Source organism: Paraburkholderia sp. BR10936 (assembly GCF_040965735.1).
In the GTDB taxonomy this organism is placed as follows: domain Bacteria; phylum Pseudomonadota; class Gammaproteobacteria; order Burkholderiales; family Burkholderiaceae; genus Paraburkholderia; species Paraburkholderia nodosa_A.
Genome location: NZ_JBFRCM010000013.1, coordinates 112,382 through 226,425, shown reverse-complemented (window position 1 = coordinate 226,425; position 114,044 = coordinate 112,382). Strand labels below are relative to the sequence as shown.

The 114,044-nt window shown below is 65.0% G+C and carries 106 protein-coding genes and 2 pseudogenes (2 of these 108 running past the window's edge); 57 read left to right on the top strand and 51 right to left on the bottom strand.

Going from position 1 to position 114,044, the window contains the following annotated elements; genetic code table 11:
• Window positions 1–152, top strand: partial view of a metallophosphoesterase gene (locus AB4Y36_RS25970; RefSeq protein ID WP_368684501.1) — the 3' end only. Its footprint begins 1,453 nt before the window's first position; only the last 152 of its 1,605 coding nucleotides appear in the window; its start codon lies off the left edge, out of view; the stop codon is at window positions 150–152.
• A 428-nt stretch (window positions 153–580) separates the two neighbouring features.
• The gene (locus AB4Y36_RS25965; RefSeq protein ID WP_368684500.1) at window positions 581–1,738 is read left to right on the top strand and encodes a hypothetical protein; all 1,158 of its coding nucleotides are present in this window, start codon (window positions 581–583) and stop codon (window positions 1,736–1,738) included.
• Window positions 1,739–1,836: 98 nt separating this feature from the next.
• Here AB4Y36_RS25965 and AB4Y36_RS25960 read toward each other — a convergent pair.
• Window positions 1,837–2,209 (bottom strand): annotated as a pseudogene (locus AB4Y36_RS25960) (PaaI family thioesterase); the annotation flags it as partial.
• Between the two features lie 11 nt (window positions 2,210–2,220).
• The gene (locus AB4Y36_RS25955; RefSeq protein WP_342947246.1) at window positions 2,221–2,457 is read right to left on the bottom strand and encodes a hypothetical protein; all 237 of its coding nucleotides are present in this window, start codon (window positions 2,455–2,457) and stop codon (window positions 2,221–2,223) included.
• A 137-nt stretch (window positions 2,458–2,594) separates the two neighbouring features.
• On the opposite strand from AB4Y36_RS25955, the gene AB4Y36_RS25950 reads away from it, so the two are divergent.
• Entirely contained in the window at window positions 2,595–2,903 is a 309-nt protein-coding gene (locus AB4Y36_RS25950; protein WP_342947245.1) for a DUF4148 domain-containing protein, read from the top strand.
• Window positions 2,904–2,927: 24 nt separating this feature from the next.
• On the opposite strand, the gene AB4Y36_RS25945 is transcribed toward AB4Y36_RS25950, so the two are convergent.
• Window positions 2,928–3,761, bottom strand: coding sequence for an oxidoreductase (locus AB4Y36_RS25945; protein WP_069266380.1), 834 nt, complete (start codon window positions 3,759–3,761; stop codon window positions 2,928–2,930).
• 94 nt (window positions 3,762–3,855) lie between these two features.
• Between AB4Y36_RS25945 and AB4Y36_RS25940 the strand changes: the two genes are divergently transcribed.
• The 13 genes from AB4Y36_RS25940 (at window position 3,856) to AB4Y36_RS25880 (ending at window position 15,548) form a co-directional block, all read left to right on the top strand.
• Entirely contained in the window at window positions 3,856–4,827 is a 972-nt protein-coding gene (locus tag AB4Y36_RS25940) for an AraC family transcriptional regulator N-terminal domain-containing protein (protein WP_368684499.1), read from the top strand.
• A 460-nt stretch (window positions 4,828–5,287) separates the two neighbouring features.
• Complete coding sequence (locus AB4Y36_RS25935; protein WP_368684498.1) at window positions 5,288–6,376, top strand: ABC transporter ATP-binding protein; 1,089 nt, start codon at window positions 5,288–5,290, stop codon at window positions 6,374–6,376.
• Window positions 6,366–7,292, top strand: coding sequence for a sugar ABC transporter permease (locus tag AB4Y36_RS25930; protein ID WP_342947241.1), 927 nt, complete (start codon window positions 6,366–6,368; stop codon window positions 7,290–7,292). Before AB4Y36_RS25935 ends, AB4Y36_RS25930 begins: the two co-directional genes overlap by 11 nt.
• Window positions 7,289–8,152 carry a carbohydrate ABC transporter permease gene (locus tag AB4Y36_RS25925; protein WP_368684497.1) on the top strand — a complete coding sequence of 288 codons (864 nt, stop codon included), beginning with the start codon at window positions 7,289–7,291 and terminating at the stop codon, window positions 8,150–8,152. Before AB4Y36_RS25930 ends, AB4Y36_RS25925 begins: the two co-directional genes overlap by 4 nt.
• A gap of 114 nt (window positions 8,153–8,266) precedes the next feature.
• Entirely contained in the window at window positions 8,267–9,598 is a 1,332-nt protein-coding gene (locus AB4Y36_RS25920) for an extracellular solute-binding protein (protein ID WP_069266376.1), read from the top strand.
• Between the two features lie 74 nt (window positions 9,599–9,672).
• On the top strand, window positions 9,673–11,184 hold the full coding sequence (locus AB4Y36_RS25915; protein WP_368684496.1) for an alpha-N-arabinofuranosidase: 1,512 nt from the start codon (window positions 9,673–9,675) through the stop codon (window positions 11,182–11,184).
• A gap of 17 nt (window positions 11,185–11,201) precedes the next feature.
• Window positions 11,202–11,966, top strand: a complete 765-nt coding sequence (locus AB4Y36_RS25910; RefSeq protein ID WP_256094849.1) for a FadR/GntR family transcriptional regulator — start codon at window positions 11,202–11,204, stop codon at window positions 11,964–11,966.
• A 173-nt stretch (window positions 11,967–12,139) separates the two neighbouring features.
• On the top strand, window positions 12,140–12,277 hold the full coding sequence (locus AB4Y36_RS25905) for a hypothetical protein (protein ID WP_368684495.1): 138 nt from the start codon (window positions 12,140–12,142) through the stop codon (window positions 12,275–12,277).
• A gap of 6 nt (window positions 12,278–12,283) precedes the next feature.
• Window positions 12,284–13,060: a hypothetical protein gene (locus tag AB4Y36_RS25900; RefSeq protein WP_368684494.1), complete on the top strand. Its 777-nt coding sequence runs from the start codon at window positions 12,284–12,286 to the stop codon at window positions 13,058–13,060.
• A 399-nt stretch (window positions 13,061–13,459) separates the two neighbouring features.
• Window positions 13,460–13,645: a hypothetical protein gene (locus AB4Y36_RS25895; RefSeq protein WP_342947239.1), complete on the top strand. Its 186-nt coding sequence runs from the start codon at window positions 13,460–13,462 to the stop codon at window positions 13,643–13,645.
• Window positions 13,646–13,686: 41 nt separating this feature from the next.
• Window positions 13,687–13,887, top strand: a complete 201-nt coding sequence (locus AB4Y36_RS25890) for a DUF6726 family protein (protein WP_069266533.1) — start codon at window positions 13,687–13,689, stop codon at window positions 13,885–13,887.
• Between the two features lie 14 nt (window positions 13,888–13,901).
• A complete protein-coding gene (locus AB4Y36_RS25885; RefSeq protein WP_368684493.1) occupies window positions 13,902–14,723 on the top strand; it encodes a hypothetical protein in 822 nt (273 codons plus the stop codon).
• 129 nt (window positions 14,724–14,852) lie between these two features.
• Entirely contained in the window at window positions 14,853–15,548 is a 696-nt protein-coding gene (locus tag AB4Y36_RS25880) for a flagellar basal body L-ring protein FlgH (RefSeq protein WP_083245386.1), read from the top strand.
• Between the two features lie 611 nt (window positions 15,549–16,159).
• On the opposite strand, the gene AB4Y36_RS25875 is transcribed toward AB4Y36_RS25880, so the two are convergent.
• Both AB4Y36_RS25875 and AB4Y36_RS25870 read right to left on the bottom strand, forming a co-directional pair.
• A complete protein-coding gene (locus AB4Y36_RS25875) occupies window positions 16,160–16,978 on the bottom strand; it encodes a response regulator (protein WP_368684492.1) in 819 nt (272 codons plus the stop codon).
• An 85-nt stretch (window positions 16,979–17,063) separates the two neighbouring features.
• Window positions 17,064–17,615 carry a hypothetical protein gene (locus AB4Y36_RS25870; RefSeq protein ID WP_342947236.1) on the bottom strand — a complete coding sequence of 184 codons (552 nt, stop codon included), beginning with the start codon at window positions 17,613–17,615 and terminating at the stop codon, window positions 17,064–17,066.
• A 480-nt stretch (window positions 17,616–18,095) separates the two neighbouring features.
• Here AB4Y36_RS25870 and AB4Y36_RS25865 point away from each other — a divergent pair, with 480 nt between their 5' ends.
• From AB4Y36_RS25865 to AB4Y36_RS25855, 3 genes are all read left to right on the top strand, one after another.
• Window positions 18,096–19,013, top strand: coding sequence for a lysozyme inhibitor LprI family protein (locus tag AB4Y36_RS25865; RefSeq protein WP_368684491.1), 918 nt, complete (start codon window positions 18,096–18,098; stop codon window positions 19,011–19,013).
• A 78-nt stretch (window positions 19,014–19,091) separates the two neighbouring features.
• A complete protein-coding gene (locus AB4Y36_RS25860; RefSeq protein ID WP_368684490.1) occupies window positions 19,092–19,859 on the top strand; it encodes a response regulator in 768 nt (255 codons plus the stop codon).
• Between the two features lie 4 nt (window positions 19,860–19,863).
• Complete coding sequence (locus AB4Y36_RS25855) at window positions 19,864–21,177, top strand: ATP-binding protein (RefSeq protein ID WP_342947233.1); 1,314 nt, start codon at window positions 19,864–19,866, stop codon at window positions 21,175–21,177.
• Window positions 21,178–21,217: 40 nt separating this feature from the next.
• Here AB4Y36_RS25855 and AB4Y36_RS25850 read toward each other — a convergent pair whose 3' ends face one another.
• Window positions 21,218–22,150 carry a tyrosine-protein phosphatase gene (locus tag AB4Y36_RS25850; protein WP_083245429.1) on the bottom strand — a complete coding sequence of 311 codons (933 nt, stop codon included), beginning with the start codon at window positions 22,148–22,150 and terminating at the stop codon, window positions 21,218–21,220.
• A gap of 430 nt (window positions 22,151–22,580) precedes the next feature.
• On the opposite strand from AB4Y36_RS25850, the gene flhC reads away from it, so the two are divergent.
• Window positions 22,581–23,291 (top strand): flagellar transcriptional regulator FlhC, encoded by a 711-nt coding sequence (flhC, locus tag AB4Y36_RS25845; RefSeq protein WP_069266731.1) that lies wholly within the window; start codon window positions 22,581–22,583, stop codon window positions 23,289–23,291.
• Window positions 23,292–23,309: 18 nt separating this feature from the next.
• On the opposite strand, the gene AB4Y36_RS25840 is transcribed toward flhC, so the two are convergent.
• On the bottom strand, window positions 23,310–23,906 hold the full coding sequence (locus AB4Y36_RS25840; RefSeq protein WP_368684489.1) for a hypothetical protein: 597 nt from the start codon (window positions 23,904–23,906) through the stop codon (window positions 23,310–23,312).
• Here AB4Y36_RS25840 and AB4Y36_RS25835 point away from each other — a divergent pair.
• The 3 genes from AB4Y36_RS25835 (at window position 23,885) to AB4Y36_RS25825 (ending at window position 26,586) form a co-directional block, all read left to right on the top strand.
• A complete protein-coding gene (locus tag AB4Y36_RS25835) occupies window positions 23,885–24,358 on the top strand; it encodes a hypothetical protein (RefSeq protein ID WP_083245430.1) in 474 nt (157 codons plus the stop codon). The genes AB4Y36_RS25840 and AB4Y36_RS25835 overlap by 22 nt on opposite strands.
• Window positions 24,359–24,477: 119 nt before the next feature.
• Entirely contained in the window at window positions 24,478–25,449 is a 972-nt protein-coding gene (locus AB4Y36_RS25830) for an alpha/beta hydrolase (RefSeq protein ID WP_368684488.1), read from the top strand.
• 309 nt (window positions 25,450–25,758) lie between these two features.
• Window positions 25,759–26,586 (top strand): hypothetical protein, encoded by an 828-nt coding sequence (locus AB4Y36_RS25825; RefSeq protein WP_368684487.1) that lies wholly within the window; start codon window positions 25,759–25,761, stop codon window positions 26,584–26,586.
• A 75-nt stretch (window positions 26,587–26,661) separates the two neighbouring features.
• Here AB4Y36_RS25825 and AB4Y36_RS25820 read toward each other — a convergent pair whose 3' ends face one another.
• From AB4Y36_RS25820 to AB4Y36_RS25760, 13 genes are all read right to left on the bottom strand, one after another.
• Window positions 26,662–27,201: a cache domain-containing protein gene (locus AB4Y36_RS25820; protein ID WP_368684486.1), complete on the bottom strand. Its 540-nt coding sequence runs from the start codon at window positions 27,199–27,201 to the stop codon at window positions 26,662–26,664.
• A gap of 69 nt (window positions 27,202–27,270) precedes the next feature.
• Entirely contained in the window at window positions 27,271–27,687 is a 417-nt protein-coding gene (locus tag AB4Y36_RS25815; protein ID WP_069266736.1) for a PaaI family thioesterase, read from the bottom strand.
• Between the two features lie 57 nt (window positions 27,688–27,744).
• Complete coding sequence (locus AB4Y36_RS25810) at window positions 27,745–28,521, bottom strand: enoyl-CoA hydratase/isomerase family protein (RefSeq protein WP_069266737.1); 777 nt, start codon at window positions 28,519–28,521, stop codon at window positions 27,745–27,747.
• Window positions 28,522–28,529: 8 nt separating this feature from the next.
• Window positions 28,530–29,192, bottom strand: a complete 663-nt coding sequence (locus AB4Y36_RS25805; protein WP_368684485.1) for a 4-carboxy-4-hydroxy-2-oxoadipate aldolase/oxaloacetate decarboxylase — start codon at window positions 29,190–29,192, stop codon at window positions 28,530–28,532.
• Window positions 29,189–29,857 (bottom strand): RraA family protein, encoded by a 669-nt coding sequence (locus AB4Y36_RS25800; protein ID WP_342947225.1) that lies wholly within the window; start codon window positions 29,855–29,857, stop codon window positions 29,189–29,191. Before AB4Y36_RS25800 ends, AB4Y36_RS25805 begins: the two co-directional genes overlap by 4 nt.
• 36 nt (window positions 29,858–29,893) lie before the next feature.
• On the bottom strand, window positions 29,894–30,547 hold the full coding sequence (locus AB4Y36_RS25795; RefSeq protein ID WP_368617083.1) for an RraA family protein: 654 nt from the start codon (window positions 30,545–30,547) through the stop codon (window positions 29,894–29,896).
• A 40-nt stretch (window positions 30,548–30,587) separates the two neighbouring features.
• Window positions 30,588–31,586 (bottom strand): protocatechuate 3,4-dioxygenase, encoded by a 999-nt coding sequence (locus AB4Y36_RS25790; RefSeq protein ID WP_368684484.1) that lies wholly within the window; start codon window positions 31,584–31,586, stop codon window positions 30,588–30,590.
• Window positions 31,587–31,629: 43 nt separating this feature from the next.
• Window positions 31,630–32,868: a CaiB/BaiF CoA transferase family protein gene (locus AB4Y36_RS25785; RefSeq protein ID WP_368684483.1), complete on the bottom strand. Its 1,239-nt coding sequence runs from the start codon at window positions 32,866–32,868 to the stop codon at window positions 31,630–31,632.
• A 12-nt stretch (window positions 32,869–32,880) separates the two neighbouring features.
• A complete protein-coding gene (locus tag AB4Y36_RS25780; protein ID WP_083245431.1) occupies window positions 32,881–33,324 on the bottom strand; it encodes a Zn-ribbon domain-containing OB-fold protein in 444 nt (147 codons plus the stop codon).
• Between the two features lie 2 nt (window positions 33,325–33,326).
• Window positions 33,327–34,490, bottom strand: a complete 1,164-nt coding sequence (locus AB4Y36_RS25775; RefSeq protein WP_342947220.1) for a thiolase domain-containing protein — start codon at window positions 34,488–34,490, stop codon at window positions 33,327–33,329.
• The gene (locus AB4Y36_RS25770; protein ID WP_368684482.1) at window positions 34,487–35,632 is read right to left on the bottom strand and encodes an acyl-CoA dehydrogenase family protein; all 1,146 of its coding nucleotides are present in this window, start codon (window positions 35,630–35,632) and stop codon (window positions 34,487–34,489) included. Before AB4Y36_RS25770 ends, AB4Y36_RS25775 begins: the two co-directional genes overlap by 4 nt.
• A gap of 18 nt (window positions 35,633–35,650) precedes the next feature.
• Window positions 35,651–36,844, bottom strand: a complete 1,194-nt coding sequence (locus AB4Y36_RS25765) for an acyl-CoA dehydrogenase family protein (protein ID WP_368684481.1) — start codon at window positions 36,842–36,844, stop codon at window positions 35,651–35,653.
• A 13-nt stretch (window positions 36,845–36,857) separates the two neighbouring features.
• Complete coding sequence (locus tag AB4Y36_RS25760; RefSeq protein WP_368684480.1) at window positions 36,858–39,020, bottom strand: acetate--CoA ligase family protein; 2,163 nt, start codon at window positions 39,018–39,020, stop codon at window positions 36,858–36,860.
• Window positions 39,021–39,331: 311 nt separating this feature from the next.
• Between AB4Y36_RS25760 and AB4Y36_RS25755 the strand changes: the two genes are divergently transcribed.
• The 7 genes from AB4Y36_RS25755 to AB4Y36_RS25725 all read left to right on the top strand — a co-directional run bounded on the left by AB4Y36_RS25755 (window position 39,332) and on the right by AB4Y36_RS25725 (window position 46,063).
• Window positions 39,332–40,075: a GntR family transcriptional regulator gene (locus AB4Y36_RS25755; protein WP_368684479.1), complete on the top strand. Its 744-nt coding sequence runs from the start codon at window positions 39,332–39,334 to the stop codon at window positions 40,073–40,075.
• Window positions 40,076–40,113: 38 nt separating this feature from the next.
• A complete protein-coding gene (locus AB4Y36_RS25750) occupies window positions 40,114–40,491 on the top strand; it encodes a RidA family protein (RefSeq protein ID WP_069266747.1) in 378 nt (125 codons plus the stop codon).
• A gap of 69 nt (window positions 40,492–40,560) precedes the next feature.
• Window positions 40,561–41,565 (top strand): amidohydrolase family protein, encoded by a 1,005-nt coding sequence (locus AB4Y36_RS25745; protein ID WP_069266748.1) that lies wholly within the window; start codon window positions 40,561–40,563, stop codon window positions 41,563–41,565.
• A 2-nt stretch (window positions 41,566–41,567) separates the two neighbouring features.
• Window positions 41,568–42,815 (top strand): Rieske 2Fe-2S domain-containing protein, encoded by a 1,248-nt coding sequence (locus tag AB4Y36_RS25740; RefSeq protein WP_368617075.1) that lies wholly within the window; start codon window positions 41,568–41,570, stop codon window positions 42,813–42,815.
• A 67-nt stretch (window positions 42,816–42,882) separates the two neighbouring features.
• On the top strand, window positions 42,883–43,869 hold the full coding sequence (locus AB4Y36_RS25735) for a 2Fe-2S iron-sulfur cluster-binding protein (protein WP_368684478.1): 987 nt from the start codon (window positions 42,883–42,885) through the stop codon (window positions 43,867–43,869).
• A gap of 31 nt (window positions 43,870–43,900) precedes the next feature.
• Complete coding sequence (locus AB4Y36_RS25730) at window positions 43,901–44,704, top strand: crotonase/enoyl-CoA hydratase family protein (RefSeq protein WP_069266750.1); 804 nt, start codon at window positions 43,901–43,903, stop codon at window positions 44,702–44,704.
• Between the two features lie 24 nt (window positions 44,705–44,728).
• On the top strand, window positions 44,729–46,063 hold the full coding sequence (locus tag AB4Y36_RS25725) for a 3-hydroxyacyl-CoA dehydrogenase NAD-binding domain-containing protein (RefSeq protein ID WP_368684477.1): 1,335 nt from the start codon (window positions 44,729–44,731) through the stop codon (window positions 46,061–46,063).
• 76 nt (window positions 46,064–46,139) lie between these two features.
• On the opposite strand, the gene AB4Y36_RS25720 is transcribed toward AB4Y36_RS25725, so the two are convergent.
• The 6 genes from AB4Y36_RS25720 to AB4Y36_RS25695 all read right to left on the bottom strand — a co-directional run bounded on the left by AB4Y36_RS25720 (window position 46,140) and on the right by AB4Y36_RS25695 (window position 52,472).
• On the bottom strand, window positions 46,140–47,138 hold the full coding sequence (locus tag AB4Y36_RS25720) for a GntR family transcriptional regulator (protein WP_368684476.1): 999 nt from the start codon (window positions 47,136–47,138) through the stop codon (window positions 46,140–46,142).
• 118 nt (window positions 47,139–47,256) lie between these two features.
• Entirely contained in the window at window positions 47,257–48,399 is a 1,143-nt protein-coding gene (locus AB4Y36_RS25715; protein WP_342947213.1) for a porin, read from the bottom strand.
• An 80-nt stretch (window positions 48,400–48,479) separates the two neighbouring features.
• Window positions 48,480–49,874 carry a spinster family MFS transporter gene (locus tag AB4Y36_RS25710; protein WP_368684475.1) on the bottom strand — a complete coding sequence of 465 codons (1,395 nt, stop codon included), beginning with the start codon at window positions 49,872–49,874 and terminating at the stop codon, window positions 48,480–48,482.
• 445 nt (window positions 49,875–50,319) lie between these two features.
• The gene (gene ubiM / locus AB4Y36_RS25705; protein WP_368684474.1) at window positions 50,320–51,516 is read right to left on the bottom strand and encodes a 5-demethoxyubiquinol-8 5-hydroxylase UbiM; all 1,197 of its coding nucleotides are present in this window, start codon (window positions 51,514–51,516) and stop codon (window positions 50,320–50,322) included.
• 23 nt (window positions 51,517–51,539) lie between these two features.
• Window positions 51,540–51,989 (bottom strand): hemerythrin domain-containing protein, encoded by a 450-nt coding sequence (locus AB4Y36_RS25700; RefSeq protein ID WP_342947210.1) that lies wholly within the window; start codon window positions 51,987–51,989, stop codon window positions 51,540–51,542.
• Between the two features lie 273 nt (window positions 51,990–52,262).
• A complete protein-coding gene (locus tag AB4Y36_RS25695; protein ID WP_069266757.1) occupies window positions 52,263–52,472 on the bottom strand; it encodes a hypothetical protein in 210 nt (69 codons plus the stop codon).
• A gap of 220 nt (window positions 52,473–52,692) precedes the next feature.
• Here AB4Y36_RS25695 and AB4Y36_RS25690 point away from each other — a divergent pair, with 220 nt between their 5' ends.
• The 3 genes from AB4Y36_RS25690 (at window position 52,693) to AB4Y36_RS25680 (ending at window position 55,278) form a co-directional block, all read left to right on the top strand.
• Window positions 52,693–53,736, top strand: a complete 1,044-nt coding sequence (locus tag AB4Y36_RS25690; RefSeq protein ID WP_368684473.1) for a D-cysteine desulfhydrase family protein — start codon at window positions 52,693–52,695, stop codon at window positions 53,734–53,736.
• Between the two features lie 54 nt (window positions 53,737–53,790).
• A complete protein-coding gene (locus AB4Y36_RS25685) occupies window positions 53,791–54,177 on the top strand; it encodes an SgcJ/EcaC family oxidoreductase (protein ID WP_368684472.1) in 387 nt (128 codons plus the stop codon).
• A gap of 246 nt (window positions 54,178–54,423) precedes the next feature.
• Window positions 54,424–55,278 (top strand): alpha/beta fold hydrolase, encoded by an 855-nt coding sequence (locus AB4Y36_RS25680; protein WP_069266760.1) that lies wholly within the window; start codon window positions 54,424–54,426, stop codon window positions 55,276–55,278.
• Window positions 55,279–55,282: 4 nt separating this feature from the next.
• On the opposite strand, the gene AB4Y36_RS25675 is transcribed toward AB4Y36_RS25680, so the two are convergent.
• The 7 genes from AB4Y36_RS25675 to AB4Y36_RS25645 all read right to left on the bottom strand — a co-directional run bounded on the left by AB4Y36_RS25675 (window position 55,283) and on the right by AB4Y36_RS25645 (window position 64,577).
• On the bottom strand, window positions 55,283–55,549 hold the full coding sequence (locus AB4Y36_RS25675) for a hypothetical protein (protein ID WP_368684471.1): 267 nt from the start codon (window positions 55,547–55,549) through the stop codon (window positions 55,283–55,285).
• A 22-nt stretch (window positions 55,550–55,571) separates the two neighbouring features.
• Window positions 55,572–56,282, bottom strand: coding sequence for a YceH family protein (locus AB4Y36_RS25670; protein ID WP_368684470.1), 711 nt, complete (start codon window positions 56,280–56,282; stop codon window positions 55,572–55,574).
• A gap of 95 nt (window positions 56,283–56,377) precedes the next feature.
• Window positions 56,378–59,173, bottom strand: a complete 2,796-nt coding sequence (locus AB4Y36_RS25665) for an Hsp70 family protein (RefSeq protein WP_368684469.1) — start codon at window positions 59,171–59,173, stop codon at window positions 56,378–56,380.
• Between the two features lie 5 nt (window positions 59,174–59,178).
• The gene (locus AB4Y36_RS25660; protein WP_368684468.1) at window positions 59,179–61,023 is read right to left on the bottom strand and encodes an Hsp70 family protein; all 1,845 of its coding nucleotides are present in this window, start codon (window positions 61,021–61,023) and stop codon (window positions 59,179–59,181) included.
• Window positions 61,020–61,604, bottom strand: a complete 585-nt coding sequence (locus tag AB4Y36_RS25655) for a DUF2760 domain-containing protein (protein ID WP_069266764.1) — start codon at window positions 61,602–61,604, stop codon at window positions 61,020–61,022. Before AB4Y36_RS25655 ends, AB4Y36_RS25660 begins: the two co-directional genes overlap by 4 nt.
• Before the next feature lie 387 nt (window positions 61,605–61,991).
• Window positions 61,992–62,501, bottom strand: a complete 510-nt coding sequence (locus AB4Y36_RS25650) for a DUF1269 domain-containing protein (protein WP_069266765.1) — start codon at window positions 62,499–62,501, stop codon at window positions 61,992–61,994.
• Window positions 62,502–62,651: 150 nt separating this feature from the next.
• Window positions 62,652–64,577, bottom strand: coding sequence for a potassium transporter Kup (locus tag AB4Y36_RS25645; RefSeq protein ID WP_368684467.1), 1,926 nt, complete (start codon window positions 64,575–64,577; stop codon window positions 62,652–62,654).
• Between the two features lie 260 nt (window positions 64,578–64,837).
• Here AB4Y36_RS25645 and AB4Y36_RS25640 point away from each other — a divergent pair, with 260 nt between their 5' ends.
• From AB4Y36_RS25640 to AB4Y36_RS25625, 4 genes are all read left to right on the top strand, one after another.
• A complete protein-coding gene (locus AB4Y36_RS25640) occupies window positions 64,838–65,947 on the top strand; it encodes a purine nucleoside permease (protein ID WP_069266767.1) in 1,110 nt (369 codons plus the stop codon).
• A gap of 376 nt (window positions 65,948–66,323) precedes the next feature.
• A complete protein-coding gene (locus tag AB4Y36_RS25635; RefSeq protein WP_069266885.1) occupies window positions 66,324–67,628 on the top strand; it encodes an NAD(P)/FAD-dependent oxidoreductase in 1,305 nt (434 codons plus the stop codon).
• Window positions 67,629–67,941: 313 nt separating this feature from the next.
• Window positions 67,942–69,111 carry a diguanylate cyclase gene (locus AB4Y36_RS25630; RefSeq protein WP_368684538.1) on the top strand — a complete coding sequence of 390 codons (1,170 nt, stop codon included), beginning with the start codon at window positions 67,942–67,944 and terminating at the stop codon, window positions 69,109–69,111.
• A gap of 117 nt (window positions 69,112–69,228) precedes the next feature.
• The gene (locus tag AB4Y36_RS25625; protein WP_368602119.1) at window positions 69,229–70,260 is read left to right on the top strand and encodes an SGNH/GDSL hydrolase family protein; all 1,032 of its coding nucleotides are present in this window, start codon (window positions 69,229–69,231) and stop codon (window positions 70,258–70,260) included.
• Between the two features lie 50 nt (window positions 70,261–70,310).
• On the opposite strand, the pseudogene AB4Y36_RS25620 reads toward AB4Y36_RS25625, so the two are convergent.
• Window positions 70,311–70,424 (bottom strand): annotated as a pseudogene (locus AB4Y36_RS25620) (GntR family transcriptional regulator); the annotation flags it as partial.
• A gap of 156 nt (window positions 70,425–70,580) precedes the next feature.
• Here AB4Y36_RS25620 and AB4Y36_RS25615 point away from each other — a divergent pair.
• Entirely contained in the window at window positions 70,581–71,243 is a 663-nt protein-coding gene (locus AB4Y36_RS25615) for a gamma-glutamylcyclotransferase (RefSeq protein WP_368684466.1), read from the top strand.
• Here AB4Y36_RS25615 and AB4Y36_RS25610 read toward each other — a convergent pair.
• Window positions 71,240–71,890 (bottom strand): LysE/ArgO family amino acid transporter, encoded by a 651-nt coding sequence (locus AB4Y36_RS25610; RefSeq protein WP_368684465.1) that lies wholly within the window; start codon window positions 71,888–71,890, stop codon window positions 71,240–71,242. The two genes, AB4Y36_RS25615 and AB4Y36_RS25610, sit on opposite strands and share 4 nt — an antisense overlap.
• 114 nt (window positions 71,891–72,004) lie before the next feature.
• Between AB4Y36_RS25610 and AB4Y36_RS25605 the strand changes: the two genes are divergently transcribed.
• The gene (locus AB4Y36_RS25605; RefSeq protein ID WP_368684537.1) at window positions 72,005–72,472 is read left to right on the top strand and encodes an Lrp/AsnC family transcriptional regulator; all 468 of its coding nucleotides are present in this window, start codon (window positions 72,005–72,007) and stop codon (window positions 72,470–72,472) included.
• 18 nt (window positions 72,473–72,490) lie between these two features.
• Here the strand turns inward: AB4Y36_RS25605 and AB4Y36_RS25600 are convergent, their stop codons facing one another.
• Complete coding sequence (locus AB4Y36_RS25600) at window positions 72,491–73,792, bottom strand: aspartate aminotransferase family protein (protein WP_368684464.1); 1,302 nt, start codon at window positions 73,790–73,792, stop codon at window positions 72,491–72,493.
• Window positions 73,793–73,878: 86 nt separating this feature from the next.
• Here AB4Y36_RS25600 and AB4Y36_RS25595 point away from each other — a divergent pair, with 86 nt between their 5' ends.
• Window positions 73,879–74,787: a LysR family transcriptional regulator gene (locus tag AB4Y36_RS25595; protein WP_368684463.1), complete on the top strand. Its 909-nt coding sequence runs from the start codon at window positions 73,879–73,881 to the stop codon at window positions 74,785–74,787.
• A gap of 82 nt (window positions 74,788–74,869) precedes the next feature.
• Window positions 74,870–75,244, top strand: coding sequence for a hypothetical protein (locus AB4Y36_RS25590; RefSeq protein ID WP_256094896.1), 375 nt, complete (start codon window positions 74,870–74,872; stop codon window positions 75,242–75,244).
• 10 nt (window positions 75,245–75,254) lie between these two features.
• On the opposite strand, the gene AB4Y36_RS25585 is transcribed toward AB4Y36_RS25590, so the two are convergent.
• The 3 genes from AB4Y36_RS25585 to AB4Y36_RS25575 form a co-directional block, all read right to left on the bottom strand.
• Entirely contained in the window at window positions 75,255–75,599 is a 345-nt protein-coding gene (locus AB4Y36_RS25585; protein WP_069266775.1) for a hypothetical protein, read from the bottom strand.
• A gap of 161 nt (window positions 75,600–75,760) precedes the next feature.
• Window positions 75,761–77,071, bottom strand: coding sequence for an MFS transporter (locus tag AB4Y36_RS25580; RefSeq protein ID WP_368684462.1), 1,311 nt, complete (start codon window positions 77,069–77,071; stop codon window positions 75,761–75,763).
• Between the two features lie 42 nt (window positions 77,072–77,113).
• Window positions 77,114–78,160, bottom strand: a complete 1,047-nt coding sequence (locus AB4Y36_RS25575; protein WP_368684536.1) for an ABC transporter substrate-binding protein — start codon at window positions 78,158–78,160, stop codon at window positions 77,114–77,116.
• 159 nt (window positions 78,161–78,319) lie between these two features.
• On the opposite strand from AB4Y36_RS25575, the gene AB4Y36_RS25570 reads away from it, so the two are divergent.
• Window positions 78,320–78,985, top strand: a complete 666-nt coding sequence (locus AB4Y36_RS25570; protein WP_069266778.1) for a response regulator transcription factor — start codon at window positions 78,320–78,322, stop codon at window positions 78,983–78,985.
• Entirely contained in the window at window positions 78,972–80,399 is a 1,428-nt protein-coding gene (locus AB4Y36_RS25565) for a sensor histidine kinase (protein ID WP_368684461.1), read from the top strand. The genes AB4Y36_RS25570 and AB4Y36_RS25565 overlap by 14 nt, the downstream gene beginning before the upstream one ends.
• Window positions 80,400–80,448: 49 nt before the next feature.
• Here the strand turns inward: AB4Y36_RS25565 and AB4Y36_RS25560 are convergent, their stop codons facing one another.
• Entirely contained in the window at window positions 80,449–81,639 is a 1,191-nt protein-coding gene (locus AB4Y36_RS25560; RefSeq protein WP_368684460.1) for a sugar transporter, read from the bottom strand.
• Window positions 81,640–82,035: 396 nt separating this feature from the next.
• Here AB4Y36_RS25560 and AB4Y36_RS25555 point away from each other — a divergent pair, with 396 nt between their 5' ends.
• Window positions 82,036–82,860, top strand: coding sequence for an alpha/beta hydrolase (locus AB4Y36_RS25555; protein WP_342947196.1), 825 nt, complete (start codon window positions 82,036–82,038; stop codon window positions 82,858–82,860).
• Window positions 82,861–82,884: 24 nt separating this feature from the next.
• On the opposite strand, the gene AB4Y36_RS25550 is transcribed toward AB4Y36_RS25555, so the two are convergent.
• On the bottom strand, window positions 82,885–83,133 hold the full coding sequence (locus tag AB4Y36_RS25550; protein ID WP_368684459.1) for a hypothetical protein: 249 nt from the start codon (window positions 83,131–83,133) through the stop codon (window positions 82,885–82,887).
• Window positions 83,134–83,194: 61 nt separating this feature from the next.
• The gene (locus AB4Y36_RS25545) at window positions 83,195–83,611 is read right to left on the bottom strand and encodes a MarR family winged helix-turn-helix transcriptional regulator (protein ID WP_069266783.1); all 417 of its coding nucleotides are present in this window, start codon (window positions 83,609–83,611) and stop codon (window positions 83,195–83,197) included.
• A gap of 433 nt (window positions 83,612–84,044) precedes the next feature.
• On the opposite strand from AB4Y36_RS25545, the gene AB4Y36_RS25540 reads away from it, so the two are divergent.
• Window positions 84,045–86,288 carry an NADP-dependent isocitrate dehydrogenase gene (locus AB4Y36_RS25540; protein ID WP_069266784.1) on the top strand — a complete coding sequence of 748 codons (2,244 nt, stop codon included), beginning with the start codon at window positions 84,045–84,047 and terminating at the stop codon, window positions 86,286–86,288.
• Window positions 86,289–86,405: 117 nt separating this feature from the next.
• Here AB4Y36_RS25540 and AB4Y36_RS25535 read toward each other — a convergent pair whose 3' ends face one another.
• Both AB4Y36_RS25535 and ilvD read right to left on the bottom strand, forming a co-directional pair.
• Window positions 86,406–87,461 (bottom strand): DUF535 family protein, encoded by a 1,056-nt coding sequence (locus AB4Y36_RS25535; protein ID WP_342947195.1) that lies wholly within the window; start codon window positions 87,459–87,461, stop codon window positions 86,406–86,408.
• 489 nt (window positions 87,462–87,950) lie between these two features.
• Window positions 87,951–89,810, bottom strand: a complete 1,860-nt coding sequence (gene ilvD / locus AB4Y36_RS25530; protein ID WP_368684458.1) for a dihydroxy-acid dehydratase — start codon at window positions 89,808–89,810, stop codon at window positions 87,951–87,953.
• 284 nt (window positions 89,811–90,094) lie between these two features.
• Between ilvD and AB4Y36_RS25525 the strand changes: the two genes are divergently transcribed.
• The gene (locus tag AB4Y36_RS25525; RefSeq protein ID WP_368684457.1) at window positions 90,095–91,483 is read left to right on the top strand and encodes an alkaline phosphatase family protein; all 1,389 of its coding nucleotides are present in this window, start codon (window positions 90,095–90,097) and stop codon (window positions 91,481–91,483) included.
• A 25-nt stretch (window positions 91,484–91,508) separates the two neighbouring features.
• On the opposite strand, the gene AB4Y36_RS25520 is transcribed toward AB4Y36_RS25525, so the two are convergent.
• The 4 genes from AB4Y36_RS25520 to nirB form a co-directional block, all read right to left on the bottom strand.
• Window positions 91,509–91,676, bottom strand: coding sequence for a hypothetical protein (locus AB4Y36_RS25520; RefSeq protein ID WP_368684456.1), 168 nt, complete (start codon window positions 91,674–91,676; stop codon window positions 91,509–91,511).
• Between the two features lie 54 nt (window positions 91,677–91,730).
• On the bottom strand, window positions 91,731–95,927 hold the full coding sequence (locus tag AB4Y36_RS25515; RefSeq protein ID WP_368684455.1) for a molybdopterin-dependent oxidoreductase: 4,197 nt from the start codon (window positions 95,925–95,927) through the stop codon (window positions 91,731–91,733).
• A gap of 84 nt (window positions 95,928–96,011) precedes the next feature.
• Window positions 96,012–96,359, bottom strand: coding sequence for a nitrite reductase small subunit NirD (nirD, locus tag AB4Y36_RS25510; protein ID WP_069266789.1), 348 nt, complete (start codon window positions 96,357–96,359; stop codon window positions 96,012–96,014).
• A 29-nt stretch (window positions 96,360–96,388) separates the two neighbouring features.
• Window positions 96,389–98,980: a nitrite reductase large subunit NirB gene (gene nirB, locus AB4Y36_RS25505; RefSeq protein WP_368684535.1), complete on the bottom strand. Its 2,592-nt coding sequence runs from the start codon at window positions 98,978–98,980 to the stop codon at window positions 96,389–96,391.
• A 612-nt stretch (window positions 98,981–99,592) separates the two neighbouring features.
• Here nirB and cobA point away from each other — a divergent pair.
• Window positions 99,593–100,387: a uroporphyrinogen-III C-methyltransferase gene (gene cobA, locus AB4Y36_RS25500; RefSeq protein WP_368684534.1), complete on the top strand. Its 795-nt coding sequence runs from the start codon at window positions 99,593–99,595 to the stop codon at window positions 100,385–100,387.
• A gap of 56 nt (window positions 100,388–100,443) precedes the next feature.
• Here the strand turns inward: cobA and AB4Y36_RS25495 are convergent, their stop codons facing one another.
• Together AB4Y36_RS25495 and AB4Y36_RS25490 are read right to left on the bottom strand one after the other, a co-directional pair.
• Entirely contained in the window at window positions 100,444–101,838 is a 1,395-nt protein-coding gene (locus tag AB4Y36_RS25495) for an MFS transporter (RefSeq protein WP_069266790.1), read from the bottom strand.
• Window positions 101,839–101,861: 23 nt separating this feature from the next.
• Window positions 101,862–102,596 (bottom strand): type IV pili methyl-accepting chemotaxis transducer N-terminal domain-containing protein, encoded by a 735-nt coding sequence (locus AB4Y36_RS25490; protein WP_368684454.1) that lies wholly within the window; start codon window positions 102,594–102,596, stop codon window positions 101,862–101,864.
• A 496-nt stretch (window positions 102,597–103,092) separates the two neighbouring features.
• On the opposite strand from AB4Y36_RS25490, the gene AB4Y36_RS25485 reads away from it, so the two are divergent.
• From AB4Y36_RS25485 to AB4Y36_RS25455, 7 genes are all read left to right on the top strand, one after another.
• The gene (locus AB4Y36_RS25485) at window positions 103,093–103,461 is read left to right on the top strand and encodes a hypothetical protein (RefSeq protein ID WP_256094897.1); all 369 of its coding nucleotides are present in this window, start codon (window positions 103,093–103,095) and stop codon (window positions 103,459–103,461) included.
• A gap of 341 nt (window positions 103,462–103,802) precedes the next feature.
• Window positions 103,803–104,909, top strand: coding sequence for an AI-2E family transporter (locus tag AB4Y36_RS25480; RefSeq protein ID WP_342950051.1), 1,107 nt, complete (start codon window positions 103,803–103,805; stop codon window positions 104,907–104,909).
• A 64-nt stretch (window positions 104,910–104,973) separates the two neighbouring features.
• Entirely contained in the window at window positions 104,974–106,503 is a 1,530-nt protein-coding gene (locus AB4Y36_RS25475) for a TolC family protein (RefSeq protein ID WP_368684533.1), read from the top strand.
• On the top strand, window positions 106,500–107,618 hold the full coding sequence (locus AB4Y36_RS25470; protein WP_368684453.1) for an HlyD family secretion protein: 1,119 nt from the start codon (window positions 106,500–106,502) through the stop codon (window positions 107,616–107,618). The genes AB4Y36_RS25475 and AB4Y36_RS25470 overlap by 4 nt, the downstream gene beginning before the upstream one ends.
• 9 nt (window positions 107,619–107,627) lie before the next feature.
• Window positions 107,628–108,674 (top strand): DUF2955 domain-containing protein, encoded by a 1,047-nt coding sequence (locus AB4Y36_RS25465; protein ID WP_368684452.1) that lies wholly within the window; start codon window positions 107,628–107,630, stop codon window positions 108,672–108,674.
• Entirely contained in the window at window positions 108,671–108,829 is a 159-nt protein-coding gene (locus AB4Y36_RS25460) for a hypothetical protein (protein WP_342950054.1), read from the top strand. Before AB4Y36_RS25465 ends, AB4Y36_RS25460 begins: the two co-directional genes overlap by 4 nt.
• Before the next feature lie 122 nt (window positions 108,830–108,951).
• Window positions 108,952–109,884, top strand: coding sequence for a hypothetical protein (locus AB4Y36_RS25455; protein ID WP_368602330.1), 933 nt, complete (start codon window positions 108,952–108,954; stop codon window positions 109,882–109,884).
• 260 nt (window positions 109,885–110,144) lie between these two features.
• Here AB4Y36_RS25455 and AB4Y36_RS25450 read toward each other — a convergent pair whose 3' ends face one another.
• On the bottom strand, window positions 110,145–110,921 hold the full coding sequence (locus tag AB4Y36_RS25450) for an NAD(P)H-dependent oxidoreductase (protein WP_368684451.1): 777 nt from the start codon (window positions 110,919–110,921) through the stop codon (window positions 110,145–110,147).
• 84 nt (window positions 110,922–111,005) lie between these two features.
• Here AB4Y36_RS25450 and AB4Y36_RS25445 point away from each other — a divergent pair, with 84 nt between their 5' ends.
• The 3 genes from AB4Y36_RS25445 to AB4Y36_RS25435 form a co-directional block, all read left to right on the top strand.
• A complete protein-coding gene (locus AB4Y36_RS25445; RefSeq protein WP_368684450.1) occupies window positions 111,006–111,902 on the top strand; it encodes a LysR family transcriptional regulator in 897 nt (298 codons plus the stop codon).
• A 613-nt stretch (window positions 111,903–112,515) separates the two neighbouring features.
• Window positions 112,516–113,133, top strand: a complete 618-nt coding sequence (locus AB4Y36_RS25440; protein ID WP_368684449.1) for a LysE family translocator — start codon at window positions 112,516–112,518, stop codon at window positions 113,131–113,133.
• A gap of 255 nt (window positions 113,134–113,388) precedes the next feature.
• Window positions 113,389–114,044, top strand: partial view of an MBL fold metallo-hydrolase gene (locus tag AB4Y36_RS25435; protein ID WP_368684532.1) — the 5' portion only. It continues 202 nt past the right edge of the window; only the first 656 of its 858 coding nucleotides appear in the window; the start codon lies at window positions 113,389–113,391; the stop codon falls past the right edge of the window.

The following is a 114,044-nucleotide window of genomic DNA, read 5'->3' as shown; positions in this document are numbered from 1 at the left end:
CTGCCGTCGACGGACCGTATACCAAAGCGCCCGACGACCAGGTGACCGTCGATCTGGCCACACGCCAGCTTTCCCACTACGTGGCCCGCAATGCTGGCATACCGGCACTCGCCACGCGCATCCGCGAATTTGCGCAAAGCGGGAAACTCTGACGCCGATCGGAACGTCAGCCCCGGTGTTCCGAGGAACTCTGTGGCTCCTCCAGGTTCCTCTTCTCCGGGAATCTGCGCACGGTTCATGCTGGCCCGGCGATTGATAAAGACTCTTATTCAAGCCCAGCACTCGGCAGGGATCACGCACGTGACATGTGGTCAGATCCGTACATGACGCCTGGAGACTTTGCCGATGCCAATTCTTCAAAATGCCATCGGCGAAAACACCCCACCGTACCAGGAAACGCCAGGGTGAGCGCGGCTGCATCGGGCGATGCATCGTATTTTTCGTAGTTATCCTTACTAGAATCGATTCCCCTGCTCATCGTGGCACATCGTATGCGCGAGACGGCTGCTGGCCTACGCGCAGAATTCGAGCGTGCACCGGCGCACTTTCGAAGCGGTTTGTAGGAAGAAAGGGGCGGACGATGAACCGAGCGACGAAATACACGGCGACATGGGTGGTGGCTTTAGCGCTGTCCGGTGCGGCTTACGCAGCGGCGGGTGGCAACGGCGGCGGCGGTGGCGGTGGCGGTGGCGGCCACGGTGGCGGCGCGGGCGGCAACGGCGGTGGCCACGGTGCTGGCGCAGGCGCAGGCGTGGGTGGCAACGGCAACGGCAACGGCAATGGCAATGGCAACGGCAATGGCGGCCACGGTGCGGGCGTCGGTGCGGGCGTCGGTGCGGGCGTCGGTGCGGGCGTGGGTGGCAATGGCGCGGGGGTCGGTGCGGGCGTCGGTGCGGGTGTAGGTGGCAACGGTGCAGGTGCGGGATCGGGAGCGGGCTCCGGCGGCAATGGTGCCGGGTCAGGCGGCAACGGTGCGGGCTCGGGAGGCAGCGGTTCCGGCTCCGGTGGTGCCGGTGCCGGTTCGGGCGGCGCGGGTGCGGGTGCGGGTGCGGGTGCGGGTGCGGGTGCGGGTGCGGGTGCGGGTGCGGGTGCGGGTGCGGGTGCGGGCTCCGGCGGCAATGGTGCGGGCTCGGGGGGTAGCGGTTCCGGCTCCGGTGGCGCCGGTGCCGGTTCGGGTGGCAATGGTGCGGGTTCGGGAGGGGGCGGCCACGGTGCCGGCAGCTCTGGCGCAGGCAGCTCTGGCGCAGGCAGCTCTGGCGCAGGCAGCTCTGGCGCAGGCAGCTCCGGTGCAGGCAATTCGGGCACGGGTAGCGCAGGTGGAGGCGCCGGCGGTGGTAATGCGAGTGCTGGCGGCCCTGGCGTGGCATCGGCCAGCGCCCTGGGAAGCATGTTCGCCCGGCTGCGCATGAGGCAGAACGTAGTCGCGGTAATGCCCCGGACCGCGCCGAACTCCATCGCGCACCCCGCGCCGGCAACATACGGCCAACCGAGGGCGGGTGCGGGCGGTAGCACAAACGCCTCCTCGACGGCGACCTCGGATACCGGCTACGGCCCGCCAGGCGCCGTTGGCACGGGCACGGGCACTCGTAGTACGGCAGCCGCCATACCGGTCAGCAGCCAGTACGGCCCGCCGGGTGGCGTCAGCCCGAGTCCCGGTTCGGGTCCCTGGGGCGGCTTCGCCGTGGATACGGGCGGTATTGAACCACCGATCCTGACCCCCAACGGGCCGGTCAAGTGATCGAGGACGGCTGCCACGCCGAAGCGTCATAGCGACAGGGTTGGTGCTGCCGTTGCATCTTCCGCTTCGTGGGGTGGTTCCAGGCGAGTATTTCCGGATCAGCGAGTGATGCTTGCGCCCGGCTCGATGGGTTGAGCCGGGATGTGCCCTCTCTTCAAAAAGCAGGTTGCGGTAGCGGTCGCTAACAGCTTTCCATCGAAGGACTTCAATGTACCCTCCGAGGTCGCGATGTTTCGAGAGATGTGGACCGAGCGAGCCTCGGCCACCAGATCCTGACCGATCGGTACGGGTCGCAACATCTAGACTTGCAGATCGATCGTGCCGTATCCAACGCCCGCTTCCAGCATCGAATGAACTGCGCAGCCCGTTGCGGAGTCGAGTACCGTTGCCGCGAAGCCGCCGTGGACGCCGCCAAGAGGGTTGAAATGTTGCTTCCCCGCGCGCTGAAAGCTTTACATAGCCTGGATCGACGTCCAGAAACGTCATCGGTGGAATACATTGCTATGTCGTCGTCCTTGCTTGCGTCGCGCCGAAGTCAGCGCGACCGCAGATCGCTCGACAGCGTCGGCGATCCGCTTCGACAGCGCCGGATCCGGCACCGCGCGCGCCAGCGTGACTCCGCCCGACAACATCGCAAGCAGCGCGATCGCACGGTCGTCGCGCACCGCGCCGGGTTCGTCGGGCAGCCCCGCCGAGACCTCCTCGATCGAGCGGCGCAACTCTGCCTCATAGGCTTCGCGAGTCTTTCGGTATCTACTGCGCCTCCCCCGCGACTTGTCTAAGGCAAAATAACGCGGAAATCACGCGCGACGGGTGGCACCGCTCGTCGCGCCAATCGCACGCGTGGAGATGCGCCATGGAACGCCGCCCGAAAAACCGCTTCATGCTGACGGCGCTGGCGCTCCAGCTGGCTGGATGTGCCGCCGGCGGCGTCCCACCAGGCGGGCCACATCTGAGCGCAACGGAGTGCCGTGACCTCGCCGCACTCAGGAGCAACGCGCCTCCGACGATGGCGCAACACCAAAGCGAGGTTGCAGCGTTGAGGAAGGCAGGCTACGCCCCGTCACCATGGAACGACCCGTACTACCCCGAGGATCTACAAGTGGCGCAGCACCGGGTCGAGCAGTGGTTTGCAACGGAGTGCCAGCAGTCTCAAGCCGGGTGAGAAGCCCCGATACACCGGCAATCTTCAGCCGTCAGTCGAGACCGTCACGCTCTCCCAGGCACGAATTTCGTCTTCCAGCGCCGACAGCTTGTCCCTCACGAGCCCCAGAGCATCGCTACCGAGCAAAAGATGCGCGGGCGGGTGGTCCGCGGCTATTGCGGCAAGCATCGCGCGTGCAGCCTTTTGGGGATCGCCCAGTTGTTTGCCGCTTTTCTCCTCGCGCGCTTTGCGGACAGGGTCGAATATCGTGTCGTAATCCGGGATCGAACGCGGCGTCCGTTGCATCGAGCGACCGGCCCAGTCGGTGCGGAAGGAGCCAGGCGCGACGGCTGTCACCGCGATGCCCAAAGCCTTGACCTCTTTACCCAGCGCCTCGGAAATGCCCTCCAGTGCGAACTTGCTCCCGCAGTAATAACTGATGCCCGGCATGGTGATATAGCCGCCCATCGACGTGATGTTCAGAATGTGGCCACGCCTGCGCGCACGCATGAACGGCAGAACCGCCTTCATCATGGCGACAGCGCCAAACACATTGACGTCGAACTGTCTGCGCATTTCGGCCAGCGGCGATTCTTCCATGACGCCTTCATGCCCGTAGCCGGCGTTATTGACCAACACGTCGACCGGCCCGACGCTCGCCTCGATTTCCTCGACGATACCGTCGATCGCATCGAAGTCGGTCACATCGAGCACGCGTGCGAATGCGCAATCCGCAGAGAGAGACTCGAACTCGCGCTTCGCCTCCACACTTCTCACGGTACCGACGACTTTGTGACCTGCCACAAGCGCCTCTTGCGCAAGCGCGCGGCCAAAGCCGCTGCTTACGCCAGTGATGAGCAGAATTTTGCTGGACTCCATTGAAGCTTCTCCCGAATGTTGGCTGGTGAGTGCATACTAGTCTGACGCGCGGAGCGAGCAAAGCCAAATTCCGCTATTTTTCTTGCCTAAAACTATGATCACGAAGCGGGCCTCTACCCACAATCCCGACCTCCCGTCGCGCAGCCGCAAGCGCATCATTGCGTTGCTTCGCGCGTTGGCGCCCGAAGAGGGCTACAACCTCACCGCGCTGCCCGGCGTGCGTATTCTGCGTTCGAACCGGCCGCTGTCACGCACACCGGTGCTCTACGACCCCGGCATCGTGATCGTTTGCCAGGGAAGCAAGCGAGGCTATTTCGGCGACCATCTCTACCTGTACGACGAACAGCACTATCTCGCCGTGTCCGTGCCGGTTCCGTTCAGCATGGAAACCGATGCGACCGAGCAGCGGCCATTGCTTGCGCTCTACTTGCATCTCGATTTCACGCTGGCCGCGGAACTGGCGGTACAGATCGATCGCGAAGGCGTAACCGGGCACGTGCAAGCGCCCCAAAGCATGATGTCGACGCGGATGGATTACGCAATGCAGGTATCTGTGCTGCGCTTGCTCGAAGCGATGCATCGGCCTCTCGAAGCCGCAGTATTGGGCCCGTGCCTGCTGCGCGAACTCTATTTCCGGGTGCTCACAGGCGCACAAGGCGGCTCGATGCGCGAGGCTTTGGCGATGCGCGGTCAGTTCGGCCGAATTGGCAGATCGCTACGCCTGATCCATGCCGGCTATGCAAAGCCGCTGGACGTGATGCAGTTGGCGCAAGAAGCGGGCATGAGCGTTCCGAGCTTCCATAGCCACTTCAAGGCGATCACACAGGTTTCGCCTATGCAGTACGTCAAGTCGACGCGTTTGCATCAGGCTCGTCTGTTGATGCTCCGCCAGGACCTGACCGCCGAAGCAGCGAGCCTCGCAGTGGGTTACACAAGTGCATCGCAGTTCAGCAGGGAGTTCAAAAGACTCTTCGGCCTGACGCCTGCAGCGGAAACGAAGCGGATGCGCGCGAGCTTTGCCATTCCGGAGCCGTTAGCGGATGCGATATATGTTTCGTCGCATTGAGTCTGGCTCGCTTTGGGCTTAATGGGCGACAACGCTGCGGAAACGATGTCAACGGGCAGAGCCCGCGCTCTGTCACGGTTGTTCCAACAGATCCCGTTTCCGCATTAATGCTCTCAGTATTCCAAATTAATATTCACGCGATCTACTTACGCAGACATTTCGCTAGCCCTCTCCGTTCTGATAGGTGTGGAATGCCGCGGCACAGGCTACAGTTTGCATCGAGGGCGCCCCTGCGTCCTCTCTTGGTGTCTCCTCAAACCTCTTGCCCGCCTCGTGCGGGTATTTTTTTGCCTCGCGAATACGCGCGCGCAATCACCCTCCTCTTCGACGCAATACGCATAAACCCATTATTTGGGACGTCGAATGATTAAGTGTTTACACGAATGGGTTAGCACGCCACTCTTTTCATAATATCAACGCACTGAATGCGGCGGTACGAGACTACTCCACAGGAGGCACCGTGACGGGCATCCGACTGAGCGGCGTAACGAAGCGGTATGGCGAAACCGAGGTGATCACCGGCCTCGACCTCGACATTCAATCCGGTGAGTTCCTCGTCTTCCTCGGCCCTTCGGGTTGCGGGAAATCCACCTTGCTGCGCATGATCGCCGGCCTCGAAACCGTGAGCGACGGTCAGATCAACATTGGCGAGCGGCGCGTGAACGACCAGCCGCCAGGCAAGCGCGGCGTGGCGATGGTGTTCCAGCACTACGCGCTCTACCCACACATGACCGTGTACGACAACATGGCGTTCGGCCTGCGCAATACCGGCGTGAGCGCGGGCGAAGTCGACCAGCGCATCAACGAGGCCGCGCGCATGCTCGAACTCAGCCCGCTGCTGCAGCGCCGCCCTGCCCAGCTTTCGGGCGGCCAGCGCCAGCGCGTCGCCATCGGCCGCGCCGTCGTCAAGGAACCCGAAGCATTTCTCTTCGACGAGCCACTCTCCAACCTCGACGCCGCGTTGCGCACCCGCACGCGGCTCGAGCTCGCGCGCATTCATCAGCGCCTGCACTCCACCATGGTGTTCGTCACGCACGATCAGGTGGAGGCCATGACGCTCGCCACGCGCATCGTCGTCATGAACCGCGGGCGTATCGAGCAGATCGGCGCACCGCTCGACATCTACAAGCGGCCCGCCACGCGCTTCGTCGCGGGCTTCATCGGCACGCCGGCCATGAACTTCATCGATGTCGAGCGCGTTGGCGACAACGGGGGCCGGCTAATCGTCGCTCTGCCGTTCGGTGGCGTTGAGGCGCCCACCGCGATTGCCGCGGCGAGCCTGCCAGCAGGCAAGCTAACGCTGGGCGTGCGTGCCGAACATGTGCTGCTGGACCCGCAAGGGCCGCTGGTTGGCCGCGCCGAAGTCATCGAACGGCTGGGCGACCGCTCGCTCGCGCATGTGAGCATGCCCAACGGTCAATTGCTCGTGACCGAATTGCCGCGCGCACGCGAGCTCGAAATCGAGACGGGCGACACCATCCGCATGAGTCTCGACGCAGCCCACCTGCATGTGTTCGATGAAACTGGCAAGGCCTGGCATGGCCTCTAACCGCTCGCTCGCCATGCGGCTTCCGCAATCGCGCAAGGGCCGGCGGCGCAACCTGCGGGCGCCGTGGTCCAACGCGCTGTTCGTGCTGCCCTTCGTGATCGTCTACGTCCTGTTGCTGATCGTTCCGCTGTGCTTTGGCTGGTGGCTCAGCCTGCAACGCGTGGATTTGCTCGCCGGCACGAGCGAATTCATCGGCGTTCGCAACTATCTCGACCTCACCCTCGACCCGATCTTCCGCGGCGCGCTGCGCAACACGTTCTACTTCGTCATCCTCACGGTTCCCGTGTTCGTGCTGCTCGGCCTCGCGCTCGCGCTGGTGCTGAACCGGCCAGGGCGCTTCGGCGCCGCGCTGCGCGCGCTCTTTTTCGGCTCTTCCGTGTTATCGGTCACAATCGTCACGCTGGTCTGGAAACTCGTGATGATGCCCGGCAACGGCCTGCTCGCCGACCTGAGCCACGCGCTCCATTTGCCGGAATTCGTTCCGTTGATGCACGAGGCCACCGCGCTGCCCGCCATCGCCGTCGTCACGGTCTGGTGGATCATGGGCCTGCCGATGATGCTGTTCCTGGCCGCGCTCCAGCAGATTCCGCAGGAACTCTACGAGGCCGCGGCGCTCGACAGCGCCTCGCGCTGGCGCACGTTCACGAAGATCACGTTGCCTTCCATCTGGCGCACCGTCGCGCTCGTGGCGGTGATCGAAGCCGTGCTGCAGTTTCAATTGTTCGGCCAGGCCCAGTTGCTCACGGACGGCGGCCCGAACAATTCCACGCGACCGCTCGTGCAATTCATCTACGAAACCGGCTTCCGCCAATGGTCGTTCGGCTATTCCGCCGCCGCCGCGCAAGTGCTGTTCGCGCTGATGCTGATCGGCGTGGTTGCACAGGCCTGGCTTCTGCGCAAGAAGGAGAGGGCATGAGCACGCTCGCTTTCGAAACCCGCTCCCTCGGTTCGCTGACGGGCCGCATGGGCGACCGCCTGATGCTGGGCGCCGTGGTCGTGCTCGCGCTTTTCTGGATCACCCCACTCGTCTGGGTGCTGTGCCTCTCGTTCAAGCCGAATGCATTTCTCGAACGGCACACCGACGTGCTCTTCTCGCCGCCCTTCACGCTGCAGAACTACACGAACATCCTCAATACCTCGGCGGTCGGCGGGTGGCTCGTCAACAGCCTCATCGTTTCGATCGGCCAGACGCTGCTCACGCTCGTGATCGCCTCGCTCGCGGGCTACGGCTTCGCGCGCACCGAGTTTCCCGGCAAGCGCTATATCTATGTGCTTTGCCTCTGCGGACTCGCGGTGCCCGAGCAGGCGCTCGTGATTCCTTTGCACCATATCTTCGCCACGCTCGACTGGCACAACACCTATGGCGCGCTGATCCTGCCGCGCCTTGCCTCGCCGTTCGGCGTCTATCTCATGACGCAGTACTTCAAGGCCGTGCCCATCGAGATCGAGGAGGCCGCCTTGCTCGACAATGCCTCGCGCTTCAAGGTGTTCTGGCGCGTCGTGCTGCCGCTTTCGCTGCCGGCGCAGGCTACGCTCGCCATCTTCACGTTTCTCAGTGCGTGGAACGACTATCTCTGGCCGCTCGTCTCCGCGTCCAAGCCCGAGATGTACACGCTGACGATCGGGCTCGCCTCCACGCAAGGCAATTTCGCGCAGTCCGAGGGCATCGGCTACCTCATGGCGCAGGCCGTCTTCGCCGGCTTGCCCATCTTCGTGCTGTATCTGTTCTTCCAGAAGTACATCGTGGCGGCCGTAGCCGGCACCGCAGTTCGGTAGGCGGTGACACCGAACCATACATCGGCCGGTCGCCCATTGATTCGCAGTACAAACAAACGATCCACTGGTAGCACGTGAACAACGCGCCAGCGGGGTCTAGCACAGGAGAGAGACATGAGAAGATCGTTGGTGCGCGGCGTACTCACGCTGGCTGCGCTCGGCCTCGCGGCGACCTTGACCGCGCCGGCCCACGCCAAAACGGAAATCACACTGTCACGCTTTTTCGGCGCCTGCGACGCCGAATACGGCAAGGTCAATGACGTGAGCCAGGCCTCGGGCGAATGCGGCATCATCACGACGCTCGTGAACCAGTTCAACGCGACGAATAAGGAAGACATCGTCGTCAAGCCGCAGATCATCGAGTGGGCGCCCTACTATACGCAGATCGATGCGCGCATTCTGAGTCGCGACGTGCCGACCATCTCGGTCATGCACGAGGCGGTCCTGGGCGACTACGTGAAGCGCAATCTGGTCGAGCCGCTCGACGACGGCTTCAAGTCGGTCGGCGTGGACACCAACGATTTCACGCCCCAGGCCCACCGCGCCGTGACGTTCGGCGGTAAGACCTATGCGCTGCCGTTCGACACGCATTCGTGGCTCTGGCACATCAACGTCAACCTGTTCAAGAAGGCGGGACTCGTCGACGCGAGCGGCAAGCCCATCCTGCCGAAAACGCCCGACGAACTGCTTGCGCAGGCGAAGCAGTTCAAGGACAAGACGGGTCTGCCCTACTTCGCCGTGCCGATCGCCAATGAATCGGCCGCGCAAACGCGCACGTTCGACACGTGGGTCTATCAGCAAAATGGCACGCTGTTCCCCGCCGGCCCGACGAAGATCGACATGCACACGCCGGCAGCCGCCAACGCGCTCACGCTCTACGACAAGCTCATGAAGGCGGGCGACGTCACGCCGGGGCTCGACTATGGCGCTGCCAACCAGGCGTTCGAGAACGGCAAGGCCGGCGTGCTGATGGTCGGCACGTGGATGATCGAGGACTTCACGAATCTCGCGAAGAAGCCCGACTCCCCGCTCGCGAATGGCTACGACGTGGTGCCATTCCCGAATCTGTATCAGAAGAAGGCGGTCTGGGCAGACGGCCATTCGTGGGTCATGCTCAAGGGCGGCGCGAAGGACGAAAAGACGCGCCACGCCGCGCTCGTCTTCCTCAAGTTCCTTTACGACCACGATGGCGACTGGGCGCGCACCGGCCATCTGCCCGCGCGCCAGTCGATCATCACGAGCGCCACGTTCAACGCGCTGCCGCATCGCGCCGAAATCAAGGAAATTTCCACCACCGGTTACGCACTGCCGAACACGGTGCCGCGCCAGTTCGCGATCCAGCAGATCGTGGGCGAAGAGATCAGCAACATGCTCTCGACCGGCAAGTCGGTCGCCGACGTGCAGAAGGAAGCCGAACAACGCACCAACGCCCTGCTCGCTCGATAACGCCACGTTAGGTCCGCGCCCGCCCGGCGCGGCCGCCTCACTTCACACCGCTACAGGATGGATAGAGGAACACCATGATCGCTTCCCGCCTCATCGTCGACCGCGACTTCGTCATTTCCGAGCTAGACCGGCGCCTGTTCGGCGTCTTCGTCGAGCACATGGGCCGCTGCGTCTATACCGGCATCTTCGAGCCCGGCCATCCGGACGCCGACGAGCGCGGCTACCGCAAGGACGTGATGGCGCTCACGCGCGAACTCGGTCCGACGATCGTGCGTTACCCTGGCGGCAATTTCCTCTCGGGCTACAACTGGGAAGACGGCGTGGGACCGCGCGAAAAACGCCCGCGCCGGCTCGATCTTGCGTGGTACTCCACCGAAACCAACCAGTTCGGCACGAACGAATTCATCGAATGGTGCCGCTCGCTCGACATCGAACCCATGTACGGCGTGAACCTCGGCACGCGCGGCCCCGACGAAGCGCGTCGCTTCGTCGAATACTGCAATCATCCAGGCGGCACGGCGCTCTCCGACCTGCGCCGCGAGCACGGCTATGAACAGCCCCACGACATCAAGTTCTGGTGTCTCGGCAATGAAATGGACGGCCCGTGGCAGATCTGCCGCAAGACCGCCGAAGAATATGGGCGCGCCGCGCTCGAGACGGCCAAGCTCATGCGCTCGGTCGACCCGACCATTCAGCTCGCCGCGTGCGGTTCCTCCACGCACGAAATGCCCACCTACGGCGCGTGGGAGGACCGCGTGCTCGACCATTGCTTCGAGCAGGTCGATTTCATTTCGCTACATACTTACTTCGAGAACCGGCGCGATTCGACCGCGGAATTCTTCGGCAACATCGAAGTGATGGATCTGTTCATCAAGGAAATCGTCTCGGTGGCGGACAGCGTGGCCGCGCGCAAGCATTCGTCCAAGCGCATCATGCTTTCATTCGACGAATGGAATGTCTGGTACAAGGCGCGCACCATCAACGACCTGCGCAAGCCAGGCTGGCCCGAGGCGCCACGGCTGATCGAGGAGGTCTACAACCACGAAGACGCGCTCGTGGTGGGCGGCGCGCTGATCACCATGATGAACAATTCGGACCGCGTGAAGACCGCCTGTCTCGCACAACTCGTCAACGTGATCGGGCCGATCATGACGGAGCCTGGCGGCCGCGCGTGGCGCCAGACCATCTTCCATCCGTTCGCTCAGGCCTCGAAATTCGGCCATGGCCGCGTGCTCAAGCCGGTGATCGAATCGCCCACCTATGAAGCGGAAACCTTTCCGGAGATCCCCTATCTTTGCGCAGCGGTGGTGGACGATCGCGTCACGGGCACGACGACCCTCTTCGCGCTCAACCGCCACCTGAGCGACGAAATGGAACTCGATGTCGAGCTGCGCGGGCTCGGCAAGGAACGTACGCTCGATCACGCGCTCGAGTTGTATCATGCCAACATGAAAGCGGTGAACACGGTGGAAGCGCCAACGACGGTGGCGCCGGCAGTGAACAACGCCGTGACGGTCGAGGGGGAACGCGTGCGCGCGAAGCTCAAACCGGGCTCGTGGAACGTGATTGTGACGACCGCCCGATAACACAGCACGGACACGCTGTGCACGACGTCCATGAAGGGGAAGTGATGTTCGAGCGCGAACCGATCGTTGGCAATATAACAACGCAGATCGCCAAGATTATCGGCATGCGCGTGGTCTCGGGCGAGTTTGCGCCCGGCGACGCGCTGCCGGTCGAAAGCGAACTGTGCAGCGCGTACGGCGTGAGCCGCACCACCCTGCGCGAAGCGATCAAGCAGTTGGCGGGCAAACGGCTCATTGCCGTTTCGCCCAAGATCGGCACACGTGTCCTGCCCTTCTCCGACTGGAACCTGCTCGACCGCGATGTGCTCGCGTGGCGCCTCAATGCGCAGTTCGACTCGAAGATCGTCGAAGACATCTTCGAAATGCGCATCTGCTTCGAGCCGCGCGCGAGCTTTCTCGCCGCACGCCACGGCAAGGAAGAGACCTTCCAGATCATCGAGCGCCGCTACCTGGAATTGGCTAGCGCTTACGGCCAGTCTGCCCAGCATGGCGCCTCGGACATACGCGCGGCCGCCGACGCGAATCTCGAGTTCCACCTCGCCATCATCACGGCCTCGCAGAACGGCATGTTCATCACGATCGGCAACGCCATCAAGGCCGCGCTGCGCGTGTCGTCGGAAATGATGCAGCGCCAGGCCGCGAAACCTAGCGAAGATCTCGAACTGCACGATGCCGTGCGCCGGCACATCGTCGCGCGCGAAGCCGACGCTGCGGCGGCTGCGATGACGCGCCTGCTCGAGCAGTCGCGCGACCGGATCCTGCGTTATACGATCGCGCCTTGACGAGCGCAGGCGCACGTTGGCATGGATTGGCGCGTTGTGCCGATTGCACCTGAATCGGACGTCTTCCCCGGGTGCCAGATCGCCCGTATCGCCAGTCCCGCAATCGGGCATGACCGTTGCGCCCACGCCTCGTACGCGGCGGCACCGCCCGTCGAAAGCGAAGGGAGACAGTCATGAGGCAAACCGTATTGGGCGTCTACGACAGCTATGGGAGCGCATGTTCCGCGCAAAAGGCACTAGGCGACGCAGGCGTCGCGCAAGCCGATATCGCCATTTACTCGATGTCGATGGAGGCCCCGGTGGAAAAATGACCGAGGGTGTATGCAGCGGGCGCGAGCGATACTGAGCAACGCACGCCGGTATTCGATCAACTCGAACGCTTGTTCGCGCGGCTCTTCACGCCCGGCGCGTATCCGCCGGTGACCGAAGATTACCGGGAGTTCATCCGTCGAGGCGGAACCGTCGTCAGTGCAGACGTTTCCGAAATGCAGGTAAATCTGGCCCGCGATGTGATGCGCAGCGCGGGTGCAGCGGACATCGAGGAGCGCAGCCGTGCCTGGCACCAAGCTTCGTCGGGCATTGCACCCTCCAGGAGTACGGCTCGCGCGGCCGGCAATTTTCACCAGACGTCGCCCGAAGCGCCCGCCGAAACACGGCACGCCGCCTATTCATCTGCAGTGCCAACTGTCGTCAGCGGCATGCAGCAGGTCTCGACGCGCACAGCGACGGAACCCGAACGGACCTCCAGCACGGCCAATGCGCCACAGACCGCGGCCAATGCGCCACAGACATCGGCGAGAGGCCTCGTAGGGGATCCCGTCATGGGCACCCCGCTCGACAACGGATCCGACGAGACGGAAGTCCGCAAAGACTATGACGCAAATTACGCGGACTCCGGCATGTCCTACGAAGAATATTGCGCGGCCTACGAGCACGGCGCAACGCTCAGCCAGGATGAGCGGTATCGCGGACACGACTGGCAAGGCATTGAGCCGAGTGCTCGCGAGGATTGGGAGTCGCGCTACCCGGAAAGCGGCTGGGAAAGATTCAAGGCGGCCGTGCGGCACGGCTGGGAACGCATGAAGAGGGTTTGACGCCGCCTGCTTCCACCTTATTTTGCTTTCACCCAGGCTGCTGAGCCAGGCAGCCAGCCTGGGAACGTGCGCTCGCCTCACCTTTCTCGTCCTCCCCACCCCTTACACGCCGCGCGCAAATCGCGTTTGCGGATTTCCTTCGGTTCCAACCTAGTTCTGCGCCTCGTCAGCGGCTCCCCGCCGAATTCCCGCCTTTCCAACTTGCACATTCGTATACCCCTGGAAGGACTCGTAAGCGATTGGCCAAAGGCCACGCTGATTCCCGCTTCATGCACACGCTCTGGAAGCGAAGATTTGCCTCGCCGCACGTCGATTGCCCCCCGATCGGCGTAAGGCGGGGCGCGCTTCCCCCTTCTCGGCGCGCCCCTTTTTTGTTCCATTGCGCCAAGGAGGCCCATCATGACCAGCCCTATCGGTTCGAGCAACATCGCGCACACGTCCTCGTTGACGACGCTGGGCGAAAACCGCAACACCAGGAACTCCAGCACGGGAGGTACCGCCGGTAACCCCTTTCCGCAGCAGGAAACCGTGAATCCGGCCCCACCGATCGGTCCGCTCGGCCACAACATCAACACTTCGGCATGACCACTTCGCTGTCACGGGAGCCGTCGACGCAGCGCTCGCCCATGTGCCTGACACCCCGGTTGTCAACGCATCTGGCGCGCGCCGCGTCGGCCATTGCCCTCGCCTGCCTGGCTCTGCCGCTCGACGGCTGCGCCGTGGTGGCCTTTCCATGCCGGGTCGCATCGGCCACGCTGAAGATCGTGCCGCTGGTCGGCCATCCCGCAGCAGTGCCGTTCGACGCGTGCGCGGCGGCGGTCGACTGATCGAGGTTTAGCCGATGAAACGGGCGTCATTGATCGCTTGCGCTTTGAGCGGCGCATGCCTGGCCGCGCCGCTCTCGCCCGCGCATGCGGACACGCACTACGAAGGGCGCGTGCAAATGTACGTCGCGCCGCAGGCCCCCGCGCCGGCGAGCCCGCCGAGCGCATTGATTACCGCGAACGCGGTGCATGAGGCAAGCGCAGCGAAACCGCCCGCGGCACAGCCGAGAAAACGGCGGCCGTCGCCCGCTTCACCGCCCACCCGTCCGCGCGTTCCGGCGCCGTATGAATCGCCCTTTGCGTTTCGCGGCATTGTGCTCGGTACGCCGCTGAGCGCGCTACGGCAAACGGACATGGTGCGCGCAACGCCGCACGAGAGCGAACTGCTTTGCGAGACCGACATCGCGGGCAGCGACATCGGCATGATGGTCAAGAGTTACACGAGCCAGACGGTCGCTTGCCGGTGGGCTCACCATACGGCGCAAGGCTGGACGCCCTCGCGCGCCGTCGTGGACGGCGTGCCCGCGGTGGACCATATCCTGCGCTTTGCGCACGCATCGGCGGGCGACCCGCTGCGGCTCTATGAAATGTCGTTCGTCGTGGACTCGACAACGGCATTCGACCTGCGCAATCTGCTCGCCTCGCGCTACGGCGCGCCGCGCGTGCTCGGCGCGTCTTCGCTGCCGCTGCTCGTGTGGGAGAACGCATCGAGCACGATCACCATCTGCCTGCTGCCCGACAGCCAGCGCGCGACGCTCACCTACCTGCTCAAGCCCGCCACGCTGCGCGGCAGAGGCAGCGAGAAGACGCTCAAGCTGAGCCAGTTCGACGAAGGCTGAAACGATGCGCGCCAACCCGTCGCCCGAACGAACTCGACGAATCTGCTGACTTCGCTGAATTCGCCAAATCCGATGAATCACTCTTGCACCCGCCCCACCGCCATGCCCTACGATCAATCGGAATCCTCAATGTCCAGCGCATGCCGGACGACTCGTTCGAAAAGCTTGCGGTACGTGTTGCTGTGCGCGTCGCTCGGCGCGGCGCTGGCTGGCTGCGCGACGCCGGAGTCGATCGTCAACACGCCGATGACGCCGCCGCTCGCGGAACCGCTGCTGAACGTCAACACCAGCGGCGCGATCTATCAGTCGGGCACCGCCATCTCGCTGTACGAAACACCGCGGGCGCAGCGAATCGGCGACGTGCTCACAATCCGGCTTTCCGAAACCTATAGCGGCAACGATGTCGCGAATGCGGCTGCGAAGCGCGACAGCAACATCACGGCCACGGCCGCTGACCAGTCGACCGGCGCGGCGGCGCGACTTGCGCGCCTGTTCAATATCGGCTCGGCTTCGACCTCGTTCAACGGCAGCGGCAGTCACACGCTTTCGAGCGACATGACTGGCACGCTGGCCGTCACGGTCATCAGCAAGACGCCTACGGGTAATCTGGTTGTGTCCGGCGAGAAGATTATCGCGATGAGCGGTGAGCATCAACGGTTGCGGCTTTCCGGGATCGTTAATCCTAACGATGTCGAAGCCGATAATTACGTTGAGTCGGGGAAGATTGCCAATGCCCGGATCGAGCAGGTGGGGCGTGGGTTGCTGAATGATGCGACTACTGTTGGGTGGTTGCAGCGTATGTTTCTTAGTGTGCTGACGTTTTGATTGTTTTTGTGTTTTGTTGTTTTCTTGTTTTCTTTTTCTTGTTTTCTTGTTTTCGCGTCGGTATGCATGCGTTGCCCCTGTGCTGGGCGGCACCTACTTTCTTTGCGGCGGCAAAGAAAGTAGGCAAAGAAAGCCGCTCACACCGCTAGCGCCTGCCACGGTTCACATCGCACCACTAATGGTGAATGGCTCCGGAGCGTCTGTCGCCTCGCACCACCCAAGTGAGTGACAAGGCAGTCATTCATCCCGCTGCTCGCTGCGCGCACTGCGGTCGGGTCTGCATGGGAAACCAAGGGGTATTGCCAAGGTTCGCGAGAATGCACGCGCCCCGCTGGTGTTGGGTTATGCCCTTCGGCGCGCGCAGCCCGCCGGAAGGATGAGCGCCTTGTCACTACCTTTGAAGGTGCGAGGTGACAGACGCTCCGGAGCCATTCACCATTTACGTCGAGATGTGAACTGTGGCAGGCGCTGGCGGTGTGAGCGGCTTTCTTTGCCTACTTTCTTTGCCGCTGCAAAGAAAGTAGGTGCCGCCCCGCACAGGGGCAACGCATGCATACCACCGCGAAAACAAGAAAAGGCCAACGGTTTAAAGAAAAGCACAAAAAATCCGCTCAGTCCTCCTCATCATCAGGCATTTCACCTTCAAACTCATCGGCATATTCACTGCCGCCTTCACCGGCCGGCTCCCGAGCAGCATGTTCACCAAACCGCTCGGCAAACCCCACCTCACCGTCCGGCACAAACACATACCCATGCCCCCAAACAGTCTGAAGATACCGCGGTTCAGAAGGATCGGTTTCTATGAGCCGCCGCAAACGCCAGATCGCGACATCGAGACTGCGGTTCCGATACCGCCCCGCCTCCCCATACACGATTTCAATAATGCGCTCACGCGAAAGAATCGTCATCGAGTGATTGACGAATAGCTTGAGAAACGCGAATTCACTGGAACGCAGCGGCATGCGAACTTCCTCGCGATACAACTCCCGCGAACGAAAATCGAGTTCAAAAGGGCCGAAGCGAAACGATTCCCGGCTCTCCGGCGCGCCCGTGAGATTCGATATGCTGCGCCGGCGCATGACTGAACGAATGCGCGCCACTAGCTCGCCCGGATCGAACGGCTTGCCCACGTAGTCGTCGGCGCCGAATTCGAGGCCCAGCACGCGGTCGATCACTTCGTTACGCGCGGTGAGCATGATGACCGGCAAGTCGTCGCCGCTTTCGCGCAAAGCGCGCAGCGCGCTGATGCCATCCACTTCCGGCATCATGATATCGAGCACGACAACCTGCGGCCGCTCGGAGCGCAGCCGCTCCTGCATCGCGCGCACGGAAGGCAGCGTCGTGACAGTAAAGCCGCGCATCTGCAGATATTCGGCCGTGACGTCGCGCACGACCGGATCGTCGTCGACGAGAAAGATATTATTTGCCATGCGTAAATCGTAAGGGACGAGAACAAGCCGGTACAGGCCCGCAGCCTTACCAATCCTTTCCCACGCCTCGCGTGGGACACCCGTTTTACTGGTCGCTCGAAGCGGACTGGAATGAATTGCCCAATTGCGTCTGGTCGACCACCATGCTGTCCAACAGCCCCTTGAGCTTCACCGCCGCGCTCGAATAGCGGTCGGTGCCAAGGCCGTGCACTTCGTAACGCCCCGTAACGGCAATATGATTGTGCATGAAGATCGTCAGATTGATCGTCGAAAGATAGGCCCGGCTTTCGTCGCTGAACGTCGGCTTGCCGAATTCGATCGATGCGTTATACACGAGGCGTCCTTCACAACTCACCGGCTCGGTTCCGGCGCCGTAGACGTCCGAAGTCACGCCGCGCTGCGCGAGCACGAGCTGCAGCGATGGCACGAAGTCTCCCGACGTGACCATGGGATTGTTCTCGATGCAGATCGAACTGAGATTGACCGGCCGGCCCGACACGAATTTAGGCGAGGAGTAATTCGACGCGACTGCGTAGCCCGCCTGGATCACGGAGCCGGTCGCATCGGCCGCGGTGATGAGCGTCCATGCACAGCCGTTGAGCGCAAGCGCCGCGGCGCACGGGGCGCCGAGTTTCACCGCGCGCGCCCTCGCACGGCTGACGTATGACACGATTTCATGTGGCATGGGAGCGGATACCCGATGCGTTGATGGGCTGCGCGGAACATGACACATTCCCTGCAGGACTCGCCACGCATGATCGGCGCAAAGCGATGCGCGCGATGGCCGGGACATCGGTCAATGTTGAATGCCACTTTCCACTTCTTCAAAAACCTCCCGCCTGGTAAGGCGTTGAACGGCACTCGTGTGCGCCGTTTCAACGCGGAGGCGCGCACCACAAGCGCTCAACGACCTTCGGTCACGACCGCGGGCGGCTGCGCGTGTAATGTTTCGTAAGCGCTCCTGCATTCTCCCCGCTGAGCGAGACATTGCGGATTCACCGCCGCGCTATCGTTCTCACTGCGGTTCTCACTGCGGCGCCTCGCGCCTTTGCGACGCCGGACGAGCCACACGCTGTTCCTGTCTTTCTCCTGCTCTTTCAACATCATCATGGCTGCCATGAACCGAGAACCGAAAATCCGTCGCGCCCACTTCTTCAAGCGAGGCCTGAACGCTGCTGCGATCGCGCTGTTCGCGTCGCTCGCTGGCTCGCCGTTCGCGCACGCTGCAAGCTTTCACTGCCCGCATAACGCGTCCGCCTCCGAGCGGCTCGTGTGCAACGATCCGACGCTCTCCGCGCTCGACGACAAACTCGCCGCGCTCTATCGCAGCGCGTTCGACGCGAGCACCGACACCACCGCGCTCGAAGCCGACCGCGTGAGCCAGTGGCAATGGCGTCAGCACAACTGCAAGGACAAGGCGTGTGTGTCGGACTGGTACGACCGCCGCATCGCCGAACTCGAAGGCGATCTCAAGCATGGCAAGCAGGCTGCCGCGCGCCGCGTGAAGGAGGGCGTCGTCGACCAGCACCTCGCCCCGTCGGCACAAGACGCCGTGCTCGAAATGCACGGCATCCCGCCCGCGCCGAAGGACGATAGCGCAGCGACCGCGCCCGCTGCGGACAGCACGAAAAGTGTGAAGAAGGCGGGCGCGAAGGTCGCGGGTGCCGAAGCCGATGCGTCGCTGCACCTGCAAAAGATGCCGAGCGGCGTGGCCGCCGACGCGCGCCAGACGCGACTCGCGCAAGCGCAAGCGCAGGCACACGCGCATGGCCTGCCCCAAAAGGATGTCGCCCCGACGGGTGACGTTTCGGCGATGACCGCGAAAATGGCTGGCGCGAACTCGGCGTTCGCCAAAGCGGCAGGCATGGCATCCATCGACGCGCCGGCCGCACAGCCCGCGAGCCCCGCGGCCAATGAAGCAGCCGCGAAGCCGGCGGACCAGGCGAGCGCACTCAATTGCGCATCCGTCGCGTCGACGGAATCCGCGCACGCTACGCAGGCAGCGATCGAGCCAGGCGCCGTCGCCATGAAGTAACACGCCATGTAAGCTACGGCAAGAAATCTGCGGTCGCGCGCTGTTCTGCCGGTTGTCGATATCAAATAAAATACGGCGATGAGTCCACACGTTCTCATCGTCGACGACGATCCGGTCGTGCGCGATCTCCTCTCCAGCTTTCTTCGGGCCAACGGTTTCGAGGCCTCGGTCCTCCACGACGGCACGCATCTCGGCGCTCGGCTGGAACGCGAGCGGCCATCGGTCGTCGTGCTCGACGTCATGATGCCGCGCACGGACGGCTTGCGCGCCCTCGCCGCCTTGCGCGCGCAGGGCGACAACATTCCGGTGATCTTCGCCTCCGCACGCGGCGCGGTGGGCGACCGCATTGCGGGTCTCACGCTGGGCGCGGACGACTACGTCGCCAAGCCCTTCGATCCGCAGGAATTGCTGCTGCGTATCCAGACGGTGCTGCGCAGGCGCGGCAACGGCCCCGCGGGCGCACCCGTGGCGCGCGAACGCTACCGCTTCGGCGACTTCGAGCTCGATTTCATGGCGCGCACGCTCGAACGCGACGGCAAGCGCGTGCCGTTGCGCAGCAGTGAGTTCGTCCTCCTGAAGATTTTCACGGAGCATCCGTATCGCGTGCTTTCACGCGTGCTGATTCACGACCTGCTCCATGCAGACGGCCTCGAATTCAACGAGCGCAGCCTCGATGTACCGGTCTGGCGCCTGCGCCGCGTGATCGAAGACAATCCCGCACAGCCGCGCTACGTGCAGACCCTGCGAGGCAAAGGCTACGTGTTCGTGCCGCAGGGCGGGGTCGGCATCGAAGGCGACGCAGGCAATCCCCCAGCAGACGACAGCGGCCGCAGCCTGAACGCGTAATTGCATGAACAATCCGTTGAATACGCTGTTCGGACGCATGGCGCTGATGTCCGCGCTCCTGCTGTTCGCCATTCAGGCATGCTGGTTCATCGTGTTCGCGCCGCAGCCGCGCCGCCACGAGGTGGAAGGCTTCGAGCGCGGTCTGCTGCTCATGCTGCACGCGGCAACCAGCGCAGCGCCCGGTACGGCGACGAGCGCCGCACCCAGCACGCCCCCTAACGAGATGGACCTCGCGCCAGCCCTGCGCGTGCATCTCGTGCCCACCTGGAACATGCCCGCCGATGTACGGCTCGAAGTGCCCAAACGCGAGCCGCTTGCCGACTTGCGCAAGCAACTCCTGCGCGATTTGCCGCCCGGCACCGAGATTCTCGCCGACCTGCGCCATCGCGAAGCCCTGTGGGTGCGTTTCGCGGGGCAATCCACCTGGATCGTCGCGCCCGTCGATCTGCCGCCACCGCGAAACCTGCTGCCGCTGTTCGGTTCGATGCTCGCCATTTCGCTGCTGCTCGCGCTACTCGCCATGTGGCAGATGCAGCGGCCGCTTTCGCTCGTGGCCCAAGCCGCGCGCGCATTCGGCACCGGCCATCGTCCCGCGCCCGTCAAGCAGCACGGGCCGCGCGAATTGCGCGAACTGATCGGCTCATTCAACGGCATGATGAAGCAGCTCAACGAAGCCGACGACGATCAGGCCGTCATGCTCGCGGGCGTCGCCCACGATCTGAAGTCGCCGCTCACGCGCCTGAAGCTGCGTGCAAGCATGATGGGCTCCGAGCGCGAGCGCGAACAGCTCATCCGCGAAGTCGATTCGCTGAACGATATCGTCCAGCAGTTCCTGGAATTTGCCCGCCAGCGGCCCGAATCGGGTCCCGAGGTGGATGTCGATGCGCTGCTGCGCGAGCAGTTCTTTTCCGATGCAGGCGATGACGACGATGCGCTCTTCAGGCTCGATCTGCGCGCGGGCTCGGCGTTCAGGCTGCCGCGCACGCTGCTCGACCGGCTCGTGTCGAATCTCGTCGACAATGCGCTCGAACACGGCGTGCCGCCCGTGGAAATCGCCACGCGCCGCGAAGGCACGCAGTGGATCATCGAAGTGCGCGATCATGGCCCCGGCATCCCGCCCGAGCGCGTGGCCGCAGCGCTCAAACCCTTCGTACGCCTTGACGAAGCGCGCGGCGGCGAAGGCCATTGCGGGCTGGGTCTCGCCATCGTGACGCGCCTCACGCGCAATCAGGGTGGCCGCTGCGAGCTGACCAATCACCCCGAAGGCGGGCTGCGCGTGCGTATCGCGCTGCCGGCCGATGCACGCTCCGCCGTGTAAGCCCGCTCGGATTACCTGTTGATTCAGCGCTGCGCGCCGCTCAGACCACGAGCCGGCCGCGCAGACGATTCACCGTGTCGGACGCAAGGCCGAGACCCGCGGTGAGATACCGGTTGAGGTCGCCGTAGCTGCCCTGCACCGCGTCGAACGCGGCCTGCAGATAGCTGGCCTGCACGGGCGGCGTGAGATTGGTCGAATCCACACCCGTCGAGCGCCACGCATCGGTCAGCATGAAATCCTTCACGATGATTTCGAGCGGCACGTTTGCGATCAGCAGCAACAGGGCGCACGCCCAGCCCGCCACGTCCACGCCTGTGCCACCCGTGATGAGCAGCGGCCCCGGTGCATCCGCGATGTGTTCGAGCAGCGCGCCGTAGATCGAGCATTGCGTGCGGCCTGTCACGAGCGTGCGCCAATGCATTTGCATCGCCGCATCGAGTTCGCCGGCCAGCATGCCCCCGAACGACGGCGGCTCGAGCGTGCCCAGCACATTCAGCGCGAGGTAACTGGCGGTGCTGGGCGTTACGTCGGGCGCCGCGTCGATCTCAGCAGGCGTGCGCAGATCGTAGATGTTGGACAGCGCCATGCGCTCGAGCGTCGCGGCGTCGGCGGCGCTCGGCGTGAGCGCGTCGGAGCGGTAAATCAAGGCGCGGCGCACGTGCGCGCCGTCGCTCGTCGAGTAGCCAGGCGCAGCGCCGCCCAGATCGCGGAAGTTCGCGACGGAGCCGATCACCGGCGTGGGCGCATCCTGCGCGCCGTCGCCTCCCGTGTATTCGCCGCCGCACGCACTCAACAACGTGCTCGCGCAACCGCTCAGCGCGAGCAGGCTCACCGTGCCCTTGAGCAGCGCGCGGCGCGGCGGGTTGTCGAGCGCGCCGCCGCCACTGCGGTTGAAGTTGCCGGTCGCGGCCACAGGCAAACGCTTACGCGCCTGCGCGAACGAAGAAGTGTAGGCGGAGAAAGACAAATTCATCGGTTGGCAGCTTATGTAGGGAACCCGCAGTTCGCGCGGGCCGCTGCAACGTCGCACGTCGCATGCGTTCGGAAAGGCCGCAGTTTACCGGCAGATGCGCCTGAAAAGGTAAAAGCGCAAAACGCGGTAATAATTTTTTCCGATCCATGGTGCATTGCGCACTGATATTTTCCGTCGGTTTGTACTTATATTCTTACCGTACCTTTCTATTCACACCGAACAGGTAATTGCCGTGGTAATGCGCGGTTATTTCCCATTTCAATCCACACCTGAATATCGGCTGCACAGGCCATTTTCTTTATAGATATTCCAGATTCTTTCCAAATATTATTCTTGACGCTCTTTGTCGCGCTTTTATAATCGCCCGTGAATTCAGGCATTCGCCTGGACCACCGTGGCGGTCGTCGGCTGCCCCTGGGAGTACCACGTCATGTACAAAGGCAGTGTGACCGAAGAAGCGCGTGAAGTGCTGCGCGCAATCGAGCTGATCCAGCTGGGCGCACGCATGCCTGTGCTCGAAAAAGAACTGACGCTTTCGCGCAATCGTTTGATCAGGCTTTATCGGGAACTCAAGAATGCTTCGCCGCCCAAGGGCATGTTGCCGTTTTCGGCAGACTGGTATTTCACATGGCTACCGAACATTCATGCGTCGCTCTTCTACAACATCTATCTGTTTCTTACGGATAGAGCGAAATGCAGCCGGCTCGATGCCCTCACGCGTGCATACCGCCTTTATCTCGAGCATTGCGAGAGCGCCGAAACCGAGCGCGTGCTGAGCTTCACGCGGGCATGGACGCTGCTGCGCTTCTTCGAAGGCGGCCTGCTCACGCTGTCGAGCTGCACCGTTTGCCACGGCCGCTTCGTGCGCCACGTGCGCGACGCACACAAGCCCACCGCCTGCTGCATTTGCATGCCGCCCGCGCGCGCCGGCATGACGCGTGCCGCACGCGCGAGTCGCACGACGGAATCCGATGCCCCGGCAGCCGCCTCCGCCACGCGGGGCCGCGCCGCAGCAGCACTGGGCGAACTTTCGGGCACCATGCGCGAAACCATGCGCGACACGCTCGCCGAAGTCACGCGCGCCCTCGATCCAAAGCGTTCCGCGAACCGCCTGCGCCTCGTCGCCTCCGTCCCCGTCTAGGTTAAAGCGGCACGTTCCTTACGTCACATCCTCGTCGCGCTCTGCATCCGGCTGCAGAGCGCGAATATCGCACGCACAAATCCGGCAGATTGCTTTGTGATCCTGATGAGCGTGCTGATTCTGACGACGCTCGCATTGCTGCGCCGCAAGCTCGATGGCGTGTGAGTGCGCGGCCTGCCAGATCTCCCACGCGATCTGCGCGCCGCTTTGCGAATAATCGTCGTTTTGATCGCGCTCGAGCGCATCGGGCAGGCGCGTGTGGACTTGCAGATAGTGCGTGCGATAAAGCGCCTCGAAAATCTCGCGGCGTGACGGGCGCTTCAAGCTCGCCTCTTCGCGAACGTGAACGGATTTGTGAGGCGCAGAGACTTCATCCACATTCGACGTCGAGGCGTGCTTCTTCTTGCGGGTGGGGAGGATCACACAGACGTCGCGCGGTAATACGCGCACGACGTTACGGATACCGATATTGTCGCAGGCTCTGCAAAAGAATTGGCCGCCGAATATCGCGAATTTTTCGGCGTTATTCGTGAGTCGCTTCAGCGCTGGACCTGCGATTATTGCAGGCATAAGAAAGTCGAAAGGAGTCGACCATGCAAATCGGGGCGGCGACACAGTTCGCCAACGGTAGCGCCAACACGAGCACACTCCGTGCGGGCGCGGCTTCAGACCAGGCAGAACAGGACGGCACGCAGTCGAGCCACGCATCGACGAATGTCGCGCCGTCGACATCGCAGGACGAGGCCGTGCAGATTTCGCCGCAAGGCTATGCGGCTGCATGGACCGACGATAGCGCGGACAGCGGCGACGCAGCGGCCGACACGAGCGATGCAACCGATACAACTGATGCGAGCGACACGAGCGATACCGGCGATGCCACCGACACGAGCGACGCAACCGACACGACATCGACGCCGGGCAACGCGCAGCCCGTGAAGTCGCTCGTCTATGGCGCGCTAGGCCTCGAGCGTCCCGACGCGCCCGCCGACCCGAACCACACCTATACGCTTGGGCGCTGGATCGCGGCGGGCATCACACTGGGCGGCATCATTTCGCTGTTTATCTGAGCGCGCTGCACCGCAATCCGGAGCGCATAATGTTTCGGAGGCCCGATGATATGGGCGGCAAGTCGGCTATCATCACTGCCGGCAAGACCATCAACCCATAACGTACACGAGGTCCACCCGTGGCTCTCAGCGCCTTTGCCGCTTCGCAAGCCGTTCCGCTCGCTGCCATCGCCGCCGCGGCCGTCGCGCTCGTCAAGGGCGGCCCGAGGCAGCCCGAGCCGCTCGAATCGATCAACGCGCCGTTCAAGGAAGTCGACTTTTCCGACCTTCCTGCGGTGCGCCGTTATCCGGCGCGAGACGGTGCGTCGCTCGCCTGGCGCGCCTACCTGCCGCAGGCGGGCGCGCCACAAGCGTGTGTCGTGCTCATCCATGGATCGTCGGCAAGCAGCGCGAGTCTCCACCCGCTTGCGCGCCAGTTCGCCGCCGCGGGCTACGCGGTCTGCGTGCCCGATATGCGCGGCCACGGTGAATCGGGGCGCAAGGGCACGATTGCCTACATCGGTCAGTTGGAAGACGATCTCGAAGATCTGCTCGCCGCACTGCCGGGCGAGCTGGCAGCGCTGCCCAGGACGCTGATCGGCTTCTCGTCCGGCGGCGGCTTTGCGCTGCGCTTTGCGGGCGGTACACGTCAGCGCCTGTTCGAGCGTTACGTGCTGCTCGCACCCTTCCTGCACCACAAGGCGCGCACCACGCGCAACGAGGTCGGCGGCTGGGTCTCGGTCGGCATACCTCGCCTCATCGTGCTCGCTATGCTTAACGGCTTGCGCATCCGCGTCTTCAATCATCTGCCGACGATCGCCTATGCGCTCGCGCCCGAGGTCCGAGACGAGCTCACGCCGCAGTATTCGTTCAACCTGATGCAGAATTTCCGCCCGCACGACGACTACCGCGCGGACATACGCGGCGCGCGGCAGCCGGTGCACGTGCTGGCCGGCGCCGACGACGAGGTTTTTCACGCCAGCGAATACGCGGCGGCGTTCGAGGAAGCGGGCGCACACGTGCCGGTCACGATCGTACCCGGCGTGGGGCACATCGGCTTGACGCTGGATGCCACTGCAATCGCCACGGTCATCGGCTGCGTGAAGGGATAAGGCAAAGGCGCCCTCGCCGCCGTTTCGCCTGTCCGTATCCGCCAAACTGGCGGAATCCGCCGATTGATCTTCGCGGCGAAGTGGCCCATATTCAAATGAGTGCGTACATCAGGCACCGGTTTTGCGGCAATTCGTCAATCGAAGCGAAAGCGCGCTCCTCCCATGCTCAACACCCCTGGTCACGACGATTCCGATCCGTCGGAATGCCCCTACTGTGGGACCAGGTTCAATGCGCCGCTTGCACTCTGCCCCCAATGCGGAGCGAATCAACACGCCGCTGCCGCGCGCATCGCAGGCGCTGACGAAGGCTTGCCGGACGAACGCGCGCACGGGGTAGCCGAGCGCCTGCGTGCAAACCTGGCCCTTGGCGCCAATCGGCCCTACGACGGCGAGTACCCTTCGATCGACGAGGAACACGTCGCCGAGCGTAAGCGGTTGCCGCGCTATGCCTGGGCGGGTCTCGGCGCGCTCGCGATCGCGCTCACCGGCTACGCGTTCCTGCATCGCGGCGAATGGGAGCCGAAGCTCGGCGTACAGGTGGTCCAGGGGGCCGTGAGCGGGTCGAAGGGCACGCGGGGCACTCACGGCAGCAGCCGCAGTGTCGCCGCAGTGACTAATCGGCCACCCGCCGTCCTGCCGCATGCGAACGCGGCGCAGCGCCGCGTCGCCCAGCAGAATACGCCGGCGGTCTCGCGTCCGCTCGCCGCGCCGCGCTATGCGAGTGCGCATCCCGAGGTCGCGAGCAATCTGGCCAGCGCGCGTCTGAGTCTCGACAAGAACAACCTCTGGCCCGCACGCAGGGCGCTCACGAGTGCGCTCGCCGTCGAGCCCGGCAACCCTGAAGCGCAGCAGATGCAAGCCGAACTCGTCACGCGCGAGCAGCAGCGCGACGCGTTGATCGGCGAGGCGCGGCAATGCGAGCACGAGCGCCAATGGGCTTGTGTGCGGCAAGACGCGGGGCATGCGGTGGAAGTAGACGCATCGAGCCGCGAAGCGAGGCACCTGCTCACGCTCGCCGGCACCGAGCACCAGCCGGCCGCCGGCAAGCGCAATCGCCGTACATGGCCAGGGGAAAGCCAGTATGCGCAGGCAGGCGACAGCCGCTCTCGGCAGGAGCCCCTCTTCTGGCATCACTGATCCGCCCCGCAGGCAGTGACATCGGTTCAGTCGCGAACACATCGGCCGCCACCCGGATGGCTACAGTCATGCTGCCTATCCTTGTGCAGGCAGCACGAAGCGCGCAATCGCCTCGCGCAAGCTCGCGGCCTGATCGCGCAACGAGTGCGCAGCAGCCGCGGCTTCTTCGACCAGTGCTGCGTTCTTGCGGCCAACATAGTCGGCAAAGCCACCACCTGGCTTGTTGCCCGCGGCCACGAGCTTCGGGAACAGCGGCTGACCGGCCCCGTCCATCATGCGGCTCACGTCCTTGCCGGTCATTTGCTGCAGGAACGGGTTCATCACGATCACGAGATGCGAGTCGATGACCGCGAAATAGCCGTCCTTGCCGTAGCGCAGCCCCGCTAGCGCGGCGAGCGCCTGCTTGCGTGCGTCGGAGTCGCTGAGCACTCCTTGCTGTGCAAGGCGGTGGTAGTGCTTGACGAGCGTTTCGGCCTGCTGCACGAGCGATTTCAACTGATCACGCCGGTCGTCCAGCATGGTCGAGCGCATTTGCCATGCACCAAAGCCGCCGATCAATACGAGGCCGATCCACAGCACGGCGATCATCGACAGGAGCTTGCGATTCAACGTCATGTTTGTATTTTTTTAAGGATAACGAATCAGACTCAACAAAGCGCCACCCTGCCCCGCGCGCGGCGGCACTTACCGTGCGACGATCATGCACACTGCCGTTGCCGTGGCGATGAGCTTGTCTTCCTGCCAGAGTTCGCCGTGCACGTTGCATACGCCGCGCCCCCTGCGCACGAGGTTTGCGCGGCCGGTCAGCTTCCCGGGCCTTGCGGCCCTCAGGAATGAAGTGTTCAGGCTGAGCGTCGCGCAGTGCTCGCCTTCGGCGAGCGTGGAGGTAACCAGCGTTGCCGTCACGTCGTCGAGCATGGCACACAGCATGCCGCCCTGCACTTGCCCCGCCGGGTTGCGAAACGACAGGGCGCCCTCGTACTCGGCCTCGAGCGCATTGTCGCTCAGCGAGAGAAACGTGGCGCCCAGCGTGGTCGTGATCGGCGGCGCGCCGTTCACGCCGTATAGACGCGCGAGAGCCGGGTTATCTTCGATTTCCATGAATGCCGTCCTTTTCGTATAGCTTCGCGGGGGTGCTCGTGTTTTGCCGCTCGCGGCTCACTCGCCGCGAAATACCGGCTTTCGTTTCTCCTTCCAGGCGAGCGAACCTTCGCATAGATCGCGCGAGGCATCCGCTTCTTTCACGTCGCGCTGGAATTCGTCTTCGTCGAGCGTTCCACTCGCGATCCGATTCAGGTGCTTCTTCATACCCAGCAGAGCGAGCGGCGCCATTGCCGCCAGTTCGCCGCTCAGGCGCTCGACTTCGTCGAATAACATTGCACGCGCAACGACTGTGTCGAGAAAACCGCAAGCCCGCATCTGTCCGGCATCGAGGGTCGTGGCGCACAACAGCAGCTTCTTCGCCACGTTCAGTCCGAGCCGCGACACGTAGCGCCGCAAACCACCGCGATAGAACAGCAGGCCGAGCCGGGCCGCAGGCACGAACATCTGGCTGCTTTCGACGCCGACGCGGAAGTCACACGCGAGCGCCAGATCGGTCGCACCGCCATAAACGCCGCCGTTGATCGCGGCGATCGTCACAGGCCGCGCTTCTTCGAGTTCGTTGGCGAGCGCCTCGAAACTCGCCCCCGCGTTCTCGTCGGCAACGCTGCCAATGTCGAACCCGGCGCAAAAGTGCTTGCCTTCGGCGCACAGCCGCAGCACGAGCACCTCGCGTTGCGCGTTCACTTCGCGAATGAAACCGCGCAATGTGGCGAGGTCTTCGAATTCGAGGCGGTTCGCCATCTCGGGGCGGCGCAGCGTGATGGTCGCGATCTTCCCGGCGACGGTGAGTTCCGGCGCCTGACCTGCTGAATGAGCGGGTTTCGAGGTCATCGTCAGCCTCAGTGGAAGTTGTAGATCTGCATGGTAGTTTCGCCTCCCTCGATGCGCTTGCAGATCGCGGCTTCGTCGGCTTCGCGCTGCACGCCCTTCTCCACCACTTCTGCCGCGCGGGCACGCGGAACGGCCACCACACCGTCGCGGTCGCCGACGATCAGGTCGCCCGCACAAACCGTGACGTTTCCGATCATCACCGGCTCGTTGATCCAGCCGATCGCGCCAAAGTCCTTGCCCGTGCCGCGAATGGACAGCCCGCGCGAGAACACCGGGAAGCCGATCGACTCCAGCAGGTCGGCGTCGCGCACCGCGCCGTCAATCACGAGCCCCGCAAGACCGCGCACCTTCGCGGCTGTCGTCATCACCTCGCCCCAGTAGCCGTGTTCGTACACGCCGTTCGTGTAGACCACCAGCACGTCGCCCGGCTGAGCAAGCAGGATGGCGCGGTGCAGCCAGAGGTTGTCGCCGCCCGGCGAATGCACGGTGACTGCCGTGCCGCAGATCCTGAAGCCAGGCGCGACAGGCTTGATCGCAGCGGGCAGCGCGCCGATCTTGCCGCCGGCTTCGTGCAGCGTGGCTGCGGGCACCTGGCGGGCCGCGTCGACCACGCGTGCCTCGACGCGTTCGATTGAAGTGCGGATAGTGGTTGCCGAATCGTGTTCTTTCATACCTTTTGCTCCCGCGTTTGCAACTGGTGGTACTTGAACTGCTTGCGCGCTTCGTCCAGACGCATACCGCCGCGGCACGCCTCTCGAATCGCTTCCTCGGCATGATGGATCGCCTCCGCGGCATCGAGGACAGCGTCTTCGTGCTCGCGCGGAATCGCGAGCACGCCATCGGCGTCGCCGCGCAGGATGTCACCGGGCTGCACGCGCGCCTCGCCCATGTTGACGGGAATATTGGTCGCCTCGACCTGCACGCGGTCCTTGCCGGTGCGCATCCAGTGATCGCGGCTGAACACCGGATAACCGAGCTTCAGGCACAGCGAAACGTCGCGGCAGATGCCGTTGATCACAGTGCCCGCAATGCCACGGCGGTGCGCGATCTCGGTGAGAATGTCGCCCCACACGGTCGCATCTTCGCGTCCGCCGTTATCGAGCACGATGACCGCGCCTTCCGGGACGTCGTCGATATAGTCGCCCACCGTGCCCGGCGGGTTGGCGGCGGGACCGTACTTGAGCGTCCAGGCGCGTCCCGCGAGGCGGAAGTCCGTGCTGCGCGCCTTGATCTTGTAGCACTGGCCGTTGATGCCGAGCTTGTCGAGCGCGTCGGAGAGCGTGGCGGTGTCGAGCTTGCCGGCACGCTCCACGTTGCGGTTGTCGTTCGTCGTCATGGTTCTGGATCGCTTGCGTGAATTGTGAATATGCGCTCAGGCGAGCATGTGTTCGTAGTTGCCGCCCATGACCCTGCCGACTGGGACGCCTGCAAGAATCGCTTTTGCCATCGCGGCCTCCTTCGCCACAATCGTCTCCGCGGTGTCCAGCACGAGGCCGATATCGGCAGCGCGAATGAAGATCACGGCGCTGTTGTCGGCCACGACGTAGTCGCCTGCCTCCACCTGCACCTCGCCGATCTGAACCGGCACATTGGTGCCCTTTTCGACCACGCGGCCGCGTGCCGTGCGCGCCGTGGTGGCGCGGCTGAACACGGGCAATTCGTAGCCGATGGCCTCGTCGATATCGCGCACGGGCCCGTCGGCCACGACGCCGGCGACCTGGCGCACCTTCGCGGCGAGCGAGAGCAGGCCGCCCCAGCAGCCGGCTTCCACGCCGCTGCGCTGCTCGACCACGATCACGTTGTCGGCGTCGGCCTGTTCGATTGCGGTACATCCGAGGTGCACGGGCGGTCCGGGCGGCGCGTCACCGGTGCCGAGCTTGACGGTGATCGCGCGGCCCGCAATGCGGCCCTGGCCCGAGCGCTGCGGCAACCCGCTCACCACGCCGGGCAGTTTGAGTTTGTCGAGCGCGTCCGAGACGGCGCAGCAGTCGAGCCGCCGCAGGCGCTGTACATTTTGGTCAGCCATGTTCTAGTCTTCCGTGAAGGTCTTGCGCAAATGAAGCGGATCAGTCCAGCGTGCGCCACGCGGCGAAGCAAAGACCCGTGCCGGTGAGCGCGGGGCTGCGATAGCCCGGCGTGTACGAAACCCATTCGAGGTCGAGCGACTTGACCGCCTCGACCGCGATGATCCAGTTGCGGATTTCCGAACTACCCGCCTGTAGCTGCTTCGGATCGAGCGCGGCAAGCCACGCGCTGTCCTTGCGGTGGATCGCTTCGATAATGCCGTTGTCGAGCGCCTCGTCCACCACGAAGTGCGAGAGGCCGCCCGACGCGAGCACGCCCACCCTCAGGTCTTCGGGGTATGCCTCGATCAGCTCGCGCAGCGCGGCGCCAAGCTGAATGCAGCGGCGCGGCGTGGGCTGGTTCGGCGGATCGAAGGTATTGACGATCACCGGAATGACAGGCAAGTCGAGGCCCTGCAGATAGCGGCGGTGAATGAACGAGAACGCGTGGCCCTCGTACTGGCCGCGCTCCAGACCGTCCATCGCCGCCATGTCGAAGTCGCGCTCGCAGAGTTCACGAATCATCCAGCGTGCCATCTCCGACTTGACGGGATAGTGCACGTCGGCATCCGGCTCCTGGCGCATGGTGCGGGCGCGGGCGTACCAACTGTCGTTCGGGCTCGTCTCGCGCTTTGCGTTGCGGATGGTCTCGCCATAGTAGATGGCGAATGCCGGGTTATTCGTGGTACGAAACAACTCGGTCTGGTCGTCACCCACCACGATCAGCACATCGAGCCGGGCTGCGCGAATACGCTCACGCAATTCATCCATCGCCGCTTCCGACTGGTCGTAGCGCTCGCCCATGCGCTCGGGCGTGACCATCGCCTCGGCGTCGGCCGGTGCGCGTTCCAGCAGGTCGCCGTACGTAACGTGATTGCCCGCCTTGTCGTAGTAATGCGGATTCTTCGGGTCCACCGCGCGAAAGCCGTGCTGCCAGTCTTCGCGCTGCGACACCAGCATGATGCTGTGCGACGAGCCGAATGCCGCTACCAAACGTGCCATTTCGTCTCCTTCTCCTGTGCGTTATTGCTTTGCCGGCGCGCGCTCAGACCACGAATGCCGTGCGCCATTGTTCGATCTGTTCGTCCGCGTAACCGAGTTCGCGCAAGATGGCCTGCGTATGCTCGCCCTGCTCGGGCGCAAGCCGCGGCGACGCTTCGCGCGGATAGCGCGAGAGCCGGAACGGCTGGCCCACGAAGGCGACCTCGCCTTTGCCCGGCAACTCGACCGGCCACGCCATGCCGAGATGCTTGACCTGCGGGTCCTCGAACACCTCGTCGATGCGGTGAATCGGGCCGCAAGGCACGCCCGATTTAATCAGCACTGCAGTCCATTCTTTCGTCGTCCGAGTCTTGAAGACTTCGCCCACAGCGCGGTTCACGGCGTCGCGGTTGGCCACGCGCGCCGGATCGGAATCGAAGCCCGCGGCGCGCGCCAGATGTTCGAGGCCGAGCGCCTCGCACAACCGTGTCCACATCGTCTGGCCGATGGCAGCGAGATTCAGGTAACCGTCCTTCGTTTCGAACACGCCGGTCGGCACCGTGAGCGGATGCTCGTTGCCTACCTGCTGCGGCACCTTTTTGTCCACGAGCCACTGTGCGGCCTGAAAATCGAGCATTGCGAGCTGTGCCTCCAGCAGCGAGGTTTGCACCCACTGGCCTTCACCCGACGCGTCACGCTCCAGTAGCGCGGTGAGAATCGCCATCGCGCAGAAGTGGCCCGCGCACAGGTCCGCGATTGGGATGCCCACGCGCATCGGGCCTTCGCCCGGCTTGCCCGTCACGCTCATGAGGCCGCCCATGCCCTGCGCGATCGAATCGAAACCCGGCCAGTTCGCATAGGGACCGTCCTGGCCGAAGCCCGAGATGCTCGCGTAGACGAGGCGCGGGTTGATCGCCCGCAGCGCGTCCGGGCCAATGCCGAGGCGGTCCTTCACGTCGGGGCGGAAGTTTTCGATGAACACGTCGGCGCGGCGTACCAGCTCGCGGAGAATCCCGCGGCCCGCGGGGTCCTTCATGTTCAGCGTGAGGCTTTCCTTGTTGCGATGCAGGTTTTCATAATCGGCGCGATTGTGGTCGCGGCCGCCGATCATGTCGTCGCCACCTGGCGCTCCGGGCGGGATTTCGAGCTTGATTACGCGTGCGCCCATGTCCGCGAAAAGACGCATGGCGGTCGGGCCCGCTCGCACCCGCGAGGCGTCGATGATCGTGAAGCGTGACAGCGCGCCTTTACGGGCGGTGGCCGCACCCTGGTCGTGCTGGGTGTCCTTGTTTTCTGCGCTCATGGGCGTTTTTCCTCAGGCCGGAGTGAACATCGGAACCGGATAGCCGCCATCGCTCGGCTCGAACACGACCTGCACGCGCTGGCCGATGGCGAGCGTGGCCGGGTCGCAGTCGACGATATTGCTGAGCATGTGTACGCCTTCGTCGAGCGTCACATAGGCCAGCGTGTAGCGCGCCTCTTCCTTGCCCATCGTGCTGCACGAGTAGATCGCGCCTTTGCCCTTCGACTCGACCCACTCCGTGTTCGCGCTCAGGCAATGCGGGCAGATGTCGCGCGGGTAGTAGTGCGTCTCGCCGCAGTCGGCGCAGCGCTTGACGAGCAGGCGCCCATCCTTCGCCGCTTCCCAGAAAGGCATCGCCTCGGGCAATACGCGCGGCGGCGAAATGCGGCGCCGGCCGGTGGCCGCGGCGGCCTTGGCCGCCTTTTCCGTAGCAGGGTTCTGATTAGTCGTACTCATCGTTAAGCCCGTTCCAAAATGAGCGTCGCGGCCGTATGACGCGAAGCCAGTGCGCCGCCGATTCCGTTCGCCAGTGCGATATCGCAGTTCGGCACCTGCACGGCGGGGTGCGCTTCGCCGCGCAACTGGCGCACGGCCTCGATCACCTTCGTGACACCGCCCCGGTTCGCGGGATGGTTGTTGCACAGGCCACCGCCATCGGTATTGAAAGGCAGTTTGCCCACGCCCGAAATCAGGCCGCCGTCCTGCACGAACCTGCCGCCCTCGCCCTTCTTGCAGAAACCGAGGTCTTCGAGCTGCATGAGCACGGTGATCGTGAAGCTGTCGTAGAGCGACGCATACTTGATGTCGGCGGGCGTCAAACCTGCTTCGGCGAACGCTGCCGCGCCTGACCACTTCGCCGCCGACCACGTGAGGTCGATCTTGCCGCCGCCAGCGTGCTTGGGCGCTTCGCCCGTACCGCGCACCTTCACGAGCGGGCGCTTCAACTGCTTCGCGATCTCGGGACGCGCCACGATGAGCGCGCCGCCGCCATCGCTCATCACGCAGCAGTCCAGACGATGCAGCGGGTCAGCGACCATCGGCGAGTTCACGACGTCTTCGACGGTCACGACGTTGCGCAGCATCGCGTTGGGGTTGTGCTGCGCGTGGTGGGACGCCGCGACCTTGATCCACGCGAGTTGCTCGCTCGTGGTGCCGTACTCGTACATATGGCGCTTCGCGACCATGCCGTACAGATTCTGTGTGGCCGGGCCGAACGGCAGCTCGAACTGCACTTCGGGCGCGTCCGGGTCCGGCGCCTTGAGCGAAAGCGCTGCGCCCGCCGCACGTGGGCGGCCCGCAAGCGTGATCAGCGCGATATTGCAGCGGCCGGCCGCAATCGCTTGCGCCGCGTGCGCGACGTGCAGGATCGGCGCGGACCCGCCGCATTCGGTCGAATCGACGTGGCGCAGCTTCAGGCCGAGGTATTCGGCAATGGTCGTCGTGCCGAGGCCGGGCGCATCCCCCGCGCAGAAGTAGCCGTCGATGTCGTCTTTCGTCAGGCCCGCGTCTTCCAGCGCGCCCTTCGCGACGTCGGCGTGCAGGCGCGCGACGGAAAGGTCGTCCGCTTTGCGCGTGGGGTGCTCATAGGCGCCGACGATACAGGCTTGTCCGTTCAGAGTCATTCGGATTCCTTATCGAGTCGTTGCACCGTAAAGCGGTTCAGATGCCAGGTGGCGTCACCGTAGGTCATGTTGATCGCGAACATGCGCTTTGCGTAGTGGCCCGCGCGGCACTCTTGCGTCATGCCCATCGCGCCATGCAGCTGAATCGCCCATTCGCCCGCGTTCTTGCACACATCGCCGATAAAGGCCTTGACGGCGGAAACAATGCGGCCACGGCGCGCCGGGTCGTTTTCATCGACGGCCATGGCCGCCGCGCACGCCATCGACTTGCCCTGTTCGAGCGCGATCAGCATGTCGGCCACGCGGTGTTGCAGCGCCTGAAACTTCGCCAACGGCGCGCCGAATTGCGAGCGCGTATTCAGGTGCTCGGCGGTCAGTTCGAGCAGCGCTTCCAGCGCGCCGACCGACTCTGCGCACAGCGCCGCGTTCGCGCGGTCGAGCGCGGCTTCGATGAGCGCGTGCGCTTCGCCGGCCTCGCCGATCAGGTCGGCTTTGGTCACGACCACGTTGGCGAAGCTCACGTGGGCCGCTTCGCGTGCGTCGATCGTCGCAAAGCGGCGCAGCGTGATGCCTTGCGCTTTGGCGTCGACGAGGAAAAGCGAGAGGCCATGCATGTCGCCGCGCTCGCCCGAGGTGCGCACGGCTACCACGAATGCGTCGGCGATAGCGCCGTCGAACACGAGTGTCTTGGTGCCGTCGATGCGCCAGCCGTCGCCCGTTTCCTTCGCGCGCACCGCGATGCGCGCAAGCTCGTAGCGCGCATCGGCTTCGCCCACCGCGAGCGCAAGCACCTTCTCGCCGCACGCGGCCGCTTCGAGCCATTGCGAGCGCTGCTGCGCGCTGCCCGCCGCGCCGATCAGCGCAGCCGCCGGCAAGCCGCTCGACAGCCAGCCTGCACCGCCCAACGCGCGGCCGAGTTGCTGCGCGACGAGCATCGTTTCCACCGCGCCGTAGCCGCTGCCACCCTGTCCGGCGTCGATGATGAGGCCCGTGATGCCGAGTTCGGCGAAGCCCTGGCGGCGGTGTGCCGCAAGCGCCGCGTCTTCGGTGTCGCCGCGCCGGTGCGCGGGAAACTCGCCGTCGCAGAAGCGGCGTACCGCGTCTTGCAGCGCGACGTGATCTTCAGTTAGAGAAAAGTCCATGTTTATTCGTGTCCCGCTTCAGGCATTGAAGAACGCGCGGCTGATCAGGTTGCGCTGCACTTCGTTCGTGCCGCCGTAGATCGACAGCTTGCGTGCATCGAAGTAGTTGGCCGCGACGGCAACGGTCTCTTCCGGGCTCGGCGGCTCGTGGCCCGCCTGGTCGAGCAGCGCGGCTTCGTCGAACGGAATGCCGTCGGGCCCTGCGACTTCCGCGAGCAGCGCGTAGATCGCCTGGCGCAGCTCGGTGCCGCGCACCTTGAGCATTGACGCCTCTACCGCCGGCACGGGGCTCTGCTGGTTTGCGCTCAGCATGCGCAGGCCCGTGAATTCGAGCGCCATCAACTCGATTTCGAAGCGGCTCACGCGCGCCTCGAATAGCGGATCGCCGGCGAGGCCCTGCTGCTTGCCAAGCTGCTTGACGCGCGCGAGCTGCTGCTTGCAGGAGCCGATGCCCGCAATGCCGGTGCGTTCGTGGCCGAGCAGATACTTGCCGTACGACCAGCCCTTGTTGATCTCGCCGACGAGGTTCTCGACCGGCACGCGCACGTTGTCGAGATAGACCTCGTTGAGGTCGGTGCCGCCTTCGAGCATGCGAATGGGGCGCAGCTCCACGCCCGGCGACTTCATGTCGATCAGCAGGAACGAAATGCCTTCCTGCGGCTTGGCGGTCGGGTCGGTGCGCACCAGCGCGAACATCATCTCGCACCAGTGCGCGTACGAAGTCCAGACCTTGTGGCCATTCACGACGAAGTGATCGCCGTCGCTGTCTCTGGTAAGCACGGCGGTGGTGCGCACGCTGGCGAGGTCGGAGCCCGCACCCGGCTCCGAGAAGCCCTGCGCCCACCACGTTTCGCTGCGGCGGATTGCGGGCAGGTAGCGCTCTTTCTGCTCGGGCGTTCCGAACGCGTTGAGCACAGGGCCCAGCATGTTGATGCCGCTCGCGATGATGCGCGGCGCGCCGCCAACGAGCGTTTCCTCGTCGAAGATATAGCGTTGCAGCGGCGTCCAGCCAGGGCCACCGGCCTCCTTCGGCCACGACGGCGTGATCCAGCCGCGCTCGTACAGATGCGTGTACCACTCGACATAATCGGCGCGCTCGATGCGCAGGCCCAGTTCGGCCTTGCGCTTGAGTGCGGGCGAAAGGTTCTTCTTGACGAACTCGCGCACCTCGGCGCGAAACGCCTCGTCCTCTGCGGAGAATTCCAGTCTCATTGATTCATTGTCCTTATTGGTGATGTGCGCCGCTGTTTGCGCCCTGCGAACCGCACACGACGAGTGCATCGAGCGCGAGCACGCGGTCCGGGTAGGCAACGAGCGGATTCACATCGATCTCGGTGATCTGCGGGTTCGCGCGCATCTGCGCACCGATCGCGGCCACGGCCTTCGCGATGGCGGCCACGTCCACACCTTCGGCGCCGCGCACGCCGTCGAGCAGCGCGGCGGCCTTCAGGCGGCGCAGCTCGACCACGATGTCGGTTTCGGCCATGTCGGCGGGAATCAGGCGCACGTCCTTGAGCGCTTCGATCCAGATGCCGCCCAGGCCGACCAGCACGACGGGGCCCCATTCGGCGTCACGCCTGGCGCCCACCACGAGTTCGAGACCGCGCGGGCCCATCGCTTCGACAAGCGCACCGTCGAGCCGCAGCTCGGGGCGATGCGAAGCCACGCTCGCGTGCAGCTTGTCCCAGCCGGCGCGCAGCGAGGCCGCATCGGCGAGACCGACCACCACGCCGCCCACGTCGCTCTTGTGCGGCAGTTCGCTCGCCTGCGCCTTGAGCACGACCGGATAGCCGATTTCATCCGCAATCTTCTGCGCTTCGTCGATCGTCTTCGCGAGTCGCCCCGGCGGCACCGGCAGACCCGCTGCGGCAAGCCATTGCTTGCCCTGATATTCGGCGTAAATACCGTTCGCCGGCACGGCGCCCGGCAGCGCGATCGCGGCTGGCTGCGCCGTTTGCGCGCGCTGCGCTCGCTGCAGCGATTCGCCGTAGGCCGCCACGCGTGCGCAGGCGCGCAGCGCGCGGTCCGGCGAACGGAAGAAGGGCACGCCGCTCGCGGCAATCGCTTCGATGAAGAACGGCTCCAGCACGTTGTTGTCGCCCATTACCGCAAGCACCGCGGGCTTGGTGGCGCGCGCGAGCGCGGGCACGAGGTGGTCGGCCTTGTCGCGCTGCGCGATGGGAGGGCCGCCCATGATCGAGAGGACGAGGCTGCCGATGTTCCGGTCGGCGAGCACCGTGTCGATCAGTTCGCCGATCAGGCCGGGGTTGCGCACGCCGATCGTCGTGTAGTCGAGCGGGTTGTCGGCCACGGCGAAGTCCGGCAGCAGTTCGGTGAGCTTCCCGAGCGTCGGCTCGGTGAGCGGCGGCAGGTTCAGACCGATGTCGTCGGCGAAGTCGAGCGTAATGTTCTTCACCGCGCCCGATGCCGTCATGACCGCCGTACCCGCTGCGGGCGGCACCGGGAAGCGCGCGAGGATCGTCGTGGTGTCGAACAGTTCATCGAGCGAATCGACCACCACCACGCCTTCGCGCGCGAGTAGCACGCTCGCCGTGGCATGGTCGCCTGCGAGCGCGCCGGTGTGCGACTGTGCCGCTTCGCGCGCTCGCGCGCTCTTGCCCGGCATCAGCATCACGATCGGCTTGCCTGCCGCACGCGCTTCGCGCGCCAGCGCGAGGAAAGTCTGCGGGCGGCGCACCTGCTCCGCATACACGGCGATCGCAGTCGTCTGCGGGTCGGCGATGAACCACGCGAGATAGTCCTCGATGCCAAGCACGGCTTCGTTGCCGGTCGAAACGGCCGCCGTGATCGGCTGGCCGCGGCCCATGAAGGCGTCGCGCAGGTTCGCGGCCATCGCGCCGCTTTGCGCCACCACGCCAACGCCCTTGCGACCCGCGCACGGATATGGCGCGAGCGCCTCGAAAGTGACCGGCACGCCGGCCTGGAAATTGGTGAAGCCCATGCAGTTCGGGCCGATCAGCGCGATGCCCGCGGCGTTCGCGGCCTCAGTGAGCGCCTGCTGTTTCGCACGGCCTTCCTCGCCTGCTTCGGCGTAGCCCGAAGCGAAGATCACCGCCGCGCCCGCGCCGCGCGCGCCCAGCGTGCAGACGGCGTCGAGCACACCGGCTTCCGGAATGCACAGCACCACCAGGTCGATGCCTTCGGGCAGCGCGTCCACGCTCTTCACGCACGGGCGGCCGTTGATTTCCTCGCTGCTGCGCGACACGAGATGGATCGCGCCCGCAAAGCCGAAACGCTCCAGGTTCTGCAGCACGAAGTTGCCGAACGAGCGGGGATCGGCGGAAGCACCGACGATCGCGATCGAGCGCGGCTTGAGCACGCGTTCGACGGACAACACGCCGCCTGCTTCGGAGAGTGACTTACTCATCAGGTCATGCCTCTTCTTGATTGCGATCCCGGCACTGGCAAACCAGGATCAGTTCGATTGAGAACCATTCTGGCATACCACAACCGCTTTCTCAATACACCAGAAGCACATTTACCAGGTTAGTGTTTTCCCCTAACAGCACCCACCCGGGCCACCTATCAAACGGCATCTCATTGATTTTAATGTCTTTTAATTGTCGCTCGACGTACATCCAGCAAACGGCGCGACCGTATAAGAAAAACGCCGACTTGAATGCCACAACATCATATTGGTATATTTAAGCCATCCGAACCCCAACGACCGTCCTTTCCATGAAACCTGTAGCCGACCTGACCGCCGAACGCGACGGCGCAGCGCCCGCCCATCCGGCAGCCGCGCCCCGTATGCGAGCGAGTCTCGCGAACGACATTCGCGAGACGCTTCAGGCCGAGATCGAAACTGGCCAGCTCGCGCCGGGCATGCCGATCGACGAGCGTGCGCTCGCTGCGCGCTTCAACGTGTCGCGCACGCCGGTGCGCGAAGCGCTTCAGCATCTCGCGGCGCGCGAGCTGGTGATGATCTCGCCGCGCCAGGGCATGACCGTGGCGCGGCTGTCGATCGCCAAGGTGCGCTCGATGCTGGAGTACATCGGGGAACTGGAGGCGCTGTGCGCACGCTTTTGCGCAAGGCGCGCGAGCGACACCCTGCGCGAGGCGCTCGACCGAGCGCTGATGGCGTGCCAGCAGGCCGCAGTGGAAGGCGACGCCGGCGAGTACGCACGCGCCAATGCGCTTTTTCACGACACGATCTACGAAGGCAGCCGCAACGAGTGCCTCGCCGACCAGATTCGCGCCGCGCGCCGCCAGTCGGCGCGCTACCGCGTGGCCGACCTGCGCAACCGCAGCCAGATCAGCCGCTCGCTCCAGGAGCACTTCGAGATCGCGCGCGCCATCCAGGCCGGTGACGAAGCGAAAGCCGCCGAGGTGATGCGGCGTCACGTTCCCGCGGGCACGACCGGCTTTTCCGAATTCCTCGCCGCCGTGCCACGCCACTTCTTCGACTTCGGCACCGACTGAGATATCCAGTCATCCTGAATAATCCATACGGAGACACCATGCCCCGCTCCATCGACGTCCCAGGCCTCTCGCATAACGCCCCGATTCCGGTGGGCGCCCGCGTGGCCAACGTGCTGTGCTCGTCGGCGATCGCCGGCAAGGACCCGGCCACCGGCAAGCTCGCCGCCGGCCCCGCCGACCAGGCCCGCCTCGCGTTCGACAACCTCGAGCGCTTTCTCGACGCAGGCGGTGCGACGCTCGCGGACGTCGTGAAACTCACCGTCTATGTGAAAGACGATAGCGTGCGCGAACACATCAACGCGCACTGGCTCGCCTTCTGGCCCGACCCGGCGCAGCGGCCCGCACGCCATATCGTCGTGCACGACCTGCAGCACGGCATGGCTCTTCAGCTCGAAGCAATGGCCGTCGCGCCCTGAACGCGCGGCCTCCACCACCAACGTCAAGCAACGCAGCGCATCCCTCCATTCATTGAAAAAGGTTCCAACGTGATCATCGACTCCCACGCCCACGTCGTCATGCCACCGCAAAGCTTCCGCTACATGGCGGAGCTCGTTGGCGGCCGCGCCAACCCGTCGACCAACCCGAACATCCCGGATGAAGCGGTGCGCAAGCAGGCCGAGGAACTCGTGCGCAGCATGGACGCCGTCGGCACCGACGTTCAGTTCATCTCGCCGCGCCCCTACCTGCAAATGCATTCGGTGAAGCCGGCGCGCGTGACCGAGCTGTGGACGCGTCACTGCAACGACCTGATCAAGCGCTTCGTCGACATGTTCCCGGACCGCTTCCGTGGCGTGGCCGGCCTGCCGCAGTTCATGAACGAATCGCCCGCCGAAAAATGCGTGGCCGAACTGAAGCGCTGCGTGAATGAACTGGGCTTCGTCGGCACGCTGCTGAACCCCGATCCGACCGAAGGCGAGGGCCCCGCGCCGGCCGGCCTCGGCGATCCGTTCTGGTATCCGCTCTATGAAACGATGACGGCGCTCGACGTGCCCGCACTGATCCACTCGGCCGGCAGTTGCAGCCCGCGCGAGTCGTACACGCTGAAGTTCATCAACGAAGAAAACATCGCGGTCATTTCGCTGCTCGAATCGGACGTGTTCCAGAAGTTCCCGAACCTGAAGATCGTGGTGGGCCACGGCGGCGGCGCGATTCCCTACCAGATGGGCCGCTTCCGTTCGTGGGCCGTGCGCCGCAATCATCCACAGACTTTCGACGAACAACTGCGCAAGCTCTACTTCGACACCTGCAACTACTCGAAAGATTCGATCGAGCTGCTGCTCAAGGTGGCCGGCACCGACAACGTGCTGTTCGGAACCGAAAAGCCGGGCACGGGCAGCGCGCGCGACCCGATCTCGGGCCGCGACTACGACGACATGAAGCCGGTGATCGAAAGCATCGAGTGGCTCACCGAGGAACAACGCAGGAACGTGTTCGAGTGCAATTGCCAGCGCGTCTATCCGCGTGCGTTCCGCCACTATCAGGAGGCCTGAACATGGCCATGACCGCTGAAGAAAACGATCTGCTCACGCGCGTCGAAAACGGCGCGCCGATGGGCGAGATGATCCGCCAGCATTACTGGATCCCTGCCGTGCCGTCGGCGAAGCTCGAAGCGGATGGCGCGCCCGTGCTGGTTCGCCTGCTTGGCTCGAACTACGTGGCGTTTCGCGGCACCGACGGCAAGGCCGGCGTGATCGACGAGCTTTGCCCGCACCGCAAGACCTCGATGATGATGGCGCGCAACGAGAATAACGGCTTGCGCTGCATTTTCCACGGCTGGAAGGTGAACGTGGAAGGCCAGGTGGTCGAAGCGCCGAACCAGGTCGGCGACCAGGCGCAGTTCTGCAAGCGCGTGAAGACGAGTCAGTACGGCGTGGAGGAGCGCGGCGGCATCGTCTGGATATGGCTCGGCAAGGGCGGCGAGAACGCCGGGCCGCCGCGCTTCCCCGACCTGCCGTTCACTCAGCTGCCCGCCGGGCAGCGCTCGGTCACCTGCGTCGAAGTGCCGACCAACTGGGTGCAGGGCGTCGAGGCGTCGATGGATTCGTCGCACGTGGGCGTGCTGCACGAATCGACCACGCAGATCACGGCTGGTGGCGGCAACGAACGCATGCACATGACGAAAGCGCTCGCGCCACGCCTCGAGTTCGAGGACCGGCCATACGGCTATCGCTACGCCGCGCTACGCGATTTGCCCGACGAAAAGGTCTATGCACGCGTCAACAATTTCGTGATGCCGTGGTACGGCATCATCTGCGCGCCGGACTCGAACGGGCCGAGCACGGTGTTCTTCTCCACGCCCGTGGATGACGTCACGCACCGCGCCTGGTTCGTGCACTTCAACCCTACGCGCAAGCTCGGCATGACGGTGATGTCGGCTACGCCGGATGTGTGGAACTTCCCGCCGCTGCCGCCGGGAACGCGCGAAACCGGCTTCGGGCAGAACCGCGACCTCATGAAGCGCGGCCACGCCACCGGCTTTCACCAGCACCTGGGGACCGAAGACTTCGCGATGTTCCTCGGCCAGGGCCCGATTGCGGACCGCACCACCGAGCAACTCTGCTCCGCCGACGGCGCCGTGCTGCGCGTGCGCGGGCTGCTGCTCAAGTCGGCACGCGAGTTCATGGCCGGCAAGACGCCCACGCTCGCCGACAACCCCGAACTCGACTACTCGCGCGCGATCTCGATCGGCGGCGTGCTGCCGGTCGGTTCGGACTGGCGTTCGCTGACCGATGCCACGTAATCGTATGCAATCCTACGTAAGCCACCGAATTACACCCGCATAACACCGTATCTCCGGAATGACTTCGATGCTTGCTCCCCTGCTGCTCACGCTGCGCGTCGCGGCGATCGACACCCCGACTTCGCTCATCAAGTCGTATACGCTCGAAGCGGCCGACGGCGCGTTGCTGCCCGGCTTCGAGCCTGGCGCGCACCTTCAGGTCGAGATCCCGTCCCCGACGGGCGGCGTACCGCAGTGGCGTTCGTATTCGCTGATCCATCTCGATCCGTCCGTCGATCCTCGCGGTGGCGTTCCGGCCTACCGGCTCGGCATCCGCCGCGAGGACGAAGGCCGCGGCGGCTCGCGCCACATGCATGCGCTGGAAGTGGGCGCCACGCTCAACGTGCGCGCGCCGGTCAACCATTTCCGGCTCGCCGCGCCGCCGCGCGTGCTGCTCGTCGCGGGCGGCATCGGCATCACGCCGATCGTCTCGATGGCCAGCGCCCTCGCCGCACAGCAACGCGAATTCGAGCTGCATTTCAGCGGCCGCACGCTCGAGGCGCTGCCCTTCGTCGATGAACTCCGCGCGCTCGCGGGCAAAAGGCTCGTGCTGCACGCCGACGACGATCCGGCCACGCGCCTCTCGGTCGACGCGTTGCTCGACGGCGCTCAGGTGAACCAGCCGATCTACGTGTGCGGACCGGCGGGCATGATCGAAGCGGTGCTTTCAGCGGCGCGCCAGCGCGGCTGGCATGAATGTGATCTGCACTACGAGCTGTTTGCCGAGGCCGTGGCGCACGAAGGCGACGCCGCATTCGAAGTCGAACTGAAGTCATCGGGCAAATGCTTCACGGTGCCCGCCGACAAGTCTCTGCTCGATACGCTGATCGAAAACGGCGCCGACGTGATGTACGACTGCCGCGCCGGCTACTGCGGACTGTGCACGACCAAAGTGAGCAGCGGCGAGATCGAGCATCGCGACGTCTATCTCTCCGAGGCGGACAAGGCCAGCGGCAAGGTCATGCAGGTTTGCGTGTCGCGTTGCAAGAGCGGCCGCCTCGTGCTCGACCTCTAACACTTTCCACGCAATTCAAGCGGAATCCAGAATGAGCAAAATCCTGGTTACTTATGAACTCGACGGCCCGGTCGCCCTGATCGGCCTGAACCGCCCTGACAAGCGCAACGCGATCAACGAAGACGTGATCGCCCAACTGCGCGCCGCCGTCATGCGCGCGGGCGAAGAAGCCGACGTTGGCGTGCTGTTCGGGCACGGCGGCAATTTCAGCGCGGGTCTTGACCTGCGCGAAGCGCTTGCGCGCGCAACCGGTGAGACCGCGGCCCCGCGCAAGCGCCGCCGCCACTCATGGCACGAAGTGTTCGACATCATTGCGCGCGGACCGATTCCTTTCGTCGCGGCGCTGCACGGCGCCGTGGTGGGTGGCGGCCTCGAGCTCGCGACGGCGGCCCACGTGCGCGTGGGCGACTCGACAGCGTTCTTCGGCCTGCCCGAAGGCCAGCGCGGCATCTTCGTGGGCGGCGGCGGCACGGTGCGCATTCAGCGCGTGATCGGCTACACGGTCATGGCCGACCTCATGCTCACGGGGCGCCTGCTCTCGGCCGAAGAAGGCTTACGCGAGCACGTCATCACGTATCTCACGCCGCCGGGCGAAGCGCTCGCCAAGGCGAAGGAGCTGGCCGCGAAAATCGCCCAGAACGCGCCCGATACGAACTGGCGCATCACCAACCTGCTGCCGCGCGTGAACGATCTTTCGCACGAGGACGGCCTCTTCCTTGAATACATGAGCTCGAATATGGCGCGCTCGCCCGAAACCGCGAAGCGCCTGCAGGCGTTCGTGGATGGCAAGGCGAAGCCGCTCGAGCGCCCCGACACCCGCAAGACCACGGCATAACGACAGCGTGAGGCGCAACGAATCATGAATGCATCAAACGAACTGAATCCGCAGGAAGCGGTCGCGCGCGAAGCGGCGCTCGCGCACGTGAAGGCTGCCGAGAAGACAGCCGCGCAAATCCCGGTCGGCGACGCTGCGCCGCGCCCGGTCGCGCAGGCCGCCGTGATCGGCGCAGGCACGATGGGTGGCGGCATTGCGATGGCGCTGGCCGCCGCGGGCATCCCCGTGACGCTGATCGACGCGAACGAGGAAAGCCTCGCGCGCGGCCTCGCCCGCATTCGCGACAACTACGAAAACAGCGTGAAGCGCGGCAAGCTCGACGCCGCCGTGCGCGACGAGCGTCTCGCGTGCATCACGAGCTCCCTCTCGATCGCCGACGTGAAGAACGCCGACATCGTGATCGAGGCCGTATTCGAAGACCTCGCGCTCAAGCAGGGCATCTTCCGCGAGCTGGACGTGCACGCGAAGCCGGGCGCCGTCCTCGCCACCAACACCTCGGGCCTCGACATCGACGAGATCGCCGCCGTTACGAAGCGCCCCTCCGACGTGGTGGGCGCGCACTTCTTCAGCCCCGCGCACGTCATGCGCCTGCTCGAAGTCGTGCGCGCCGCGCAAACCGCCGACGACGTGATCGCCACGCTCATGGATCTGGGCCGCCGCATGGGCAAAGTGTCGGTGCTCTCGCGCATCTATCCGGGCTTTATCGGCAATGCGCTCTTTCGCAACTACAACCGCGAAGCGCACTTTCTTGTCGAAGACGGCGCGCTGCCGCACGAAGTGGATGCGGCGCTCAAGGCGTTCGGCTACGCGATGGGCATCTTCGCCGTGCACGACATGGCCGGCAACGACGTGGGCTACCAGACGCGCAAGGCGCAGATGGCGACACGTCCCACCGACCGCCGCTGGAACGATCTCATCATGAAGCTCGTGGAAATGGGCCGGCTCGGCCAGAAAAGCGGCAAGGGCTGGTATCGCTACGAGGCGGGCAGCCGCGAGCCGCAGCGCGACGAAGAACTGGAGCGCTTCATCGTAGAGGAATCGGAACGCATGGGCATTACCCGCCGCCCGATATCCGCCGGGGAAGTCGTCAAGCGCTGCGTGTACGGCATGATCAACGAAGGCGCGAGGCTGCTGGAACAGGGTATCGCGCTGCGTGCGAGCGACATCGACGTAGTTTACGTGACGGGCTACGGCTTTCCCGCGCACCGCGGCGGCCCGATGTACTACGCAGACCAGATCGGCCTGGCGAACGTCTATCGCGACATCCAGCGGCTCCATGAGGAGTATGGCTACTGGTGGAAGCCCGCACCGCTCCTGGAAAAGCTCGCGGCGGAGAACGGCCGCTTCGGCGATCTTTGATGCAACCGCTGTCCCGCAGCCGCCGCGCGTACGCGCACGGCGGCCGTTCCGGCGCCCGGCCGAACGGGCGACGCTTTCACTCTTCGCCCTGCTCGGCGTCGAGCGACCCGGCCTCGGCCGAAGCCGTTTCGCGCGCGTGGCTCATCGGCGCGTCGTTGAAGAACTCGGCCGGCAAGGTGGCGAGGAACTCCGAGAAGCCCGCGTCGCCGCCCGGCGAATGCTGCGCCATGACTTCCTCGGCGGTCGCCTCGTCGCCCGAAAGCAGCGCTTGCGCGAGGCGCTGGTGGTCGGCGATCACCTTCTCCCGGCGGCTCGGCGCCAGAAACAACTTGGGGCGATAGCGTGAAATCAGGCGGCGAATCGCCCGGATCTGCTCGGCCAGGTAGTCGTTGTGGCAGGCCTGACAGATCACCTCATGGAATTCGGCATTGCTGCGCGCAAAACGGCGGGCGTCGCTCTGGTTCAGCGCTTCCACGCCTTCGTCGATCGTGCGCTGCAGTTCCACGCGCTGCTCGTCGTTCATGCGGCGGGCGGCCAGGCGCGCCGAAACGGCTTCCAGCTCGTGCAGCAGTTCAAGCATGTTCCGCAGCTGCGGGACCGTCATCTTTGTCACGAACACGCCCTGGCGCGGCACGATCTGCACATACTGCTGCGCGGCAAGCTGCTGCAGCGCCTCGCGAATGGGCGTGCGCGACACATTGAAGCGCGCGGCGAGCGCGCGCTCGTCGAGCGCGGCGCCCGGCACGAGTTCGCCTCGCTCGATTTCCGATTCCAGGAGCGCCTTGATTTCGGCGGACCGGCTCAGTTTGGGTGGCAGACTCATTGAATGGCTGACAGTGGGTTCGAAGGGCCATATCGGCGGCTTGCAACTGCCGATGGCGTTTAAAATCCATATGATACCGTCAGGTATACCAAACGCCCAACTGTGTGTTACCCCAATGAAAAGGGAATGATCGAGTCGCCGGAGGGCATCCGTGCGCGCGGACAGCAACTCAACCCACGCAAGAGAGTGGCATTCTCCGTACCCCGGCTTGGCGCCCCCAGTGCTTCGCGCGCGAATGCCCGCCAGGTCCATGCGGTCCTGGCGGGCATGTAGACAAACGGTTTGAACCGGCCGACCGGTCGAGTAGGATTCCTTAAAAAAGCGCCGGCACCCAGAAACTCAATCCAGCTACCGGCGCGTCGCGAAACGATTAGAAAGTGTGTCGAATACCGATCTGCATAGCCAGCTGGTTGGCCGTGGTCGATGCGAGGTTACCGTACAGCGAGCCGCCAGCTCCCGGAACCGAGTACGGCGTCGAAACGAGGAAGCTGTCCGCGAACTTCTGCCCTGCGAACGCATGCTGGAATACGCCGAACATGTAGACGTCGGTGCGTTTCGAAAGGTGATAGTCCACGCCGGCGCTGTAGAGGTCGTACTTGCCAAGGCGGTGCTGGTCTACATAAGTGAACCCGCCGCCCACCGTGAGCATCGGCGAGATCCTGTAGCTCGTGCCGACCTCGTAGGCGTTCACCGTGACGACACCACGCGGGCTCTTCGACGCATTCGTGTACGTGTACAACCCATTGACCGACCACGCATCGTTCAGGTTCACCATGCCGCCAACGGCAACCGTGTAGATCGACTCCGCGTCGAGCGCAACCTGCGCCATCGTGCCGACGCCGCGCGTTGCGTTGCCGCCGTCCGTCTTTGTGATCACGGCAGCCATCGAGTACGGTGCGTTGAACGTGCCGGTCGGGCTGTACTTGATGCCGCCGCTAATCACGCGCGGGTTACCGGTCGGCGTGCCGCCGAAAGCGCCTGCGATATTGCTGAAGCCGTACATCACGCCCGCGCCGAAGCCATGCCAGTTAGGCGTTTCGTAGCGCACCATGTTGCTCACCGGCTCGCCCGCGAGGCGGTCAATGTCGTAGGCGCCGTGGAACGCATACGAAGGCGCGAACTGCGCGACGTTCGTGTAATAGGAGATGTAGTCGTAAATGAAGTCGTAATCGTAGCCGGCGATCAGCGTACCGAACCTGTCGCTCGACAGTCCCACGAAAGCGCGGCGTCCGAACAACGCGCCGCCGTGGCCCGCGGCGCCGGTGTTCAGCGAAAAGCCGTTCTCCAGCGTGAAGATCGCCTTCAGTCCGCCCCCCAGATCCTCCACGCCTTTCAAGCCCCAGCGCGACGCCTGGTTGATGCCGTCATCCATTTTCCAGAGCGAATGACCGCCCGCGTTGCTCACATAGGTGAGGCCATTGTCGATAATCCCGTACAGCGTCACGCTGCTTTGCGCGTGCGCGCCACCCGCCATCACGGCCGCTATCGCGCCCGCCAAAACCTTCTTCTTCACTTGACGATCTCCTGAAATTGCGGGCTTTTTCACCCGCTTTTATTGCTGGTGTATTCCCATCGGCTGGCGCCGGCTTCGAACTACTTGCTGCGAGAGAGGTGGCGCGAGGCCAGGAAGTAATGGACAGCCGACCATCCGAGCGCCACGCTGACCGCCAGCATCGCGTAACGAATGCCGTGAGCCGAAGCATCGTGACAGGCCGACGCGAAGACTCCCTGACCTGCGGCAACTGCGCCATGCAGGCCGTGTGCGCCGCCAGCCGCGCAAACCAGCTTGAACTGGCCTTGCGTGAACAGGCGTGCCGCAAGGTGATCGCTCAGGAATCCTACAGTGGTCGGACCCAAACCCTGACCCACCAGATTCATGAGCAGGAACACACAGGCCGACGCGGTGGCGCGCATGCGCGGTTCGACGATGCCGTGCACGACGGCGAAGGTCGGGCCATTCCACATGCTCAGCATGATCGTGGCGCAGAAGATCAGTGCCACCGCGGCGGGCCATTGCCCGAGGGTGAGGCCGAATGCCACGAGCGGAAAGCCGATCGCCGTGCCGAGCGCGGGCACCCAGGCATACCAGCGCCGATTCTTCACGCCCAGCGAGTCGGCGAGCAGGCCGCCCAGCGGGTTGCCGAGCAAACCGCCCACACCGATCATGAGGCCGAAGATCAGCCCGGCCTGCGCGAAGCTCAGGCCGTACACGCGGTTCAGATAGACGGGGATGAACAGGTTGACGCCGTACTGCGCGAACCCTCCGATCACGGTGCCGAGCAGCATGTGCACGAAGGCGCGGCTCTTGAACAGAACGGCGAGCACATCGCGCAGCGGCGGCACGGGGGCCGCAGCGTGCGCACCGCCCTCCTCCGCCCCGCCGCGCTTCGGTTCGCGCAGCGTGACCCAGGCAAGCAGACCGAAGATGAGTCCCGGGAGGCCGACCACGAAGAACACCGGGCGCCAGCCCATGTGCTGCACCATCAAGCCGCCGCCTAGCGCGCCGGCAAGCACGCCGATGGGCGGCCCGAACGCATAGATGGAGAGCGCGCTCGCGCGGCGGCGCGGGCCAAACTGGTCGGAAATCAGCGAGTGCGCGGTGGGTGTGCTGCCGGCCTCGCCAATGCCCACCCCAAGTCGGTAGAGCAACAATTGCCAGTACGCGCCGGCAGTGCCGCACAGCGCCGTCATGACCGACCAGGCACCAATAGAAAGCGCGATCAGCACGACACGGTTGAAACGCTCGGCGAGACGCGCGATCGGCAGGCCCAACAGCGAATAGAAGATCGAGAACGCGAGCCCGTTCAGCAGCCCGAGTTGCAGGTCGCTCAGGTTCATCTCGATCTTCATCGACTGGCCGACGACCGCGATGATGATCCGGTCGACAAAACTCGACGCATAGATCAGAACGAGGAGTAGCAGAAACCAGCTGCGGTACCAGCCGGTTTCGGACCTCGCTCCGATGTTCGGGGCCGTCAGTTCCTTCATTGTGGTGTCTCCGAGGTGAACCGTACGTCATGTTCGGCTCGCCGTTTGTATGCCACAAAGCGTCTGTGGGATTTTTTGAGGATTCTGTAGCATATTTTTTGGGTGCGCAAGGCTAACTCGCGTCAAAGGCATCCTCGTTTTCACTAGGACGAATCGTCTAATCAATGCAGTCCCGGCGACCGGATAAGTCCTGGGAAGCCGCAAATGCGCGCTGGCCAAGGCGCAGACGGGCGCGAGCCGGCAAACGGGTAACGCATGGAAAGGGTGAGACGCGACAATCAGCGATTTGTTGCGCACGCAACGAACATGATCGAACAGCTTGTCACCAATCTGGCGCCATTTACTGTTTGATGTTTGGCGCCAAAGGTGCTACGAGTGGTGTGGCGAACGCGGTGCCCGCCCTCGAACGCATCGTTGCGGTCGATGTGCGCGAGGGGGCGTGAAGTCAGCCGGTCAGAGAAGCCGCGATGGCCTTCCTGAACGGCATCAGTTTCGAAGCCGCGCGCAGCATGAACTCGCGCGCCAGTTTCGCGGGCGCGGTGTTGTTCGTATAGACGTCAGTGATGAACCGGGTCGCGAGATAGAGCGGCTTCGTCGCGCGGCGGTGCTGGGTTTCATAGCGCTGCAAAACCGAGGGAGCCCAGATATCGAAGCCGCTTTTGTGCGCCTCGATGATTCGGTTACCTAATGTTTCCACGCCGAGCAGACCGAAATTGAATCCATGCGCGGTCACCGGATGCATGCCCACCGCGGCGTCGCCCACGGCCGCAAAGCGTTTGCCGACGAAGCGCTCCGCATAAACGGCCACGAGCGGATACACATGCCGCGTGCTCGCCAGCTTCATCGCGCCCAACCTGTGCATGAAACGATCCTCGATATGGCGCGCGAATGCGTCGGGCGCAAGCGCGGCGATCTCGTTGACGTGGCCCACGGGCAGCGTGAGTACGACCGACGACTGATGCGCGTTCGTCGAGCGCTCCGCGTTCATGGGCAGCAACGCGAGCGTCTGATCGTAGCCGAACCATTCCCACGCGGCGTGCTCGTGAGGCGCTTCGTGTGTCATGCGGCAAACCAGCATAGCCTTGCCGAAATCGTGCATGTTGGCAGCAATGCCCATCATCTTGCGCGTAGACGAGAAGCGGCTGTCCGCCGCGACGATCAACTTCGCTGAGAGCGTTTCACCCCTCTCCAGTGTCACGCTCGCCTGATCCTCACCGGCGTTCACCGCGCTGACCTGTTGCGCTGCCAGCAGCGTCACGTCGCCATGCTCCGCCGCGCTTTGCCGCAGCGCCTCGTAGGCGGCCTTGCGAATCAGGTGATTGGGGACCAGCCAGCCCAGTTCCGTGTGTCCGCTCAGGTCGTGCCCGATCTCGAGCGCCCCCGGCGAGGGACCATTGAATACCCTCGCGCTGCGAAGCGGCGCACGCGCGTGCGGGTCAATGAGATCCCAAAGCCCGAACCTGCGCATCGCGCGCACCGACTTCTGGGTCAGCGCGATCTCGCGCCCGTCGAACTGCGGCTCGCTGATGTCGGCGAGGCACTGCTGCTCGACGATGACGATCTTGAGGCCAACACCACTGAGCGAGCGCGCGAGACACAGCCCCACCGGTCCGGCGCCCACGATTACGATATCTGCTTGCATGAACCGAACGATTGGAATGTGATTCAGACGGGTTGATCGGTTTGATCGGCCTGATCGGCCGTTGCGATGCCGCGTTCGCGCAGGGCTTCGACCATGAGCGCGTCCATCGACTTCACGTGCCAGGCGAACCATTCGCGCAGTTCGCTCACCAGTTGCCGCCCGGTGTCGAAGCGCCCCTCGTCGGCGACTTGCCTGCGCACCTCGCGGGCCACGTTCAGGACGTGCCGATGCTGGCTCCCATGACAATGGCGCGGACCAAAGTTCATCTCCTCCATCCATGCCTCTTCCTGCGCGAAATGCTGCTTCGTATGCGCCGCCCACGCGTCGAACGCGCCGAGCCAGGTTTCGTCGCTCGCGCACGCGAGCGCGTCGACCAGCGCGACGAATTCGGCATGCATCGTATCGGTCATGGGTTCGCCCAGTTGCAGATCGGGCGCAAGTGTCGGCGAGGTGCGCGGCGCGGGTGAATTCATCAAGGGGGTGACTGCGCTCAGGAACGGTCCGAAAGCCCACTCGGGCAATTTTTCAAGATACCCGGGCGCATGAGATTGCGCGCTGATTTTTAGCAAACGTCGCACGACCGGTCGGTGAGGCCGATGGACGCGGCCCGCCCACATGCAGGCAAAGCGATCAGACGAAAAGAAACATCGATTCCGGCGCAGCGCGGTGAGCGCGGGCCGCAAACGTGGAAGGATGCGAGAAAAGGTGCCGCAGACGTAAAAACACGAAGCCGCGCGGCGCGCGGCTCAAACCAGTTCGGCGAGATTGACGAGGGCGCGGTCGCCGTCGGACTGCGCTTCGTCTTCGGCGCGGAAAGTCTTCTCGCTGTACGCGATGACCTTGAACCCGCCGCCTGCCGAACGCTCTATGGTGATACCCCAGTGCCAGCCGCCTTCCTGTTCAAATACGTGTAGCTTCGGACTCGATGGTTGGCTCGGCGATTGAAAAATATTCATTTGAAGCCTCCCGTGGTGGGAATATCGTCTCCGACGATTGCCTGGATAAGAATCAGTCTAAAAACCTCCTTGCTGCGACGCAATACGGAATTACGTGGACGTGAGAACCCTGAGGCGTTGCGCATTATTCGAGAAGTACCCCGGTGACTATTCGACGCCTGGCAAACGCAAATGCCGCCAGCCACGCTCCCATTCCTGAGTGCGAAACAGCGAGAGCCCGATGACTACCGTAACGAATGCCACGACGCATGCCGCGTCCCCCTATCAGCTCGATCTTTCGCGGCATGCTCGCCGCGCACTGCTGGAAGGACCCACGCCGATCCAGCCCTTGCCGCGGCTACGCCACGAACTGGGGGGCGTCAATGTCTATGTCAAGCGCGACGATCTGACTGGCCTCGGCGGCGGCGGCAACAAGCTGCGCAAGCTGGAGTTCCTGATGGGCGAAGCGCTGGCTGCGGCCGCGGACACCATCATCACTGTGGGCGCGCGCCAGTCGAACCATGCGCGCTTGACGGCGGCTGCGGCGGCGCAAGCGGGCCTGCAGTGCGAACTCGTGCTCACGCGAGCCGTGCCGCGCGCGGATTTCGAGTATCTGGAGAACGGCAACATCCTGCTCGACGACCTGCTCGGCGCACGCGTGCACGACCTGCCCGGCACGGCCAACGCACTGGAGTTCGCCCAGGCCCGCGCCGACGAGCTGCGCGCCCAGGGCCGCAAGGTCTACGTGTGCCCGCTGGGCGGATCGAGCCCGGTCGGATGTCTGGGGTACGCGGCGTGCGCCGCGGAAATCATGACGCAGGCCCATGCACAGGGTTTGAGCTTCGCACGCGTCGTCGTGCCGAACGGCAGCGGCGGCATGCACGCAGGGCTCGCCGCCGGCTTCGCGGCCTTGGGCATCGACCCGAGCCTCGTGCTTGCGTACACCGTGCTGGCGAAGGCCGGGCAGGCCCACGCCGCAACGTTCGAAAAGGCCGGCAAGACGCTCGAGCTGATCGATCAGGCGCGGCGCATCGAGGGCCGCTCGATCGTGATCGACGAAGCCCAGCTCGGCGAAGGCTACGGCATTCCAACCGACGCGATGCGCGAGGCCGTGCGTCTCGTCGCTTCGAAAGAAGGCCTGCTGATCGACCCCGTGTACGGCGGCAAGGCGTTCGCGGGTCTCGTGCACGCCGCGCGATCGGGGCGCCTTGCACGCGGCGAGAACGTCCTCTTCGTCATGACTGGCGGCTTGCCGGGCCTGTTTGCTTATCGCAGTGCATTCTGATGCGTCGCGCGCCGCATTCTAGAATCGTCGAACTGAACGACGAGGGAGTCCACGATGACCGATGACGAACGTGCCATTCGAGAGCTGGTGCAAACCTGGATGGAGGCCAGCCGCGCCGGCGACACGGCCAAAGTCCTGAGCCTGATGACCGACGACGTGGTGTTCACGGTGCCCGGCCAGGAGCCGTTCGGCAAGGCCGAGTTCGCGGCGGCCTCGCAAGCGCAGCAAGACATGCGCATAGAGGGCACGGCTGAGATCGTGGAACTGCAGGTGCTGGGCGATTGGGCCTTTCTGCGCAATCGCATCGATATAACCATTACGCCGCCGGGCGCGCCCCAGCCCATACGCCGTGCAGGCTACACGCTCACGCTGGTGCGCAAGGACGCGAGCGGACGCTGGCTGCTCGCGCGTGACGCCAATCTCGTGGCGCCTAAGGCGTAAATTCCCCGCCGCGAACGCGGTCGGCGCCGCTACAAACCACGATCCTGCCGCCGCGCTCCAGGCCGCCGGCGGCGCGGGCGCACCCGCTTGCTTTCACCGCTGAAAGAGAACCGCCCCGCGCGACGGGCCTCGCAGCGTTACGTCCCTTTTTCGAATCAGAAAAGCTTATCGATTCCTTCAGTTTATTGAGTTTCCCTTAATCGTTCGGTTGCGGCAAAGTGACGCTCATACGCTCGGAGCCACTCCTTGAACCAACGCATCGATCCCTCCCTACTTGCTGTGCCCGACCTGTCGTACGCGACGTTGCACTCGGGCATTGCCCTGCCGTTCCTGGAGCGCGGCGATGGCGAGCCGCTGCTGTTCGTCCACGGATCGCTCTGCGATTACCGCTACTGGATGCCGCAGCTCAACGGCCTGTCGGAGCATTTTCGCTGCATCGCGCCGAGCCTGAGCCATTACTGGCCCGCGGCCGACGCCTGTATCCAAGGCGATTTCGGCTGGGAGAGCCACGTCACCGAGTTGGCCGATTTCATCGCCGCGCTGGGTCTCGAATCGGTGCACCTCGTGGGACATTCGCGTGGCGGCTGTGTGGCGTGGCATCTGGCGCGCCGCTATCCGCGCCTCGTGCGCACGCTGGTGCTGGCCGACCCGGGCGGCCCGCTCTCGCGCGTGGACGACGACGAAGCCGCGCTGCCCCCTGCCACCAACGCACTGCGCACGCGCGCGGCCGACCTCATCCATGCCGGCGAAGTCGAAGCGGGGCTCGAGTTGTTCGTCGACTCCGTGAGCGTGCCGGGCGCGTGGAAGAAAGGCTCGGCGGCGTTTCGCCAGATGGCCATCGCCAACGCCACGACACTGCCCAAGCAGTTGCAGGACCCGCTGCCGCCGTATGCGCCGCGCGCCGCGGGCGAGATCAAGTGCCGCACACTGCTGATCGACGGCCAGCGCAGCCCGCTCATGTTCCGCAACAACGTCGAAGCGCTGGACGAGTGGATCGAGTTCGCGCGCCGCGTCACGATCAAGGGCGCCACGCACGGCATGAACGGCACGCACCCCGACCTCTTCAACACCCACGTCCATACCTTCATCACGCAAGGCTGAGACTTCAGTCACGGCCCGGTTGATAGGTCGCCTGTGGTCGAGGCGACTCAACCGTTGGCCGCAATTCCAGCCGCACCGGCATGCGATTCGGCACCATCGCGAACGCCGTGTTTTCCTCGATCATCGAAGGTTCCTCCGCCCACTGTTCGAGCACACGATGCAGTTTGGGCGCATTCAGCTGATGCAGATTGCCGATGAGCGGCAAGCCGCGCGGGCATGGCAGGTCGCGCACCTGGCGCAGGCGCTGGGCGGTGGATGCGGCGGCGTCCATGGCGCGACGGAGGCGAAGGCGCTCAGTCGAGCGACATGCCCAACTCGGCGGCCATGCGAGCGACGAGCGTTTGCAGGCGCGCGACTTCATCGGCGAGACGCTGCTGTTCGGCGCGTACTGCTTCGAAGTCCGCGAGCGAAACGCTCTCGCCGGCCTCCTCGCGCGCCCCGGGAGCGATGGTCCCCGCGGCGATGAAACTTGCCGTGTTGACCTCGCCGCACATCAGATGCATCCAGCGGCTTTCGCGCTCGCCCGGCGCGCGCGGCAGCTTCACGACGAGCGGCGGCTCGCGTTCGGCCAGTTCTTCGAGGAAGCCTTCGACCGAAGAGACGTCGGCGAACCCGTGCAGGCGCGACGAGTTCAGGCGCAATTCCGCGGCCGTCTGTGCGCCGCGCAGCAGCAGCACCGTCAGGAGCGCAACGGCCTGGCTCGGCACGCCGAGCACGCGGTTCAGGTTGTGCTCGAAGCGCGGCACGCGGCTGCTGCTGCCTTCGAACACCAGGCTCAACAGCTTGAGGTCTTCGATGGCGGCCAGCACTTCGGCTTCGCTCACGTTCATGACCGGCGTGCGCGCGGTCTTCTGGTTGCAGCCGAGCGTGAGTGCGTTGAGCGAGAGCGGATAGGTGTCGGGCACCGTGTGCTGCTTTTCGACCAGCACGCCGACGATACGCGCCTCGATCGGCGAGAGCGCGCGCAATGCGCGCGGCGAGGAAGCATCGGCAGGAGAATTCATGGGCAGATCAGTCCGCTGTGTTTCTGTTGGAATCAGGCGTTCGATCATACGCGCGCCGGGCTTCCTGCAGAAGTCACACATCGCTCAGTCCGCGCTCAGCCCGCGATCAGCTTCAGCCCCGCCGGCAGCGCCTCGCCGAACACCCGGCCCGTGTCGGCCGTATCGAGCGCGACGACTTCGCGCACCATCGTGACCCACGTGGGCGGCGCGTTCGCCGACTCCATCCGACGCACCACGGTCTCGCGCAGCTCGGGGGGCAGGTCGCGCGAACGGTCGCCCGTCATGCGCGCGATTTGCGCGGCGGCGAACATCGCCGGTTCGATCTTCTTCCAGTCGAGCGCGAGAATCGCATCGAGCCAAAGCGCTGCGGTTGGCGGCGGCACCACGCCGTGCGCGCTGCCGTAGAACGGCTGGCGCGCGCCGATGCGGCCCACGGCCCACCACGTCTGATGATTCTCGGTAGGCTTCTGGAGCCGCTGCAACAGCCGCTCGCCGATCTCGATCTTGCGCTCGGCCGCAATCTGCTCGAGCGACGCATAGAGCCGGATCATGTCCGGCACGCCCAGCTTCGCGGCGTCGAAGGGCAGCTTGTGGCGCTTCGCGCCGGCCGCCTCTTCGAGGTACGTCATCGCCGCCAGCACCTCGTCCTGCGGCGCCTCGTTCAGGCCGCCCGCCGCGCGCCGCCAGAGCGTCCACCACTCCGACCACACCTGGCCTTCGCCCACGAACTGGATGCCGTCGTCGAAGAGCGACCAGAGCTGCTCGACGCGCCATTCGTCCAGCGGATAGCCGAAGCCCGGACGCAGACAGAAGCCGGCGAGATTGAGCCACAGGCGTTCGTGATCGGCGGAGCGCCGCCGCTTGCCCGCGCGTTCCCAGAGCGCGCCGAACAGCTCGCGCAGCAGCGGTCCGTCCCAGTTCTGGCGCGGCCCGAGCCGCTCTTCGAGATGCGCGCGCAAGCGCTTCACTTCCTTCGGGTCGACCTTGGCGGAACGCGCGCCGAACACGCGCTCGATCGCCTCGATCGCTTCGTCGAGGCCCGCATGGCGCGACTCGCCGATTGCCGCGCCTGCACCGCCCTCGTGCTCCGCGCGGCGCAGCGCAAATTCGAGCAGCCAGCGCTGCGAAGCATCGTCGGTGGCGATGCAGTGCATCTCCAGGGTGCCGACTTCGGTGAGCGCGGTCGTGAGCTTGACGGGGCGCTCGCGCGCCGTCTTTGCATCGCCGCCTGCGGGCACCACGGTTGCGAGCGGCGGCAGGCGCACGAAGTCGGCTGCCTCGAGGTCGGCCAGCTCGCCGGGTTGCCACGCGGTGTCGGCCACCGTCGATGCGAGGTGGAACTGCACCGGCTGGCCCAGTTGCAAGGCGAACGTACGGTCGTCCAGATGCAGCTCGTGGCCTTCCTCCGTGCCGCGTGGCAGGACGCACACGCCGCGCGGAGCGGCATCGGCTCCCGCGCCTTCATCGAGAACGAGAAAGTAACTGCGCGGCGAGCCGCCGCCGATACGAGGCGCGTTGCCTGCCCTCGCAAGCGCATAGGCGACCGCGCCGCGCGCGACGGCCACGTCGGGCTGATCGTTCTGCAGCACGTTGAGCGGCTCGCCGCGCCACGTGCCGAGCGTATCGGCCAGACGCTGCGCAAGCGAGCGAGCGCGGAACACGCCGCCGTTGAGCAGCAGCGCGTCGGGCATGGGCAGCGCGGCTTCCGGTTCACCGGCAGCGCCAAACAAACCCAGCGCCTCGCGCGACTGCGCCGCGAAGCGCTGCAAGAACGCTGCGATATGGCGCGTGATGCCCGGATCGGCGGCATAGGGCAAGCCGAACTCGACGATCGCCGCGCGCGAGCGGCGCGGCAGGTCGCCGGCAGTGCCCATGGGAAAGAAGCCGTCCACCACGATCTGCGCGACTTCCTCGCGGCCAAGTTGCGTGGTGCGCGCGCCGCCCACGAGCCGCGCGCCCGCGCCGAGCAGCGTGATCGGCACGGACTCGGGTGCGCTCGTGTCGAGCAACTGCTCCTTCGCGACGCGGCAGCGTTCCACGAGCTGCGAAAGGCTCGCCGCGCTCAACCGCGTTTGCGCGTTCGCGAGCCGGCTTTCGGCCAGATGCGCGAGCGCGAGATCCATGTTGTCGCCGCCGAGCATCAGATGATTGCCCACGCCAATGCGCGTGAGCTGCGGCTCGCCGCCCTCGAACTGCACCTTGATGAGCGTGAGGTCGGTCGTGCCGCCGCCCACGTCGCACACGAGCACGAGGCGCGACGCGCCCAGCTCCGCATCGAGCGTCGCGCGATGGTGATACAGCCAGTCGTAGAACGCGGCCTGCGGTTCTTCGAGCAAGCGGAGCGCGGGCAGCAACGCCTGCCGCGCCGCTTCGAGCGTGAGCGCACGCGCGCCGTCGTCGAACGAGGCGGGCACGGTGAGCACCACGTCCTGATCTTCGAGCGGCGCATGCGGGAAACGATGGTTCCACGCGGCGCGCACGTGCGCGAGATAGCTCGCGCTCGCGGTCACCGGCGAAACCTTGGCGACGTCGTCGGGCGCGCCCCACGGCAGGATCGGCGCGAGGCGATCCACCGCTGCATGCGAGAGCCAGCTTTTCGCGCTCGCCACGAGCCGGCCCGGCACCTGCGCGCCGAGCGTGCGCGCGAGGCGGCCGATGACGGCGTCGTCGCCGGGCGTCGGTGCGCGCCACGGCAAACGCAGATCGCCTGCCGCAAGCTCGCCTGCCGCCGGGTGATAGCGCGCGGAAGGCAGCATCTTCTCCGCGCCCACTTCCCCGAGGCCGGTGAGCTGCTCCACGTCGAACACGCGGATGGCGTCGCCGCCAGCCTCCACGTACGCCACGACCGTATTGCTCGTCCCCAGATCGATGCCGACGACGTATTGCTTCATCGGGCTCAGTCGCCTGCTCCGCCACGCACGTCGAACTCGACCTTCCAGCGCTCGTTCGTGCCGCTCGGCATGGCTTCGAGCTCCAGCGTGCCCGCCTCCGTCACGCGCGCGTGCAGCTTCACGGGCACGACTTCGCCGGGCGTGCGGCCTTCGGTCGGCAGCGTGGCCTGGATTTCCTCCAGCTCCTGCAATTCTTCGGGCGACCAGTAGTCGAGCATCGTACCGACCTGATCCAGGCGCCGCACCGAAGAGCCGAAGAAACGGAAGTGCACCGGCTCGCCCACGACGAGGCCGAACTCCTGGGGCGGCAGCGCCGCCTCGGTGCCCTCTTCCATGCCGAACGGCGCGATGCAGAGCGCCGACACCGGCGGCTCGAGCCCAGGCACCGCCGGCATGGCCGATTCGACGGCCACGTAATACGCGCGCGCCGTGCCGCCGCGAATGCGCACGCCCTTGCCGCGCTTCACGTAGCCGTAGTAGGCCGCGCCGCGCGCCACCGCGAGGTCGAGATCGGCACCGCCGAGCAGACGCGCGCTCGCCGCACCCTCGGCCGCGAGCCAGCCGTTGAGGATATCGAGCACGCGTTGCGAGAGCAGCGCCGACTTGAACACGCCGCCGTTGAACAGGACCGCCGTGGGATGCAGGAAGGTCGCGCCTGCGGGCGGCGCGCCAAAGCCTTCGAGTTCCGCGAGCGCCTGCACCTGGCGGCCGAGGAAGGCCGCGAGATGGCGCGTAACGCCCGCGTCCTGCGCATACGGCAGGCCAAGCTGCGTGAGACCGACGCGCGTGCGCACGGCGGGACGCGCGGCGGCGTCCACCTGCGGGAAGAAGCCTTCGAGAATGATCTGCGTGAGTTCGGTGCGCGTGAGTTCCGTGCGGATCGAACCGCCGATCAGCTTCGAACCGCGGCTCGGCACGACGATCGGCACCGTATCGACGGAGGCGTCGCTCAGCAGCGCTTCCTTGGCCGAGCGGCACGCATAGGTCAGCGCGCGCAGTTGCCACGGATCGGCCTGCGTGCCCTGGGTCGCGAGCTTGCGCGCGACGACGTGCGCGAGCGCGAGGTCCATGTTGTCGCCGCCGAGCAGAATGTGCTCGCCCACGGCCACGCGGTGCAGTTCGAGATTGCCTTCGCGCTCGACCACGGCGATCAGCGAAAGGTCGGTCGTGCCGCCGCCCACGTCCACGACGAGGATGATATCGCCGATCTTCACCTCCTTGCGCCACGCGCCGCCGCTTTTCTGGATCCAGCTATAGAGCGCCGCCTGGGGCTCTTCCAGCAGCGTCATGTTGGCGTAGCCCGCCGCTTGCGCCGCCTCGGCCGTCAGCTCGCGCGCGGCAGGGTCGAACGAGGCGGGAATCGTGACAGTGATCTCCTGCTCGCCGAACGGCGCCTCCGGATGTGCGTGATCCCAGGCCTCGCGCAGGTGCGTGAGATAGCGCACCGAGCTTTCGAGCGGCGACACGCGCGTGACTTCGGGCGGCGCGTCGTTGGGCAGAATGGCCGCGCGGCGATCCACGCCGGGGTGGCACAACCAGCTCTTCGCGCTCGACACGAGGCGGATCGGCGTGCCCGCGCCACGGCTGCGCGCGAGCTCGCCCACGGCGTACTCGCGCGTAGTGGTCCACGGCAGCGTGAGGTCGCCCGGCGTCAGCTCGCCCGCATGCGGCAAGTAGAGAAACGAAGGCAGCAGGTCGGGCGATTCCAGCGTGCCCGGCGCCGTCAGCTGGGTCACGTTCAGCACGCCCTGCTGGGTCTTTTCGCCATCGCTGGCGCTGAGGTCGACGTAGGACAGCGCGCAATGCGTTGTGCCCAGGTCGACGCCAATCGAATAACGCGGATCGCTCACAGCTCCACCTCCGCCGGCGCGATGATGCGCGCGTCATGCGTCTTGACGAGTTGCGGCAGCTTGACCTCCTCGACGCGCCAGCCGCGATGCGTGAGGCTGCCGCTGAACGGCGCCTCCCCCACCACGTTACCGGTGAGCCGCACGGCGGCGGCGTCGAAGCCGGCCGGCAGCGTCACGCGCGAGCCTTCGGACTCGCTGCGCACCGGGCGGATCGAAAAGTGGTCGCGCAGCGTGGCGCGGCAGCCTTCGTGGACGATGCGGGCGGCGGCGCCGATATCCGCATCGGCATAACCGGCAATGTCTTCCTCGACGAAATCGACGAAGCGCGCGTTGCGCTGGAGCAGCCCGAGCAACTGGAGCGCGGCGTCGGGCGTAGCTTCCTTGATGACGGTGGGTGCAGGTGCGGGCGCGGGGGCCGGCTTCGCGACCGGAGCCGCGGCAGGCGCAGCGGCGGCGGCCGCGAACCCGCCTTCGCGCAGACGGCGCACGTTGGCGGCGAGCTCGCCGTCGCCAAGGATCGCGAAGAACGATCCCAGCGCGACCGAAAGGCGGCCGAAGAAAGACAGATTCGATTCGGGCATGTAGACGACTCCAATATCGCTTGAGGGCTCGCAGACAAGGCGAGCCGACCTGCCGGGCTCGCAACGAGGCCCGATCGATGCCTGGAAGGAGGCGGCCGGCAGGGGAAACTCGAGCCCGGCTCGGGCTCAAAACCCGTATTTTGCCTTGTCGCGGGCGTAAGCCGGTCAAAATGCGGATTTGGCGAAGGAATGGCGGGCCCGGCGGCGGGCGCCGGGCGTGGGCGTCGCGCGGGCGGCGCGGCTCAACCTGGGCGGTCCGAGGTAGAGAGCTGCGGCCCTAAAAAGGCGCGACAAGGCAGATGAAATGGGGCGCGATTGGACGACAAGCGGCGGGCAAGCGCCCAGGCCTACCCCGTTGCCGTGATTCGCACTCAAGCCCCGGCGCTTTCAGGGGAAGATGGGCGTCGTCGCTTCCGCGCCTTCCACATCGGCGCGCGGAACGTGCTGGGCGATGTTCGCCTCGATCTCCGCTTCGCGCGAGCCGGGCACATCGGCCATGACCAGCAGTTGGCCGTCCTCGATCGGCCCATTAAAGCGCGCGAGCCGGGTATTCGGTTCGTCCACGCCGATCATGCCGGCCACCCACGCGCCGAATATCATGCCCGCGAGGGTCAGCGCGACGACGACCCCGCCCGTGATATCGAAATTCGCGGGCGGAAACATCAGCGCGACGAGACCGACGACGGCGCCGGTCGCCGCGCCGAACATCACGCCGCGCTCCAGCGCATGCACGACGTCGCTGCGCTGCAGCAGCGAGGCCTCGGGCAAGCGCTCGAGCCCCACACTATGATTGGCGAGCACATGGATATGACGCCACGTGATGCGCGCGCGCAGCAGATCGTCGACGATCGCCTGCGCCGTGGTGGTGTCGGGAGCGAGGAAATAGAGGCGTCTCATGATGGCCCTCCTTCGGTCATGCGGCGAGCCGCTTGCAACCGGCTCGCTGCCACATGACCACGATGCGATTCCGATCATCCTACGCCTGAGTGTCCGTCAGCGCGACAGCCTGCCACGCGTTTGCGCTACAACCCAGGCGCGTCGAGCCGCCTAGATCTCGACGCGTGCACCGACCTCGATCACACGATTGGCTGGAAGCTTGAAGAACGCGGCGATATTCCCGACGTTGTGCAGCATCACCGCGAAAAGGCGCTCACGCCAGAGCGACATGCCATGGCCGCGCTTCGGCACCACCACGGCGCGGCTGAGGAACCACGACGTCTCGTCGAGATCGAACGTCAAATCCGCGGACTTGTAGGCGGCGAGCGTGCATGGCAAGTCCACCTCGTCCTTGAATCCGTAATTGATGACGACGCAGTAGCAGCCCGGGCATAGCAGTTCGACCATCACGCGCTCGCTCTCGGCCACCCATGGCACGTCCTTCGTTTTCACGCTCAGGAATACTACGCGTTCGTGCAACACCCGGTTGTGCCGCAAGTTGTTGACGAGCGCGTGCGGTACCGCGTCGGCGTTCGGCGTGAGGAAGATCGCCGTGCCGCCTACGCGCACCGGCGAACTCTCGAGCAGCGTCGCGAGATAAGGCTTGAGGGGCTTCTTGCCGGCGCGCACGCGCGCCTCGGCCGCCATCATTTCCCAGCCCTTGCCCCAGGTCGCCATGACCGTGAACATCAGTGCGCCGATCACGAGCGGGAACCAGCCGCCGTCCACGATCTTGAGCAGGTTGGCCGAGAAGAACATGGCGTCGATCACGAAGAAGAACGCCGTGGCGAACACGCACAGCACCCAGTTGTAGTGCCACGCGTAACGCACGACGAAGAACGTGAGGAATGTCGTGATAAGCATGGTGCCTGTCACGGCGATGCCGTAAGCGGAGCCGAGCGCCGTCGACGAACGGAAGCCCACCACCGCCGCGACCACGGCGACGAGCAGGATCCAGTTGATGCCGGGCACGTAGATCTGCCCGATTTCGCGCTCCGAGGTGTGCACGATATTCATGCGCGGCAGGAAGGAGAGTTGCATGGCCTGCATCGCCATGGAATACGTGCCCGAAATCACGGCCTGCGAAGCGATGACGGTGGCGACAGTCGCAAGCACGATCATCGGCACGATCGACCATTGCGGGAAAAGCCGGTAGAACGGGTTTTGCACGGCGCCTGGGTTGGCCAGCAGCAGCGCGCCCTGCCCGAGGTAATTGAGCGCGAGCGCGGGAAACACCAGGCCGAACCACGTGAGGCGAATAGGCTGCTTGCCGAAGTGGCCCATGTCGGCATAGAGCGCTTCGGCGCCCGTGAGCGAGAGCACGACCGCGCCTAGCGCGACGAAGGCGAGCCAGCGGTGATGCAGGCAAAACGCGATGCCCTCGCGCGGATCGAGCGCGAACAGCACGGCCGGCGCGGAGGCGATGTTGGCCACACCCGCCGCAGCGATCACGATGAACCACAGCACCATCACCGGACCGAACACGGCGCCGATGCCACCCGTGCCGTGCTTTTGCGTGACGAACAGCACGATGATCGCCGTAAGCGTCACCGGAATCACGTAGGTCTTGAGCCCGGGTTCGGCCACTTCGAGGCCTTCTACGGCGCTCAGCACCGAGATGGCCGGCGTGATCACGCTGTCACCGAAGAAGAGCGCCGCGCCCATCACGCCGATCACGAGCAGCGTGGCACGCAGATGCGGCCGTGACGCCACCGAGGAAGCCGCGAGTGCGAGCAGCGCCATGATGCCGCCCTCGCCGTGATTGTTCGCGCGCAGGATGAGCGCGACGTACTTGAGCGAAACGACGATCATGAGCGACCAGAAAATCAGCGAGACGATACCTACGATGTTGAAAGCATTGACGGCAAGGCCGTTGCCGGGATCGAACACGGTGGCGAGCGTGTAGAGCGGGCTCGTGCCGATGTCGCCGTAGACCACGCCGAGCGCGGCCAGCGCGAGCGCGGGAAGCGCCGGACGATGCGGGCCGGAGTCGCCAAGGTGCCCGTGCGCCGCGGATGCGGATGCGGATTGTCCCATGTCTCCCTCCTGATGCTGCCGCATGCGGGCCGGGGGCCGCGCGGCCTTGTCGCTTCGTGTTGGCGAGGCTGCCTCGTTGGGCGCGTTAGTCGAAGTATAGGAACTTGGCGCGAAAATGCGCTTTGCGTGGCGCACAAGGGCAACAGCGCCGTGCGAGGCGCCGCGTCTTCGCAAAACTGTCATAGTCGAGCGTATTTTCCTGAACATTCGCCCGATCAATCGTGCCGCCTGTTACGCGTATAAAGAAAAGGAGTTGCGCAATGCGAACCCGCCTCACGTTCCTCTGCGCCGCGCTGGCGCTCGCTGCCTGTGCATCGCAGCCACGTCCAGGGCAACAGAACACCGGAACGCTTTCTGCGCAACCCGCGGCCTTCGCACAAGCGGGCGCCGCCGCACACGGACGCCCGGTGAAAGTCATGATCGTGACGATGTTCGCACCCGAAGCGAAGACATGGCTCGAGCGCCTCGGTCCCTGGGAGTCCGTGACAATCGCGGGCCTCTCGCCCGACTATCCCGCTGTGCAATGCAATGCCGACGATGTCTGCGTGATGACGACCGGAATGGGCCATGCGAATGCCGCCGCTTCGATGATGGCCCTCGCCTTCGCGCCGCAGTTCGACCTGCGCAAGACCTACTTTCTCATCGCGGGCATTGCGGGTGTGAACCCCGGGCACGGCACGATCGGCTCGGCGGCCTGGTCGGACTGGCTCGTCGATTTCGGCCTGCAGTGGGAGATCGACGGCGACGGCCGCCCTCGCGGCTGGCGCACCGGCTATCTCGGCATCAATACGAAAGGCCCTGACGACAAGCCCGCGCTCGATTACCGCACCGAAGTGTTCCACTTGAATCCGAGGCTCACCTCGGCCGCCTGGGCGATCTCGCGCGACGTGACGCTCGCCGATAGCGCGCAGGCCCAGGCCGCGCGCGCGAAATATGCTTACGCTCCCGCGAACCGGCCGCCTACGGTGATCCGCTGCGATTCGGTCGCCGACGATACCTGGTGGTCGGGCAAGGCGCTCGGCGCGAGGGCGAGCGAATTCACGCGCCAGTTGACGGGCGGCCAAGGCGTTTACTGCATGACGCAGCAGGAGGACAACGCCACGTTCGAAGCACTGAGCCGCGCAGCGCGTGCGCAACGCGTGGACCTCGATCGCGTGGCCGTGCTGCGCGCGGGCTCGGACTTCGATCGTCCGTATGCAGGAGAATCGAACGCGGCGAATCTGCTTAACTATGCGAGCCAGGGCGGCTTCGCCATCGCGTTGGAAAATCTCTATCGCGCGGGACATCCTCTCGTGCAGACCATCGTCGCGCACTGGAGCGCATGGCAGGATGGCATTCCTGCAAATACGTCCGCAGCGCCGCCGCGCTAGCCACAACCACGCGCTGCCCCGCTTTGCCTCGTTACGCCGAAGCATCCTTGTGAGGAATACAGACGATCAATGCGTGTCGCTATCCGGCATGCATCGCCAATTCGCAAAGCAATTACAGCGCACGATCGTTCATACGCATTGCGCATCGGAATGCGGGATTTCCGCTACTGAAATCCTCCTTTGACCGGATAGCTTTATCGCGGCATCTATGCCAGATTAGGTTTCACTCCTTTCGAGCGCAGCGCAGGGGTCGCAAAGCGATGCGCCATGATTCCACGGGGGACAGCATGCACGGTTACCTCCCTCACCTTCATGCCGCCACGCACATCATGTTTGCGAGCGTACACGCGTGTGTGCCTTCGCGAGCGCGCGCGTCATGAATGCCGCCAGCATCGTCGTGCTTGGCGCGGGGCCAGCGGGCGCAGCCGTTGCGCGTGCGCTCGCGGGGCTCGATTATCGCGTGGAGGTGGTAAGCGACTGGCGCCGCTTCGACGCGGCCGAAGCCTTGTCGGCACGTGCAATCGAAGCGCTGCGCCGTGCGGGCCTGCATCGCGCAGCCAGTTGCGGCGAAGGACCGTGCGTGCGCACCACGCTCTGGAACGGCGCGTTGCAAACGCTCGACGCAGAATTTCTCGTGGACCGGCGCGTATTCGATGCGGCCCTGCGCGAGGACCTGTGCAGCGCGGGCGTGGACGTGATCGAGGCGAATGTGCGCTCGCTGCATTCCTCATCGGCGGGTCACGATCTCATGATCGAAACCGCCGACGGACCGCTCACGCTACGCGCGGACTTTCTGGTCGAAGCGCGCGGGCGCCTCGCGCCGCTATTGCGCGACGCCACGCGCGGCCCGCAAACCGTGAGCCTGCTGAACGTATGGAAGGGCCGCGGGGGCGCATCAGCCACTGCGGTGGAAAGCCTGCCTGGCGGATGGGCATGGATGGCGCGCCTGGGCGACGGCCGCTGCTACTGGCAATTGACGCTGGACGTCACGAACCCCGAACTGCCGCAGCGCGATGAACTGCTCACGTTTTGCGAGCGCATGCGGCATTCGCCGCTTGCCAGCGACTTCTTCGCGGGCGACGCCGCGACCGACGCGCGCCTCTACGCGCGCAGCAGCACTGCCACGCTGTGCGGCCGTACTGGCGGGCACAACTGGCTGCGCGTGGGCGATGCAGCCATGGCCGTCGATCCGCTCGCGGGCAACGGCGTGTTCCAGTCGCTGACCTCCGCGTTGCAGGCGCCCGCGGTGATCCATACGCTACTCGCACGGCCCGAGCGTGCGCCGCTCGCGCTGCGCTTTCATCAGCAGCGCATCGAGCAGTTGTTCATGCGCTTCGCGCGCACCGGGCGCGATGTCTACGCGCTCGAACAGCGGTGGACTACGCAGCCATTCTGGCAAACGCGTGGGGCATGGCCTGACGACCGTCCCGCGCATGTGAGCGCGGATTTCAACGAGTTGAATGTGGGGCGTGCGCCCGTGATTGATGGCGGCATGATTGCCGAAGCGGATGTGGTCGCTAGTCCGGACCAGCCGCTGGGGATCTGGCATCTTTGCGATGCTGCGCTGGCGCCTGTGGTTGAGGCGTTGCGGCGGGAGCCCGCTGAGCAGGTGCTCAAGTCGCTCGATGCCGATCAGGCAAGGATGATTCGGCATTGGCTTGCTATGCAGGATTATCCTTAGCCTTGTTGGTTTTTTCGCCTTTTTCTGTTTTGGCCTTTCCTTGTTTTCGCGTCGGCATGCCGCGAAAACAAGAAAAGGCCAAAGCACTCAGAGCACAACAAAAAACTCCATCGCACTCCTGCGCAAGTCACACGCGCGCTCGACCCGTTCGGGCTCGATACAGAACGCATCGAGGCGGGGCGCGACGCGTGAAGCCGCTGGGGCACGCCAGGGGCACGTAACGGACAATCAGGGACCGGGCATCGCACTATTAAGTTTCGGCGTAAAATGCGCGTTCGCCGCGATGTACCGGTGTAGAAGCCTCACGCCAGCGATGCACGTCGATCTACTTACCATCTACTTCCTCCTGATCGGGACCCTGCTAGCCAGTTCCCTGATGACGCTCTGGGAGCATCGTACGCATCCCGCGCGCAGCAAGGCATTGCGGGTTCTGGCCGGGGGCTACGCGACCCTCGCAGCCGGCTGCGCCGCGGTGCTCGTGCGCGCCAATTTGCCAGGGGTTTGGGGCGCCGCTCTGAGCAACCTCGTCATGATGGCCGGCTATCTGCTGGTCCTGCATGGCGTCGCGACGCTGAACGGGCGGCACTACCGGGCGGCCTCGTTCGCCCTGCTCGCGTTGATCGCACTGACATGGGCCACATGGGGCGCACGGCATCCGCAGGCCATGTGGTACTACGCGAGCGCGTTTCCCATTGCACTGGTAAGCGCCATGACCTCGCGCGAGCTGCTGCGCGGCGACGGCATGAAAGGGGGCCAATCGCGCCACGTCGCGACGTTCGTCACCGGAGTCCACGCACTCTTTTACCTGTTCAGGACGTTTGTCCTGCCGTTGCTGGGCAGCCGCTATGGGGGCGGCTTCGTCGCGCTCGTCAGCAAGATCACGATGTATGAAGGCGTGCTGTATTCGATCATTCTGCCCATGGCCCTGATCAAGCTGGTACGCGAAGAAACGCATGGGCAGTTGTTGCGCGAGTCTCAAACGGACTACCTGACCCGCCTTGGCAACCGCCGCTGCTTCTTCGAAGAAGGCGAGCGCGTGATGAACGAGATCGGGACGCGTCAGCCCGGGGCGCGTCAGCCGGTTTCGCTGCTTGCCTTCGATCTCGACCACTTCAAGACCATCAACGATCGCTACGGCCACAAGACCGGCGACGAAGTCCTCAAGACGTTCGCGGACATTGCCCGCAGCGCCGTGGGACCCGAGGCGATCCTCGCGCGCATAGGCGGTGAAGAGTTCGCCGCCCTGCTGCCAGGCCATGACCGCGTGCGCGCCAAAGCGGTGGGCGAAGCGATCGCCAGGCGTTTCGCTCAAACACCCATGAACAAGGTCGATGGCATCGCCATACGCGCCACGGTGAGCATCGGCCTGGCGCAACATGGTCAGGAAGCGTCCACGCTCTCCGACCTGCTGGCTGCCGCCGACGCCGCGCTCTACAGCGCGAAGGCGCTGGGCGGCAACCGGCTCGAAATGCTGGCTCTGTAACGCCTCACGCGCCTCCCAGTCAGCTATTTGTAGGCTGCGCGCATTGTTTTTGCTAGCCCACTTAGGCCCGCCCTATCCGGTCGCGGGTGCAATCGCGTCAAGCGGTAAGGGGGCACAATGGCAACGATCGATACACGGATCCGGGTGGCAATTTCCGCCGGACTGATTTACCTGCTCGCGGCTTGCGGCGGCGGCGGTGGCGGAGGAGGCGGTGGCGGCTCGAACCCCGGCACGAGCACGCCGGCTGGCGGCGTCAAGCTGCAAGTCGTCTCGTTCGGCGACAGTCTTTCCGACGTCGGGACCTACGCGCCGCTTGCGAGCGCCGCAGGCGGCGGGCGGTTCACGACCAACCCCGGTCAGGTCTGGTCCCAGGACGTCGCGCAATATTATGGGGACACCCTGAACGCCGCATACACGGTCGGCCTCGATCACAAGCTGAGCGCGCAAGGCGGCTTCGGCTACGCAGAGGGCGGCTCGACGGTCGCCACGCCGGCGAACCAGTACGACTTCCTCTCGGACGTGATCGGCAACATCGAAATGCCGGTCAATCAGCAGGTGTCGAGCTATATCTCCGCTCACGGCACCTTCAACTCCGGTCAGCTCGTGCTGGTCTGGGCAGGCGCGAACGACGTGCTGCGCGCCGGCAACCCGCCGACAGCCAATACCGTCGTGCAGACTGCCGCCACGACGCTCGCACAAGTCGTCGGGCAGATCGTGCAGGCCGGCGCCACACATGTCGTGGTGATCAACGTGCCGAACGTCGGCCTCTCGCCCAAGGGCATCACCTCGGCCGACGGCGGCGCGAACCTGACCCAGCTATCGCAGCTCTTCAACTCGACATTGAACAGCGCGTTGCAGACGGATGGCCTGCAAGGCAAGGTCATCGAAATCGATTCCTACACCTGGATCACGCAGCTCGTCGCGAACTTCCAGACGAACGGGTTTACCGTGTCCAACACGGCCCAGGCGTGCGACCCTTCGAAAACGCCGGACAACACCTCGCTGCTCTGCTCGCCCGTCACCTACGTCTCGGCCCATGCGGACCAAACCTATATGTTCGCCGACGACCTTCACCCGACCACGCACACGCATTCGCTGTTCGCGCAGTACGTCGAGCAGCAGATCGCGGCGAGCGGTCTGGGGCATTGAGCGCTGGATTCAAGCGAGCGCGCCGGGCATGAGCGCGGCCGCTTGCGTAGTCCCGTTAGCAGCACGCCTTCGGGGCGGCGGCTCAATACCGTATCGAGCAGGCGCTCTTCGTTCGACGCGCTATAGTCGCTCAACGCGAGCAGCACTTCATAACCCGCACGCGCCTGGCGGCGCGATCCTGGGGGAAGTGCGGAGGGGACAAGAGCGCCCCGCCCCGATTGTCGCCCTCAGTTGAACGCAGCATCGCGCTCCAGCCACTTTATCCCCACCCGCGCCGACCGCATACTTGGTCACGTAGCCTCCACCGACCCGTCAACGCCATGCTAAACAGGGACGCCATTCGCTCCGGCGCGTTTCTCGAGAGTTTCAGCCATCTCCCGCCGGAAATTCTCTGGACGCAAGCCCAGATCGCCCAGTCGCTCGCCGAAACGATGGCGAAGCGCCCCGCCGGCGAAGAGGTCTGGGTGTTCGGCTACGGTTCGCTCATGTGGAATCCGCTCTCGCACTTCGACCGGCGCGCGCACGCCACGCTGCACGGCTGGCGCAGGAGCTTTTGCATCCGCCTGTTCGGCGGGCGCGGCACGCCGCAGTGCCCCGGCCGCATGCTCGCGCTGGAGCGCGGCGGCCATACCCAAGGCGTGGTGCTGCGGCTCGATGCGGCCACGCTCGACGAAGAGTTGCACATCCTCTGGACCCGCGAGATGCTGACGGGCGCCTACACGCCCGCCTGGACCTCGGTGACGCTCACGACGGGCGAGACGCGGCACGCCCTCGCCTTCGTGGCGAACACCTGCCCGCGACAATACGAGGCTGATTCGAGCCCCGCGACTGCCGCGCGTGCGATAGCCCAAGCGCATGGGCCGCTCGGCAGCAACGCGGAATATGTGTTCCGGCTCAGGCGGGCGCTCGCGGACTGCGCAATGAAGGACGCCTACATCGAGGAAGTGGCGCAAGCCCTCGAACGTTTCGAAACGACGTCTTAAGCGAGCCGCGCGAGACCGGTCACCATCTGAACCACGCCAAACGCGGCAATCGCCACGGCGGAAAAAAGGGAGATGCCCCGCGTGAACGCGAGCGGCAACTTCGTACGCAACGCGGACGTCAGGCCGCTCAGGAACAGCCACCACACGGCCGAGCCCGCGAACACGCCCGTCACCATAGTCACCATCAGCGCCATCGAAAACCCTCCCGGCGCCCCCTGCTCGCCTGGCATGGGCGGTAATGGCCCGAGCGAGGCAAACGCGGCAATGAACGAAAAAATGGTCAGAGGGTTCGAGAGCGTCAGTGCAAACGTCGTGAGGAAATCCCGCGCGACAGGGCTGCGCTGCGTCTCCTGTACGGCGGCCGGCGCGGTCGACGACGCGCGTGCGATGGTCCACGCCATCCACACCAGAAATGCCCCGCCCGCCGCCTTCAACACCACCGTCAGCATCGGCAGCGCCGTGACGATACCGGCCACGCCGAGCGCGCCGAGCAAGCCATAAAACGCATCGGCGCACGCAGCGCCAATGCCGGTTGCGAAGCCGGAGTAAAAACCGCGGCTCAGGCTGCGCTGGATGCACAGCATGCCGATGGCCCCGACCGGTGCGGCGATGCAAAACCCCATCGCCACGGCTTTGACGAACAACATGTCCCCTCTCTCCGCAATGCGTGTTCTATAGGGACTATCGTAGACCGCGAAGAGTATCCGCAGAAGCCGGGATTTAAGGGAAAATCGGCCTTTCACCTTAAACATTTCGCCATGATGGACGATCTGGACTGGAAAGTACTGGCGCTGCTGCAGGAAAACGGCCGCATGACCTACACCGAGCTTGCGCGCCAGGTGCATCTCTCGGTGCCTGCGGTCACGGAGCGCGTGAGACGTCTCGAAGAGGCCGGCGTGATCGAAGGCTACACGGCGCGCGTGAATCCGGCCGCCGCCGGCTATCCGATCTCGGCCCTGATCGGCATCACGGTGCCCCAATCCGCGAAAGCGAAGTTTCTCAAGCTGCTCGGCACGATTGCCGAGGTGCTCGAATGCCATCACGTGACCGGTGCGGACTCCTATGTCATTCGCCTCGTCGCGACGAGCGTGGCCGACCTGGAGCGCCTGATCCAGCGCATCAATCTCTACGGCGAGACGCGCACGTCCATCGTCATGTCCACGCCGCTCGCCGCACGTGCGCTCGCGAAGCCTCAAGTGAGCCCGGCCGGGTCGCGCGGCAAGGCCTAGCCGCGACGACTCGGGTCCTCAGAGGGAGCGCTCGATCGCCTGCCCCAGCAACTCCACGCCGAGATCGATCTCCTGCTCGCTCACGGTCAGCGGCGGTGCAATGCGAAACACGCCGCCCATGCCCGGCAACTGCACGATGTTCATGCTGAGCCCGAGCTTCATGCACTCGCGCGTGATTTTCGCGCCAAGGCCGTCGGCGGGCTCCTTCGTGCGGCGGTCCTTGACGATCTCGAGACCGAGCAGCAGCCCGCGCCCCCGAATGTCGCCGATGCATTCGAAGCGCTCCATCAGATCCAGCAGCCCGCGCCTCAAACGCCCGCCCATGATATTTGCGCGCGCAACGAGTCCGTCGCGCGCCACGACGTCCAGCACCCGCCGGCCGACCGCAGCAGGAAGCGGATCGGACACATGCGTCGTGTAGAACAGGAAGCCCCGTTCGTGCGCGGCTTCCTCGATCTGCGCGGACGTGACCACGGCCGCGAGCGGCAATCCGGCGCCGAGTGTTTTCGATAGCGTGAGAATGTCGGGCGTCACGCCGTCGTGCTCGCACGCGAACATCGTGCCGGTGCGCCCGACGCCCGTTTGCGCCTCGTCCAGAATCAGCAGCATGCCGCGCTCTTCGCATTTGCGCTTGAGCGCGGCCATATAGCCGGGCGGCAGTTCGATGATGCCGCCCGAACTCAGGATCGGCTCCGCGATGAAGGCCGCGAGATTGCCGCTCGACTGGCGGTCAATGAGATCGAATGCGTAGTCGAGTTCCGCGAGGTAATCGTATTGCCCGTTGCGCTCGAAGCGCGGCCGGTACGTGAACGGCGCGGGAATCGCATAGGAGCCCACCGCTGCGGGGCCAACGCCCTTGCGCCCTGCGCTATAGGTGGCCGAAGCCGCGCCGCCCGTCATGCCGTGCCACGACTGCGCAAAGCCCACGATTTCGAATTTGCCCGTGACGAGCTTCGCCATGCGGATGGCGGCCTCGTTCGACTCCGCGCCGGTGCTCAGCAGCAGCGCCCGGTCGAGCCCGTCGGGCGTGACGTCGGCGAGACGCGTGGCCAGTTCGACCACGGGCCGCGAGAGCATGCCGCTGAACAGGTGGTCCAGCTTGCCCGCGTATTCGTTGACGACCGAGACGATTTCCGGGTGGCTGTGACCGAGCACCGCGCTCATCTGTCCCGAAGTGAAGTCGAGAATCGGCCGGTCGTCCGCGTCGTAGACGAAGCTGCCCTGGGCGCGCTCGATGATCATCGGCTCGAACGTGCCGCCATAGCGGATCAGATGCTGTCTCGCGTTGCGCCAAAACTGTTCGTCGTCGTTCCTGGACACGGGCTTCTCCTCGTCGGGTAGCGGGTTTTGCGGGTTTTCCTTGCAGTCTAGGCGGCGCTCTGGTTTTATTGAATCGAATAGTTCTTATGCAAGCTAGAAGAGGGTCTAATATCGTGAGCCGACCGCTGGAAATCGATCTGCTGCGTTCGTTCGCGGTTATCGCCGAGGTGCGCTCGATAAGCCGCGCGGCCGAACGCGTGGGCCGCACCCAGTCGGCGCTGAGTCAGCAGATCAAGCGGCTCGAGGAGATCGTCGATCAGCCGTTGTTTCAGCGCACCGGCCGCGGCGTTGCGCTGACGAGCCCCGGCGAGCGCCTGCTGGTGCACGCCCAGCGCATTCTGCGCCTGCACGACGAGGCCATGGCCGACCTGTGCGGCACGGGCTTGTCGGGCACCCTGCGCTTCGGCTGCCCGGACGACTATGCGGCCGTATTTCTGCCCTCCTTGCTGCGCCGGTTTTCGGGCCAGCATCCGAATGCGCTCGTGGAAGTCGTATGCGTTCCCACGCCGCGCCTTCTCGAACAGCTCGACAAGCGTGCGGTCGATCTCGCCCTGGTATCGCTGCCTTTGACCGCCATCGGGTCCGCCAACGCAAGCGGCCCGCACGACGAGATCATTCGCCGCGAGCAGCTGGTCTGGATCGGCTCGCCCGGACTCGATTCCGCCCATGTCGATCCGCTGCCGCTCGCGCTCTCCGATCCGGACACCCTCGATCACATCGCAGCCTGTGAAGCGTTGGAGAGGATGGGCCGCGCCTACCGCGTCGCGTATGCGAGCAGCAGCCTCGCCGGTCTCACCGCGCTCGTGCGTTCGGGCCAGGCCTTCGCCGTCATGACACAAACGGCCGTTCCGGCGGATCTGGCGATTCTCAATGGCGATCCCGCGCTGCCGCCCTTGCCGGCCGTGGGCATTACGATCAAGTTCGGACGCAAGCGGCCGTCGCTCCTCACGGCGGCGTTCGCCGAGCACATTCGGCTCACGCTGCCGCTGTTGTGAGCGCACCGCCGCGAGGCACCGCCGCCCCACGCCGCCCCTTCGTTATGCGAACATCGCAGCTTCGCTCGCGGACGCCATCCCCATGTCGAAAATCCGGAAAACACTCGCCACGCTGCTGGGCATCGCACTCGCCGCGGGGAGCGCCGCCGCACAACCGGCGCAGAAGCCGCCGGGGCCGGCCATGATGGTCCATTTCGACTACTACCCGAAAGACCGCCCGCAGATTCATGCGCTCGAACAGCGGCTGGCCGGCGCCATCAAGCGCGCCGATGCCGGCGAACTCGGCGAAACCGAAATTCACATCGACGGCAACGACGGCTATCTCTACATGTATGGGCCCGACCCGGACCGGCTGTATCGCGTCACGAGCCCGATTCTGAAGTCATCCAGATTGACCGCGCACTCCGAAGTCACGAAGTGGTACGGGGCTCGCAGGGAAACGTTCGTGATTCGCTGAGGCGCGGGCCTCAAAGCTTGGGATGACATTCGAAGCGGATGACGGAGGCCTGCTGCTGCAGCGCCTCGATGCCTTCGGTGTGCTCCATGCCGAGACTCGTCTGCATGCCGCGGCTCTCGCAGTAGTCGTTCGCTTCGCTCACCGCGCGCTTGTGGGCGCGGGCCCACGCGAGTCGGCCGCCCGTTGCGGACGCCGAAACGACGAACGTGCCCGACTTGTCCGCCGTGGTGACGTCGCTGGCCGACGCGCAACCCGCCAGCACCGTGCACGCGGCGACCAGCGATACGGCGACCCTGGGCCAGGACCGGCTTGCCACGTCCGCAAGTCTGGCCGTCCCCTTGAAAATCTGCTGCATGAATCCCTCTCATGATCGAGCGTCGCAATACGCTCACATATGACAGTGGATTTTAGGGTTGCCCTATCGAAAGTCTATGCTCATAGATTGAATTCACTGTTACGGCGAGAAATACAATCGCGATCCCTTTCCGGCCCGATGAACGCGACGAGCGGCCCGGGTCAAGCCGGCACGCCCTCGATGGCGCGCCCTGAACGTCCCCACGCCACCACGACGCCCAGACCGAGCACGGCGAGGCACACGATCGGCACGATCATCGGCCCGAACGCGGTACCGGTGAGCTTGCCCGCGAGCGGCATGAGGTTCTGGCCGAAGAAGCCGCCGAGATTGCCGATCGAGTTGATCGCCGCCACGCTCGCCGCAGCCCGCGCGCCGGTGAAGTAGCGCGGCGGCATCGACCAGAAGCACGGATACAGCAGCGGAATGCACGCGCCGCCGAACACGAGCGCGATGAAGCGCAGCGGTGTGGAAGGCAGCAGGAGACTCAGCAGGAAACCCAGCGTGCCTAGCGCCGCGACGATCGCCATCGCGCGCAGAATGCTTTTCGCGCGGCGCAGCTTCGACGGCAGCCACAGCAGCAGCAGCACTGCCAGCGCCCACGGCAGCATGCTCAACAGCCCGTTCACGCTGCTCGACACGCCAAACGACTTCACGAGCGTGGGCAGCCAGTAGGTCACGCCGTAGAGCGACGTCGACATCAGCATATAGGTTGCCGCGAACAGCATCACGCGCGGATCGAGCAGCGCCTTCCAGGGCTGCGAGTGTTCGGCGTGCTCGGGCTTCTCGCGCTCGTGCGCGGCCGCCACGATCTGCTTTTCTCGATCGTGCAGAAAGCGCGCTTCCTGGTACGACGCCGGCAGCAGCCTGAACACGGCGATGCCGACCAGCACGGCGGGCAGGCCCGTGGCGATGAACACCCACTGCCAGCCGGCGAGGCCCCATACGCCATTGAGACTCAGCAGCCAGCCGCCCACGAGCGAGCCCAGCATGTTGGCGAGCGCGCTGCCCAGCGTGAAGATGCCGAGCACGCGCGCGCGATAGCTTTGCGGAAACCACAGCGTGAGGTAGTAGATGACGCCGGGATAGAAACCGGCTTCGGCCACGCCCAGCGCGAGGCGCAGGCCGCAGAACACTTTCATCGACGTGGTGAAGCCCATCAGTACCGTAATCACGCCCCAGGTGAGCATGATGCGCGCGAGCCACACGCGCGCGCCGAAGCGGTGCAGCGCGAGCGTGCTGGGCACTTCGAACAGCAGATAGCCGATGAAGAACAGCGACGACGCCAGGCCGAACGCCGTTTCGGTCATGTTGAGGCTGTGCACCATCTGCAGCTTCGCGAAGCCGACGTTTTGGCGGTCGATGAACGAGATCAGAAACATCACGACGAGGATCGGCATGAGGCGGCGCGCGATCTTCGACATGACATCCCGCTCTTCGACGGACTGTTGATCGACGGTTGTGTCTGTATTCACTCTGTTCTCCTACGTTTATTTGTGTGTTGCCTACGCCTATGCCTAGGACGGACGGAATTCCCCGAGCATCGCCACGAACATGTCGTTCCATGTGTGCGGCTTCGCCTTGATCGTGCCCACCATGTACAGAAAGTCCACGTACTCCATCAACTGCTCGGGCCAGACCGAAAAGCGCGACTCCGGCGCGCAGAGCGTCTGCACCACGTGCTCGCGCGACGCGCCGAAGCCCGACGAATCGACATAGATCTGCGCCGCGGCCGCCTTGTCCTGCGAAATCATCCGGTTCGCCTCGTCGAGCGCGTGAAGGAACGCCTTTGCCAGCGCAGGCTCGGTATCGACGAGGCGCTTGGGCGCGAACACCACGTCGAGCGTGAGCGGCCCGAGCACGTCGACCGAATTGACCACGCGATGGATGCCAGGCTGCTGCAATTCGAGCGTCGAAAATGGCGGCGACGCGAAATGCGCGGTGATGCCGCCCTCGCGTCGGATCAGCGACTGCATGGCCTGCGGATGCGGCAGGCCGACGGTGATCGAATCGAGCTGCGCGAAGTGCTGCGGCCCTAGCAGCTTGCTCGCCACCATTTGCAGCACCACGGCCGAAAGCGAGGTGCGAATACCGGGCACCGCAATGCGGTCGGCGGCCGTGAAGTCGCGCAGCGTCACAATTTGCGGCCGGTTCGTGTTGAGCGAGAGCGCCGTGGCCGAAAGGCCGCTGATGCCGATCACCTCGACGTTCGGTATGCCGCGCGCCCGCGCCCACAGTTCGATGAAGCCGGGTGCGCCCACGGCAGCGAAGTCGAGCGTGCCGGCCATCATGGCGTCGTCGACCGAATTGCCGCCGTCGAGCCTCACCCACTCCACGCTCACGTCCGCGAGCCCCTGGCGGGCCGCATGGCGCTCGAACAGGCGCGCCTTTTCCATCACGAGCAGCGGCAGATACAGCAGGCCATAGCCCTTGGAAATGCGCACCGTGCGCGGTGTGGCCCGGACCCAGGCAGGCGCGAGCCCCGCGGCAACGGCAGCCGCGCCAAGCCCGGCCGCAACGATCGCGCGCCGACGCGGTGAAGGCCGCGGCGACTTCACGCGCATCTTGCCGTCTCCGTTGGTTCGTGTCGTAATCACGTCGCGCTATCTTCCATGGTTCGCGAGATTACCGGGCGAGTCTGAGAAAATGCTGAGAAACACACACAGTAGACCTCGGGGAAAACCCGCAATCGCACCCATGAAGATTTCGGCAGGAACGGCATCATGCGCATTCTGGTGGTAGAGGACGACGCGGAAATCGGCGCGGCGGTCCGCAGCCGCCTCACGCGCCTCGGTCACGCGGTGGACCTCGAAGCGAACGGCGCGACGGCGAACAGCCTGCTCGGCGTGGAGCGTTTCGATCTGGTCGTGCTCGACGTGATGCTTCCCGCCATGGACGGCTTCGAGATTCTGCGCCATCTGCGTGCGTCGGGCTCGACCACGCCGGTGCTGCTGCTCACCGCACGCTCGGCCATCGACGACCGCGTGAGCGGCCTCGGCCTCGGCGCCGACGACTACCTCGTCAAACCGTTCGACTACCGCGAACTCGAAGCGCGCGTGCAGGCGCTCCTGCGCCGCAACAGCGGGCACGCGAACGATGTGGTGAAGCTGGGCGGTCTCGCCATCGACCGCAGCAGCCGGCTTGCCGAACTCGACGGCAAACCGCTTTCGCTTTCGCGCCAGGAGTTCGCGCTGCTCGAAATCCTCGCCAGCCGTCCGCAACGCATCTTCCCGAAAGAAGAACTGCTGAATCAGTTGTTCAGCTACGGCAACGAGCCGAGCGCGAACGCCGTCGAACAATACGTCACGCGCGTGCGCAAGAAGCTGCAGGGCAGTTCGGTCGAAATCCGCACGGCGCGCGGCATGGGATATCAAATTGCCGCGCTTTGACTGGTTCCCGAAAACGCTGCTCGGGCGCACGCTGCTCTTCATCGCGCTCGTCGTGGCGTCGGGCGCGGCGGCGCTCGCGGGCATCGCGCGCTATTACGCGGGCGTCGCGTCCGAGCGCGCCTACGATCAGCTGCTTGCGGGCGCAACCATCCAGGTCGCCGAAAACCTCTACGTGCAGGGCGGCGTGCTCGCGCTCAATCCGCCGGTGGCCGCGCTCTCCACGCTCTCGCGCTATGACGTCGTCTACTACAAAGTGGTCGACGCGCGCGGCCTCGTCGTTGCGGGCTATGGCGATCTTCCCGGTCCGGCCGATACGAAGAGCGCGTTGAACGCGCACCAGGGTCCGACATTCGCGAACGCCCGCTACCAGGGAGAGCGCGTGCGCACGGCGACCATCGGGCGCTACATGCCGGACGCGCGGCCGCCCGGCTGGGCCCTCGTCACGGTCGCGCAGACCACCCATGCCCGCCAGCAACTCACGAACGACATGAGCCTCAAGGTCTGGACGCTCATTTTGCTGATGAGCGTGCTCGCCATCGGCGCGAGCGGCCTTGCGATCCGGCGCGGCTTGCGTCCGCTTGCGCAGATCGAGCAGATCATCGCCGCGCGCGACCCGGCCGACCTGCGGCCCGTGGCGCACGACACGCCAAGCGAAATCAACGCGCTGATCGGCGCCATCAACGGGCTGATCGGCCGCCTCGCGGAACGCATGACGGCCATGCAGCGCTTTATCGCCGACGCCGCGCACCAGATGCGCACGCCGATCGCGCGGCTCGACGCGCAGATCGAATTGCTCAGCACCGAGTCCGATCCCGCGCGCCATGCCGCGCGGCTCGAAGCGTTGCGCGCTACCTGCTCGGACGTGGGCCGGCTCACCGGCCAGTTGCTCAATCACGCGATGGTGATTCATCGCACGGAAGTGGTCCCGTTGCAGCGCGTGGACCTCGCGAAGCTCGCCAGAGAAGTGTTGGGCCGCACCATTCCGCTCGCCGACGAACGCGACGTGAAAGTGGCATTCGAAAGCAGCGCGCCGCAGGTCTGGATCGCGGGCGACCCCGTGAGCCTGCAGGAAGCGCTGTCGAACGTGCTGCACAACGCGCTGCTGCACGGCAAGGCGGACGATATCGTCGTCACCGTGAGCACCTCGCCGGCGGCCGTCGCGCTAACCGTGACCGACAACGGTCAAGGCATCGCACGCGAACACTGGGACGCCGCGTTGCGTCCGTTCGAGCGCATCGGCCAGGAAGGCGCGGAGCGCACGACGGGCTCGGGCCTCGGGCTCGCCATCGTGCAGGCGGTGATGAAGGCGCACGGCGGCCGCGTGAACTTTGCGTTTCCCGCCGGCGGCGGCTTTGCCGTGGAGCTGACGTTTCCTCCCATAGAAGGCGAGACGCCGGCCGTGACGCCGCTGTGAACGCCTCGCGAAAGCGTTGGCGCGCGAGTTCGTCGACGCACGCGGTGTATCAGTGCGCGGATGGATGCGCCCGCGCATACATGCGCAATGCGAACCAGCATACGCCAGCCCCAAGACCACCCACCACGCCGCCGAAACTGCCGAGCCACGACACGCCGAAGCCATTGGCAATATGGTTGCCGAGCAGCGCGCCCGCGCCGATTCCCACGTTATAGAGGCCGGAATAGATCGAGACCGCGAGGTCCGCGGCCTCGGGCGCGAGCTTGAGCACCCATGCCTGCATGGCAAGGCCGAAGGAAACGATCGCGCCGCCCCACACCAGCGTGTGAACGGACAACGTGATGATGCTCAGCACGGCGGGAAACTGCACGAGCAGGCACGCACACACGGCGATCACAGCCACCTGGAGGAACTGAGCCGGATCGCGCGGATAAAGCCGGTTAAAGAAAATGGCAGCGGGAATACCGGCACTGCCGAACAGAATCAGGATATAGGTGATGCGTTGACTGCTTTCGTGGCCCACGGAGTGAATGAACGGCTCGATATACGTGTACGACGTGAAGTGCGCGGTCACGACGAGTATCGTGAGCAGATAGAGCGAGGCCAGCATCGGCTTTCTGAACAGCACGGGCACGCTGCTGAACGAGCCCGTTTGCTGGCTCGGCAGCAAGGGCAGCATCACGCGCAGCATGAGTAGCGCAAACGCCGCCGCGCCCGCAATGACGAAGAAAGTCTGCCGCCAGCCGAGCGTCTCGCCGATCACGCGCCCAAGCGGAATGCCCGCCACCATGGCGATCGAGGTTCCCATGCCGAGCATGGCGAGCGCCCGGCTCTTGTTGCCGGGCGGCGCGAGCCTCACCACCAGCGAGACGGAAATCGACCAGAAGATGGCGTGTGCAAAGGCAATGCCGATTCGGCCCACCATCAGCACCGTGAAGTTCCACGCCACGCCGGTCACGATGTGGCTGACGACGAAGAGCGCGAATACCCAGGTCAGCAGCTTGCGGCGTTCGACGTTGCGTGTCAGCAGCATCAAGGGCAGCGACGCCACGGCCACCGTCCACGCGTAGATCGTCAGCATGAGGCCGACGTCGGTCGGCTTCATGTGCAGGCTGTCCCCAATGGCGCTCAGCAACGCAACCGGCACGAATTCGGTCGTGTTGAAAATGAAGGCCGAAAGCGCCAGGACGAGCACGCCCCACCAGGATTGGCCGGAAGCGACCGGTTCAGGCGTCGACATACGAGTCAGGCGAGAGTCGATAAAGGGCGATTATCGCGTATCGCCGTTCGACGCAGTTTCAAACGGTGCAGCGCGTCGGTTCGGTGGACGACGGAAGAAGACTAGACCAGACTGGCCAACCCGCCAGGAAGCCCGATTGCCGCGCCAACGACACGCATGTGATCGTTGGCGGCACGAGCGAGGCGCGCGCAACTTCACGTCATCGCGCATAGGTTCTCTCTATACTGGCCCACGTGTCCTCCCTGCCTCGTTGCATGACGCGCAGGCACCGGCACGTTCCACCCGCATTGCCCATCCCTGGACGCCGCCACGAACCGCCGCGCGAAGCGCGACCGCGCGCCAATGCGTCGGCGTCTGCCTGCTTTGTGATGCTGTAAAAGAAACTGGAGAGTTTCCATGAGCACCTTCACCACCCGCGATGGCACGTCGATCTATTACAAGGATTGGGGCAGCGGCAAGCCCGTCGTGTTCTCCCACGGCTGGCCGCTTACCGCCGACGCCTGGGACGCTCAAATGCTCTTTCTGGTGCAAAACGGCTTTCGCACGATCGCGCATGACCGCCGCGGCCACGGGCGCTCCGATCAGCCCGCCAAGGGCAACGACATGGACACCTGGGCCGACGATCTGGCCGACCTGCTCGACAAGCTCGATGTGCAGGACGCCACGCTCGTTGGCCATTCCACGGGCGGCGGCGAAGTCGCGCGCTACATCGGCCGCCACGGCACGAAGCGCGTCTCGGGCGCGGTGCTGATCGGCGCGGTGCCGCCCATCATGATCAAGAGCGAGAAGAATCCGGGCGGTCTGCCCAAGGATGTGTTCGACGGCATCCGCAAGGGCGTGATCGACGACCGCTCACAGTTCTTCAAGGACCTGGCCGTGCCGTTCTACGGCTACAACCGCAGCGGCGCGAAGGTCTCGCAGGGCGTGATCGACTCGTTCTGGCAGCAGGGCATGTGGGGCGGCATCCTCGCGCTGCATGACTGCGTGCATGAGTTCTCCGAGGTCGACTACACGGAAGATCTCAAGAAGATCGACGTGCCCACGCTGATCCTGCACGGCGACGACGACCAGATCGTGCCGATAGACGACGCGGGCAAGCTCTCCGCGAAGATCGTCAAGGACGCGACGCTCAAGATTTACCCGGGCGGCCCGCACGGCATGTGTACGACGATGGCCGGGCAGGTCAACGCCGACCTGCTCGCGTTCCTGAACCGCAAGTAACGTCGCGGCGCGCGGCGTGCCCGTTCAACGCGAGCACGCCGTGATTGCCTCGACGTATTGCGCCTGCCACGCCGGGTCTTGCGCGAACGCCGCGAGATCCGCGTGCAGATCGTTGGCGTAGGCCGTTATGCACGCGCGGTTGTTCGCCTGGACGGCGCGCGGCATCACGAGAATCGCCGCCACCACGCCACCCACTGCCAGCGCGGCGATCGTCACGCCGATTGCCCAACGCCAGGCTTCTTCCCCTGTCCCTTTTAGCGCCGCTTCGCTCATTGCCCTTCTCCTTATTAATTAGCAAGACAATTATTCGAGGTTTAAAAAAGGCGCGAACGCCTTATGCAAGGCCCTTGCGTATCTTGCGCATGCCGGCGACCGTGGACTCGAAGAGGTCCGGGCCGACTTGCGCACGCAGGCGCCGCGCCACGTCGGCGCTCGCGCCGTTGATCGGGCCGTCGAGCGCCGTGCCGCCCGCCGTGGGAAAGAGTCCCCATTCGCGGCCATCGGCCTCGCCCTGGCGGCGCTCGAGCAAGTCCTTCTCGCACAGGTTGTCGACGAGGCGCGTCGCAGTGGGCCGCGCAATGCCGAGCGTTTGTGCGACATCGCTCGCGAGGCACCCGGGCTTCGCCAGCACGACGCGCAGCACGAAGCCTTGCGCGGGTGTGAGGCCGAACGGCGCATAAGCGGCACTCCACTCGCGCTCGACCAACCGCGCGAGCGCCGACGAATTGAAGTAAAGGCAGTGATCGAACATGGCAGCAATGAAACCACGAATTGATTAGCAAGGCAACCGTTTTCAGAGACTTCGGCGAGGCCCGCAGGACAAAATTCTTATATAAGACTCCCCGATTCACTTCTCTTTTCACAAGGGTCTTTACCAGCTTGACAGTCAATCAAGGGTACGATCCACAAAACCGGAGAGCCATCTCCGAATCGTCGGCCTCACCTTGCAAAGCCTTATAGAACGGGGCTCCGGCGCGGAAACGTTTTCGGCGCAGGGCCGGCCGATCAAGGCAAACGCGCCGACTTTCTGGTCAATTAACATTGCGCAAGCGCTTTCCACGATATGAAATATAGGCACGCCAGGTCCCCAGCCCGCTGCAAATTGAGGCAAAATCCAGGTGTTTCGCCGACTGCGCGCAGCCGGTGGTGTTATCACCCCGTTTTTGAACCCCGCCAAGAAGCCGATGAGTACCCAGCAACCCACCATCATCTATACCCTGACCGATGAAGCGCCGCTGCTCGCCACCAGCGCGTTTCTGCCGATCATCCGCACCTTCGCTGCGCCGGCCGGCGTGAACGTCGAGACCAGCGATATCTCCGTTGCGGGCCGTATCCTCGGCGAGTTCCCGGAATTCCTCACGGAAGAACAGCGCGTGCCGGACAATCTGGCCGAACTGGGCCGTCTCACGCAGTTGCCGGAAACGAACATCATCAAGCTGCCGAACATCAGCGCATCGGTGCCGCAGCTCGTCGCCGCGATCAAGGAACTCCAGGGCAAGGGCTACAAGGTCCCCGACTTCCCCGAAGATCCGAAGACCGACGAAGAAAAGGCTATCCAGAAGCGCTATTCGAAGTGCCTCGGCTCGGCTGTGAACCCGGTGCTGCGCGAAGGCAACTCGGACCGCCGCGCACCGCTCGCGGTCAAGAACTACGCGAAGAAGCACCCGCACAGCATGGGCGAGTGGAGCATGGCTTCGCGCACCCACGTCGCGCACATGAAGCACGGCGACTTCTACCACGGCGAAAAGTCGATCACGAACGACAAGGACCGCGAAGTCCGCATGGAGCTCGTGACGAAGGCCGGCGAAACCATCGTGCTCAAGCCGAAGGTCAAGCTGCAAGCCGGCGAAATCGTCGACAGCATGTTCATGAGCAAGAAGCACCTGCTGGCCTTCTACGAAGACCAGATGGAAGACGCGCGCAAGACCGGCGTCATGCTCTCGCTGCACGTGAAGGCGACCATGATGAAGGTTTCGCACCCCATCGTGTTCGGCCACGCCGTGCGCGTGTTCTACAAGGACGCGTTCGCCAAGCACGCCAAGCTCTTCGAAGAACTCGGCGTGAACGTGAACAACGGCCTCGTCGATCTCTACACGAAGATCGAAAAGCTGCCGGAATCGCAGCGCGAAGAAGTCATCCGCGACATGCACGCATGCCACGAGCACCGTCCGGCGCTCGCCATGGTCGACTCGGCCAAGGGCATCTCGAACCTGCACGCACCGAACGACGTGATCGTCGACGCTTCGATGCCCGCGATGATCCGCGCAGGCGGCAAGATGTGGGGCGCCGACGGCCGCCCGGCCGACACGAAGTGTCTGATTCCGGAAAGCACGTTCGCGCGCATCTACCAGGAAATCATCAACTTCTGCAAGACCAACGGCGCATTCGACCCGCGCACGATGGGCACGGTGCCGAACGTCGGCCTGATGGCGCAGAAGGCTGAAGAGTACGGTTCGCACGACAAGACGTTCGAAATCCCGCAGGATGGCACGGCGCGCATCGTCGACAACGCCACGGGCGAAGTGCTCGAAGCGCTCACGCAGCCCGTCGAGCAAGGCGACATCTGGCGTATGTGCCTCGTGAAGGACGAGCCGATCCGCGACTGGGTCAAGCTTGCCGTCACGCGCGCAAAGAACTCGAACACGCCGGCCGTGTTCTGGCTCGACCCGTACCGTCCGCACGAAAACGAAGTGATCAAGAAGGTCGAAACGTACCTGAAGGATTACGATCTGACCGGCCTCGACATCCAGATCATGTCGCAAGTCCGCGCGATGCGTTACACGCTCGAGCGCGTGATCCGCGGCCTGGACACGATCTCGGTCACGGGCAACATCCTGCGCGACTACCTGACCGACCTGTTCCCGATCATGGAACTGGGCACCTCGGCGAAGATGCTCTCGATCGTTCCGCTGATGGCGGGCGGCGGCATGTACGAAACGGGCGCCGGCGGCTCGGCTCCGAAGCACGTGCAGCAGCTGGTTCAGGAAGACCACCTGCGCTGGGACTCGCTCGGCGAATTCCTTGCGCTGGCCGTTTCGCTGGAAGACCTCGGCATCAAGACGAACAACGCGCGTGCCAAGCTGCTCGCGAAGACGCTCGACGCCGCCACCGGCAAGCTGCTCGACAACAACAAGGGCCCGTCGCCGAAGACCGGCGAGCTGGACAACCGCGGCAGCCAGTTCTATCTCTCGATGTACTGGGCGCAAGAGCTGGCCGCACAGAAGGATGACGCGGAACTCGCGGCACACTTCGCGCCGCTGGCGAAGGCATTGGCCGAGAACGAGCAGAAGATCGTGGGCGAGCTGGCCGCGGTTCAGGGCAAGCCGGTCGATATCGGCGGCTACTACAAGCCTGACTTCGCGAAGCTCGCTGAAGTCATGCGCCCGAGCGCGACGTTCAACGCCGTACTCGCAGCCGCTGCGAAGTAAGGGATGGACCCCGCCCCCCGTGCATTGCGCGGGGGACGTGCCACCAAACGAATCGAGCCTCCCACACTACTGTGGGAGGCTCGATTTTTTTTGCCCGGTTGATTGTGACGGCCGATATCAGGCGGCGAGTTTCTGCTCGACTGGCCGATCGTCCCGCGTCGGATCGCTCTCTCCGAGAGCAGGGCCCGGCTCCAGGTCGCAACGATCGGTTGCCAGAGCCACAGCAAGATCCAGCAGTTGCTTGTTCGAATCTGGATGACCCAGATGCGGCGGCATGACCTCTTCAATCAGGCCAGCATCCATCGCCCGAGGGATCTGCGCGAGTAAATCTGCAATCAGCGTCTGTCGCCTGCGGAATGCAGCACGCCGGTTCGACGGAACCTCGCTGACGTCGCGGTGATGCAGGCGAAGCGGCAGTACATACCGCCCATTGCGTTCGACGCCACCCAATTCCTGCCAGAAGCCATCATAGTCCGCGTGTATCTGAGCCCGCCTGGAGTCGGTAACGTGCGTCTTCTTCGTCACGCCAGTCAGCACGTCCACCCCTGCCATCCTGGACAATTCGCAGACAGCCTCCATGACAGCAGCCTTGGGCCGCAATCCATGGCATTCGCGCGTGGCCTCGCGCACCCGCTCCCTGGCCGCGCCGGAAGGTCCTTGCAGGCCGCCGATAAGCGCCCCGATTTTCCCCGCTTCGGCGTGCCACTCGAAACTGATTGTCGCCCACGCAAGATCGACGCGATCGACCACGTCGCGCCAGGCGACGCTCAGCAACCCTTCGCGCCAACAACGTACCGGCTCGCTCACGACGATGGCGTACCTTCCGCTCGACGCCAAGGTCACGTCTTCCGAATTCAGGTAGAGGCTGCGCACCAGATCGTCGCCGAAGCGTTCCCGTACGACCCGAAAATGTCCGCACAGTAGCTCGGCACGCGCGCAGGCACGCATGTCCGCCTGGACGAAGCGGCGAAAGGGGCGTTCAAGATAGCGACGATTACGGACGACAATCTCGGCAAGCAGGGAGTTTGCCGCCAGCGCACTCAACCAGACGCGAGCTGCAAACGGATGAAGCAGTGCGTACATGAGCACGCGCCCCTTCCGGAACAGGGCATCGGGACGCCTCCCAGGAATAGCCCTGGACAAGAGTTGGAAAAACTCGGGAATCGGTGTCATTGACTCGCGATCCGTTTTCGTGAATGGCTCAAACGCGGAGGCAACCGATGCAGCCGTGACGGCGTTGCGATTTGCGCCCGATGATGATCCGAATGCTGGAGGGTGGAATGTGCTGCGCAGATACATCGCAGTCCTTAAAAAAAATTGCCTCACTCACCGATCTTCGATACACGGGACGTCACGGAACAGTAACAGTCATTCGACGACCGGTACGAACGCTCTTGCGAGGATTCGGCCAGCCGTCGAGGTCATGAAACATATCACAGTATTACGAAGCGTTACAGAATTTTTCAAACGAGGGCACGATCGGTAAGTTTTCCGTAAACGTTATGAAAACTTCAGACAAACGTACGGTCCAGTCCCGGGCTTGACCGAACCTCGGCGCCCTGGCCCTTTCCCGCGAATCCGTAATGCGCCAGCCAAAAAAAACCGCTCCGGGGAGCGGCTTTACTGATCTGCCGATCGACGGGCGCGAAGCCCGTTGCAATCTCAATCATCCAGCAGCGAAAGATCGCGCACGGCGCCCTTGTCTGCCGACATCACGAGCTTGGCGTAGGCCTTCAGCGCCGCCGACACCTTGCGCGGACGCGCCTTCGCCGGCTTCCAGCCCTTGGCGTTCTGCTCTTCGCGGCGGCGCGCGAGTTCGTCGTCCGAGACCAGCACGTTGATCGTGCGGTTCGGAATGTCGATGCGGATCTTGTCGCCGTCGCGCACGAGGCCGATCGCGCCGCCTGCCGCCGCTTCCGGCGAGCAATGGCCGATCGAGAGGCCCGAAGTGCCGCCCGAGAAGCGGCCGTCGGTCAGCAGTGCGCACGCCTTGCCGAGGCCCTTCGACTTGATGTAGCTCGTCGGGTAGAGCATTTCCTGCATGCCGGGGCCGCCCTTCGGCCCTTCATAGCGCACGATCACCACGTCGCCGGCCTTGACCTTGTCGGCGAGGATGTTTTCCACCGCTTCGTCCTGCGATTCGGTCACGTGAGCCGTGCCTTCGAACACGAGGATGCTGTCGTCCACGCCCGCGGTCTTCACCACGCAGCCGTCGAGCGCGATGTTGCCGGTCAGCACGGCGAGGCCGCCTTCCTTCGAGAACGCGTGCTCGTACGAGCGGATGCAGCCTTCGGCGCGGTCCGAGTCGAGGCTCGGCCAGCGCGTGTTCTGGCTGAATGCGACCTGCGACGGAACGCCGGCCGGGCCAGCCATGTAGAACGTCTTGACCGCCTCGTCCTGGGTGCGCGTGATATCCCATTGCGCGAGCGCGTCGCCGAGCGTCGGCGTGTGCACGGTCGGCACGTCGGTGTGCAGCTTGCCGGCGCGCTCAAGTTCGCCCAGGATCGCCATGATGCCGCCGGCGCGGTGCACGTCTTCGATGTGGTACTTATTCGTGTTCGGCGCGACCTTGCAGAGCTGCGGCACGACGCGCGAAAGGCGGTCGATGTCGGCCATGCCGAACTCGATGCCCGCTTCCTGCGCAATCGCCAGCAGGTGGAGGATGGTGTTGGTCGAGCCGCCCATGGCGATGTCGAGCGTCATGGCGTTTTCGAACGCCTTGAAGCCCACCGAGCGCGGCAGCACGCGCTCGTCTTCCTGCTCGTAGTACTGGCGCGCGAGTTCGACGATGCGGCGGCCGGCGCGCTTGAAGAGCTGTTCGCGGTCCGCGTGCGTGGCGACCACGGTGCCGTTGCCCGGCAGCGAGAGGCCCAGCGCCTCGGTCAGGCAGTTCATCGAGTTGGCCGTGAACATGCCCGAGCACGAACCGCAGGTCGGGCAGGCGGAGCGCTCGACTTCGGCCACTTCGGCGTCGGAGTATTTGGTGTCGGCCGCGATCACCATGGCGTCGATCAGGTCGAGCTTCTTGACTTCGATGGCCTTCGTGACCGGGTTCGCGAGGCGCGTCTTGCCCGCTTCCATCGGACCGCCCGAGACGAAGATCACGGGGATGTTCAGGCGCATGGCGGCCATGAGCATGCCCGGGGTGATCTTGTCGCAGTTCGAGATGCAGACCATGGCGTCGGCGCAGTGCGCGTTGACCATGTATTCGACCGAATCCGCGATGATGTCGCGGCTCGGCAGCGAATACAGCATGCCGTCGTGGCCCATGGCGATACCGTCATCGACGGCGATCGTGTTGAATTCCTTGGCCACGCCGCCCGCGGCTTCGATTTCGCGCGCAACGAGCTGGCCGAGGTCTTTCAGGTGCACGTGGCCGGGAACGAACTGGGTGAACGAGTTGACGACCGCGATGATCGGCTTGGCAAAGTCCTCGTCTTTCATGCCGGTGGCGCGCCAGAGGGAGCGCGCACCTGCCATGTTGCGGCCGGCGGTGGAGGTTTTGGAACGGTATGCGGGCATTGTGGCTGTAGAAGAAAAATCGCAGAAAGGAAGCGGGCCACGGGATTGAGGGCCCCACGCACGCCCTTGCGAACAACCTCTTGAGCTGCGCTCTGGGCAGAACTCGTCATTATCCCACAGGGATGGGCGCCCCGCTGGATCGGCCGGCGGCGGTCGCGGGGTGCAGCTGGTACGCCCGAAGGCACCCCCGAGGCGTCGGCCGTTTTCTCAGGGTTGCCGAACCTTGCCGAATCCACCCGCCTGCACCACTATTCTTCGTCAAACCCGCGTGACGGAGAGAGCCCATGTCCCTGCAGAACATCAAGCACGTCGTTGTCGTGATGTTCGAGAACCGATCGTTCGACACAATGCTTGGCGGCTTGTACACGAACGGCAGCAGCCCCACCCATTTCCTGCCCGCGGCCAGCGCGGAACGGCCATTCGATGGGCTCACGATGGGCCTGAGCAACCCGACGAAGGCCGGCGGCACCATCGCCGCCACCATGCCGGCCTCGACGGCCACGCTGCCCGACCCCGATCCGCAGGAGACGTTCGCGAACGTGCGCGTGCAACTGCTCGGCAACGCGGCAGGCGCGACGCCCATGTCGGGCTTCGTGCAAGACTACGAAACGACCGCGACGACGGACGCGAGCCAGGTCATGCAGTGCCACAGCCCGGATCAGCTGAAGGTGCTCTCGACACTCGCGCGCGAGTACGCCGTCTGCGACGCCTGGTTCGCTCCCGTGCCGAGCCAGACCTGGCCGAACCGCGCCTTCGCCCACGCGGGCACGTCGAACGGCCACGTCGACAACGGTGCGCCGCCCGACCCGTTCGACTGGCAAGTACGCACCATCTTCAACGTGCTGGGCGACATGGGCACGAGCTGGGCCGTGTATAGCGCCGCCCTCGTCGCGCCCTCGCTCACGCTCACCATGTTCCCGACGTTATGGGATGCGAAATATAAGGCCAACTTCCAGCGCTTCAGCAACTTCGTCTCCGACTGCGAGAACAACACGCTGCCGCAGTATTCGTTCATCGAGCCGCGCTTTCTGCTCGACCCCAACGACCAGCACCCGCCACACGACGTCTATGCGGGCGAGAGCTTTCTCTACGACATCTGGCACGCGTTGAGCACGTCGCCCGCATGGCCCGAAACGCTGCTGGTGATCACCTACGACGAGCACGGGGGCACCTACGACCACGTGCTGCCGCCCGCCAACGCCGTAGCGCCCGATGCCGCGAGCAATCCCGGCGACCAGAACTTCGCCTTCGACAGCTTCGGCGTACGCGTGCCGGCGGTCGTGGTGTCGCCGTATATCGCACCGGGCACCGTGTTCCGCTCACCGGGCGCCACACCCTACGACCACACGTCGATTCTCGCCACACTGCGCGACTGGCTCGGCATCGCGCCCGCCGACATGCTCGCGAGTCAGCGCGTGGCCGCCGCGCCCACGCTCGCTCCGCTGCTCACGCTGGACACGCCGCGCACCGACCTGCCGGCCATCGCCGCGCCGCCCGCTTCCGGATTCATCGCCACCAATCTCGCCCGCCCGCTCAACGACCTGCAAAAGAGTCTCGTGAGCGGCACGGCGCGGCGCTCTGGGCTCGATCCGGCAGCCACGCTCGGGACGATGTCGACGCGCCAGCACGCCGTGGACTTCTTCCACAACCTGCTCTCGTCCGACCAACCCTGAGCAGACGAGAAAACCCAAAACCGCCTCAGGCTTCGCCCAGGCCTTCCTGTGAAATCGACGCGAACAGCACGTCCGAAAACGCGTTGGCGGCAAGCGTGCTCGATGCCCGCCGCTGCTTGAGCAGCGCGACGGTGCGCTGTGGCAACGCCGGCGTGACCGGCAGCGTGACGAGCCCGCGATGCTCGCGCAGCACCGCCGAAGGCAGCAGCGTGGCGAGCGTGCAGCGCCGGTCCGAAGCCGCGCCCCTTCAATAGACGTCGCGCAGGTAACGCTTGTCCCGCCCGAGTGCACTGACGTAGTCGTGCGCGGCCTCGGCGCTCATGCCGCCATGGCCCGCCACCACCTCCCTGAGCGCCGTATCCACGTCCTTCGCCATGCGGCTCGCATCGCCGCACACGTAGAGGTGCGCCCCTTCCTGCAGCCATTCCCATAGCTGCGCGCCCTGCTCGCGCATGCGGTCCTGCACATAGACCTTCTCGCTCTGGTCGCGCGAAAACGCGAGGTCGAGCCGGTCGAGGTGGCCGTCCTTGCGCATTTGCTCGAGTTCGTCGCGGTAGTAGAAGTCGGTGGCTGCGTGCTGCTCGCCGAAGAAGAGCCAGTTGCGGCCCGTGTCGCCGCGCGCCTGCCGCTCGTGCAGAAAGGCGCGGAAGGGAGCGACGCCCGTGCCGGGGCCGACCATGATCATCGGCGCGTCGCCGTTGCGCGGCGGCCGGAAATGCGTGCTCTTCTGCACGAACACCGGGACGCTGCCCTCCTGCGCGCGGTCCGCGAGGAAGGTCGAGGCCACGCCCTTGCGCTCGCGGCGGCCGTTGTTGTAGCGCACGGCCGAAACGGTCAGATGCACTTCGCCCGCATGGGCTTTCGGGCTCGACGAAATCGAATAGAGCCGCGGCTGCAGGCGCTTGAGCATGCCGAGCAGTTCGGGCGCGCTCATGTCGACGGGATATTCGTGGAGCACGTCGGCGAGCTGCTGGCCCCACAGCCAGTTGCGCAGATCGCCCTTGCGTGAATCGTCGAGCATCTCCGCGAGACCCCGTGAGCGCGTGCGCGACGCGATGAACGCGAGCGCATCGGGGCTCGGGCGCGCGATCTCGTAGTGCTTGCCGAGCGCCTCGCCGAGGCGCATTTCGCCGTGGCCGCTCACGGCGACGGGCGTGTCGGCGGCGAGGCGCGTGAGGCCCAGCAACTCGTCGACGAGCGCGGGACAGTTGGTGGGCCACACGCCGAGCGCGTCGCCCGCTTCGTAGTCGAGGCCCGCCTCGCCCGTTGCGAGCGAGAAGTAGCGCGTGTCCTTCGTCGCGCCCTTCATGTTCAGGCGCACGTTCTTCAGCAGCTTCGAGGCGGCCGGACGCGCCTTCGTCGCCGCGCAGCCGGGCAGCACCTCGGGAATCGAACCGTCGGCGGGCACCGCGTGCAGCGCCGCGTCCTCCTGCTTGATGCGCACGACTATGCGCTCGAGCCAGGCGTCGGCGGCACTCTGGTATTCGCTGTCGCAATCCACGCGCTCCATGAGACGCCTGGCGCCCAGCGCTTCGAGGCGCGCGTCGAGCTTGCGCCCGTGACCGCAGAACGCGTCGTAGTTGCGGTCGCCGAAGGCGAGCACGGAAAAGCGCAGCGAGCGGAGGCGCGGCGCGTTGTCCGCCGCGAGCGCACTCCAGAAGGCCGCACCGTTGTCGGGCGCGTCGCCGTCGCCGAACGTGCTCGTCATCAGGAGGACGTATTGCACCTTGGCGAGGCTCCCGAGCGGGTAATCGGCCATGCAGGCCGTGCGAATCTCGAAGCCCGACTCCATCAGTTGCGTCGCGTATTGCTCGACGAGCGATTCGACGTTGCCCGTCTGCGAGGCCCACAGCAGCACGACCTTGGGGCGCGTATGGGCGATGCGCACGCCATGCGGCTTTTCTTCCGGTGCACCCGGCACGGCGAGCGCAGCCGTGCGCGCGACAGGCTCGCCGCGGCTGAAGAGGCCCGCCAGCAGTCCGTCCAGCCACACGCGTGTGTCGGCGGGAAACGGCGCGTGCGCGGGCAGCATGGGCACGCCAACGGGCTCGGCCGCCCGCAACGCGCGCAGGCCGCCGACAAAGCCCGCGAGATACTGGCGTTGCGCGTCGTCCAGCTGCGGCGCAGCGACGTCGTCGAGACCGAGTAGCGTCGAAAAGGCATCGATACGGGACATGTCGAGTTCCTGAGACGGGTTGGCGGTTTTCGGCGCGCTGGCGTCGAACGCGCCCGACGCAACGGCGGCATCGGTGCCATCCGGTACGCGCGCGGTCTCGCGCGGCGCGGATGGCGGGCCGACGCGCGAGAGCGCGACCGCGCAGAATTTCAATTCGGGCTGCTGGGAAATCGGGTCGATCGCGTCGCTCGTGACCGCGTTCACGCAAAGCTCCTCGCCATACACGTCGTTCCAGTGCATCGGCGCGAAGCAGTTGCCGGGACGCACACGCTCGGTCACCACGGCGGGCAACACCACGCGGCCGCGGCGCGAGCGCACTTCCACGCGGTCCTTCGCGGCAATGCCGAGCGCGGCGGCATCCTCGGGATGAATCTCGACGAACGGGCCCGGGTTGAGCTTGTTGAGCATCGGCACCTTGCCGGTCTTCGTCATGGTGTGCCACTGGTGCTGCAGGCGACCCGTGTTGAATACGACCGGGAACGTGCCATCGGGCAGTTCGGCAGGCGCAACATGGGGACGCGCGAAGAACACGCCCTTGCCGTGCGGCGTGGCGAATGCGATGCGAGGGCGCGTGCCGTCGACGTTTTCCCTGAGCGTTTGGCTCACGCCGTCGTTCACATAGCGCAGCGGGTTGCGATCGCTCGCGGCATCCGGCGCGATGGGCCATTGCAGCGGCGTTTCGCGCAATTTCGCGTGGCTCGCGCCGCGCAGGTCGTAGCCCGTCTTCGGGTTCGCGAAGCGCGTGATTTCGTCGAACACCTCGGCAGCGCTCGCGTAGCTGAACGCCTGCGCAAAACCCATCGCGCAGGCCACGCGCGCGATGATCTGCCAGTCGGGCAGCGCCTCGCCCGGCGGCTCGACGGCCTGCTGCATGAGCGTCATGTTGCGCTCGGAGTTGATCATCACGCCCTCGGCCTCGGCCCAGAGCGCGCCGGGCAGCAGCACGTCGGCGTACTGATTCGTTTCGGTGTCCAGAAAAGCGTCCTGGGCGATCACCAGTTCGGCGGCCCTCAGGCCCGCTACCACCGTTTGGCGGTTCGCAACGCTCGCCACCGGGTTCGTGCAGATGATCCAGCACGCCTTGATCTCGCCCGCGGCCATGCGCGAAAACATGTCGATGGTGCCGCCACCCACTTTCACGGGCAGCGTGCCGGGCGCCACGCCCCACGCCGCTTCGACGAACGCGCGGTCTTCTTGCGCGAGCACCGTGCGCTGGCCAGGCAAGCCGGGGCCCATGTAGCCCATCTCGCGCCCGCCCATGGCGTTGGGCTGCCCCGTGAGCGAGAACGGTCCGCTGCCGGGGCGGCAAATTTTGCCCGTCGCGAGATGCAGGTTGCAGATCGCGTTGGTGCTCCATGTGCCGTGCGTGCTCTGGTTCAGGCCCATGGTCCAGCAGCTCATCCACTCGGGCGCCTCGCCGATCATCTGCGCGGCGCGGCGAATGTCGTCGACGGCCAGACCCGTGATTTCGGCGACCTTTTCCGGCGTGTAGTCGTCGAGGAACGCGGGCATCGCGTCCCATCCTTCGGTGTGCTGTGCAATGAAGTCCGCATCGGTGTGGCCGTTCCTGTGCAGCAGGTGCAGCAGGCCATTGAGCAGCGCGAGATCGGTGCCCGGCGCGATCTGCAGGAACAGTGACGCCTTCCCGGCGGTCGCCGTGCGGCGCGGGTCCACGACGATGAGCTTCGCGCCCGCCTTCACGCGCTCCATCATGCGCAGGAACAGGATCGGATGACAGTCCGCCATGTTCGCGCCGATCACGAAGAAGAGGTCGGCGCGGTCGAAGTCCTGATAGGAACCCGGCGGCCCGTCTGCGCCGAGCGAGAGCTTGTAGCCGCTGCCCGCGCTCGCCATGCACAGGCGCGAGTTCGACTCGATGTTGTTGGTGCGCACGAAGCCTTTGGCGAGCTTGTTCACGAGGTACTGCGCCTCGATCGACATCTGCCCGGAAACGTAGAACGAGAGCGCGTCGGGGCCGTGCGCATCAAGCGTCGAGCGCAGCCGGCGCGCCGTATCGGCGATCGCCTGCGCGAGCGGCAGCGGCACCGGGTCCTCGTCGCGGGCGTGGCGCACGAAGGCACGCTCGAGGCGCCCCGACTTGCGCAGCGCCACGTGCGCCGACGAACCCTTCGTGCAGAGGCGGCCGAAGTTGGTCGGATGCTCGGCGTCGCCAGAAATCTTCGCGACCTGGCCGTCCTCGACGTGCAGGACCATCCCGCAGCCTACGCCGCAGTACGGGCAAACGCTCTTTATGCTCTCGCTGCTCATGCGGTCGATCGATATCAGCTTGAAACAGATTCGGGGCGCACCGCGCATCCTGCGCGCCGCGCGTTTGTCATTTCATTCGGGCAATCAGGCGGCAATCCAAACCTGACCGTTTTCCACGCGGGCGGGGAACGCATTGACCGAATGCTGCGGCGCTTCGATGCACTCGCCAGTAGACAGATCGAAGTGATGCTTGTAGATGGGCGAGGCCACCACGACGCGCTCGCCAAAGCTGCCCACGAGCCCGCGGGAGAGCACGGCCGCGTGCGAGTTCGGATCGTAGTTGCCGATGGCGTACACGCGCGCGTCGCCGTCGTCGACATGAAACACGGCGACCTGTTCGCCTTTAACGAGCGCACACACGCCGGTGTTCGGCACGATGTCGTCGAGCGTGCAGACGGGAACCCAGTTGCCTTGACTATGTTCGTTGCTCATTTCGTACTCCTCGGTTCGATGAAAGGGAATCAGACGGTTTCGACGACGACGGGAATGCCGGACAGCGCCTCATGTCGCTTGTATTGCGGCGCCGCTTGCGGGAGCTGCGTGCGCTCCTCGGGCGTAGCCGGACGAATCTGGCCGCGCTCTTCGATGAAGGTGACGTGCTGGTCGCCCGCATCGCTATTGACGAAGTGGCGAAAGCGGCGACGCGTTTCAGGATCGGTCACGGCCTTCTTCCATTCGCATTCGTAGGTGTCCACCACGAGCTGCATTTCCGCTTCGAGTTCGGCGCCGAGTCCCAGCTTGTCGTGCACGACCACGTCGATCAGATAGTCGAGGCCGCCTTCGAGGTTGTCGCGCCACACGCTCGTACGCTGCAGGCGGTCGGCCGTGCGCACGTAGAACATGAGGAAACGATCGACGTAGCGCACCAGGGTAGCCTGATCGAGATCGGCGGCGAGCAGTTCCGCATGGCGCGGCTTCATGCCGCCGTTGCCGCACACGTAGAGGTTCCAGCCCTTCTCGGTGGCGATGATGCCGACGTCCTTGCCTTGCGCCTCCGCGCATTCGCGCGTGCAGCCCGAGACGCCGAACTTGATCTTGTGCGGCGCGCGCAGACCCTTGTAGCGGTTCTCGAGTTCGATCGCGAAGCCCACCGAGTCGCCCACGCCGTAGCGGCACCACGTCGAGCCCACGCACGACTTCACGGTGCGCAGGGCCTTGCCGTATGCGTGCCCCGATTCGAAGCCGGCGGCGATCAGTTCTTCCCAGACGAAAGGCAACTGCTCGACGCGCGCACCAAAGAGGTCCACGCGCTGGCCGCCCGTGATCTTCGTGTACAGGCCGTACTTCTTCGCCACCTGACCCACGGCGATGAGGCCCTCCGGCGTGACCTCGCCGCCCGGCATGCGCGGCACCACCGAATACGTGCCGTCGCGCTGAATGTTGGCGAGGTAGTAGTCGTTCGAATCCTGCAGGCTCGCGTGCTCCTTCTTCAGCACGAATTCGTTCCAGCAGGACGCCAGAATCCCGGCCACGGCCGGCTTGCAGATATCGCAACCCAGCCCTTTGCCATGCTTCGCGAGCAGTTCGCCGAAGGTCTTGATGCCCTCCACGCGCACGAGGTGATACAGCTCCTGGCGCGAATAGTGGAAGTGCTCGCAAAGGTGATTATTGACGGCGAGCCCCTGGCGCTTCATCTCCGACTTCATGATCTGCGTGACGAGCGGCACGCAGCCGCCGCACGACGTGCCAGCGTTGCACGCCCCCTTCACCGCGGCGATGGTCGTCGCGCCTTCCTGGACGGCCGCGCAGATTTGCGCCTTCGACACGTTGTTGCACGAGCAGATCTGTGCGGCGTCGGGCAGCGCTTCCACGCCGATCGCGGGCTTGGCCTTGCCGTCGGCCTGCGGCAGGATCATGAATTCGGGCGACTCGGGCAACTCGATGCCGTTGAGCATCATCTGCAGCAGCGTGCCGTATTCGCTCGCGTCGCCCACCATCACCGCGCCGAGCAGCTTCTTGCCGCAATCGGACACGACGATCTTCTTGTAGACCTGGCGGCGCTCGTCGGCGTAGCGGTAGGAACGGCTGCCGGGCGTCTTGCCGTGCGCGTCGCCGATGCTCGCCACGTCCACGCCCATCAGCTTGAGCTTGGTGCTCATGTCGGCGCCCGCGAAGCTCGATGCCTCGCCCGTCAGCGCCCTGGCGGCGATGCGCGCCATGTCGTAGCCGGGGGCGACGAGGCCGAAGATCTGCCCCTGCCAGAGGGCACATTCGCCGATGGCGTAGATGTTCGCGTCGCTCGTACGGCACTGGTCGTCGATCACGATGCCGCCGCGCGCGCCGATTTCGAGGCCGCAGGCGCGGGCGATTTCATCGCGCGGGCGAATGCCGGCCGAAAACACGATCATGTCGGCATCGAGGTGCGTGCCGTCGGCGAACTGCATGCGGTTGGCGGCCGTTGCGCCGTCCACCGTTTTACCGTCCACGATCGCCAGCGTGTTCTTCTGCGTGTGCACGCTCACGCCGAGTTCTTCGATCTTGCCGCGCAGCATGCGGCCGCCGTCGTCATCGACCTGCACCGCCATCAGGCGCGGCGCGAATTCCACCACGTGCGTCTCGAGACCCAGGTCGCGCAGGGCCTTTGCGCATTCGAGACCGAGCAGGCCGCCGCCCACCACTACACCCGACTTCGCGCTCGCGCCGCGCGCCTGCATCGCTTCGAGATCGTCAATGGTTCGGTAGACGAAGCAATCGGCGCGATCGTTGCCCGCAATGGGCGGCACGAACGCCGAGGAGCCGGTGGCCAGCACGAGCTTGTCATACGAAAGCGTCTCGCCGTTGGACACCTCGATGGTGTGCGCTTCGCGATCGATCGACACCGCCTTCGCGTTCAGCACGAGACGCACATTCTCGCGATCGAAGAAGCCGGGCGCTACGAGCGAGAGATCGCCCGCCGACTTGCCTGCGAAGAATTCGGAGAGGTGCACGCGGTCGTACGCGGGGCGCGGTTCCTCGCAGAGCACGGTCACGCGCGCGTTGGGCGCGCCGTCCGCAAGGATGCACTCGAGAAATTTGTGGCCCACCATGCCGTGGCCGACGACGACGATCTCCATCGCGGCCGAGCTGTTCACTTCGTTCGTTGCTTGCACCATGCTGAGCCCCTGCCAATAAAAAAGGCGTCCCGCGATTCCAGCTTGCGCGAAGCCAGATTCGGGGGACGCCGTTGTCCTGAATACGAAACCCTTGTGCGCCGCGCTACTGCTTGCGGCCGAATCCTCATTGATTCGCGTGGCACTTGCTGCGAAGCAATACGCAAGCACTGTGCCAATCTGCGCGCATTCCATGCAAACGCCCCGTCCGGCGGAGTTCGGCGGCTGGTGAGCGGGGCGTCCGCCACAACGCCCGCGCGCGCATCGTGATGCAGGCCAGCACAAGATTGGTGCCCTGCAGCACATTGACTGTGCGCCCTGGGCGTGCAGGTTGCGGCGTCGTCGATTGTGGCCGGCGCCCACGGACGGGCGGCGCGAGCGCGCGTAAATTGGTCTGGAACTTGCGTGCGCCTGAGCGCCCGGCAACGTTGCCGGGCATGCAACCTGAGGCCGCGCTTCGCGCCTCGACTCGAACACACCGGACAATGGCGTCCCCTCGTCGCAAGCGGCGAGCGGACGCCATTTGTCTTATGGCGCTGCCCATGCGGTGCGCCAATACAAAGGAAGACGACGATGATGACGGGCAACGAAGGCAAGGTCACGCTGGTGAGCGCAGGTCCGGGCGATCTCGACCTGCTCACCCTGAAGGCGGCGAAGGTGCTCGCGAGCGCCGACGTCGTGCTGCTCGACGATCTCGTGAATCCGGAAATCGTCACGCTCGCGCCGCAGGCCCGCGTGATCCGCGTGGGCAAGCGCGGCGGCTGCCGGTCCACGCCACAGGCCTTCATCGAGCGGCTGATGCAGCGCTACGCGCGCCGCGGCTTGCACGTAGTGCGGGCGAAAGGCGGCGACGCGCTGCTGTTCGGACGCGCAGGGGAAGAACTCGCGGCGCTGCGCCAAGCGGGCGTGACGGTGGAAATCCTGAACGGGGTGTCCTCGGCGTTCGCGGCAGCGGCGGGACTCCGCGTGTCGCTCACGCATCGCGATCATTGCCAGGGCGTGATCTTCGTGACTGCGCATCTGCGCGACCACAGCGAACCGGACTGGCACGCGCTCGCCGCGACGGGCATGACGCTCGCCATCTATATGGGCATGAGCCGCATCGAGTCCCTGTGCGCAACGCTCGTGGGCGCGCTGCCCACAACGACGCCCGCCGCCGTCGTGCAGTGGGCGGGCAGCGCGAACGAGCGGCGCGTCACGGGCACGCTCGGCACGATCGCAGCGCATGCTCGTGAAGCAGGCCTCGGCAGCCCCGCCATCATCCTCGTCGGCCACGCGATTGGCGAGGCGGCTTCGTTCGCCAATTCGCCTGCGTCGTTCGGCGTGCATTCGCACGAATCGAGTATCGAAGAGCTGCGTCGACGCGCGTGAACGCGTTGGCGGCCCGTCGCTCACGCGCGGGCCGCATCCTGCTAACGACCCAGTTCTCAGTTGCTTGCGCTCGCCTGGGCGCCCTGCACGACGGCCTGGGCCATCGCCGGCTCCTGGGGCAGCGCCCATTCGAGCCAACGTGCGCGATGCAGCACCACGAGTCCGAATGCGGCCGCCGCGATCAGGCCGAACGTCGCGAAGCCCATCTGGTAGCTGCCGGTGCTCTCCTTGGCGATGCCCATGATGACCGGCAGATAGAAGCCGCCGATTCCCCCCGCCGCGCCGATGATGCCCGACATCAGCCCGGTGCGGCCCTGCCAGCGGCGCGGGACGAGCTGGAACGTCGCGCCGTTGCCGAGACCGAAGCACACGTAGGTGAAGGCGAGCAGCGCAATGCCCGCGGCGAACGGCGGCATCCACAGCGCGAATGCGAAGTCGCACACCGAGATCGCGGCAAGCAGCACCACGAGTGCGCGCACGCCCGAAATGCGATCCGCGATCAGGCCGCCGAGCGGGCGCACCATCGCACCGGTCAGCGCGAGCAGCGACATCATCACGCCGGCTTCGAGCTTGGGCACCTGGTAGAGCGAAATCAGCAGCGTCGAGACATAGGACGACATGCCGACGAAGCCGCCGAACGTGATGCTGTACACGAGCATCACGACCCACGTGTCGCCTTCGGTCAGTACCGCGCGATAGTGGCGCGGCAACACGGCGATGGCCAGCAGCGCGCCGAGCACCGGCAGCAGCAGAACACCGGTCTTGCCCGCGCCGAACAAGCCTGCATGCACGGCAAGCACGAGCGCGATCAAACCGGCGAGCGTGATGCCGAACGAGCGCAACGCCTGCGGCGCGCTGCCGGACTTCTGGCCGAGATCGCGAGCCCAGAAGATCACTGCCGTCGCGGCGAGCGCGAGCAGCGGGAGCGCCGCGCCCGTGGCGCGCGCCCATCCATAGTGGCTCGCGAGGCCCGGGAAGAGGAAGCCGTCGAGCACGGCGCCAATATTGCCGGCCGCGGCGAGGCCGAGCACGAGGCCCTGCACCTTCGGCGGATAGTTGCTGCCCGCCATGGGCAGCGCCACGGCGAAGCTCGCGCCGCCCACGCCGAGCAGCACGCCGAGCACGAGCAGCAAGGTATAGGACGGCGTGCCCGGCATCATCAGCAGCACGGCGGCGGGGATGGCGGAAAGCGCGATGCCCATCAGCGCGACACGGCGGCCGTCGTAGGCCTGATAGAGATTGCCGAGCGTCACGCGCAGAATCGCCGCGCCGAGCACCGGCACGGCCACGAGCAGGCCCAGTTCGCCCGGCGTCATCGCAATGTCCTTCTGGATGAACGGCGCGAGCGGGCCGAACATCACCCACACCGTGAAGCCGGTGTCGAAGTACAGGAAGCACGCGACGAGCGCGCGCCAGTTACCGCTCTTGAGCGAACTTACCAGGTCTTTCACGAGGTTCTCCCCAATAGTGGATCTCAACCCGCCAAGCGGGCATGCATCCGTTGATTTCGGAATCCAGAATGTCTTTCGGGCGCACTATTGTGCGTTTCGGGCTTGCCGACCACGCCCTGCACGAGCCTGTCCATTTCGCCTATTACGTGCGCGAGTTCCGCCGTGATCACCGCGAATTCGCGGCCGAACTGGCCGGCGCGAGCGGCAGCCACCCGTGCATTGAGCGCGACGATGTTCGCGCGCAGTGAAATGGCAGCGAGTTCGTCGACAATGCCGGCCTGGCGCTTCGCCGCGGCGGCTTCCACACTACGCAGTTCGTCCTGGTACGCCTGGGTCAGCGCTTGCAACAGTTCGAGCAGCGGCGTGGCGGCAGCGGTGAGTTCCGTCACGGCTGCCTCGCACCCGCTATCGGCCGCTGCGAATTGGACTGAGCGCTCGAGGCACGCGCAGGCGTGGGCAGCGAGTTGCATGAACGCGCGTATACGCTCGTCGGCCTTGCGCGCGCCGAAGTAGAGTTCGCGCAACGCCGTCGAGAACACGCCGGGAAAATGATCGTCACCGTCTACTAGCCGCGTGTGCGAAGCCGCGAACGCGTCGAGGCAGTCGCGCGCGACGACGAGCGCGGCCGTGTCGCCGCGCAAGCCGAGCAGCGCATGCAGGACCACGCGCTGCGAGAGCATGCGCTGGCGCCCGGCTAGATTGATGAGTTCGCCGACGATTTCCGCAGAGATGTCAGGTATCGGTTCCCGCATGGTCATCTTTAGTTGTCCAAATCGCATCGCCAGGTGTTTGTCGGAACCACGGCGTTTGTGCGACGCGCATAAAAAAAGCGTCCCGAAGCGCACCCGCCACGCACGCTGTGCCGTGGAGTGCCGCTTCGGGACGCCGTTGCCCCGCACGATCGAATGATCCCGCGCACCGCGGGACGATGATGCATTCATTGGAGCCGTCATTGGCTCCGGTAGCGACAAAGCAATAGGTATGCCACCCGCCCCACATGCAAACCGCGCGCCCCGCATAGCGCCCGGCTGGCGCGGGTTTCACGGCCCACGCAGGGCGCGTAGCTCGCGAAACGGCGACCGACTGCGCGCCACCAATCGTGTGCTTCAGGTGACTGCTGCTGGTGCACTGCAACGAAGCCCCGCACCATCGCCGGGCACTATCTTGCCCTCCGGCGCTACCGCACTACTCTGTAAACATGGATGGGTGGGCCGCGCCAGCGCTCATGCGCAACGCCGGCCTGGGAGGTGCATCATGAAGGCAACCGCAATCGCCCTCACGCTCGCATGGGGCGCCGTCAGCCTTGGAGGGCTCGTTATCCCGTCTGCGGCGAGCGCCGCGAATCAAGCGACGATTGCTATCGTCTCCGGCACTTACGGCAGCAACTGCGGCGCGCCACACGGCAATGTCACGCGCGATCTCGCCGCGCACTGTGACGGTTTGCGAACCTGCAGCTATCCGGTGTCGATGGTCGCCGCGCAGTCAGACGGCTGTCGCAATGACTATCTCGCCGAGTGGCGCTGCGGCGGTCATGAATTCCACAACGCCGCACTGGCTCCCGGTGCGGGCGACGGCGATCGACTCATTCTCAGTTGCGAGCCTTCGAGTGGTCCGGGGCATTGAGGCCTGCAAACAAGAATCAGAATCAGAAACGCAACCCGCGCATGACGCCATTTTCAGCGCACTGCTAACCACTTTTTTCGCCGGTCCAAAGCGGGCCGCGCGTTCATTGTCCCTTTTCAGTGCGTGTAATAGACTCAATTCGACGACGCGCTCCGCACAACTCACAGGCGACTGCAAACATCGTAGAGTCGTGCTCCCTGTCACGGGGTCATGCCAGGAAGGAGCGCAACGTCGGCGGACAGTTTCTCGTACTACCTGGAATTCCGGCGGCCCTCGCCGGAACGCGATAGGAGCCTGGGCGCGTCTGGATTGCACGCCCGGTCAGCGAGGAGACACAAACGATGCTGCTGCCCACTAGATCAACGCCGAAGGCGCAGTCCCGGGATTTGCTCGATGTCCTGATTCGCGCCGCGCTCATTGCCGTCCTGGCGATGTTTTGCTTTCGCATCTTCGCCCCGTTCCTCGACCTCATGGTGTGGTCCGTGATTCTCGCGGTCACGCTCTATCCGCTGCAAACGAAGCTGCAGCGCAGCTTCCCTCACAAGGATGGACTCATCGCCACGCTCATCATTCTCCTGGCGTTCGCCGTGATCCTCGCACCCACCTGGCTGCTCGGTGTCGCCGTCGCCGATTCGATCGAACATGCCATGAGCGTCGCGAAGGGCGGCACGTTTCATATCCCGCCTCCCGCCGACTCGATCGCTCACTGGCCAATCGTCGGTCAGCGCGTATACGACTTCTGGATGCAGGCGTCGACCGACATCGCCGGTCTCGTGCAGCGGTTCGCGCCGCAACTGAAGGCGGCTGGCCTTGCGCTGCTCGGCACGATCACCGGGCTTGGCGCCGCGCTGCTGATTTTCTTCGTAGCCCTGATCGTTGCGGGCATTCTCATGGCCCACGGCGAGTCAGGCTATCGCAGTACGGTGCAGATCGCGTCGCGCGTTTCCGGCCCGGAAAACGGCCCGCAAATCGCCGACCTTTGCACTGCCACGATTCGCGCTGTCGCCCAGGGCGTGGTGGGCATCGCGTTCATCCAGATGGTGTTGATCGGCGTCGGCTTTATCGTGATGGGCATTCCCGGCGCAGGCCTGCTCGCGCTGGCCGTGCTGCTGATCGGCATCATGCAGCTGCCCGCCACCCTCATTACCGTGCCCGTCATTATCTTCGTGATCATGACGCAGGGCGTGAGCACGGCGACCATCGTCTTCGCCGTTTACGAGTTCGTCGCCGGTCTCGCCGACAATGTACTCAAGCCGCTGCTGCTTGGCCGCGGCGTGGCCGTGCCGATGCCCGTGGTGCTGATCGGCGCGATTGGCGGCATGGTCACGGGCGGCGTAGTCGGCCTTTTCATCGGCCCGGTGATGCTCGCCGTCGGCTATCAACTGTTCTGGCGCTGGGTGAAAGACCAGCCGCAAGCCGAGCACGCACGAGAAGAACAGCAGGCTTGAGCCGCGAGGCCGCCCGGTGATCCTCTGCGAGCGCCCTTACTGGCTCCCGCTCGGCGCCTGCTGCCTGAGCACGCTATTGGGCGCGTGCATGCGCGTGGGCCCCGATTTTCAGCCGCAACGCGAAAGCTGGAGCGAACACTGGAGCAGCGCGTCGATCGAGCAGGTCACGTCGATCGCGGCACAAGCCGACGCGCAACCCGACGCGCGGCAATGGTGGCGTGTATTCGGAGACGAAAATCTCGAACAGCTGATTGCCGCGGCCGACGCGAACAACGGCGACCTGAAGATCGCCGCCTTGCGCGTGATCGAGGCGCGCGCCCAACTCGGCATCGCGCTCGCAGGGCGTTACCCGCAGGTGCAGCAGGCCAACGCCGACGTGCTGGCCTCGGCGCGCAAACGCCACGACGGTTTCGACCCGCGTTCGGGTGCGTACTTTCAGTACGGTCTTGGCTTCAGCATCGGCTGGGAGCTGGACTTCTGGGGGCGCTTCAGCCGCGCGATCGAATCGGCCGATGCCTCGTTCTTCGCCGCCCGGGACAACCGCGAGGACGCGCTCGTGCTCGTTCACGCGCAGGTCGCGGACACCTATTTCACGCTGCGCACGACCGAAGCGCGCCTGCGCATTGCGCGCGAAAACGCGCAACTGCAAAAGCGCAGCTACGAGATCACGCAAAAGCTCTTCAAGAGCGGCGAAACCGACGAGCTCGATCTCGAGCAGGCGAAAACCCAGTATCTCGGCACGCTGAGCAGCGTTCCCGTGTTCGAAAGCCAGATCGCGGTGGCGCGTCACGCGCTTAGCGTGCTCCTCGGGCGCCCCCCCGGCCCGCTGCCGGAGCTCGACGTGCAGCCGGCCAAGGCAGGCTTCGTCCCGCTCGTCGACCGTGCGGTGCTGGAGGACGTGCCCGCGAAGCTGTTGCTGCGCCGGCCGGACGTACGCGCCGCGGAGCAGCAGATGGCCGCGCAGTCGGCGTTGATCGGCGTGGCGAAGGCCGACCTGTATCCGTCCATTTCGCTCGTTGGCTCACTCGCCTGGAGCGCCAGTTCGCTTGCGGGCGCGCCGAGCACGCTTGGCGTGGCGGGCGGGCCGAGCATTACATGGAACCTGTTCGATCACGGCCTCATCACGAACAACGTGCGCGTGCAGGACGCCCGTCTGCAGCAATTGATCGTCGCGTATCAGGACACCGCGCGCGACGCGGCGCGCGAAGCCGACGACGCCGCAACGGCGCTGAACGCGGCGCTGCAGCGCGACACGATCCTGCACGACGCGCAAGGCGCGGCGCAGCGCTCGCTCACGCTCGCCAATACGATCTATCGCGAAGGGTACTCGGACTTCCAGCGCGTGCTCGACGCGCAGCGCGCACTCTCCGCGCAGCAAGACGCGTTCGTCGTCAATCGCGGCAACGCCGTGAGCAGCCTGATTGCGCTGTACAAGGCCGTGGACGGCGGCTGGGATCTCGATCAGCCGCTCATCGATCCCGCGACCCGCGCCCAGATGCAGCGACGCACGGACTGGGGCGACCTGCTCGACGAACCGGCGTCGCCCGCTGCCGCGCAGGGTGCCGGCAACCGACAGGGCGGTCCGACACGATGAGCAGCGCGTCCGAACCTTCGAACCCGCGCGAGACGCAGCCGGCTTCCGACCCCTCCGGCAAGGCGCTCAAGTGGATTGTCATCCTGATTGTCGTCAGCCTGATCTGGTATCTGCTTGCCGATCGCTTCACGCCTTATACGCAGCAGGCGCGCATCGCTGCCTACGTCGTGCCCGTTGCGGCTGAAGTGTCGGGACGCGTGACGCGCGTGCTCGTGCACAACAACCAGGAGGTCAACGCAGGCGACGTGCTGTTCGAAATCGACAGCGAGCAATACCGTATTGCCGCCGACCGCGCGCGCGCCGACCTCGAATCGACGCGGCGGCAAATCGGCGCGAGCACGGCAGGCGTCGAGTCGGCGCAAGCCTCATTGCGCGCGGCGCTCGCCAACGAGGTCAAGGCGCGCCAGGACAGCGACCGGCTCGAACGGCTGTACCGCGAAGACGAGGGCACGGTCTCGCTGCGGCGGCTCGAAGTGGCGCGCGCGACGCACGAGCAGGCGCAAAGCCAGGTCGAAGCCGCCCGGGCCGAAGTCGAACGCGCACGCGAACAGCAAGGCGGCAACGAAGCGGAGAACGCCCAGTTGCGCAGCGCGGCGGGCGCGCTCGAAAAGGCCGAACTCGATCTCGCCAACACGCGTATTCGCGCGCGCCCGGCCGGCGTCATCACCGACCTGCGCACGGAAGTCGGCCAGTTCGCGGCCGCGGGCAATCCGGTCATGACGCTGATCGCCATTCACGATGTCTGGGTCAGCGCGGACATGACGGAGAACAATCTGGGCCGGCTCCATGCGGGCACGCCCGTCGCCATCGCGCTGGACGCGCTGCCGGGCGAAGTGTTCGCCGGACGCATCCGCAGCATCGGCTATGGCGTGAGCGTGGGACAGAGCACGCCGCCCGGCACCCTGCCGACCGTGCAGAATAGCCGCGATTGGCTGCGGCCCGCGCAACGCTTTCCCGTGATCGTCGAGTTCGACAGCGACGAGCGCGCACGGCTGCGCAACGTTCGCGTGGGCGGGCAGGCCGAAGTGATGGCGTTTCCGAGCGCCGGCAACCCGCTCAATCCGCTCGGCCGCGTGTTCCTGCGCGCGATGAGCTGGCTCTCCTACGTCTACTGAGGGGCGCCCATGCCAACGAGCCCATCGCTTCCCGGCCGCCGCGCGCTACGCGTGGCCTCCGGCACGGCGCTCACGCTTGCCGTCAGCTTCGCGCTCGACTTTCCGATTCCGGTGATCGCGCCGGTGCTCGCCGTCTTTCTGCTGGCGACGCAGAACCGGCCGCTTTCGCTCAAGGCAGCGCTCGCTCTCGCCGTAGTCGTTGCGCTCACGACGGGCAGCGGCCTGCTGCTCGTCCCCGTTCTGCGCTATTACGCGTTCGGGGGCGTGTTGCTCGTCGGCCTCTGTCTCTTCCTGGCGTTCCGCGCCGGCCTGCGTGGCGGCAATAATCTCGTGGCGACATTCCTCGCGGCAGGCCTCACGATGATCAGCGCGGCAGGCGTGGCCGACCAGCAACTCGCGGCCACAGTGGTCGGCGCGCTCGTAAAGGGACTGCTGCTCGCGGTGCTCGTCTCGGTCCTGAGTCACGCGCTCTTTCCCGAGCCCGGCGCCGCGGGTGCGGGCGCCAAACCCGCCGCGCGCGTCATGCCGCCGGACGCAGCGTCGCGCATCGCCTTGCAGGCCGCGCTCGTGGTCATGCCCGCCTGGCTGCTGGCGATGAACGACCCCGCGAGCTACATGCCGATCATCATGAAGTCCGTGAGCCTCGGCAGGCAAACCTGCACCACGTCGGCACGCGGCGCAGCGCGCGAACTGCTCGGCTCCACGGCGCTCGGCGGACTGCTCGCCGTCGCGTTCTGGTTTGCGCTCAGGCTCTTCGTGAATATCTGGATGTTCTATCTCTGGATGCTGCTGTTCGGTCTGCTCGTGGCGCGCAAGCTATATCGCATCCGCCCTACGCGTTACTCGCCCGGCTTCTGGCTGAACAGTCTCGTCACCATGATCATTCTGCTGGGTCAGTCGGTCGAGGACAGCGTGGCGGGCAAGGACGTGTACCGCGCATTTGCCGTGCGCATGGCGCTCTTTCTCGCCGTCACCGCTTACGCGTGTCTGATGCTGCAGATAGTCGAGCGTTTCGCACGGCGCGGCGCAACCGCACTCAAGAGGAATACGCCATGAACGATGCGTCAACGAGCGCGGACCATGCCCCGAACGCACGCGATATTCTGCTGGAACCGGGGCGGCGCCTGCTTCTGGGCGGCCTGCTACTGCGCGGACTGGTCGGCGTGAAGGCGGCCTCACGCCATGCGCAATCGGGTGTGAGAAGGCTTTAAGCGAATTCGAGCAGGTGTAATCAGACCCAATCGGGCATCGGGACCCGGCAGGATCGAACATGACGAACACCACCGTCCATTGGCTGCAACTGCGCATCGCGCTAGTGAAGACTGGCGTGGCGATGCTCGCCGCAGTGCTGCCGTGGCATGCGCACGCGCAGAACGTACCGGGCCAGCTGTCGAACCAGACCGTGATAGGCGGCAACATCAAGCAGCATGCGGACGCCGTGCTGTCCATCATGACCTACACCACAGTGCCGGACGTCACCACCAGCTCGCTTTCGATCAACAACGGCACCACCGGCAACCCGGGCTTCGGGCAAACACAGCTAGGCGGTGGTTTCACGCTGAGTCGGTCGTTTCCGTTGTACATGGAAGGCACGATCGCCTATAGCCGCTACGACCCGACGTTCATCGCGACCGACGGAACCGAGACACGCGCTGTGCCCACCAGGTGGAATACCTTCAGCGGCACGGTGGGGCTTGGCTGGGACTTCCGCATCACCAACGAACTCGTGTTTCGCCCGATCATAAACGGCACGATTGGCCGTGTTTCCAGCGATCTGCGAATCGGACAAACGCTGTTCAACCATGTCACGGACAGCAATCTCCAGTTCCTCAATAACGGCTATCTGGACGCGTATGGCTACGGCGGCTCGCTCATGCTCGACTATGAGCACTACCGAGAAAACTACGAAATCGATGCAGAACTACGCGCGACCGATATCTACCTGCGCAGCTTCGGCGGGAGTTCTGAAGCCGTTCAAGGTTCTGCGATGGCACAGCAAGTGAGCCTCTGGACGCGCTGGCGCGCGCCGACGGGTTGGCACGCGCTCGACAAGCCGGTGCGCTACGTGCTGGAGTTCGCCTACTCGCATTACTTCGGTGACAGCGCCGGGGTGCTCGGCTTCAACGAACTCACTTCGCTGGGCGTGGGCCTGGAACTCGACAGCAGCGCGCATCCCGTCATCATTACCCGAACGCGGGCGATGGTCCGCTATGTGTTTGGCCACAACGTGCGCGGCGTGTCGTTCGGGCTGGCGGTCAGCTTTTAGGAATTCGAACGATGGATGCGTGAGGTAAATTACGATGAGTCCGAGAGGTGAGCGTCAACTACATTCAACGGCAGGTTCCGCATCGAGGCGTCTCGCGCTCGCGGGCGTTTGGGCCTGTCTGCCGCCACTGGCGGGATGCCCTACTACGCGGCGCCACCGGGCACCGTGGTCATGACGCCCGCCAGCTACGACCAGCGCATGGGGCGCCAGGGGATCGTTTTCCGATTGAACGCGGGGCCCGCGAACGCCGCCCCACCCGCTTATGCAACGTGCGCGGCAAACCCCGTGCGTTCCGGCGCAACGTCTTCACGCAGCGTGAGTGCCGGAATGTCATACGCACCGCCATTTTGCTTGCGGAACGCGATCGGTTCGGTCTGCGCCAGCGCATCCAGGCGAGCGCCGAGCGCGTCGCGTGTTTGCGCATAGCGCTCCTCGTCCATGCGCCCCGTGCGATACACGAGAAACGGCGGCAGCACGTCGTAGCCCGGGTAATAGAGCACGCCATGATGGATCGGAAACAGAATGTCGTCGATCGGGCCGTTCACGCCCCGAGGCCCGTAGTGCGACGCCCAGCCGCCCATCGTCACGACGAGCATCGCGCGCTTGCCGGCCAGCGTCCCTTCGCCGTAGCGGTCGCCCCAGCGCACGTCGGAGTGCTCGCCCACGCCATAGGCGAAGCCGTACGCGAAAACACGCTCCACCCAGCCCTTGAGGATGGCAGGCATGGAGAACCACCAGAGCGGAAATTGCAGGATGAGCGTATCGGCCCACAAGAGTTTGGCCTGCTCCTGCGCGATGTCCCCGGTCTGGAGGCCGTTCTCGAAAGCGTGCTTCGAATCGAGCGACGGATCAAACGGCGTGTCGCGCCGGCGTTCGACGCTGTCCTGAGCGTCGAGCGCCGCTTTCCAGTTCATGGCATAGAGGTCGGACACCTGAACGGCGTGCCCCGCCGCCTCGAGACGCCGCACGGTGAAATCTCTGAGCGCGCCGTTGAGCGACTTCGGCTCGGGATGCGCATAGACGAGCAGGATATTCATGGGGAGGGCTCCGTGAAGTGGTACGAACCCAGCTTAGTTGCCCGGCTGCTATAGTGAAAATGAATAACGAGAATACCAGCCATTATGTCCGCTAATTTACGCAGCCTCGACCTCAACCTGCTCGTCACGCTCGACGTGCTGCTCGCCGAGCACAACGTCACGCGCGCGGCGCGGCGCCTGAACTTCTCGCAACCGTCGGTTAGCGTGCATCTCGCGCGGCTGCGCGAGATATTGGGCGATCCACTGCTGCTGCCAGGCCCACGCGGCATGCAGCCTACGGCACGCGCGCTCGCCTTGCGCGAACCCCTGCGCGAGGCACTCGAGTCGCTCGAGCGCGCCATTGCGCCCGAGAGCCCGTTCTATCCCGCCAGCGCCCACGATACCTGGTGCGTGGCCGCGAGCGACTATGGCGAGTCCACCATCGCGTTGCCGGCGCTGCGCGGCTTGCGCGAGGCCGCGCCGCATACGCGCCTTGCCGTGGTGGAACTCGCGCCGGCGCGCGTCGCGAAGCAGGCGGCGCAGGGCGAAATCGATCTGGCCTTCCATACCACCAGCGACGCACCCGAGAACCTGCGCCGACGCGCGCTCTTCACCGAGCGCTACGTGCTCGCGGGCCGCGCGGACCATCCGCGCCTCAAGCGCCGTCCGGGCGTCAAGCAGTTCTGCGCACTGGAGCACGTCATCGTCTCGCCCGATGGCGGCGGATTTCGCGGCATCACCGACGAAACGCTTTCACAAGCCGGACTCACGCGGCGCGTCGTGCTCTCCGTTCCGCACTTCCTCTTTGTCATTTCCGTACTCGAACGCAGCGACCTGGTAGCGATGCTGCCGTGGCGGCTCGTGCGCGAAAGCACGGCACTTCGCGTGGTCGAACCGCCTGTCGAGGTACCCGGCTACGAAATGTGCATGCTCTGGCACGAGCGCTCGCATCGCGACCCCGCGCATCGCTGGCTGCGCGAGCAAATCGCCCTCGCTGTTTAACTGCGTGAGACGGACAGACGCCGAAGAGAACAACACGATGTCACCCAGTCGCGCACGTCGGCGCCTGAAAAGCCGGTGCGCGATATCGCTAGCAAACCTGTCGCGTAGGCGCTCGCGTCAGCCAGCATGTCAATGGCATCGGCGAGTCATCCGCTGGAGCCAGGGAACATTGTCACGACTGCAAGATAAGGAAGCCTTAAGAATCATTCCCTAAGCTCGCCACAGGGAATTCATAAGTCGAAGCGCATTCTGCGCCGTCCCATAGGGCTACACACTTCCCTGGTCGGGCAAGGGTGAACTCGCAGGAACTGATGAATGAGCCATGTAGATGCGAGCAGACCGGCAACGCTGACGCGCATTGCGCGCGCATCCGCACCGGCTAGTCGTGAAAGGAAATGGAAAGGCAGGATTCACGTATGTCGGTTCAGGTCGTATGGGCACGGGCTGGACGGCGAACCGCACTTTCAATGCGTTGAATGCGGCGTGTTTATGGTGCGTGGCGTCCTGTATGGCCCAGATTGACTCCCCTTGATGTTCCGCAGCCCATGCGGCCAACAGCGGGCAGTCGTGAATTGCTTCAGAATACTGGCTGGCCAATTCACTGAGGCTACACATGGTTAATTCGTCTGCTATTGCGACAGTCTTTTCCGTCTATGCGGCAGCTGTCGTCATACCTGGGCCGAACTTCGTCGCAATCACTCAGAAGGCGGTAGCCGGCAGACGCTCCGACGCGCTCGCGCTTGTCGCCGGGATCGTGACGGTGAATCTGTTCTGGGCGACTTGCGCCATTCTTGGTATCGGCATGGTGTTCGCTATTTTCCCGTGGCTCGCTGTCGGTATCAGGCTTGCTGGCGCGGCCTATCTGATCTGGTTCGGGGTGCGGCTCATTGTGTCGGCACGGGCAACCCCCTCCGAAACACGTCACCCAACGAAGGCGCCTCTGTTTCGTGCCGCGTTCCTGCAAGGTATCGCGACAAATATCGCGAACCCGAAGTCCATCGCCTTTTATGCGGCGGTGTTTTCCTCAGCGGTGCCCACGCACGTTCCCATGCCGACGTTTTTCGCCATGCTTGCTACCGTCGGTGCAACAGCGACGTGCTGGTACGGAGCAGTCGCGCTCGTCCTATCGCACGCGGCGATTGCGACGGCGTATCGACGCGCGAAGTCATGGATCGACCTCACATGTGGTGGGCTCATGATTGCGCTGGGAATCCGGCAGGCATTTCGGTGAGCGAAGAGATGAAGTCGTTGGTCCGCAAGGGCGGGTGTTTCTTTTCTGAGAGCGAGCAGTAAGCAAGACAGCAGGGCGCCCTCTAACGCCTTCGCAGGCGGCCCCAATACCGTGCAATAGCGGTTACTCAAGAGGTGAAGCGCTACAAAGGTCGCGGCTCCGACTTCCTTCCGTTGCTCCGGTCGTGTCCTTGTGGTTGAAAGGTCTATGATGGGACTGTGAGCTTGCCATGCGTTGTCAGGACCCGAGCATCGAATGAAGCCACCACGTAATACCGACTCCGCCCCAGGGGAGTGGTACATCGACACAGCGTGCATCAATTGCGGTGCATCGCGTCATGTCGCGCCTGGGCTGATCGTCGAGCGAAACGACAAAAGTATCTTCGTTCGCCAGCCCGGCACGCCGGAAGAGCAGCTTGCTGCCTGGCGGGCGGTGTTCGTATGCCCAACGGCATCGGTACGCAGCGAAACGAAGCAGCTTCGTCCGAACGCGGTGATCTTTCCGCAGCAAATCACATCGGGCGTGTGGCGCTGTGGATTCAACTCACGCTCATCGTTTGGTGCACATTCGTATTTTGCCTCGCGCGCTGACGGCAATCTGCTGATCGACTCACCGCGCTACACGGCCGAGCTCGTCAAATGGTTCGACGACGCCGGTGGCATCGCACACATTCTCTTGTCGCATCGTGACGACGTCGCAGACGCGGACAAATACGCGCGCCGATTCGGCGCGCGCGTCTGGATTCACCGGGAGGACAGCTCGGCTGCCCCCTATGCAACCGATCTACTCGACGACGTGTCGGCGCCGACCATTGCAGCCGGCGTACAGGCAGTCCCCGTGCCCGGTCACACGCGGGGTAGCGTCGTGTATCTCCTCGACGATCGCATTCTCTGCTCCGGTGATTCGCTTGC

Bases quoted from the DNA above. Each gene is read 5' to 3' on its own strand.
- AB4Y36_RS25965 (WP_368684500.1), top strand. From the start codon at position 581: ATGAACCGAGCGACGAAATACACGGCGACATGGGTGGTGGCTTTAGCG.
- AB4Y36_RS25950 (WP_342947245.1), top strand. From the start codon at position 2,595: ATGGAACGCCGCCCGAAAAACCGCTTCATGCTGACGGCGCTGGCGCTC.
- AB4Y36_RS25945 (WP_069266380.1), bottom strand. From the start codon at position 3,761: ATGGAGTCCAGCAAAATTCTGCTCATCACTGGCGTAAGCAGCGGCTTT.
- AB4Y36_RS25940 (WP_368684499.1), top strand. From the start codon at position 3,856: ATGATCACGAAGCGGGCCTCTACCCACAATCCCGACCTCCCGTCGCGC.
- AB4Y36_RS25930 (WP_342947241.1), top strand. From the start codon at position 6,366: ATGGCCTCTAACCGCTCGCTCGCCATGCGGCTTCCGCAATCGCGCAAG.
- AB4Y36_RS25925 (WP_368684497.1), top strand. From the start codon at position 7,289: ATGAGCACGCTCGCTTTCGAAACCCGCTCCCTCGGTTCGCTGACGGGC.
- AB4Y36_RS25920 (WP_069266376.1), top strand. From the start codon at position 8,267: ATGAGAAGATCGTTGGTGCGCGGCGTACTCACGCTGGCTGCGCTCGGC.
- AB4Y36_RS25915 (WP_368684496.1), top strand. From the start codon at position 9,673: ATGATCGCTTCCCGCCTCATCGTCGACCGCGACTTCGTCATTTCCGAG.
- AB4Y36_RS25905 (WP_368684495.1), top strand. From the start codon at position 12,140: ATGAGGCAAACCGTATTGGGCGTCTACGACAGCTATGGGAGCGCATGT.
- AB4Y36_RS25895 (WP_342947239.1), top strand. From the start codon at position 13,460: ATGACCAGCCCTATCGGTTCGAGCAACATCGCGCACACGTCCTCGTTG.
- AB4Y36_RS25890 (WP_069266533.1), top strand. From the start codon at position 13,687: ATGTGCCTGACACCCCGGTTGTCAACGCATCTGGCGCGCGCCGCGTCG.
- AB4Y36_RS25885 (WP_368684493.1), top strand. From the start codon at position 13,902: ATGAAACGGGCGTCATTGATCGCTTGCGCTTTGAGCGGCGCATGCCTG.
- AB4Y36_RS25880 (WP_083245386.1), top strand. From the start codon at position 14,853: ATGTCCAGCGCATGCCGGACGACTCGTTCGAAAAGCTTGCGGTACGTG.
- AB4Y36_RS25875 (WP_368684492.1), bottom strand. From the start codon at position 16,978: ATGGCAAATAATATCTTTCTCGTCGACGACGATCCGGTCGTGCGCGAC.
- AB4Y36_RS25865 (WP_368684491.1), top strand. From the start codon at position 18,096: ATGAACCGAGAACCGAAAATCCGTCGCGCCCACTTCTTCAAGCGAGGC.
- AB4Y36_RS25860 (WP_368684490.1), top strand. From the start codon at position 19,092: ATGAGTCCACACGTTCTCATCGTCGACGACGATCCGGTCGTGCGCGAT.
- AB4Y36_RS25855 (WP_342947233.1), top strand. From the start codon at position 19,864: ATGAACAATCCGTTGAATACGCTGTTCGGACGCATGGCGCTGATGTCC.
- AB4Y36_RS25850 (WP_083245429.1), bottom strand. From the start codon at position 22,150: ATGAATTTGTCTTTCTCCGCCTACACTTCTTCGTTCGCGCAGGCGCGT.
- flhC (WP_069266731.1), top strand. From the start codon at position 22,581: ATGTACAAAGGCAGTGTGACCGAAGAAGCGCGTGAAGTGCTGCGCGCA.
- AB4Y36_RS25835 (WP_083245430.1), top strand. From the start codon at position 23,885: ATGCAAATCGGGGCGGCGACACAGTTCGCCAACGGTAGCGCCAACACG.
- AB4Y36_RS25820 (WP_368684486.1), bottom strand. From the start codon at position 27,201: ATGACGTTGAATCGCAAGCTCCTGTCGATGATCGCCGTGCTGTGGATC.
- AB4Y36_RS25815 (WP_069266736.1), bottom strand. From the start codon at position 27,687: ATGGAAATCGAAGATAACCCGGCTCTCGCGCGTCTATACGGCGTGAAC.
- AB4Y36_RS25810 (WP_069266737.1), bottom strand. From the start codon at position 28,521: ATGACCTCGAAACCCGCTCATTCAGCAGGTCAGGCGCCGGAACTCACC.
- AB4Y36_RS25805 (WP_368684485.1), bottom strand. From the start codon at position 29,192: ATGAAAGAACACGATTCGGCAACCACTATCCGCACTTCAATCGAACGC.
- AB4Y36_RS25800 (WP_342947225.1), bottom strand. From the start codon at position 29,857: ATGACGACGAACGACAACCGCAACGTGGAGCGTGCCGGCAAGCTCGAC.
- AB4Y36_RS25795 (WP_368617083.1), bottom strand. From the start codon at position 30,547: ATGGCTGACCAAAATGTACAGCGCCTGCGGCGGCTCGACTGCTGCGCC.
- AB4Y36_RS25790 (WP_368684484.1), bottom strand. From the start codon at position 31,586: ATGGCACGTTTGGTAGCGGCATTCGGCTCGTCGCACAGCATCATGCTG.
- AB4Y36_RS25785 (WP_368684483.1), bottom strand. From the start codon at position 32,868: ATGAGCGCAGAAAACAAGGACACCCAGCACGACCAGGGTGCGGCCACC.
- AB4Y36_RS25780 (WP_083245431.1), bottom strand. From the start codon at position 33,324: ATGAGTACGACTAATCAGAACCCTGCTACGGAAAAGGCGGCCAAGGCC.
- AB4Y36_RS25775 (WP_342947220.1), bottom strand. From the start codon at position 34,490: ATGACTCTGAACGGACAAGCCTGTATCGTCGGCGCCTATGAGCACCCC.
- AB4Y36_RS25770 (WP_368684482.1), bottom strand. From the start codon at position 35,632: ATGGACTTTTCTCTAACTGAAGATCACGTCGCGCTGCAAGACGCGGTA.
- AB4Y36_RS25765 (WP_368684481.1), bottom strand. From the start codon at position 36,844: ATGAGACTGGAATTCTCCGCAGAGGACGAGGCGTTTCGCGCCGAGGTG.
- AB4Y36_RS25760 (WP_368684480.1), bottom strand. From the start codon at position 39,020: ATGAGTAAGTCACTCTCCGAAGCAGGCGGCGTGTTGTCCGTCGAACGC.
- AB4Y36_RS25755 (WP_368684479.1), top strand. From the start codon at position 39,332: ATGAAACCTGTAGCCGACCTGACCGCCGAACGCGACGGCGCAGCGCCC.
- AB4Y36_RS25750 (WP_069266747.1), top strand. From the start codon at position 40,114: ATGCCCCGCTCCATCGACGTCCCAGGCCTCTCGCATAACGCCCCGATT.
- AB4Y36_RS25740 (WP_368617075.1), top strand. From the start codon at position 41,568: ATGGCCATGACCGCTGAAGAAAACGATCTGCTCACGCGCGTCGAAAAC.
- AB4Y36_RS25735 (WP_368684478.1), top strand. From the start codon at position 42,883: ATGCTTGCTCCCCTGCTGCTCACGCTGCGCGTCGCGGCGATCGACACC.
- AB4Y36_RS25730 (WP_069266750.1), top strand. From the start codon at position 43,901: ATGAGCAAAATCCTGGTTACTTATGAACTCGACGGCCCGGTCGCCCTG.
- AB4Y36_RS25725 (WP_368684477.1), top strand. From the start codon at position 44,729: ATGAATGCATCAAACGAACTGAATCCGCAGGAAGCGGTCGCGCGCGAA.
- AB4Y36_RS25720 (WP_368684476.1), bottom strand. From the start codon at position 47,138: ATGGACCTGGCGGGCATTCGCGCGCGAAGCACTGGGGGCGCCAAGCCG.
- AB4Y36_RS25710 (WP_368684475.1), bottom strand. From the start codon at position 49,874: ATGAAGGAACTGACGGCCCCGAACATCGGAGCGAGGTCCGAAACCGGC.
- ubiM (WP_368684474.1), bottom strand. From the start codon at position 51,516: ATGCAAGCAGATATCGTAATCGTGGGCGCCGGACCGGTGGGGCTGTGT.
- AB4Y36_RS25700 (WP_342947210.1), bottom strand. From the start codon at position 51,989: ATGAATTCACCCGCGCCGCGCACCTCGCCGACACTTGCGCCCGATCTG.
- AB4Y36_RS25695 (WP_069266757.1), bottom strand. From the start codon at position 52,472: ATGAATATTTTTCAATCGCCGAGCCAACCATCGAGTCCGAAGCTACAC.
- AB4Y36_RS25690 (WP_368684473.1), top strand. From the start codon at position 52,693: ATGACTACCGTAACGAATGCCACGACGCATGCCGCGTCCCCCTATCAG.
- AB4Y36_RS25685 (WP_368684472.1), top strand. From the start codon at position 53,791: ATGACCGATGACGAACGTGCCATTCGAGAGCTGGTGCAAACCTGGATG.
- AB4Y36_RS25675 (WP_368684471.1), bottom strand. From the start codon at position 55,549: ATGGACGCCGCCGCATCCACCGCCCAGCGCCTGCGCCAGGTGCGCGAC.
- AB4Y36_RS25670 (WP_368684470.1), bottom strand. From the start codon at position 56,282: ATGAATTCTCCTGCCGATGCTTCCTCGCCGCGCGCATTGCGCGCGCTC.
- AB4Y36_RS25665 (WP_368684469.1), bottom strand. From the start codon at position 59,173: ATGAAGCAATACGTCGTCGGCATCGATCTGGGGACGAGCAATACGGTC.
- AB4Y36_RS25655 (WP_069266764.1), bottom strand. From the start codon at position 61,604: ATGCCCGAATCGAATCTGTCTTTCTTCGGCCGCCTTTCGGTCGCGCTG.
- AB4Y36_RS25650 (WP_069266765.1), bottom strand. From the start codon at position 62,501: ATGAGACGCCTCTATTTCCTCGCTCCCGACACCACCACGGCGCAGGCG.
- AB4Y36_RS25645 (WP_368684467.1), bottom strand. From the start codon at position 64,577: ATGGGACAATCCGCATCCGCATCCGCGGCGCACGGGCACCTTGGCGAC.
- AB4Y36_RS25640 (WP_069266767.1), top strand. From the start codon at position 64,838: ATGCGAACCCGCCTCACGTTCCTCTGCGCCGCGCTGGCGCTCGCTGCC.
- AB4Y36_RS25635 (WP_069266885.1), top strand. From the start codon at position 66,324: ATGAATGCCGCCAGCATCGTCGTGCTTGGCGCGGGGCCAGCGGGCGCA.
- AB4Y36_RS25630 (WP_368684538.1), top strand. From the start codon at position 67,942: ATGCACGTCGATCTACTTACCATCTACTTCCTCCTGATCGGGACCCTG.
- AB4Y36_RS25625 (WP_368602119.1), top strand. From the start codon at position 69,229: ATGGCAACGATCGATACACGGATCCGGGTGGCAATTTCCGCCGGACTG.
- AB4Y36_RS25615 (WP_368684466.1), top strand. From the start codon at position 70,581: ATGCTAAACAGGGACGCCATTCGCTCCGGCGCGTTTCTCGAGAGTTTC.
- AB4Y36_RS25610 (WP_368684465.1), bottom strand. From the start codon at position 71,890: ATGTTGTTCGTCAAAGCCGTGGCGATGGGGTTTTGCATCGCCGCACCG.
- AB4Y36_RS25605 (WP_368684537.1), top strand. From the start codon at position 72,005: ATGGACGATCTGGACTGGAAAGTACTGGCGCTGCTGCAGGAAAACGGC.
- AB4Y36_RS25595 (WP_368684463.1), top strand. From the start codon at position 73,879: ATGCAAGCTAGAAGAGGGTCTAATATCGTGAGCCGACCGCTGGAAATC.
- AB4Y36_RS25590 (WP_256094896.1), top strand. From the start codon at position 74,870: ATGTCGAAAATCCGGAAAACACTCGCCACGCTGCTGGGCATCGCACTC.
- AB4Y36_RS25585 (WP_069266775.1), bottom strand. From the start codon at position 75,599: ATGCAGCAGATTTTCAAGGGGACGGCCAGACTTGCGGACGTGGCAAGC.
- AB4Y36_RS25575 (WP_368684536.1), bottom strand. From the start codon at position 78,160: ATGCGCGTGAAGTCGCCGCGGCCTTCACCGCGTCGGCGCGCGATCGTT.
- AB4Y36_RS25570 (WP_069266778.1), top strand. From the start codon at position 78,320: ATGCGCATTCTGGTGGTAGAGGACGACGCGGAAATCGGCGCGGCGGTC.
- AB4Y36_RS25560 (WP_368684460.1), bottom strand. From the start codon at position 81,639: ATGTCGACGCCTGAACCGGTCGCTTCCGGCCAATCCTGGTGGGGCGTG.
- AB4Y36_RS25555 (WP_342947196.1), top strand. From the start codon at position 82,036: ATGAGCACCTTCACCACCCGCGATGGCACGTCGATCTATTACAAGGAT.
- AB4Y36_RS25550 (WP_368684459.1), bottom strand. From the start codon at position 83,133: ATGAGCGAAGCGGCGCTAAAAGGGACAGGGGAAGAAGCCTGGCGTTGG.
- AB4Y36_RS25545 (WP_069266783.1), bottom strand. From the start codon at position 83,611: ATGTTCGATCACTGCCTTTACTTCAATTCGTCGGCGCTCGCGCGGTTG.
- AB4Y36_RS25540 (WP_069266784.1), top strand. From the start codon at position 84,045: ATGAGTACCCAGCAACCCACCATCATCTATACCCTGACCGATGAAGCG.
- AB4Y36_RS25535 (WP_342947195.1), bottom strand. From the start codon at position 87,461: ATGACACCGATTCCCGAGTTTTTCCAACTCTTGTCCAGGGCTATTCCT.
- ilvD (WP_368684458.1), bottom strand. From the start codon at position 89,810: ATGCCCGCATACCGTTCCAAAACCTCCACCGCCGGCCGCAACATGGCA.
- AB4Y36_RS25525 (WP_368684457.1), top strand. From the start codon at position 90,095: ATGTCCCTGCAGAACATCAAGCACGTCGTTGTCGTGATGTTCGAGAAC.
- AB4Y36_RS25515 (WP_368684455.1), bottom strand. From the start codon at position 95,927: ATGAGCAGCGAGAGCATAAAGAGCGTTTGCCCGTACTGCGGCGTAGGC.
- nirD (WP_069266789.1), bottom strand. From the start codon at position 96,359: ATGAGCAACGAACATAGTCAAGGCAACTGGGTTCCCGTCTGCACGCTC.
- nirB (WP_368684535.1), bottom strand. From the start codon at position 98,980: ATGGAGATCGTCGTCGTCGGCCACGGCATGGTGGGCCACAAATTTCTC.
- cobA (WP_368684534.1), top strand. From the start codon at position 99,593: ATGACGGGCAACGAAGGCAAGGTCACGCTGGTGAGCGCAGGTCCGGGC.
- AB4Y36_RS25490 (WP_368684454.1), bottom strand. From the start codon at position 102,596: ATGACCATGCGGGAACCGATACCTGACATCTCTGCGGAAATCGTCGGC.
- AB4Y36_RS25485 (WP_256094897.1), top strand. From the start codon at position 103,093: ATGAAGGCAACCGCAATCGCCCTCACGCTCGCATGGGGCGCCGTCAGC.
- AB4Y36_RS25480 (WP_342950051.1), top strand. From the start codon at position 103,803: ATGCTGCTGCCCACTAGATCAACGCCGAAGGCGCAGTCCCGGGATTTG.
- AB4Y36_RS25470 (WP_368684453.1), top strand. From the start codon at position 106,500: ATGAGCAGCGCGTCCGAACCTTCGAACCCGCGCGAGACGCAGCCGGCT.
- AB4Y36_RS25465 (WP_368684452.1), top strand. From the start codon at position 107,628: ATGCCAACGAGCCCATCGCTTCCCGGCCGCCGCGCGCTACGCGTGGCC.
- AB4Y36_RS25460 (WP_342950054.1), top strand. From the start codon at position 108,671: ATGAACGATGCGTCAACGAGCGCGGACCATGCCCCGAACGCACGCGAT.
- AB4Y36_RS25455 (WP_368602330.1), top strand. From the start codon at position 108,952: ATGCTCGCCGCAGTGCTGCCGTGGCATGCGCACGCGCAGAACGTACCG.
- AB4Y36_RS25450 (WP_368684451.1), bottom strand. From the start codon at position 110,921: ATGAATATCCTGCTCGTCTATGCGCATCCCGAGCCGAAGTCGCTCAAC.
- AB4Y36_RS25445 (WP_368684450.1), top strand. From the start codon at position 111,006: ATGTCCGCTAATTTACGCAGCCTCGACCTCAACCTGCTCGTCACGCTC.
- AB4Y36_RS25440 (WP_368684449.1), top strand. From the start codon at position 112,516: ATGGTTAATTCGTCTGCTATTGCGACAGTCTTTTCCGTCTATGCGGCA.